The organism is Streptomyces sp. NPDC046727, assembly GCF_040645635.1.
Taxonomy (GTDB): domain Bacteria; phylum Actinomycetota; class Actinomycetes; order Streptomycetales; family Streptomycetaceae; genus Streptomyces.
On record NZ_JBEYYR010000038.1, the window covers coordinates 1 to 96,321 of the forward strand.

General features: G+C 71.7%; 89 protein-coding genes and 7 pseudogenes. 52 read left to right on the forward strand and 44 right to left on the reverse strand.

The window, feature by feature from the left end:
- Nucleotides 1–225 (forward strand): annotated as a pseudogene (locus tag ABZ937_RS34130) (1-acyl-sn-glycerol-3-phosphate acyltransferase); the annotation flags it as partial.
- Between the two features lie 75 nt (nucleotides 226–300).
- Here ABZ937_RS34130 and ABZ937_RS34135 read toward each other — a convergent pair.
- Nucleotides 301–1,350, reverse strand: coding sequence for a LacI family DNA-binding transcriptional regulator (locus ABZ937_RS34135; RefSeq protein ID WP_361697620.1), 1,050 nt, complete (start codon nucleotides 1,348–1,350; stop codon nucleotides 301–303).
- Nucleotides 1,351–1,559: 209 nt separating this feature from the next.
- Between ABZ937_RS34135 and ABZ937_RS34140 the strand changes: the two genes are divergently transcribed.
- Nucleotides 1,560–2,513 (forward strand): ROK family protein, encoded by a 954-nt coding sequence (locus ABZ937_RS34140; RefSeq protein ID WP_361697622.1) that lies wholly within the window; start codon nucleotides 1,560–1,562, stop codon nucleotides 2,511–2,513.
- Nucleotides 2,514–2,689: 176 nt separating this feature from the next.
- Here the strand turns inward: ABZ937_RS34140 and ABZ937_RS34145 are convergent, their stop codons facing one another.
- A complete protein-coding gene (locus ABZ937_RS34145; protein ID WP_361697624.1) occupies nucleotides 2,690–4,720 on the reverse strand; it encodes an NPCBM/NEW2 domain-containing protein in 2,031 nt (676 codons plus the stop codon).
- A 214-nt stretch (nucleotides 4,721–4,934) separates the two neighbouring features.
- Between ABZ937_RS34145 and ABZ937_RS34150 the strand changes: the two genes are divergently transcribed.
- Nucleotides 4,935–5,123 carry a hypothetical protein gene (locus ABZ937_RS34150; protein ID WP_361697626.1) on the forward strand — a complete coding sequence of 63 codons (189 nt, stop codon included), beginning with the start codon at nucleotides 4,935–4,937 and terminating at the stop codon, nucleotides 5,121–5,123.
- Nucleotides 5,124–5,276: 153 nt separating this feature from the next.
- On the forward strand, nucleotides 5,277–6,320 hold the full coding sequence (locus ABZ937_RS34155; protein ID WP_361697628.1) for an NUDIX domain-containing protein: 1,044 nt from the start codon (nucleotides 5,277–5,279) through the stop codon (nucleotides 6,318–6,320).
- Between the two features lie 27 nt (nucleotides 6,321–6,347).
- Here ABZ937_RS34155 and ABZ937_RS34160 read toward each other — a convergent pair whose 3' ends face one another.
- Nucleotides 6,348–7,064: an MBL fold metallo-hydrolase gene (locus ABZ937_RS34160; protein WP_361697630.1), complete on the reverse strand. Its 717-nt coding sequence runs from the start codon at nucleotides 7,062–7,064 to the stop codon at nucleotides 6,348–6,350.
- A gap of 62 nt (nucleotides 7,065–7,126) precedes the next feature.
- On the reverse strand, nucleotides 7,127–8,482 hold the full coding sequence (locus ABZ937_RS34165; protein WP_361697632.1) for a dipeptidase: 1,356 nt from the start codon (nucleotides 8,480–8,482) through the stop codon (nucleotides 7,127–7,129).
- A 131-nt stretch (nucleotides 8,483–8,613) separates the two neighbouring features.
- Between ABZ937_RS34165 and ABZ937_RS34170 the strand changes: the two genes are divergently transcribed.
- The gene (locus ABZ937_RS34170) at nucleotides 8,614–9,858 is read left to right on the forward strand and encodes a geranylgeranyl reductase family protein (RefSeq protein ID WP_361697634.1); all 1,245 of its coding nucleotides are present in this window, start codon (nucleotides 8,614–8,616) and stop codon (nucleotides 9,856–9,858) included.
- On the opposite strand, the gene ABZ937_RS34175 is transcribed toward ABZ937_RS34170, so the two are convergent.
- Complete coding sequence (locus tag ABZ937_RS34175; RefSeq protein WP_361697636.1) at nucleotides 9,848–10,297, reverse strand: nitroreductase family deazaflavin-dependent oxidoreductase; 450 nt, start codon at nucleotides 10,295–10,297, stop codon at nucleotides 9,848–9,850. The genes ABZ937_RS34170 and ABZ937_RS34175 overlap by 11 nt on opposite strands.
- 145 nt (nucleotides 10,298–10,442) lie before the next feature.
- Between ABZ937_RS34175 and ABZ937_RS34180 the strand changes: the two genes are divergently transcribed.
- From ABZ937_RS34180 to ABZ937_RS34190, 3 genes are all read left to right on the forward strand, one after another.
- The gene (locus ABZ937_RS34180; RefSeq protein WP_361697638.1) at nucleotides 10,443–11,129 is read left to right on the forward strand and encodes a TetR/AcrR family transcriptional regulator; all 687 of its coding nucleotides are present in this window, start codon (nucleotides 10,443–10,445) and stop codon (nucleotides 11,127–11,129) included.
- A 109-nt stretch (nucleotides 11,130–11,238) separates the two neighbouring features.
- Entirely contained in the window at nucleotides 11,239–12,459 is a 1,221-nt protein-coding gene (locus tag ABZ937_RS34185; protein WP_361697640.1) for a histidine kinase, read from the forward strand.
- Entirely contained in the window at nucleotides 12,456–13,121 is a 666-nt protein-coding gene (locus tag ABZ937_RS34190) for a response regulator transcription factor (RefSeq protein ID WP_361697642.1), read from the forward strand. Before ABZ937_RS34185 ends, ABZ937_RS34190 begins: the two co-directional genes overlap by 4 nt.
- Here the strand turns inward: ABZ937_RS34190 and ABZ937_RS34195 are convergent.
- The gene (locus tag ABZ937_RS34195; protein ID WP_361697644.1) at nucleotides 13,082–13,366 is read right to left on the reverse strand and encodes a DUF6332 family protein; all 285 of its coding nucleotides are present in this window, start codon (nucleotides 13,364–13,366) and stop codon (nucleotides 13,082–13,084) included. The two genes, ABZ937_RS34190 and ABZ937_RS34195, sit on opposite strands and share 40 nt — an antisense overlap.
- A gap of 92 nt (nucleotides 13,367–13,458) precedes the next feature.
- Nucleotides 13,459–14,940, reverse strand: coding sequence for an MFS transporter (locus ABZ937_RS34200; RefSeq protein ID WP_361697646.1), 1,482 nt, complete (start codon nucleotides 14,938–14,940; stop codon nucleotides 13,459–13,461).
- A gap of 85 nt (nucleotides 14,941–15,025) precedes the next feature.
- Between ABZ937_RS34200 and ABZ937_RS34205 the strand changes: the two genes are divergently transcribed.
- The gene (locus ABZ937_RS34205; protein WP_361697648.1) at nucleotides 15,026–15,424 is read left to right on the forward strand and encodes a MarR family transcriptional regulator; all 399 of its coding nucleotides are present in this window, start codon (nucleotides 15,026–15,028) and stop codon (nucleotides 15,422–15,424) included.
- Between the two features lie 151 nt (nucleotides 15,425–15,575).
- Here the strand turns inward: ABZ937_RS34205 and ABZ937_RS34210 are convergent, their stop codons facing one another.
- The 5 genes from ABZ937_RS34210 to ABZ937_RS34230 form a co-directional block, all read right to left on the reverse strand.
- Nucleotides 15,576–16,094 (reverse strand): HAD domain-containing protein, encoded by a 519-nt coding sequence (locus ABZ937_RS34210; protein ID WP_361697651.1) that lies wholly within the window; start codon nucleotides 16,092–16,094, stop codon nucleotides 15,576–15,578.
- A gap of 68 nt (nucleotides 16,095–16,162) precedes the next feature.
- On the reverse strand, nucleotides 16,163–17,524 hold the full coding sequence (locus ABZ937_RS34215; protein ID WP_361697653.1) for a C1 family peptidase: 1,362 nt from the start codon (nucleotides 17,522–17,524) through the stop codon (nucleotides 16,163–16,165).
- Nucleotides 17,525–17,607: 83 nt separating this feature from the next.
- Nucleotides 17,608–19,224, reverse strand: coding sequence for an ABC transporter substrate-binding protein (locus ABZ937_RS34220; RefSeq protein ID WP_361697656.1), 1,617 nt, complete (start codon nucleotides 19,222–19,224; stop codon nucleotides 17,608–17,610).
- A gap of 5 nt (nucleotides 19,225–19,229) precedes the next feature.
- Nucleotides 19,230–21,398, reverse strand: a complete 2,169-nt coding sequence (locus tag ABZ937_RS34225; RefSeq protein WP_361697659.1) for a hypothetical protein — start codon at nucleotides 21,396–21,398, stop codon at nucleotides 19,230–19,232.
- A 190-nt stretch (nucleotides 21,399–21,588) separates the two neighbouring features.
- Nucleotides 21,589–22,776: an MFS transporter gene (locus ABZ937_RS34230; RefSeq protein ID WP_361697661.1), complete on the reverse strand. Its 1,188-nt coding sequence runs from the start codon at nucleotides 22,774–22,776 to the stop codon at nucleotides 21,589–21,591.
- Nucleotides 22,777–23,139: 363 nt separating this feature from the next.
- Between ABZ937_RS34230 and ABZ937_RS34235 the strand changes: the two genes are divergently transcribed.
- Entirely contained in the window at nucleotides 23,140–23,535 is a 396-nt protein-coding gene (locus ABZ937_RS34235) for a luciferase family protein (protein WP_361697663.1), read from the forward strand.
- Nucleotides 23,536–23,589: 54 nt separating this feature from the next.
- Here ABZ937_RS34235 and ABZ937_RS34240 read toward each other — a convergent pair whose 3' ends face one another.
- Nucleotides 23,590–24,369 carry a DeoR/GlpR family DNA-binding transcription regulator gene (locus ABZ937_RS34240; protein ID WP_361697665.1) on the reverse strand — a complete coding sequence of 260 codons (780 nt, stop codon included), beginning with the start codon at nucleotides 24,367–24,369 and terminating at the stop codon, nucleotides 23,590–23,592.
- A 176-nt stretch (nucleotides 24,370–24,545) separates the two neighbouring features.
- Here ABZ937_RS34240 and ABZ937_RS34245 point away from each other — a divergent pair, with 176 nt between their 5' ends.
- On the forward strand, nucleotides 24,546–25,427 hold the full coding sequence (locus ABZ937_RS34245) for a sugar isomerase (RefSeq protein WP_361697667.1): 882 nt from the start codon (nucleotides 24,546–24,548) through the stop codon (nucleotides 25,425–25,427).
- Nucleotides 25,428–25,460: 33 nt separating this feature from the next.
- Nucleotides 25,461–26,321 carry a ketose-bisphosphate aldolase gene (locus ABZ937_RS34250; RefSeq protein WP_361697669.1) on the forward strand — a complete coding sequence of 287 codons (861 nt, stop codon included), beginning with the start codon at nucleotides 25,461–25,463 and terminating at the stop codon, nucleotides 26,319–26,321.
- Here ABZ937_RS34250 and ABZ937_RS34255 read toward each other — a convergent pair.
- A complete protein-coding gene (locus tag ABZ937_RS34255) occupies nucleotides 26,318–27,451 on the reverse strand; it encodes a methyltransferase (protein ID WP_361697670.1) in 1,134 nt (377 codons plus the stop codon). The genes ABZ937_RS34250 and ABZ937_RS34255 overlap by 4 nt on opposite strands.
- 67 nt (nucleotides 27,452–27,518) lie before the next feature.
- Between ABZ937_RS34255 and ABZ937_RS34260 the strand changes: the two genes are divergently transcribed.
- Nucleotides 27,519–28,169, forward strand: coding sequence for an alpha-ketoglutarate-dependent dioxygenase AlkB (locus ABZ937_RS34260; RefSeq protein ID WP_361697672.1), 651 nt, complete (start codon nucleotides 27,519–27,521; stop codon nucleotides 28,167–28,169).
- Nucleotides 28,170–28,218: 49 nt separating this feature from the next.
- Entirely contained in the window at nucleotides 28,219–29,457 is a 1,239-nt protein-coding gene (locus ABZ937_RS34265) for an ROK family protein (protein WP_361697674.1), read from the forward strand.
- A gap of 15 nt (nucleotides 29,458–29,472) precedes the next feature.
- Here the strand turns inward: ABZ937_RS34265 and ABZ937_RS34270 are convergent, their stop codons facing one another.
- The 4 genes from ABZ937_RS34270 to ABZ937_RS34285 are packed head-to-tail and all read right to left on the reverse strand — an operon-like array spanning nucleotide 29,473 to nucleotide 31,981.
- Entirely contained in the window at nucleotides 29,473–30,390 is a 918-nt protein-coding gene (locus tag ABZ937_RS34270; RefSeq protein ID WP_361697676.1) for a phosphotriesterase, read from the reverse strand.
- Entirely contained in the window at nucleotides 30,387–30,971 is a 585-nt protein-coding gene (locus ABZ937_RS34275; RefSeq protein WP_361697677.1) for a DUF4865 family protein, read from the reverse strand. The genes ABZ937_RS34270 and ABZ937_RS34275 overlap by 4 nt, the downstream gene beginning before the upstream one ends.
- A gap of 23 nt (nucleotides 30,972–30,994) precedes the next feature.
- The gene (locus ABZ937_RS34280; RefSeq protein WP_361697679.1) at nucleotides 30,995–31,384 is read right to left on the reverse strand and encodes a cupin domain-containing protein; all 390 of its coding nucleotides are present in this window, start codon (nucleotides 31,382–31,384) and stop codon (nucleotides 30,995–30,997) included.
- 6 nt (nucleotides 31,385–31,390) lie between these two features.
- Nucleotides 31,391–31,981, reverse strand: coding sequence for a TetR/AcrR family transcriptional regulator (locus ABZ937_RS34285; RefSeq protein ID WP_361697681.1), 591 nt, complete (start codon nucleotides 31,979–31,981; stop codon nucleotides 31,391–31,393).
- Between the two features lie 175 nt (nucleotides 31,982–32,156).
- Between ABZ937_RS34285 and ABZ937_RS34290 the strand changes: the two genes are divergently transcribed.
- Genes ABZ937_RS34290 through ABZ937_RS34300 form a run of 3 tightly spaced genes read left to right on the forward strand, consistent with a single transcriptional unit; the run spans nucleotide 32,157 to nucleotide 35,751 of the window.
- Nucleotides 32,157–32,447 (forward strand): SHOCT domain-containing protein, encoded by a 291-nt coding sequence (locus ABZ937_RS34290; protein ID WP_361697683.1) that lies wholly within the window; start codon nucleotides 32,157–32,159, stop codon nucleotides 32,445–32,447.
- Complete coding sequence (locus ABZ937_RS34295) at nucleotides 32,444–33,193, forward strand: ABC transporter ATP-binding protein (protein ID WP_361697685.1); 750 nt, start codon at nucleotides 32,444–32,446, stop codon at nucleotides 33,191–33,193. The genes ABZ937_RS34290 and ABZ937_RS34295 overlap by 4 nt, the downstream gene beginning before the upstream one ends.
- Nucleotides 33,190–35,751: an FtsX-like permease family protein gene (locus tag ABZ937_RS34300; RefSeq protein ID WP_361697687.1), complete on the forward strand. Its 2,562-nt coding sequence runs from the start codon at nucleotides 33,190–33,192 to the stop codon at nucleotides 35,749–35,751. Before ABZ937_RS34295 ends, ABZ937_RS34300 begins: the two co-directional genes overlap by 4 nt.
- A gap of 314 nt (nucleotides 35,752–36,065) precedes the next feature.
- On the opposite strand, the gene ABZ937_RS34305 is transcribed toward ABZ937_RS34300, so the two are convergent.
- Both ABZ937_RS34305 and ABZ937_RS34310 read right to left on the reverse strand, forming a co-directional pair.
- Entirely contained in the window at nucleotides 36,066–36,746 is a 681-nt protein-coding gene (locus ABZ937_RS34305; RefSeq protein WP_361697689.1) for an ATP-binding protein, read from the reverse strand.
- Between the two features lie 205 nt (nucleotides 36,747–36,951).
- Complete coding sequence (locus tag ABZ937_RS34310) at nucleotides 36,952–37,275, reverse strand: hypothetical protein (protein ID WP_361697691.1); 324 nt, start codon at nucleotides 37,273–37,275, stop codon at nucleotides 36,952–36,954.
- Between the two features lie 304 nt (nucleotides 37,276–37,579).
- Here ABZ937_RS34310 and ABZ937_RS34315 point away from each other — a divergent pair, with 304 nt between their 5' ends.
- From ABZ937_RS34315 to ABZ937_RS34350, 8 genes are all read left to right on the forward strand, one after another.
- Entirely contained in the window at nucleotides 37,580–38,704 is a 1,125-nt protein-coding gene (locus tag ABZ937_RS34315) for a PLP-dependent cysteine synthase family protein (protein ID WP_361697693.1), read from the forward strand.
- Nucleotides 38,705–38,936: 232 nt separating this feature from the next.
- The gene (locus ABZ937_RS34320) at nucleotides 38,937–40,136 is read left to right on the forward strand and encodes an ATP-binding protein (RefSeq protein ID WP_361697695.1); all 1,200 of its coding nucleotides are present in this window, start codon (nucleotides 38,937–38,939) and stop codon (nucleotides 40,134–40,136) included.
- Nucleotides 40,133–40,534, forward strand: coding sequence for a roadblock/LC7 domain-containing protein (locus ABZ937_RS34325; protein ID WP_361697697.1), 402 nt, complete (start codon nucleotides 40,133–40,135; stop codon nucleotides 40,532–40,534). Before ABZ937_RS34320 ends, ABZ937_RS34325 begins: the two co-directional genes overlap by 4 nt.
- On the forward strand, nucleotides 40,531–40,905 hold the full coding sequence (locus tag ABZ937_RS34330; protein ID WP_361697699.1) for a DUF742 domain-containing protein: 375 nt from the start codon (nucleotides 40,531–40,533) through the stop codon (nucleotides 40,903–40,905). The genes ABZ937_RS34325 and ABZ937_RS34330 overlap by 4 nt, the downstream gene beginning before the upstream one ends.
- Entirely contained in the window at nucleotides 40,880–41,482 is a 603-nt protein-coding gene (locus tag ABZ937_RS34335) for an ATP/GTP-binding protein (protein ID WP_361697701.1), read from the forward strand. The genes ABZ937_RS34330 and ABZ937_RS34335 overlap by 26 nt, the downstream gene beginning before the upstream one ends.
- A gap of 50 nt (nucleotides 41,483–41,532) precedes the next feature.
- Entirely contained in the window at nucleotides 41,533–42,882 is a 1,350-nt protein-coding gene (locus ABZ937_RS34340; protein WP_361697703.1) for a cytochrome P450, read from the forward strand.
- A gap of 126 nt (nucleotides 42,883–43,008) precedes the next feature.
- Complete coding sequence (locus ABZ937_RS34345) at nucleotides 43,009–44,271, forward strand: cytochrome P450 (RefSeq protein WP_361697705.1); 1,263 nt, start codon at nucleotides 43,009–43,011, stop codon at nucleotides 44,269–44,271.
- On the forward strand, nucleotides 44,268–45,059 hold the full coding sequence (locus ABZ937_RS34350) for an enoyl-CoA hydratase/isomerase family protein (RefSeq protein WP_361697707.1): 792 nt from the start codon (nucleotides 44,268–44,270) through the stop codon (nucleotides 45,057–45,059). Before ABZ937_RS34345 ends, ABZ937_RS34350 begins: the two co-directional genes overlap by 4 nt.
- Here ABZ937_RS34350 and ABZ937_RS34355 read toward each other — a convergent pair whose 3' ends face one another.
- Together ABZ937_RS34355 and ABZ937_RS34360 are read right to left on the reverse strand one after the other, a co-directional pair.
- Nucleotides 45,060–45,533 carry an SRPBCC family protein gene (locus ABZ937_RS34355; protein WP_361697709.1) on the reverse strand — a complete coding sequence of 158 codons (474 nt, stop codon included), beginning with the start codon at nucleotides 45,531–45,533 and terminating at the stop codon, nucleotides 45,060–45,062.
- A 70-nt stretch (nucleotides 45,534–45,603) separates the two neighbouring features.
- Complete coding sequence (locus tag ABZ937_RS34360; RefSeq protein WP_361697711.1) at nucleotides 45,604–46,434, reverse strand: DeoR/GlpR family DNA-binding transcription regulator; 831 nt, start codon at nucleotides 46,432–46,434, stop codon at nucleotides 45,604–45,606.
- A 204-nt stretch (nucleotides 46,435–46,638) separates the two neighbouring features.
- Here ABZ937_RS34360 and ABZ937_RS34365 point away from each other — a divergent pair, with 204 nt between their 5' ends.
- Nucleotides 46,639–48,993 carry a hypothetical protein gene (locus tag ABZ937_RS34365; protein WP_361697713.1) on the forward strand — a complete coding sequence of 785 codons (2,355 nt, stop codon included), beginning with the start codon at nucleotides 46,639–46,641 and terminating at the stop codon, nucleotides 48,991–48,993.
- A gap of 46 nt (nucleotides 48,994–49,039) precedes the next feature.
- Here the strand turns inward: ABZ937_RS34365 and ABZ937_RS34370 are convergent, their stop codons facing one another.
- From ABZ937_RS34370 to ABZ937_RS34385, 4 genes are all read right to left on the reverse strand, one after another.
- Complete coding sequence (locus tag ABZ937_RS34370; RefSeq protein ID WP_361697715.1) at nucleotides 49,040–51,478, reverse strand: right-handed parallel beta-helix repeat-containing protein; 2,439 nt, start codon at nucleotides 51,476–51,478, stop codon at nucleotides 49,040–49,042.
- Nucleotides 51,479–51,709: 231 nt separating this feature from the next.
- Nucleotides 51,710–52,315, reverse strand: a complete 606-nt coding sequence (locus ABZ937_RS34375) for a hypothetical protein (RefSeq protein ID WP_361697717.1) — start codon at nucleotides 52,313–52,315, stop codon at nucleotides 51,710–51,712.
- Nucleotides 52,316–52,522: 207 nt separating this feature from the next.
- Nucleotides 52,523–53,347, reverse strand: a complete 825-nt coding sequence (locus ABZ937_RS34380) for an MOSC N-terminal beta barrel domain-containing protein (protein ID WP_361697719.1) — start codon at nucleotides 53,345–53,347, stop codon at nucleotides 52,523–52,525.
- A gap of 45 nt (nucleotides 53,348–53,392) precedes the next feature.
- Nucleotides 53,393–53,833, reverse strand: coding sequence for a DUF6643 family protein (locus ABZ937_RS34385; RefSeq protein WP_361697721.1), 441 nt, complete (start codon nucleotides 53,831–53,833; stop codon nucleotides 53,393–53,395).
- 325 nt (nucleotides 53,834–54,158) lie between these two features.
- Here ABZ937_RS34385 and ABZ937_RS34390 point away from each other — a divergent pair, with 325 nt between their 5' ends.
- Nucleotides 54,159–55,433 carry a TerD family protein gene (locus ABZ937_RS34390; protein ID WP_361697791.1) on the forward strand — a complete coding sequence of 425 codons (1,275 nt, stop codon included), beginning with the start codon at nucleotides 54,159–54,161 and terminating at the stop codon, nucleotides 55,431–55,433.
- Nucleotides 55,434–55,439: 6 nt separating this feature from the next.
- Here ABZ937_RS34390 and ABZ937_RS34395 read toward each other — a convergent pair whose 3' ends face one another.
- A complete protein-coding gene (locus ABZ937_RS34395) occupies nucleotides 55,440–56,633 on the reverse strand; it encodes a glycosyltransferase (protein ID WP_361697723.1) in 1,194 nt (397 codons plus the stop codon).
- A 54-nt stretch (nucleotides 56,634–56,687) separates the two neighbouring features.
- On the opposite strand from ABZ937_RS34395, the gene ABZ937_RS34400 reads away from it, so the two are divergent.
- Together ABZ937_RS34400 and ABZ937_RS34405 are read left to right on the forward strand one after the other, a co-directional pair.
- Complete coding sequence (locus tag ABZ937_RS34400) at nucleotides 56,688–57,467, forward strand: aspartate/glutamate racemase family protein (RefSeq protein ID WP_361697793.1); 780 nt, start codon at nucleotides 56,688–56,690, stop codon at nucleotides 57,465–57,467.
- A gap of 106 nt (nucleotides 57,468–57,573) precedes the next feature.
- Entirely contained in the window at nucleotides 57,574–58,119 is a 546-nt protein-coding gene (locus tag ABZ937_RS34405) for a hypothetical protein (RefSeq protein ID WP_361697725.1), read from the forward strand.
- A gap of 56 nt (nucleotides 58,120–58,175) precedes the next feature.
- Here ABZ937_RS34405 and ABZ937_RS34410 read toward each other — a convergent pair whose 3' ends face one another.
- Nucleotides 58,176–59,159, reverse strand: coding sequence for an O-antigen polymerase (locus ABZ937_RS34410; RefSeq protein ID WP_361697726.1), 984 nt, complete (start codon nucleotides 59,157–59,159; stop codon nucleotides 58,176–58,178).
- Between the two features lie 407 nt (nucleotides 59,160–59,566).
- Here ABZ937_RS34410 and lnt point away from each other — a divergent pair, with 407 nt between their 5' ends.
- From lnt to ABZ937_RS34430, 4 genes are all read left to right on the forward strand, one after another.
- On the forward strand, nucleotides 59,567–61,177 hold the full coding sequence (lnt, locus tag ABZ937_RS34415; RefSeq protein ID WP_361697728.1) for an apolipoprotein N-acyltransferase: 1,611 nt from the start codon (nucleotides 59,567–59,569) through the stop codon (nucleotides 61,175–61,177).
- 101 nt (nucleotides 61,178–61,278) lie between these two features.
- On the forward strand, nucleotides 61,279–61,758 hold the full coding sequence (locus ABZ937_RS34420) for an NUDIX domain-containing protein (RefSeq protein ID WP_361697730.1): 480 nt from the start codon (nucleotides 61,279–61,281) through the stop codon (nucleotides 61,756–61,758).
- 54 nt (nucleotides 61,759–61,812) lie between these two features.
- The gene (locus tag ABZ937_RS34425) at nucleotides 61,813–62,634 is read left to right on the forward strand and encodes a 3-hydroxybutyrate dehydrogenase (protein ID WP_361697732.1); all 822 of its coding nucleotides are present in this window, start codon (nucleotides 61,813–61,815) and stop codon (nucleotides 62,632–62,634) included.
- 76 nt (nucleotides 62,635–62,710) lie between these two features.
- Nucleotides 62,711–64,630 (forward strand): GAF domain-containing protein, encoded by a 1,920-nt coding sequence (locus ABZ937_RS34430; RefSeq protein ID WP_361697735.1) that lies wholly within the window; start codon nucleotides 62,711–62,713, stop codon nucleotides 64,628–64,630.
- 50 nt (nucleotides 64,631–64,680) lie between these two features.
- Here the strand turns inward: ABZ937_RS34430 and ABZ937_RS34435 are convergent, their stop codons facing one another.
- Nucleotides 64,681–66,057, reverse strand: a complete 1,377-nt coding sequence (locus tag ABZ937_RS34435; protein ID WP_361697736.1) for an MFS transporter — start codon at nucleotides 66,055–66,057, stop codon at nucleotides 64,681–64,683.
- Between the two features lie 918 nt (nucleotides 66,058–66,975).
- Here ABZ937_RS34435 and ABZ937_RS34440 point away from each other — a divergent pair.
- Nucleotides 66,976–67,463, forward strand: a pseudogene (locus tag ABZ937_RS34440) (GNAT family N-acetyltransferase).
- A 184-nt stretch (nucleotides 67,464–67,647) separates the two neighbouring features.
- On the opposite strand, the pseudogene ABZ937_RS34445 reads toward ABZ937_RS34440, so the two are convergent.
- A pseudogene (locus ABZ937_RS34445) lies at nucleotides 67,648–68,390 on the reverse strand (MerR family transcriptional regulator); the annotation flags it as partial.
- A gap of 519 nt (nucleotides 68,391–68,909) precedes the next feature.
- Here ABZ937_RS34445 and ABZ937_RS34450 point away from each other — a divergent pair.
- From ABZ937_RS34450 to ABZ937_RS34465, 4 genes and pseudogenes are all read left to right on the forward strand, one after another.
- A complete protein-coding gene (locus tag ABZ937_RS34450; RefSeq protein WP_361697739.1) occupies nucleotides 68,910–70,325 on the forward strand; it encodes a DEAD/DEAH box helicase in 1,416 nt (471 codons plus the stop codon).
- Nucleotides 70,326–70,531: 206 nt separating this feature from the next.
- Nucleotides 70,532–70,774 carry a DUF5302 domain-containing protein gene (locus ABZ937_RS34455; RefSeq protein WP_361697741.1) on the forward strand — a complete coding sequence of 81 codons (243 nt, stop codon included), beginning with the start codon at nucleotides 70,532–70,534 and terminating at the stop codon, nucleotides 70,772–70,774.
- A gap of 537 nt (nucleotides 70,775–71,311) precedes the next feature.
- On the forward strand, nucleotides 71,312–71,515 hold the full coding sequence (locus ABZ937_RS34460; protein ID WP_014670069.1) for a cold-shock protein: 204 nt from the start codon (nucleotides 71,312–71,314) through the stop codon (nucleotides 71,513–71,515).
- 269 nt (nucleotides 71,516–71,784) lie between these two features.
- Nucleotides 71,785–72,000 (forward strand): annotated as a pseudogene (locus ABZ937_RS34465) (hypothetical protein); the annotation flags it as partial.
- A 214-nt stretch (nucleotides 72,001–72,214) separates the two neighbouring features.
- Here ABZ937_RS34465 and ABZ937_RS34470 read toward each other — a convergent pair.
- From ABZ937_RS34470 to ABZ937_RS34480, 3 genes are all read right to left on the reverse strand, one after another.
- Entirely contained in the window at nucleotides 72,215–72,886 is a 672-nt protein-coding gene (locus ABZ937_RS34470) for an enoyl-CoA hydratase-related protein (protein ID WP_361697743.1), read from the reverse strand.
- A gap of 170 nt (nucleotides 72,887–73,056) precedes the next feature.
- Nucleotides 73,057–74,100 (reverse strand): hypothetical protein, encoded by a 1,044-nt coding sequence (locus ABZ937_RS34475; RefSeq protein ID WP_361697745.1) that lies wholly within the window; start codon nucleotides 74,098–74,100, stop codon nucleotides 73,057–73,059.
- 74 nt (nucleotides 74,101–74,174) lie between these two features.
- On the reverse strand, nucleotides 74,175–75,191 hold the full coding sequence (locus ABZ937_RS34480) for an alcohol dehydrogenase catalytic domain-containing protein (protein ID WP_361697747.1): 1,017 nt from the start codon (nucleotides 75,189–75,191) through the stop codon (nucleotides 74,175–74,177).
- A gap of 237 nt (nucleotides 75,192–75,428) precedes the next feature.
- Between ABZ937_RS34480 and ABZ937_RS34485 the strand changes: the two genes are divergently transcribed.
- Nucleotides 75,429–76,001, forward strand: a complete 573-nt coding sequence (locus ABZ937_RS34485; RefSeq protein WP_361697749.1) for a TetR family transcriptional regulator C-terminal domain-containing protein — start codon at nucleotides 75,429–75,431, stop codon at nucleotides 75,999–76,001.
- A 116-nt stretch (nucleotides 76,002–76,117) separates the two neighbouring features.
- On the opposite strand, the gene ABZ937_RS34490 is transcribed toward ABZ937_RS34485, so the two are convergent.
- Nucleotides 76,118–78,160, reverse strand: a complete 2,043-nt coding sequence (locus ABZ937_RS34490) for a SpoIIE family protein phosphatase (protein WP_361697795.1) — start codon at nucleotides 78,158–78,160, stop codon at nucleotides 76,118–76,120.
- A gap of 141 nt (nucleotides 78,161–78,301) precedes the next feature.
- Nucleotides 78,302–78,439, reverse strand: a pseudogene (locus ABZ937_RS34495) (PAS domain-containing protein); the annotation flags it as partial.
- Nucleotides 78,440–78,849: 410 nt separating this feature from the next.
- Between ABZ937_RS34495 and ABZ937_RS34500 the strand changes: the two are divergent.
- Nucleotides 78,850–79,569 (forward strand): hypothetical protein, encoded by a 720-nt coding sequence (locus ABZ937_RS34500; protein ID WP_361697751.1) that lies wholly within the window; start codon nucleotides 78,850–78,852, stop codon nucleotides 79,567–79,569.
- A gap of 72 nt (nucleotides 79,570–79,641) precedes the next feature.
- On the opposite strand, the gene ABZ937_RS34505 is transcribed toward ABZ937_RS34500, so the two are convergent.
- From ABZ937_RS34505 to ABZ937_RS34530, 6 genes and pseudogenes are all read right to left on the reverse strand, one after another.
- The gene (locus ABZ937_RS34505) at nucleotides 79,642–80,976 is read right to left on the reverse strand and encodes a Dyp-type peroxidase (RefSeq protein ID WP_361697753.1); all 1,335 of its coding nucleotides are present in this window, start codon (nucleotides 80,974–80,976) and stop codon (nucleotides 79,642–79,644) included.
- A 47-nt stretch (nucleotides 80,977–81,023) separates the two neighbouring features.
- Nucleotides 81,024–82,055, reverse strand: coding sequence for a tetratricopeptide repeat protein (locus ABZ937_RS34510; protein WP_361697755.1), 1,032 nt, complete (start codon nucleotides 82,053–82,055; stop codon nucleotides 81,024–81,026).
- Between the two features lie 38 nt (nucleotides 82,056–82,093).
- Nucleotides 82,094–83,251: a DUF4331 family protein gene (locus ABZ937_RS34515; RefSeq protein ID WP_361697757.1), complete on the reverse strand. Its 1,158-nt coding sequence runs from the start codon at nucleotides 83,249–83,251 to the stop codon at nucleotides 82,094–82,096.
- A 180-nt stretch (nucleotides 83,252–83,431) separates the two neighbouring features.
- Nucleotides 83,432–83,956 carry a hypothetical protein gene (locus tag ABZ937_RS34520; protein ID WP_361697759.1) on the reverse strand — a complete coding sequence of 175 codons (525 nt, stop codon included), beginning with the start codon at nucleotides 83,954–83,956 and terminating at the stop codon, nucleotides 83,432–83,434.
- A gap of 140 nt (nucleotides 83,957–84,096) precedes the next feature.
- Nucleotides 84,097–84,453, reverse strand: a complete 357-nt coding sequence (locus ABZ937_RS34525) for a PP2C family protein-serine/threonine phosphatase (protein WP_361697761.1) — start codon at nucleotides 84,451–84,453, stop codon at nucleotides 84,097–84,099.
- Between the two features lie 46 nt (nucleotides 84,454–84,499).
- Nucleotides 84,500–84,655: pseudogene (locus tag ABZ937_RS34530) on the reverse strand (SpoIIE family protein phosphatase); the annotation flags it as partial.
- Nucleotides 84,656–84,817: 162 nt separating this feature from the next.
- Here ABZ937_RS34530 and ABZ937_RS34535 point away from each other — a divergent pair.
- From ABZ937_RS34535 to ABZ937_RS34570, 8 genes are all read left to right on the forward strand, one after another.
- Nucleotides 84,818–85,930 carry a transposase gene (locus ABZ937_RS34535; RefSeq protein ID WP_361697763.1) on the forward strand — a complete coding sequence of 371 codons (1,113 nt, stop codon included), beginning with the start codon at nucleotides 84,818–84,820 and terminating at the stop codon, nucleotides 85,928–85,930.
- Nucleotides 85,931–86,018: 88 nt separating this feature from the next.
- Nucleotides 86,019–86,966 carry an alpha/beta hydrolase gene (locus ABZ937_RS34540; protein ID WP_361697765.1) on the forward strand — a complete coding sequence of 316 codons (948 nt, stop codon included), beginning with the start codon at nucleotides 86,019–86,021 and terminating at the stop codon, nucleotides 86,964–86,966.
- Nucleotides 86,967–87,080: 114 nt separating this feature from the next.
- A complete protein-coding gene (locus tag ABZ937_RS34545) occupies nucleotides 87,081–87,311 on the forward strand; it encodes a hypothetical protein (RefSeq protein WP_361697767.1) in 231 nt (76 codons plus the stop codon).
- Nucleotides 87,312–87,457: 146 nt separating this feature from the next.
- Nucleotides 87,458–87,790: an IclR family transcriptional regulator C-terminal domain-containing protein gene (locus ABZ937_RS34550; protein ID WP_361697769.1), complete on the forward strand. Its 333-nt coding sequence runs from the start codon at nucleotides 87,458–87,460 to the stop codon at nucleotides 87,788–87,790.
- A gap of 222 nt (nucleotides 87,791–88,012) precedes the next feature.
- Nucleotides 88,013–88,498 (forward strand): MarR family transcriptional regulator, encoded by a 486-nt coding sequence (locus ABZ937_RS34555; RefSeq protein WP_361697771.1) that lies wholly within the window; start codon nucleotides 88,013–88,015, stop codon nucleotides 88,496–88,498.
- Nucleotides 88,499–89,050: 552 nt separating this feature from the next.
- On the forward strand, nucleotides 89,051–89,719 hold the full coding sequence (locus tag ABZ937_RS34560) for a nitroreductase (protein WP_361697773.1): 669 nt from the start codon (nucleotides 89,051–89,053) through the stop codon (nucleotides 89,717–89,719).
- A 95-nt stretch (nucleotides 89,720–89,814) separates the two neighbouring features.
- On the forward strand, nucleotides 89,815–90,543 hold the full coding sequence (locus ABZ937_RS34565; RefSeq protein ID WP_361697775.1) for an NAD(P)H-binding protein: 729 nt from the start codon (nucleotides 89,815–89,817) through the stop codon (nucleotides 90,541–90,543).
- Nucleotides 90,544–90,996: 453 nt separating this feature from the next.
- Nucleotides 90,997–91,431: a cupin domain-containing protein gene (locus ABZ937_RS34570; protein WP_361697777.1), complete on the forward strand. Its 435-nt coding sequence runs from the start codon at nucleotides 90,997–90,999 to the stop codon at nucleotides 91,429–91,431.
- Nucleotides 91,432–91,634: 203 nt separating this feature from the next.
- On the opposite strand, the gene ABZ937_RS34575 is transcribed toward ABZ937_RS34570, so the two are convergent.
- Both ABZ937_RS34575 and ABZ937_RS34580 read right to left on the reverse strand, forming a co-directional pair.
- Nucleotides 91,635–92,036, reverse strand: a complete 402-nt coding sequence (locus ABZ937_RS34575) for a helix-turn-helix domain-containing protein (protein WP_361697779.1) — start codon at nucleotides 92,034–92,036, stop codon at nucleotides 91,635–91,637.
- Between the two features lie 161 nt (nucleotides 92,037–92,197).
- A complete protein-coding gene (locus ABZ937_RS34580) occupies nucleotides 92,198–93,388 on the reverse strand; it encodes an ABC transporter permease (protein ID WP_361697781.1) in 1,191 nt (396 codons plus the stop codon).
- 162 nt (nucleotides 93,389–93,550) lie between these two features.
- Between ABZ937_RS34580 and ABZ937_RS34585 the strand changes: the two genes are divergently transcribed.
- The 4 genes from ABZ937_RS34585 to ABZ937_RS34600 all read left to right on the forward strand — a co-directional run bounded on the left by ABZ937_RS34585 (nucleotide 93,551) and on the right by ABZ937_RS34600 (nucleotide 96,178).
- Entirely contained in the window at nucleotides 93,551–94,156 is a 606-nt protein-coding gene (locus tag ABZ937_RS34585) for a TetR/AcrR family transcriptional regulator (protein WP_361697783.1), read from the forward strand.
- Nucleotides 94,157–94,358: 202 nt separating this feature from the next.
- Nucleotides 94,359–94,643, forward strand: a complete 285-nt coding sequence (locus ABZ937_RS34590; protein ID WP_361697785.1) for a hypothetical protein — start codon at nucleotides 94,359–94,361, stop codon at nucleotides 94,641–94,643.
- Nucleotides 94,644–95,467: 824 nt separating this feature from the next.
- On the forward strand, nucleotides 95,468–95,746 hold the full coding sequence (locus tag ABZ937_RS34595) for a hypothetical protein (protein ID WP_361697787.1): 279 nt from the start codon (nucleotides 95,468–95,470) through the stop codon (nucleotides 95,744–95,746).
- A gap of 105 nt (nucleotides 95,747–95,851) precedes the next feature.
- The gene (locus tag ABZ937_RS34600; protein ID WP_361697789.1) at nucleotides 95,852–96,178 is read left to right on the forward strand and encodes a hypothetical protein; all 327 of its coding nucleotides are present in this window, start codon (nucleotides 95,852–95,854) and stop codon (nucleotides 96,176–96,178) included.
- A 31-nt stretch (nucleotides 96,179–96,209) separates the two neighbouring features.
- Here the strand turns inward: ABZ937_RS34600 and ABZ937_RS34605 are convergent.
- Nucleotides 96,210–96,321 (reverse strand): annotated as a pseudogene (locus tag ABZ937_RS34605) (IS5/IS1182 family transposase); the annotation flags it as partial.

Here is a 96,321-nt window from a genome sequence, read left to right on the forward strand (position 1 = left end):
ACCCGCTTCTACGACCAGGAGATGACCCCGGAGGTGCTGAAGGAGGCCACCGAGGTCATCATGGCGGCCATCACCCGCCAGCTGGAGGAGATCCGGGGCGAGAAGGCGCCCATGAGGCCGTACGACCCGCGCCGCGAGCGGATCGAGCAGCGGCGCGCGATGCGGGCGGGCGAGGAGGGCTGCTTGAGGGCGCGCGGGGAGCAGGAGAAGCGGGGGGACGGGTGACCACACCGGGTGTGCCCCGGCGCTCCGGCGACCTCGCCCGCCTTTGCCGGCTGGTCGCGTGCCGTTCCCGGCCGCTCAGTCCGCCGGCGGCAGCTCGCCCGAACCGCGGGTGATCAGCCGGGTCGGCAGCTCGATCCGCTCCGGCGCCATGAGCGTGCCGTCCAACTGGCGGAAGAGGCGCTCGGCGGCGGTACGGCCGAGGGCCGCCGCGTCCTGGGCGACGACCGTGACGCCCGGCTGGAGCAGATCTGCCAGCTCGATGTCGTCGAAGCCGACGAGCGCGACCTGGCGGGACTGCTCGGCGAGGACCCGGATCACGGTGACCGTCACCCGGTTGTTGCCGGCGAAGATCGCGGTGACGGGGTCGGGTCCGGACAGCATCTCCTCCGCCGCCCGGCGCACCCGCTCCGGGTTCGTCGCCCCCAGGGACATCCAGCGCTCGTCGACGGCTATGCCGGCGTCCTCCATGGCCGTCCGGTAGCCGCGCAGCCGTTCGGCCGCGGTGTGGATGCGGGGCATGTCGCCGATGAACCCGATCCGGCGGTGGCCGTGCGCGATGAGGTGGGCGACGCCGCCGCGGGCACCGCCGTAGTTGTCGGACAGGACCACGTCGGCGTCGATCCGGCCCGCCGGGCGGTCCACGAACACGGTCGCCACACCGGCCCTGATCTCCGGCTCCAGGTAGCGGTGGTCGTCCCCGGCCGGGATCACCACGAGACCGTCCACCCGGCGCGCGCACAGCGCCAGCGCCAGTTCCTGCTCGCGCTCGGGGTCCTCGGCGCTGGAACCGTTGATCAGCAGGGCGCCATGGGCGCGGGCCACCTCCTCTACGGCGCGGCTGAGCGGGCCGTAGAAGGGGTCCGCGAGATCCTCCAGGACGAGGCCGATGCTCGCCGTGCGGCCCTTGCGCAGCACGCGGGCGCTGTCGTTGCGGCGGAAGCCGAGCGCGTCGATCGCCTCCTGCACCCGGCGCTCGGTGTCCGGGGTGACCCCGGGCTCGCCGTTGACCACCCGGGAGACCGTCTTCAGGCCGACCCCGGCGCGCGCCGCCACGTCCTTCATCGTCGGGCGGTTGCCGTACCGGTTCCCGGGAAGGCGGTCTGCGCGGCGGGTCGTCTCGGGCACGATGCGTCTGTCCTGTCTCTCGTCCGTCTCTTCCACGGGTGATGCGTGATCCGTGGGCTTGTATGAGGATGTGGCGTCGAGCATAGAGCCTGGACAACGTTGTCAGATGCGAGAGAGACTGTCCACCGCTGTCTCCGGCCTGCGCCCCCACCGCCTGACCGGTCTGCCTCTCTTTGGTTTTCGAGCTTCAACGGGGAGATCTGACTCTGATGCACACCGACCTCGTGGCGGCCCTGGACATCGGTGGTACCAAGATCGCCGGCGCGCTGGTGGACGGCGCCGGACGGATCCTGGGCCGGGCCCAGCGACCCACGCCCGCCCAGCAGGACGGCGAAACGGTCATGCGGGCCGTGGAGGAGGTGCTCGGCGATCTCGCCGGGTCGCCCCTGTGGGGACGGGCCGGCTCGGTCGGCATCGGCAGCGCCGGACCGGTGGACGCCTCGGCGGGCACCGTCAGCCCGGTGAACGTGCCGGGCTGGCGGGAATTCCCGCTGGTCGACCGGGTGCGCACGGCCACCGGAGGCCTGCCGGTCGAGCTGATCGGCGACGGGGTCGCGATCACGGCGGCCGAGCACTGGCAGGGCGCCGCGCGCGGCCACGACAACGCGCTGTGCATGGTGGTCTCGACAGGCGTCGGCGGCGGCCTGGTGCTCGGCGGGCGGCTGCACCCCGGGCCGACCGGCAACGCCGGGCACATCGGCCACATCAGCGTCGACCTCGACGGCGATCCCTGCCCGTGCGGCTCGCGCGGCTGTGTGGAGCGCATCGCCAGCGGCCCCCACATCGCCCGCCGGGCCCTGGAGCAGGGCTGGCGCCCTGGCCCCGACGGCGACACCTCGGCCGCCGCGGTGGCCGCCGCCGCCCGCGCGGGCGACCCGGTCGCCGTGGCCTCCTTCGAGCGGGCGGCACAGGCGCTGGCCGCCGGCATCGCGGCCACCGCGACCCTGGTCGAGATCGACATCGCGGTGATCGGCGGGGGCGTCGGCAAGGCGGGCGAGGTCCTGTTCACCCCTCTGCGCAAGGCCCTCACCGACTACGCGACCCTGTCCTTCGTGCAGCGGCTCACCGTCGTGCCCGCGCAGATGGGCACCGACGCGGGGCTGGTCGGCGCCGCCGCGGCAGCGCTGGCCCGCAGGCCGGACGTACCGGCGGCGACCCGCTAGCCGCTTCCCTCCGCCTGGGCGAGAGGGCGCGAGCGGGGTCTGGGCGGCGGCGCGGTTCGGAAGTGTGCCCCACGAGCCCGTCGAGCACCTTTCACTGGCCTGACCGCCGGGTCGCGGACGTCCGTGTCCGCAACCCGGCGGGGCGAAGGAGCGGGGCCCGACAGGGCTGCGGGGGTTCAGCAGCTCAGCCGTGCGTCCGCCCAGTCCGCGTGGTCCGAGTCGACGCCGTCGCCGCCGTCGGTGACGACGAGCCGGACCACCTCGGCGCCGGTGACGTCGGCGGTGACCGGCTGGGCGGGCATCGCGTTGGTGAGGACGCCGGTGGCGGCGGCTCTGGTGCCGTCCGCCCAGATCTCGAAGGCGACGGTGCCCCGCGTGCCCTTCTCGTCGTCCACGCCCACCTCAGCGGTGACCTTCTCGCAGGCCTTGCCGGTGTAGAAGGAGAGGTCACTGAGCGCGTGGACGCCGAGCCCCTTGGCGTACACCTTCCCGCCGATGGTCAGCGGATGCCCGTCGCCGGCGTCGCTCTCCCCGTTGCTGGCGTCGCGCTCCACCGGCCCCCAGCCGCTGGTCGCCGACAGCCAGGGCAGGTCGCCGAGGTACGACGTGCCGGAGGGCGGCGCCACGACGACGGACGCGGTCAGCGGAAGCGTGCTGGTGACCGGCGTCCCGGACGGCGCGCGGTAACTCGTGCGCAGCGTCAGGTCGTAGGAGCCGGTCGGGGTCCCGGCCGGGGCGGTCACCCGCCAGCCGGTGCGCAGTGCCCTGCCGCTGGGCAGGGTGGCGGCCGACGTCGCCGACGTGGCCCGTACGGTCCAGCCGGCGGGCCCGGTCAGCGACACGGACACCCGGCGCGCGGGCGTACGGCCGAGGTCGGTGACGGTGCTGGTCAGCGTGGCCGGGGTGGCCGCCTCCAGCAACGGGCTGCCGTCCAGGCCGAGTTCCACGGCGGGCGGGTGGGCGGCCCAGTCCGGGTCGGCCGCGACGCGCAGCAGCACCGTGCCGTGGGCCGGGACGGTGGCCGCGATGGTGCCGGCGGTGTTGTACGTGCGGTGCTGCCACAGGTCGCGCAGGGTGTAGGCGTCGGCGTCCGGGAGGCCGACGGCGCTCGCGCTGGTGGCGATCCGCTGGGCGGTGCCGGATTCGTTGAACAGGGCCACCGCGCGGCTGCCGTCCTTCATCTCCTTGGCGACGACCCAGCGCCCGCCTGTGGACGAGACGACCGCGCCCTGCTTGCCGAGCGGGTCCTGGTCGACGGCGATGACCTCCTTGTTGCCGAGGATGTCGAAGGTCGCCTGGGACGCCTTGCGCAGGTCGGTGCCGATGAGGAGGGGTGCGGCCATGACCGACCAGAGCGAGAAGTGCGAGCGGTACTCGGTGTCCGTCATGCCGCCGTTGCCGACCTCCAGCATGTCGGGGTCGTTCCAGTGGCCGGGGCCGCCGTACGGCGCGAGAGGGAGGTTCTGCTTGAGGATCGACAGCATCGAACCCCAGTTGTCGCTGATGTCACCGGTGGTCCGCCACAGGTGGCCGACGTCCGAGGCCCACTCCCAGGGCTTGTTCTCGCCCCATTCGCAGATGCTGTAGACGATGGGCCGCCCGGTCGCCTTCAGCGCGTCCCGCATGGTCCGGTAGCGCTGCCGGGCGTCCACGCCCTGGTTGTTGCAGTTGTCGTACTTCAGGTAGTCGACGCCCCAGTCGGCGAACTGCCGCGCGTCGCTGTACTCGTGGCCCAGGCCGCCCGGAAAGCCCGCGCTGTTGCAGGTCTTGGTGCCGGCGCTGGTGTAGATGCCGAGCTTGAGCCCCTTGGCGTGGACGTAGTCCGCGACCGCCTTGATCCCGCCCGGGAAGCGTGCGGGGTCGGGCACCAGCTTGCCGTTCGCGTCGCGGTCCGGCAGGGCCCAGCAGTCGTCCAGATTGACGTACTGGTAGCCGGCGTCCTTCAGGCCCTTCGCCACGAAGAGGTCCGCGATGCCCTTGACCATGGACTCGTTGAACTCGGCGCGGCAGTGCGTGGAGTTCCAGTTGTTGAAGCCCATGGGCGGGGCCAGGGCGAGACCGTCGGCCAGGGCGGGGGCGGTCGGCGCCGCGGGCGCCCCGGCGGGGGCCGCCACGGCGGGTGCGGCGAGGCCCGCCGTGCACAGCAGTCCTGCGGCGAGGACTCCGGCCACTCTTCGGCGGGTGGTGCGGCTGTGAGGGTGACGCATCGTCGACGTTCCTCCAACTCGCGAAACCGGGATAACGGCATGCACGCGTCATCGGTGCGCGTTTACGGTAGGACGTGTCGGAGTCTGTTGGAAGAGGTGGGTCGAGAACCGGGGTCAGGGTGTTCGGATGTGTTCGGTTGGCGAGGCTCGATCCGAAGACGAAAACCCGCGGTGATCCGCGTGACCCCCGGCCGCCTGCGCAGTTGATCAGCGCATGAAGAAGCGCAGCATGCTCGCCATCGCCTCCCTCGCCACCGGCTTCGTCGTGGCCGCCGTCACCCCGTCGCACGCGGCGGGCGGCAAGACCGTCGAGGACCCCGCCGTCTCGACCCTCGACACCGTCGACCACCTCGTCACCGACGGCGGCCTGTCCGTCGACGAGGAACCGCTCGGCAAGAAGTAGCCCCCGCCGTCGTACGGCGTACGTGCCGGTGCCCCCCGCCGAGGCGGGCACCGGCACTCCTGCGTGCCCGGACGGGCGCCCTCAACGGGAGGGGGTTTCCGTGGCAGGGTGGAGCGGGCAAGCCTCAGGGGGCCAACAGAAGAGGGGGAGTCCGTGACCGTCGTCTGGATCAACGGCGCGTTCGGTGCGGGGAAGACCACCACCGCACGGGAACTGATCGAGCTGATCCCGAACAGCGCGCTCTTCGACCCCGAGGTCATCGGCGGGGCGCTCACGCACCTGCTGCCGCCCAAGCGCCTCGCCGAGGTCGGCGACTTCCAGGACCTGCCGATCTGGCGCCGGCTGGTGGTCGACACCGCCGCCGCGATGCTCGCCGAGCTGGGCGGCACCCTCGTGGTGCCCATGACCCTGCTCCGCCAGGAGTACCGCGACGAGATCTTCGGCGGTCTCGCCGCCCGCCGCATCCCTGTGCACCACCTGCTGCTCGCCCCGGCCGAAACGATACTGCGCGAGCGGATAGCCGGGCGGGAGGTCCCGTCCGAGATACCCGACGGCGAGATACGGACACGGCAGTGGTCCTACGACCACATCGAGCCCTACCGCGCGGCCCTCGCCGCCTGGCTCACCACCGACGCCCACCCGGTCGACACCAGCGCGCTCACCCCGTACGAGACCGCCGTCCGCATCGCCGACGCCGTCGGCAGCGGTGCCGTGCCCGCCTGCGACATCGTGCAGACCCCGGAGCCGACCGCCGAGACGCTCGCCGCCGGGGTGCTGCTCTTCGACGAGCAGGACCGGGTGCTGCTCGTCGACCCCACCTACAAGCCCGGCTGGGAGTTCCCCGGTGGTGTGGTGGAGCGGGGCGAGGCCCCGGCCCGCGCCGGGATGCGCGAGGTCGCCGAGGAGACCGGGATACGGCTGCGGGAGGTGCCCCGGCTGCTCGTCGTGGACTGGGAGCGGCCCGCCCCGCCCGGCTTCGGCGGGCTGCGGCTGCTGTTCGACGGCGGCCGGCTGGAGTCCGCAGAGGCGTCCCAGGTGCTGCTGCCGGGGCCGGAGCTGAGGGCCTGGCGGTTCGCCACGGAGCAGGAGGCGGCGGGGATGTTGCCACCGGTCCGCTACGAGCGGCTGCGCTGGGCGCTGCGAGCCCGCGAGCGGGGCACCGCGCTCTACCTGGAGGCCGGTGTGCCGGTCGGCTGACCCGGCGCGGCCTCCCGGAGCCGGCCCTCAGGGCCTCTCCGAAAAGTCCTGTCCGAGCGAGCGGAGCACGGAGGCGGCACCGGTCATGACCGGTGCGCCGTGGCCGAAGCAGGCCGCCTCCGCTCCGAGGTCCGCCAACCGGCTTATCGAGGCGAGGAGCCGGGTGCGGTCCAGGTTGAACACCCCCGGCATCGGCGTCCCGTCGGCCGGTGCCGCCGCGACCGTGTCCCCGGTGAACAGCACGCCCACCGCGGGCAGGAACAGCGCGATGCTGCCGTCGGTGTGCCCCGGGACGTGGACCACGTGCGCGCCGCCGCCGAAGCCGAGGACGTCCCCGTCCGTGACGTCGGTGACCGAGCGCGGGGGCAGCGGAGTGCCCGTGGGCAGCTGCCGGACCGCCTCCGCGTGGATCGGCCGCTCCCACTCCTCGAACACCGGTGGCGGGCCGGGCCGTTCCCCTCGCACGAACGGGGCGTCCGACGGGTGCGCCAGCACCTCGGCCCCGTGCAGCGCGGCGAACTCGCCCGCCCCGCCCACATGGTCCTCGTGGAAGTGGGTCAGGACGATGCGCCGTACGTCCTGTGGTGCGCGCCCCAGCGCGGTGATCGCGTCGGCGATGGTCCGGCCGGCGCCGATCGGGCCCGCGTCGATCAGCGTCAACTCGTCGCCGTCGCGCCAGAGGTAGGCCTGGCTGACGGGGAAGCGCAGCAGGTGCAGCCGGGGCAGCAGTTCGATGATGTCCATGCGCCGACCGTAGGGAGGGCCCCCGCCCGGGGGCGAGGGCCCTCTGCCGTGGGCAGAAGGGTTCAGCCCGCCGCGTAGTTGCGCAGGAACAGCGCCTCGGCGACCGACAGCCGCTCCAGCTCCTCGGGGGAGACGCTCTCGTTGACCGCGTGGATCTGCGCCTCCGGCTCGCTCAGTCCGATGAGCAGGATCTCCGCCTGCGGGTAGAGCCCGGCGAGGGTGTTGCACAGCGGGATGGAGCCGCCCTGCCCGGCGTACTGCATCGTCTCGCCGGGGTAGGCGACCGCCATCGCGTCGGCCATCGCCTGGTAGGCGGGGCTGCTGGGGTCGGCGCGGAACGCCTGGCCCTGGCCGATCTGCTCGGTGCTGACCCGGGCGCCCCACGGGGTGTGCGCCTCGATGTGCGCCTGGAGGAGCTTGCCGGCCTCCGCCGCGTCCACGCCCGGCGGCACCCGCAGGCTGATCAGGGCGCGGGCGCTGGACTGCACCGACGGGGTGGCCCCGACGACCGGCGGGCAGTCGATGCCGAGCACGGTGACCGCCGGGCGGGCCCAGATACGGTCGGCGACCGAGCCGTCACCGATCAGCCCGACGCCGTCCAGCACCTTGGCGTCCGTGCGGAACTGCTCCTCGGTGTACTCCAGGCCCTCCCACCGGGCCGCGGCGTCCAGGCCGTCGACCGTGGTCGAGCCGTCCTCGGCGCGCAGCGAGTCCAGGACCCGGACCAGCGCGGCCAGCGCGTCCGGGGCGGCACCGCCGAACTGGCCCGAGTGCAGGTTGCCGGCCAGGGTGTCGATCCGCACCCGGACCAGGGTCATGCCGCGCAGGGTGGTGGTGACCGTGGGCAGGCCGACACGGAAGTTGCCCGCGTCGCCGATGACGATGGTGTCCGCCGCCAGCAGCTCGGGGTGCTGCTCGGCGTACCGCTCCAGGCCGCCCGTGCCCTGCTCCTCCGAGCCCTCGACGATCACCTTCACGTGCACCGGGACGCCGCCGTTCGCCTTGAGGGCGCGCAGCGCGAGCAGGTGCATGATGAAGCCGCCCTTGCAGTCGGCGGTCCCGCGGCCGTACCAGCGGCCGTCGCGCTCGGTCAGCTCGAACGGCGGGGTGGTCCAGCCGGCCTCGTCCAGCGGGGGCTGCACGTCGTAGTGCGCGTAGAGAAGAACCGTTTTCGCACCCTCCGGGCCCGGCAGGTACCCGTACACCGACTGCGTGCCGTCCGGGGTGTCGAGCAGGGCCACGTCCTGGAAGCCCTCGGCGCGCAGCGCGTCGGCGACCCAGCCCGCGGCGGCGTCGCTCTCGCTCTTCGGGAACTGCGTGAAGTCCGCCACCGACTTGAAGGCGACCAGTTCGGTCAGCTCCGCCTTCGCCCGGGGCAGCAGCGAGGCGACGGTCTCGGCGACCGGATTCGACGGCATGGGCACGCTCCTCGTGGGTGCGACGTTGTACGGGGTGAGTACACCGATCCTCCCACAGCGGCCTGCGCGGACGGCCGCCGTAGGATGCGACAGGACACTTGGCAGCGGCTTGATCGGAGCGGTAGACCATCGTGAGCGGCGAGAACTCTTCGGCGGACGACGTGCAGCGGGTGTGGGACGTCGTCGTGGTGGGCGCGGGCCCCGCGGGCGCCTCGGCCGCCTATGCGGCGGCGGTGGCGGGACGGCGCGTGCTGTTGCTGGAGAAGGCCGAGTTGCCCCGCTACAAGACCTGCGGCGGCGGCATCATCGGCCCCTCGCGCGATGCGCTGCCCCCCGGCTTCGAGCTGCCCTTCCGGGACCGGGTGCACGCGGTCACCTTCTCCAGCAACGGCCGCTTCACCCGCACCCGCCGCTCCAAGCAGATGCTGTTCGGGCTGGTCAACCGTGCCGAGTTCGACCAGCAGCTGGTCGAGCACGCCCAGAAGGCGGGCGCCGAGCTGCGTACGGGCGTCACGGTGCAGCGGGTCGAGCAGCACGGCTCGGCGGTGCCGGACCGGCGCACGGTCGCCGTCGTCCTCCAGGGCGGGGAGACGGTGCTGGCCCGCGCGGTCGTCGGTGCCGACGGCAGCGCCAGCCGGATAGGGGCGCACGTCGGAGTGAAGCTCGACCAGGTGGACCTCGGCCTGGAGGCGGAGATCCCGGTGCCGGAGACGGTCGCCGAGGACTGGAAGGGGCGGGTCCTCATCGACTGGGGCCCGATGCCGGGCAGTTACGGCTGGGTGTTCCCCAAGGGCGACACGCTGACGGTCGGGGTGATCTCCGCGCGCGGCGAAGGCGCCGCCACCAAGCGGTACTTGGAGGACTTCATCGCCCGCCTGGGCCTCGCCGGCTTCGAACCGGCCATCTCCTCCGGGCATCTGACCCGCTGCCGCGCCGACGACTCGCCGCTGTCCCGGGGCCGGGTGCTGGTCTGCGGTGACGCGGCGGGCCTGCTGGAGCCGTGGACCCGCGAGGGCATCTCCTTCGCACTGCGCTCGGGCCGGCTGGCGGGGGAGTGGGCGGTCCGCATCGCCGAGGCCAACGACGCCGTCGACACCCGTCGCCAGGCCCTGAACTACGCGTTCGCGATCAAGGCGGGCCTCGGCGTCGAGATGAGCGTCGGCAAGCGGCTGCTGACCGTGTTCGAGAAGCGCCCCGGCCTCTTCCACGCCGGCCTCACCGGCTTCCGTCCGGCGTGGCGGGCGTTCAGGGACATCACGCAGGGGTCGACCTCGCTGGGTGAGATCGTCCGCTCCCACCCGATCGCCCAGCGCGCCCTGACCGCGATGGACCGCGGGCCGGCCGCGCCGACGGAGGAGGAACCCGTCAGTTCGTGACGGTGATCCGGAAGACGGGGTGGTCGGGGGCGATCCGGCGCAGGTCCGCGTCCGGGGAGTCGGGGCCGACGCCGTTGAAGAAGACCCCGACCTCCGCCTTCCAGCGCTTGAGGTAGGCCCGCAGCAGCGGGACCTTGTCGTCGTCGGTGACCTCGGTGGCGGTGAACACGTCCACGTTCTTGCCGAGCCGCAGTTCGCCGCCGCCGGCCGTGCGCATGTTCCGGGTCCACTGGACGTGACCGCGCGGGGCGACCAGGTACTGCTGCCCGTCCACCGTCAGCAGGTTCACCGGGGTGGTGCGCCACTGTCCGCTCTTGCGCCCCCGCACCGCGAGGACACGGGAGCCCCAGACGCTGATACCGCGCCGGGTGAGCCAGGACACCGCCCGGTTGAAGACGTTGACGGTGAACCAGCCCGGCTTGATGACATGCGTCGACATGGTGACCCCCACGGTTTGAGAGAGCGGTGCTCTCGCTTGACCCCAGTGTGGGGGAGACGGGTGCTCTAAAGCAAGAGCGCTGCTCTCTTTTTGTTCTGCCGCTCTCTTCTGTGTGCACTGCTCTCTGTCGTGACACACTGCTGGCATGAGTACCGCACAGGGCGCCCGCGCACGGGCCAGGCAGGAAGTCACCGCGGCGATCAAGGAGGCGGCGCGCAGACAGCTGGCGGAGGAGGGCGCGGCCAAGCTCTCCCTGCGGGCCGTCGCCCGCGAACTGGGCATGGTCTCGTCGGCGCTGTACCGCTACTTCCCAAGCCGGGACGACCTGCTCACCGCCCTGATCATCGACGCCTACGACTCCCTCGGCGAGGCGGCGGAGCGGGCCCGGGACGCCGTGCCCGATGCCCCGCCGACGGTCCGCTGGATCGCCGTGTGCGAGGCGGTGCGCGGCTGGGCGCTCACCCATCCGCACGAGTACGCGCTGATCTACGGCTCGCCCGTGCCCGGCTACTCCGCCCCGCAGACCACCGTCCGGGCCGCGGCCCGCGTCGGCATGGCCCTCATCGGCATCGTCCGGGACGCCCATCAGGGCCCGGGTCTGGCCGCCCTGCCGCTCCCCGCCGAGCTGCGCCCCGAGGCCGCGCGCATGGTGACCGACCTCGCCCCCGACCTGCCGCCCGAGGCCGCCGTGGCGCTGGTGGCGTCCTGGGCCCAGCTGTTCGGACTGGTCGGGTTCGAGCTGTTCGGCCAGTTCAACAAGGTGGTGGAGGACCGGGAGGCCTTCTTCCGGCACGCGGCGGCGCGGCTGGCGGAGGGAGTGGGGCTGCGGTGAGCGGCTGCACCCGCTCCGCTCGGGCGTGCGTCGTACTTCCCCGGGAGTACACGTGATCACCTCGCCCGGCTGACGTCGTCGCGGCGGGTCCGCGTCTAGCGTGGCCTGCATGGAAGAGCAGCACCGAGGCGGGCCCTCGCACTGGTGGCGGTACGGGCCGCCGTGGTGGAACCGCCTGGACGACGCCGAGGGGCACCGTGCCCGCCTGCCCTGGCGGTCCACCGTGCTGTTCACCGCGTTCGTGCTGATCGGCACCAACTTCGCCGCGCACAGCCAGCCGCACCGCGTACCGCTCGACGGCTGGGGGCGCGTACTGCTCGTCGTCGCCTCGGTCATGCTGCTGTGGCGGAACCGCCACCCGGTCCCCGTCGTGTTCGGCACGGCGGCGGCGGCGCTCGGCTACCTGGCCCTGGGCTTCCCGTACGGACCGGTCTTCCTGACCGTCGCGGTCGGCTGCTTCAGCGCGGTCGTCGCCGGGCACCGCCGGGCCGCCTGGACGGCCGTAGGGCTGCTGTGGGCCGGGCACGTCCTGGTCGCGCTCTGGCTCTACCGGTGGCTCCCGCCCGCCGGGGACCGGGGCGGGGGAATCGGTCAGGAGGTCGTTCTCGCCACCTGGGTGCTGGCCGTCGTCGCCGTATCCGAGCTGGCCCGGGTGCGGCGCGAGCAGTGGGCGCGGGAGCGCGCGGACCGGGCCGAGGTGGCGCGGCGGCGCGCGGACGAGGAGCGGCTGCGGATCGCCCGCGAGCTGCACGACGTCCTCGCGCACAGCATCTCCGTCATCAACGTCCAGGCGAGCATGGGCCTCGCCCTGCTCGACAGCGACCCCGAGCAGGCGCGGGCCGCGCTCACCACCATCAAGGCCGCCAGCAAGGAGGCGCTCGGCGAGGTGCGCCAGGTCCTCGGCACCCTGCGCGCCCCGGGCGCCGCCCCGCGCGCCCCCGCACCCGGCCTGGACCGGCTGCCGGAACTGGTGGAGCAGGCCGCGGCGGCCGGCCTGACCGTCGAGACCGAGGGCGAGCCGCCACGGCTGCCGCCCGGCGCCGACCTGGCGGCCTTCCGCATCGTGCAGGAGGCCCTCACCAACGTCGTACGGCACTCCGGTTCGCGGCACGCGCGCGTGCACTTCGGGTACGGCGACGGTGTGCTGCGGCTGCGGATCGACGACGACGGCCCGGCGACCGGCGCGGACGCGGGCGGCAGCGGGAACGGACTGGCCGGTATGCGGGAGCGGGCCGCCGCGCTGGGTGGCACCATCGAGGCGGGCCCGCGCCCCGACGGCGGCTTCCGGGTGCTCGCCGTCCTGCCGTCGCAGCTCAGGGAGGACCAGTGATCCGGGTACTGCTGGCCGACGACCAGTCGCTGGTGCGGGCCGGTTTCAGGGCGCTGCTCGACGCGCAGCCCGACATCGAGGTGGCCGGCGAGGCGGCCGACGGCGAGGAGGCGCTGCGCCGGGTGCGCGAACTGCGTCCGGACGTCGTCCTCATGGACATCCGCATGCCGCTGCTGGACGGCCTGGCCGCGACCCGCCGCATCACCTCGGACACGGAGCTGGCGGACGTGAAGGTGGTCATGCTCACCACCTTCGAACTGGACGAGTACGTCTTCGAGGCGATCCGCGCGGGAGCCTCCGGCTTCCTGGTGAAGGACACCGAGCCGGACGAACTCCTGCGCGCCGTCAGGGCGGTGGTCGACGGTGACGCCCTGCTGTCACCGGGCGTCACCCGCCGGCTGATCGCCGAGTTCGCGGCCCGCTCCAAGGAGCCCGCGGCGGCCGGCGCCCTCGCCCGGCTCACCGAGCGGGAGCGGGAGGTGATGGCGCTGGTCGGCATCGGGCTGTCCAACGAGGAGATCGCCCGCCGGCTGGTGGTCAGTCCGCTCACGGCCAAGACCCATGTGAGCCGGACGATGGTGAAGCTGGGCGCCCGGGACCGCGCCCAACTCGTCGTCCTCGCCTACGAGTCGGGGTTGGTGCGGCCGGGCTGGCTGGGCTGAGCCGGCCGCCGGAAGCGCAGCAGCACGCTGATCACCCGGGCCATGAACAGGACCGGCGCGAGCGCCGTCCCGAGCCGTAGCAGGGCCGTGGACAGGAGGTCGGGCAGGTCGAAGAGCAGTGCGGGCCCGGCCACGGCCCCGAACAGCAGGGCCGCCGCGAACGCGGCGCTGAACAGCGCGTACCCGATCTCGACCGTCGCCGCGTCCCGCTCCGCCTGAGTGCGGCGGCCCCCGTATGCGTCCATTTCGTCAGTCTCACATGCGTGCGCCCGGCGGAGCAATCAACTCCGGCCGGGCGCACGCGCGGAGGCGTTCTGCCTCTTCGCGGCGGTGGCTCTCAGTCGCGGACCGGTACGCGCTCCGCGTCCGCCTCCTTCATGGTGGACCCGGCGACCACGACGGAGTGTCCGGGACGGGACCGGCGCAGTCCGCTGAGCGACAGCAGCAGCCCCGCGACGGCGATGACCGTGACCACGACCAGGCCCGGCCGGTAGCTGTCCAGGACGGCCTGCGGGGTGGCCTTCTCGGGGGCGTGCGCGGTGATCACGGCCGTCACGACGGCCAGGAAGATCGCGCCGCCCACCTGCACCGAGGTGTTGAGCAGACCCGAGACCATGCCCTGCTCGTGCTCGTCCACGCCGTTGGTGGCCTGGACGTTGAGGGACGGGAAGGTCAGCGCGAAGCCCAGGCCGACGAGCAGCATGGTCGGCAGGATCACGGCCGCGTAGACCGGGTGCAGGTCGACGCGCAGGAACAGCGTGTATCCGACCGCCAGCAGGACGAAGCCGACCACGATCAGCCGTGTGGTGCCGAACCGGTCGATGACGGCCCCGACCTTGGTCGCGGAGAGCGCCACCAGCGCGCCCGCCGGCAGGAACGCCAGCGCCGTGTGCAGGGCCGACCAGCCCAGCACCTGCTGCATGTAGAGCGTGACCAGGAACTGGAACCCCGTGTAGCTGCCGACGAACGTCAACGCGCCCAGCTGGGCCCTGACCTGCGGGCCGGCGCGCAGCACTCCGAGCCGGATCAGCGGGCTCGGGCTGCGCCGCTCGACGAGCACGAAGACGACCAGCATGACGGCTACGGCGACGAAGGACAGGAGAGTCCGGGCCGAGGCCCAGCCCGCCTCGGGCGCCTGGACGACGGTGAAGACCAGCAGCAGCATCGAGGCGGTGCCGAGGACGGCGCCGGGGACGTCGTAGCCCCCGTGGTCGCGCTCGCGCTCGCTGCGCGGCAGCAGCTTCATGCCCACGAGCAGGGCGATCAGCGCGATCGGTGCGGGGAGCAGCATCGTGAAGCGCCAGCTGGCCTCGGTGAGCAGGCCGGAGAAGACCAGGCCCATGGAGTAGCCGGCGGCGGCGCAGGTGGTGTAGATCGACAGGGCCCGGTTGCGCAGCGGGCCCTCCGGGAACGTGGTGGTGATGATCGACAGGCCCGCCGGTGCGGTGAAGGCCGCGCTCAGGCCCTTGATGAAGCGGCTGGCGATCAGCAGCGGGCCCGAGTCCACGAGCCCGCCGAGCAGCGAGGCCAGTGCGAAGACGCCGAGCGCCACCAGGAAGACCTGGCGTCGGCCGAGCAGGTCGGCGGTCCGGCCGCCGAGGAGGAGCAGGCCGCCGTAGCCCAGGATGTAGCCGCTGACGACCCATTGCAGGGTCGACGTGGACAGGTGGAGATCGGAGCCGATGGACGGCAGGGCGACGCCGACCATCGACACGTCCAGTGCGTCCAGGAACATCGCGGCGCACAGCACCAGCAGGGTGCCCCACAGCCGGGGAGTCCAGCGCCCCTCGGTTGCGGAGGTGGTGAGCGGAGAGGTCATGCCGACGACACTACATGCGCATGCATTGAATGCAAACGCATTTAATTACGGTGCAATAAATTCACTTCTCTGCTACCGTGCGCTCATGGCGGCGAAGAAGGCCGAGCAGGCGCTCGTGGAGGAGTGGCGGGGCATCCTGGCCCTGCACGCCCGCACCCAGTGCGAACTGGACCGGGCGCTGGTCGGGCACGGCCTGTGCGCGAGCGACTTCGAAGTGCTCGACGTGCTGGCCGAGGGCGCGGCGGCGGACGGCGGCTGCGCCTACCGCGTCCAGGAGATCTCCGACCGGGTCCACCTCAGCCAGAGCGCGCTGTCCCGGCTCATCGGCCGCCTGGAGAAGGACGGCCTCGTCGACCGGGCCATGTGCGCGGAGGACCGGCGCGGGGTGCGGGTGGCGCTCACGGGGAAGGGGCGCGCACTGCACGGCGAGGTACGACCGGTGCAGCGCGCGGTGCTGGCGAAAATGCTGACCACAACGGACTGACCGGGCGTCAAGGGGCACTGCACGCGCGGGCCGGGGGCCCGGAGCGAGCGCCGTTACCGGGGCAGCCGCCCACGAGGACCGGCCCGTGGTCGAGATCGGCCGCCCCGGTCTGCCGGACGAAGTCGAGTTCCTGCTCCGACGTTCCCCACCCTTACGGCTGGGCGGCCCGGAGCCAGTCGGTGAGTGCGGCGAAGTCGTCGTCGGTGAGGCCTGCGTCCGGAGCGACGCGGTGCAGCAGGAACGGTTCGTGGCGCTGTGCGGCGACCCAGAGCCGGTCCATGGCGCTGATCTCGTCGTCCACCCAGATGAACGGGCGGTGGCCGGCCCACTCGACAAGGCGGCGGGTCTTCCAGTGCAGGCCGCGCGGCCCCTCGTCGATGCCGGTGTCCGGCCACCTCACCACGGGCAGACTCGGCAGCCCGATCAGTGGGGCGACCACCTCGTTCGCGGAGTCCAGCCATGTCGTGGCCCAGACCAGGTCGCACCCCAGAGCCGTCAGACGGGGACCGACGGTGGGGTCGAGGCGGTCCAGCAGGGGGTTTCCCGGGGCGGGCGACTCCGCGGAGGCGAGAGGGGGGACCGTCCGACGGCGGCCCCGCGACGGCCCGAACGGGATGAGGGGTCCGTCGATGTCGAGGAAGAGGAGGGGGCGCTCCGACGAGCCGGTCACGGCGCCACGATAACCCCGTGGCGCCGCTTCCCGGCTCCGGTCCGCACCGGGCCGCCTGCCGGGTGCTCTCAGTCGGCGAGGGCGCCCATCGGGTCCCAGGCGGGGAGGACGATCGGCGGTCGGTCGAGAGCCGCGGCCAGCTCCGGCGGCAGCGCGGAGCGTCGTACCGCGATCTCGAAGACGTGCTCACCGAACCACGAGTCGTTCATGGTCCAGAAGCCCTTGTCGGCCTTCTCCTCACCCCAGCTGTTCTCCACCCGCCAGCGGCGCGGGCTCCCGTCCACGACGTCGACGCCGGTGAACAGCATCGCGTGGGTCATCTGCGTGTCGTGGTGCAGCAGCCGGGCCGCCTTGTCCATGGTGAAGGGGGCGTCGTAGACGGCCGCGTAGTCGAAGAGTCCCGCGTCCCAGACGCCGGCGTCGGCGCGCATCATCTTGGCCACGTCGCAGCCGAACCACACCGGCTCGCCGCCGACGATCGCGTCCATGGTCAGCCGCTTCAGCAGTTCCATCGGCACGTTGAGGTAGACCACCGGCGGGGCGTCGACGACATTGCCCAGGTACTCGACGGTGAACGTGCGGCCGACCGGGCTCGACTCCCGCGGGTCGTGCACCAGACAGACGTACTCGTCCAGCGGGAGCCGCACATAGGCGGCGGCGAACTCCGCCGGGGTGAGCCAGCCGTCGCGGTGGAACTCCTTGTCCTTGTCCTCCCACTGCCACAGGAACCGCTGCGGAGGCGTGCCGAGGTGAATACTGAGCACCCGGTGGACGGCGGCCAGCACCTCCCGCTTGTGCTCCCGCTGCGCCTCGACTCCTTCGGCGGCCTTCCCGCGCAGGTCACGGGCGCCCTGGCGGAGCAGAGTCTTCAGGGTGCGGTTCATCGCCCGGGTCGCGGAGGAGCTGTCGGTCTCCGGCATGGCCGACTTGGGTACCAGGCCATGCTTGGCGACCAGCGCCACGAACATGTTCCACTGCCCGCCGTCACCGATCGGGTCCGCCAGCAGGTGCGCCACCGTGCGGTCGTCCACATCCCGGTCCGAGGTCTCGATGACCGCCTCGAGGAAGTGGTTCGCCCGCTCGAACTTGTCCCACCAGAGCAGGTAGTTCTGGGAGAACTCGAAGTCCTTCACGCCCAGCTTCCGCGCGGCGCCGACCCGCAGCAGGTTGAGCCCGGCGAACATCCAGCAGCGCCCGCTCTGCTTCTGGTTGGTGACCTTCCAGTCGTCCAGGTGATGGGAGACCGAGTGGTCGATGCCGGTGAGGATCCGCCGGTCCAGGGCGACATCGTCCACGGGCGTCTGGGTGACCGCGTTCTGCATCAGCCGGTTCGCCGGCCGGGCGGCGAACTCCTTCTCGAAGAGTTCGACCTGGTCCGGGGTCAAACTGCGTTCCATGGCCTGGCGGGAGTCATCGGTTCCGAAGGTCACGGCGGGTCTGCCTCCAGTTCCCAGGGGGTTCGTGAGAGGAGCGCCTTTCACCGTCGCACGGCCATTCACCCGGAGTCAACGGACTATGTGCGGCTGGGGATGACGCAGTTCTTCGGCTGCTCCCTGCCGATCGGCCAGCCGAGGCCGACGAACTTCAGGCTGCCCTCGCCCGCCTGGCCCGGATCCAGCTCGACCACCGCGGCGGGTTTGTCGTACGGGTTTCCGCCGCTGGTCAGGCAGATGAGGCCGCTCGTGCCCCGCACCCGGTGCCGGGACTGGAGCTGTGACCACTCCCTGCCGACATCCTCCAGGCTGGGCATCGCCTTGGCGTCGCCGTTCTGCATCTGGTGCAGTGCGGTGCCGATGGTGACGAGGCCGTCGTACACGAGCATCGTCCGGGAGTCGTCCAGATTCGGCGTGGAGCCGAGGTCCGTGCCCTGCCGGTGCGTGGTGTCGATCAGCTTCTTCAGGCCGTCCAGGGCCGCCTTGGGCTCCGTGAGGTACTGCGGGAGTTCGCCCGCGGTGGGCTCGCGGTCGTGGGTCGCGTCCCACTTCCTGTTCCAGGCGGTCAGCTCGGTGCTCCAGGCGTCCGGGTGCGCGGGGGCGGCGTACTGCACCGTCACCTTCGCCTTGCCGTCCGCGCCGCGCAGCTGCGCCCAGTCCTGCTCCGACATGTCCTGCCGCAGCGAGGCGGCGTCGGAACCGCTCATGATCGTGTAGTGCCGGTTCTCGCAGCCCACCTGAGCGAGTTTGAGCGCGAAGATCCGCAGGTGCAGGGTGCGTCCCGCGAAGTAGACGATGTCGGCGTCGGAGTCGCAGATGTTGTTGGCTATCTGGGTGAACTGGTTCCCGGTCGACCCCGCCTCGTCGATCGCCGGGGACTCGAAGGGCATCGCGGCGGGGCCCGCCGGACCCCTCTCCTCGATCCCGCTGAACGCCTTCGCCAGCGACTCGTTGTACTTGTCCGGACGTCTGTCGTAGACCAGCACCGTCTTACGGTTCTCCCGGCCCCGTTCGCCGTTGAAGTCGGCCAGCGCCTGAGCCGCGTCGCTGTTGGTGGGGATGATCCGGGCCAGGCCGGGGTAGCGCGGCTTCGCCATCCCGTCCGCCCCGTCCTCGTTCGCGATCTGGTCCCCGCTGATCCGGGAGGCGAGCACCGGGACCTTGTGCTCCGTCAGCCGGCTGACCGCCTCCTCGGTGGCGCCGAGGCTGAGGTTGAAGCCGGTGACGGCGCGCAGCCGGTCCTCGGGGGAGGCGGCCATGCGCAGCAGGGTGTCCACGACCTTCGCCTGCTGTCCGTAGTCCCGGCCGGGGTTGGCCAGCACCAGCCGGACCTTCGGCGGTTCTCCCTCACCCTCGTTGGCCTGTATCTGCCCCAGATAGGCGCCCTGGAGATCGCTGCGCATCTGCCGGCGCAGCGCCGCCCTGTCCGACTGGAGCGGCAGCATCATCGCCACCGTGACATGGGGCTGGCCTTCGATCTTCTTGTTCTCCCGGGCGATGGCCCGGGCCACGTCACGGATCTGCGGTGTGCCGAAGTCGTAGCCCTCGCCGTTGACACCGATGCACTCGCCGCCGATCCGCTCGACCCCGTCGGCGCAGGTGTCCGGCTTGTGGAGGAAGAACCAGCCGAAGACGCCCGCTGCCACGGCCGCCGCCGCGACCAGCAGCGTGTAGAGGATCTTCTTCCACCTGGGCATCCCCGTTATCTCCTTCGGCCGAGTTGTTCGGTGCAGGCGCAGCGCAGCAGCGGCTGCTCGTTCTCCGCCAGACCGCTCCAGTCGGTGGCCGTCCTGCCGAGCTGCCCGGCGCCCTCGAACTCCATGATCGAGAGCAGGTTCAGCAGCTTGGCCAGCGTGCGGGCCGTCTCCTTGCCGGTCGGTCTGGTCCGTTCCTCGCACAGCCACACCGCGTGGAGCAGCTGGTCGACCGTGCGGCGCAGCGCGGGCCCGGTCGCCGCCACCAGGCCCTCGGCGCGCGCCCGGCGGGCGTCCGCTCCGCCCGGATACGGCGCCTGGGCGATCTCCAGCAACTCCGCGCACCACTCCTGGGGACGGCCGGGCAGTGTGGCGGCCAGATGGCCGACCACGTCCTCCACGCCTCCGGACACCAGGTGGTGGTTCATCCGGTGCGCCCCGACCGAACGGAACGCCCCGCCGTCCGGCGCCCCGTCGTCCGCCGTGCGTACGGCGTAGTGGTCCCGCAGCAGGTGGTGGTCGGCGTACCAGGCGGCGCCGTCGGGGCGCAGCCGGTACAGCCGGTGCACCAGCAGCTGGCGCAGCCCGAAGTCCCCGATGAAGTGCCGCGCGCAGCTGGGCCATCCGGTGTCCGTGAGCAGCTGAGAGACATGATGGGCCGTCAGGCGGTGGACGCGGCCGGACTGATGATGACGGAGCAGGACGTCCGCGCACTCCTCGTCGTGCGCCACCGACAGATGGGTGAGCAGATCGAGCCAGTCGTCCCGGTGCTCGGCCGGCAGTCTCACCGGCAGCTGGTCCAGGACCAGCTCCTGCAGCAGGACGTCCGCCACGGGCCGCTCGGGGGCGTTGTCGCCCGGGAGCCGCAGCGGGGCGTCCAGGATGTCCCGGTCATTGGCGTCCGCCGGCATCCGGAACGCGGCGACCGCGGCGGCCAGCCGGATCACCGTGTGCGGCCGCCCCCCGCTCAGCCGGGCCACGGCGGCGTCGACACGGCGGCGGTTGGTGCCGCCCTCCGGCTCCGCGCGCCGCTGTCTGCGCTCGGTCTCCTGCCGGAGCTGGTCACCGGTGAGAAGAGGCATCCGCAGCAGGAGCACCCCGCCGGCCAGCGGCGCCCGGTCCGCTCCCGGGTCCGGGCGCCGGGACCAGGTGGCCGGCACCCCGTCGGCGGGTCTGAACTCCGCCGGGGACGGCACCTCCCGCGGGGACAGACCCTCGTACAGGAAGGCGCCGCCGTCCGCCCGGCGCGCGGTGCCCACGATCACCACGCGGTCGCGCTGCCCGTCCCGGCGGTCGGTGAGCACGGCCCGCAGCAGCTGCTCCCCGAGCGGCGAGTCGGCGTGGTCCAGCAGCAGCGCCGGGCGGCCGACGCGGCGCAGCCAGCCGGACGCCGACGCGTAGGCCGCCTCCAGGTCCGCACGCAGCGCCCGGAAGAGGAAGCTCTCCGCCAGCTCCCGGTCCTCGCCGCCGGCCCGGAAGTCGGTGGCGAGGTCGCGCAGCCCGTGCTCGGGCTGACCGGCAGCGCCGGGGTAGGCGCCGTAGAGCCGCGCCAGTTCCGCCTTGCCCCGGGGCGCAAGGCTCGCGAAGAGGGCGTCCAGCAACGCGGTGCTCACCGAGGCCGAGTACGGGTCGAGCGTCTGCCCGGACAGGGTCGTCAGCAGGTTGCGCATGGCTCCGCGGAGCACACCGCGCCAGAAGTCACCGGTCGCGAGGCCCCGGAACCGCTGCCTCTGGGGCAACTCCTCGTACCTCTCGACCTCCGTCGCGACCGCCTCGGGGGTGCCTTCCGACACCCCGGTCGCGATCATCGCCAGGCCCGCGAAGAGCCGCGGAAAGGCGAACGAGCCGCCCGTGCCCTGCCAGGTGCACAGCCGCCGGGCGGCCTCGACCAGGACCTCGGTCGTCGCCGAGCGGGCGTCCGGCTCCGGCTCCGCCCGGTCCGCGTACACCGGCGAGCCGCAGTCCAGGTGGATCACCGGGACCTTGGGGGCGAAGCGGTCCCGCACCGACCGCAGCAGCCGCGCCTTGCCCATGCCCGGGCCACCGGTGAGCAGCACGACGGGAAGATCGGGGCCGTACAACGGTTCGCGACCGCCACCCGACGGTGCCCGCCCGAGCAGACGCGCGAAGAAGCCTTCCTCACTCAGGAGCTTTTCGAACCCCAGGTCGTCACACACGGATCCCTCATGGATACTCTCCCGCCCGGGAGCGGGTGATCGATGTGGCGGAAGGAGATCAGTGGAACACGAAGAGTCCGGTTCGGACAACGATGGCTACAAAGAAGGAAGTTGGCGCTGACGTACGCGGAAGCGGCCGAGGCGGCACGGTCACGCCGCCCAACGGGCCGGAAGCCGTGGTTCCTGGGCGTCAGCGGCCCAGTGCCCGGCGCGTCGACACCCCGATGACGGCGGCGACGGCGGCCAGCGCGGCCACGCTGGTGAGGGCGGCGGGCAGGGAGAACCAGTCGGCCATGAAGCCGATCGCGGGCGGTCCGAGGAGCATGCCGCCGTAGCCCAGCGTGGAGGCGACGGCGACACCGGAGGGGCCGGCCAGCGCGCCCGCCCGTTCCACGGCGACCGGGAACAGGTTGGCGAGCCCGAGCCCGGTGATCGCGAACCCGGTCAGCGCCGCCCCTGCGGTGGGCGCGAGCGAGCCGAGCAGCATGCCGGCCGCAGCGACGGTGCCGCCGGCGACGACCGTACGGGCCCGGCCGAGGCGGGCCAGCAGGGCGGTCCCCGTCAGCCGGCCGGCGGTCATGGCGAGCGCGAAACACGCGTACCCGGCAGCCGCGGTGCCGGCGGAGGCCGCGAGGTCCTGCTGGAGATGGAGCGCACCCCAGTCGGCCATGGCTCCTTCTCCGTAGGCCGTGCACAGCGCGACGAGCCCGAGGACGAAAACCAGCCCGCGCCCGCCCGGCCTGCCTCCCTGCTCCGCCGGCGAGGACGGTGTGCGCTCCGGCGGCGCCGGTGGCTCGTGCCGCAGCAGGGTGCGCCCGGCCACGGCCGTGACGATCAGCCCGATCACGGTGAGGCCGAGGAGATGCCGGGTGGGGGAGAGGGTGCCGGCGACCAGCCCGCCGAGGCCCGCGCCGACCATGCCGCCCAGGCTGAAGGCGGCGTGGAAGCTGGGCATGACGGGCCTGCGCAGAGCGGCGACCAGGTCGACCGCCGCGCTGTTGAAGGCCACGTTCACCCCGCCGTAGGCCGCGCCGAACAGCAGGAGGACGGCCCCCAGCGCCGGCGCCGAGTGGGTGAGCGGGGGCAGCGCGACGCTCAGCGCGAGCACCACCATCCACGCCACGGTCACCGGATGACTGCCGTAGCGACGGCACAGCCGGCCGGTCAGCGTCATGGTGAGCACGGCTCCCGCGGAGACCCCGAGCAGGGCCAGCCCGAGGGCGCCGGCGGAGGCGTGCGTCTGGTGCTTGATGTCGGGGATGCGGACCACCCATCCCGCGAAGACGAAGCCGTCCAGCGCGAAGAAGGCGGTGATCGCCGCACGCAGCGCCGTGAGGCTCCGGCCCGGCACGACGCTGTGCGTTCGGGTTTTGTTCATTTGCGGCACAAACTCAGCGTAGGGGTGGGCGGGGAGGCGGGCAAGAGGAGTGTCTCCTGCTCGCGGGTCCCGGCCGTGCGTGCCGTCACATCCCGTGGCTCGGACGTGCGTGCCGGTGAAGCACGGAACAGGTGCGCGAGATGGCCGGACGCGTCGGGGTGAAGTGCCGGCGCGACAGGTCTTCGGTACGGGGTGACCTGCGGTTTTCCTGGGTCGGCGAGGTCCGGCCGGGAAACCCGGGCAGGGGTCGGCCTGTTCGAGGGGTGGATGGGTGTGCGGGTTCCGGAACGTGCGGGGCGTACAGGTCGGTTAATGCTTGCTCACGAGCTGGTTGCGAGCGGGTGAGCGCGCCATGATGGGCCCATGACGTTGGCCTGGCGCGCGCTCGCGCAACTGGCGAACTGGCCCGACCTGAGACAGACCGTCCCGAGTTGCGGCCAGGGGCAAGCGGTGAGTTCGGCCCGGGGTGAAGTCGTTCACTTCCACTCCGAGCGCGATGTCGATCTGCGGCTCACCGACCGGGCCATCCGGCGGTTCGCCAAGGACCTCAGGGGCTCGGGTGCGATCAGGATCGTGCCCGGCTCGCAGTGGGTGACCCTGCGCATGGACGCGGCGAGCGACGTCGACCTGCTGCTGACGCTGGTGAGCGTGGCACTTCAGGCCCAGCAGATGGCGGTCGACCCGGACGACCGGCCGGCGGTCGGCTGCAACGACCAGCGGGGCGCGGGGTTCGTGAAGGCCGACCTCGGCCGCATCTGAGGCGACCGGGGCCGCCGTGACGCGCGCTCCGCGATCCGCGAGACCGGCCGCGGCTCACACCGCCAGGACCCGCACCCCCGCCTCCTCGAAGCGCCGTACCGTCTCCTGCTCCACCGCCGTGTCCGTCACCAGCGTGTCCACCAGATCCGCCCCGCAGATCCGGGCGAACGCCCGCCGGCCCAGCTTGCTGGAGTCGGCGGCGACCACCACCCGTTCGGCGCGCTCGCACAGCAGCCGGTTGATCGCGGCCTCCGCCTCGTCGTGCGCCGCCGCCCCGTGCGTGACGTCGAAGCCGACGACGCCGAGCACGGCCACGTCGAGCGTGATCTGGCCCAGCACCCCGTCCGCGAGCGGGCCGATGAGTTCGTACGACTGTGCCCGCGCCACCCCGCCCGTGACCACGATCTTGAACTGGGGGCGTACGGCGAGTTCGTTCGCGATGTTGAGGGCGTTGGTGACGACGGTCAGGGCCGGGGAGCCGGTGGCGAGGTCGCCGCGAACGGCCAGCGCGCGGGCCACCTCCGTGGTGGTCGTACCGCCGGTCAGCCCCACCGCCTCGCCCGGCGCGACGAGTTCGGCCACCGCCTTCGCGATGCGCTGCTTCTCCGAGGCGCGCCGGGCCGTCTTGTAGCGCAGCGGGAGCTCGTACGACACCCCGTGCACCACCGCTCCGCCCCGGGTGCGGACCAGCATCTGCTGTTCGGCGAGCTGGTCGAAGTCCCGGCGGATCGTCGCCGCCGACACCGCCAGCTCGGCCGCCGCCTCCTCGACCTCCAGCCGGCCGCGCTCGACGAGCAGTTCCAGCAGCGCCTTCCAGCGGGCGTCCCGGGACATCCGCAGCCTCCGTTCCCCTTGCTTCCGGACGACGGTCCGGGTGCTCTTCCGGCCGTTTCCCGATCGTCTCCGGTCTCCTGGCGACCCTAGCGCACCCAGCCCTGCGCACGAATGCTTGATTGTGCTCGAAAGCTCGCTATATCTTGCAGGAACAATCAGCAGGGGAGGGTGTGGGCATGACCCATGTCGAGAACGAGCTGAACAGCCAGCCGGAGTGCTGGATACGGGCGGCCGAGCAGGCGGGGCGGCACCGGGGAGCGCTGCCGGAGCCGGGGGAGCGGGTCGCCGTCGTCGGCTGCGGGACCTCGTACTTCATGGCCCAGGCGGTGGCCGGCCTGCGGGAGGCCGCCGGGCAGGGCGAGACCGACGCGTTCGCCGCGTCCGAGTTCCCGTACGGGCGGTCGTACGACCGGGTCGTCGCCCTCACCCGGTCCGGCACCACCACCGAAGTGCTGGAGCTGCTGGGCAGGATGAGCGGCCGGACCCGCACCACCGCCGTCACCGCCGATCCCGGCACCCCGGTCAGGACCGCCGCCGACGACCTCGTCGTCCTGGACTTCGCCGACGAACGCTCCGTCGTCCAGACCCGCTTCGCCACCAGCGCGCTCACCCTCCTGCGCGCCCATCTCGGCCTGCACACCGACGCCGTGGTCGCCGACGCGCGCACCGCCCTAGCCGCCCCCCTGCCCGAAGCGCTCGTGGAATGCGGGCAGTTCACCTTCCTCGGGCGCGGCTGGACCGTCGGACTCGCCAACGAGGCCGGGCTGAAGATGCGCGAGGCCTCCCTCTCCTGGACCGAGGCATACCCGGCGATGGAGTACCGGCACGGCCCGATCAGCGTCACCACCGAGGGCACGGCCACCTGGATGCTCGGCGCGGCCCCCGACGGGCTCGCCGAGCAGGTCCGCGCCACCGGCGCGTCATGGATCGAGGAGGAGCTGGACCCGCTCGCCGAACTCGTCCGCGTGCAGCGGCTCGCGGTCGCCGTCGCCGCCGCCCGGGGCCTCGACCCCGACCAGCCTCGGCACCTCACCCGCTCGGTGATCCTCGCCCCCTGAGCCCGCCGGCCCCGTCCCGGAAGGACACCTCACGTGCCCCTCGCGTCCACCGGCGAGCTGGTCACCCGGGCCGCCGCCGCCCGCTCCGCCGTCGCCGCGTTCAACGTCATCACCCTGGAACACATCGAGGCCGTCATCGCCGGCGCCGAGTCGGCGGGAACACCCGTCGTGCTCCAAGTCAGCGAGAACGCCGTCAAGTTCCGCTACGGACGGCTCCTGCCGCTGGCCCGCGCCGCCGTCGCCGCCGCCGAACGGGCCGCCGTACCCGTCGCGTTGCACCTGGACCATGTGCAGAGCGACGACCTGCTGCGCCAGGCACCCGGCGCCGGGTTCAGCTCGGTCATGTACGACGCGGCACGCCTGCCGTACACCGACAACCTCACCGCGACCCGGGCGGCCGCCGCCTGGGCGCACTCCCAAGGGCTCTGGATCGAGGCCGAGTTGGGGCAGATCGGCGGCAAGGACGGCCGGCCTCCGCTGGACGCGCACGCGCCCGGCGCCCGCACCGACCCCGACCGGGCGCGGGACTTCGTCACCCGCACCGGCGTCGACGCCCTGGCCGTCGCCATCGGCAGCGTGCACGCCATGACCACCCGCACCGCCGTCCTCGACCAGGGCCTGCTCGAACGGCTGTCCGCCGCGCTGACCGTGCCGCTCGTCCTGCACGGCTCCTCCGGCGTGCCGGACGACGGACTGGTCACGGCGGTCGGCGGCGGCATCGCCAAGGTGAACGTCGGCACCGCCCTCAACATCGCCATGACCGGCGCGATCCGCGAGTTCCTCGCCGCCCGTCCGGAGGCCGTCGACTCCCGCAAGTACCTCAGCGTCGGGCGGGAGGCGATGGCTTCCGAGGTACGGCGGATCATCGGGGTCCTGTCCCGGAGCGGGGCCTAGCCCCGCTTGACCGCCCTCAACACCACGAACTTGGGATCCGACGCCACCAGCTCGCTGTTCCCGAACAGCCGCTTCAGCTTCACGTGATAGCCGAGGTGCCGGTTGCCGATCACCCACAGCTCGCCGCCCGGCCGCAGCGCACGCTTCGCCCCGGTGAACATCCGCCAGGCCGTCGCGTCCGTGGTCGCCTGGTGGGAGTGGAACGGCGGGTTGTTCAGGACCAGGTCGACACTGCCCGGCGCCACCCCGGCCAGGCCGTCGCCGACCCGGAACTCGGCGTGCCCCGGCACCCCGTTCGCCTTGTACGTCGCCTCCGCCGAGGCCACCGCCTGGAACGACTCGTCCACGAACAGCACCTCGGCCGCCGGGTCGGCCAGCGCCACCGCCGTACCGACCACGCCGTTGCCGCAGCCGAGGTCCACCACGCGCCCGGCGCCCGGGCCGGGCAGGTGCTGAAGGAAGAAGCGGGTGCCGATGTCCAGCCGGTCCGCGCAGAAAACGCCCGCGTGATTGACCACCGTGCGCCCCGACACCGCGCCGACGCCGTCCGGGAGGGCGTAGCCGTACGGCCACGGGTTCGCGGGCCGCTCCAGCGCCGGGTCCGGGGTGGCGAAGATCAGCCGGGCCTTCTGCCGGGCCAGCGAGGTCCGGGTCGGCCCGATGATCCGCTCGAACAGCTGAAGCGTCGAGGTGTGGATCTCCTTCACCATCCCGGCGCCGACCACGACCGTGTCCGGGTGCACGGCGGGCGCCAGCCGCAGCAGCTGGTCCTCAAGGAGTGCGAGGCTCTTCGGTACCCGCACCAGCAGCACGTCCACCCGCTCCGGCGGCGGGTCCTGCGTGGTGAGCAGCCGCACCGCACCCGGCTCCACGCCGGCCCGCGCCAGGTTCGCCCGGGTCGCCTCCTGGCTCAGGAAGGAGTCGGTGATCTGCGTCGGCCGGTGCTCCGCCAGCGCGGTGACCAGCGCGCCCCAGCGGTCCCCGAGCACCACGACCGTGCCCGTGAGCGGCACCTTCTCCTCGGCGAGGTGGCGCAGCAGGTACGCGTCGGAGGCGTCCCAGGCACGCAGCCGGTCGCGGGGATCCTCGGGGAAGCGGGTCAGCTCGACCTCGCCCCACGGTGTCGTCATACGGTCGCTCATCGTGCGTCCAGGCTAGCGGAGCCGCAGATCAGAGGCCGTGCGGCAGGATGGGGGCATGGAGGACGAGCTGTTCCCGCGGGAGCGCGCGGAGGTCGCGCCGGGCGCCGTGCACGTCCCGGACTGGCTGGACACCGAGCGGCAGCGCGCCCTGCTCGCCGCCTGCCGGGAGTGGGCGCGGCCCCCCGCCGGGCTGCGCACGGTCCGCACCCCGGGCGGCGGCACCATGACCGCGCGCCAGGTCTGCCTGGGCTGGCACTGGTACCCGTACGCCTACGCCCGCACGGCCGTCGACGGCGACGGCGCCCCCGTGAAGCCGTTCCCCGACCGGCTCGGCGAGCTGAGCCGTCGCGCCGTGGCGGACGCGCTCGGCCCCGACGCCGTACCGGACGTCCCGTACGACATCGCGCTGATCAACTTCTACGACGGCGACGCCCGCATGGGCATGCACCGCGACGGTGACGAGCAGGCGGACGCGCCGGTGGTCTCGCTGAGCCTCGGCGACACCTGTGTGTTCCGCTTCGGGAACACCGAGACACGCGCGAAGCCGTACACCGACGTGGAGCTGCGCAGCGGCGACCTGTTCGTCTTCGGCGGCCCGGCCCGGCTCGCCTACCACGGGGTGCCGCGCGTCCGCCCGGGCACCGGGCCGGAGCGGCTCGGCCTGGCCGGACGGCTGAACATTACCCTGCGGGTGAGCGGCCTGTAGCCGCCGCCGCGGAGCCACCCCGGGTGCGGATCATGGGAGACTCGCCCTCATGAACGGCAAGGCGGATCCCCGGACAGCGGGGGAGAGGACCACCTCAAAGGCGCGGCTGGACCGGGGGCGCGGTGCGCTCGGGCCCGCGCTGGAGCTGGTGCACACCGGACGGGCGCCGACCCGTGCCGTGCTCACCGCCGAACTCGGCGTCACCCGGGCGACGGCCGGCGCGGTGGCCGCCGAGCTGGAGGCGCTGGGCCTGATCCGGGTGGACGCCCGGCCCGGCTCGGCGGCCGGCTCCCAGGGCCGCCCCTCGCACCGGCTGGAGGTCGCCGAGGACGGGCCGGTGGCCCTCGCGGCGCAGATCCACGCCGACGGCTTCCGGGCCGCGCTGGTCGGCCTGGGCGGGCGGATCGTGGCCACCTCGCCCGGCTGCGAGACCGTCGACGCCGACCCGGCGAAGGTGCTCGGCTCGGTGGTCGAGGCCGGCGCGGAGCTGCTGCGCACGACCGGCCGGCGCTGCGTGGGCGCCGGGCTCGCCGTACCGTCAGCCGTCGCCGAACCCGCGGGCCTGGCCCTCAATCCACTGCACCTGGCCTGGCCCGTCGGCGCCCCCGTCCGGGAGATCTTCGCGGAGCGCGTGCGCTCCGCCGGCATCGGCGGACCCGCGTTCGCCGCCAACGACGTCAACCTCGCCGCGCTCGCCGAACACCGGCACGGCGCCGGCCGGGGCGCGCGGGACCTGCTGTGCGTGGCCACCGGTCACCGGGGCGTCGGCGGCGCGCTCGTCCTGGACGGCCGCCTGCACACCGGCAGTTCCGGCCTCGCGCTGGAGGTCGGCCACCTCACGGTCAACCCGGAGGGCCGCCCCTGCCACTGCGGCAGCCGGGGCTGTCTGGACGTCGAGGCGGACCCGCTGGCCCTGCTCGTGGAGGCGGGCCGCGAGCCGGGCCCCGAGCTGTCGCTGCTCCAGCAGGCCAACGACCTGCTGCGCACCCAGTACGACGACCCGGCCGTCCGCCGGGCCGCCGAAGCCCTCATCGACCGTCTCGGCCTCGGCCTGGCGGGCCTGGTGAACATCCTCAACCCGGACCGCATCATCCTCGGCGGCCTCCACCGCACCCTGCTGGACGCGGACGCCGGCCGGCTGCGCGCGGTGGTCGCCGACCGCAGCCTGTGGGGGCAGAGCGGCGGCGTCCCCATCCTGCCGTGCACCCTGGACCACAACAGCCTGGTCGGCGCGGCGGAACTGGCCTGGCAGCCGGTCCTCGACGATCCGCTGGGAGCGCTGGCCTAGTCCCCGGGGCCGGCTTCATTTCGGGTGCCAGTCGGCCCCGAACGCCCGCCCCGGATGCTCCACCAGCACGCGGTCCACCAGCTCCGCGCCCAGCTCCCGAGCCAGCCGCTGCCGTACCCGGCGCAGCAGGTACGGCATCCCGGGCCCGCCGTCGACCGAGCGGGCCCCGGCCGCCACCGTGTCCCCGCCGAGCAGCAGCCGGTCCCCGAACCCCGCCTCCGCCAGCGCCCGTACCGCCTCCGGCATCCGCCAGTCGGTGGCGTGGTGGGCGCGGGACGGCCCGTCGAAGGCCAGCCAGCAGCCCGACGCGGCGGCCTGCCGGTGCCCCACCGGGTCGGGGGAGCGGTTCAGATGCCCCAGGATCACCCGCTCGCCGGGCACACCCAACTCCCCGCACAGCAGGTCCAGTACGTCCAGCGCGCCGGTGCCCAGCTCCAGGTGCACGGCGACGGCCGCGCCGGTGGCGTGGTGTGCCTCGGCCGCCGCCGACATGGTCCAGCGGGCGTGCGCGTCGAGCCCGTGGAAACCGCCCGCGACCTTGATCAGCCCGGCGCGTACCCCGGTCGCTCCGATGCCCTCGGTGAGTTCGGAGACGAACAGCTCGGCCAGGTCGCCGCCGCGCAGCCGGTCGAGCAGCTCCGGCGCGTAGTGAACCGCTTGGTGCAGACCGGTGGCGCAGACGATCCGCACGCCGGTGGCCCGGGACAGCTCCGGCAGGTCCGCCGCCCGCCGTCCCATGCCGTACGGCGTCCACTGCGCCACGGCAGCTCCGCCCGCCGCGCGGAACGCGGCCAGCTCGGCCCGCGCGGCGGAGACGTCGTCAAGCTCCTGCCCCGGCAACCGCGGGCTGCGCAGGAAGAGGTGGTCGTGCGCGTCGCACACGCCCAGGTCCTCGGGCGGGATGTCGCCGAGGACCGTACGGACGTGGGTCACCACTGCCGTCCGCGCGGGAGCCGGCCCCGGCCGGGCGCGGACAGGTGCAGCACCTCGAAGACGTCCCCGTCGGCCTTGGGCGTGTCGTGCTCCCAGAGCGAGAAGTGGACCAGCTCCCAGGCGCGTGTGTCCACGGCCGCGGCGGCGAGCACCGCGCCGTCCTGCCCGGCCAGCCGCCCGGCCTCGGCCGCGGCGTCCGCCATGAACGCGGCCAACTCGACGCCCTCCGGCACCGGTTGGCGCCGGCGCACGGCGAACGCGGGCGCGGACCCGGCAGCGGTACCCTCCTCGAACGCCAGGCCCGTCCACTGCCGTATCGCCGGCCGACCGAAGTCGTTCACGGGCCCCTGGAAGGCTCCTCCCCACAGGAAGCTGTTCATGCCCTCCATGGTGTTCCAGAGGTAGAACGGGCCGTACTGGTTCACCGGCGAGCCGTTCACCCCGCGCTCGCGCATCACGTACGTCTTGATGCCGAGGCCGTCCCAGTCGTCCAGCAGATGCGCGACACGGGCGACGCGGGAGCGGATGATGCCCATGTCGTAGTCGGCGGGCAGGGTGTACTCGTACTGCATGGCGTGCATGTCTGCGATTCCCTTCTCGGGTCTCAGGCGGGGTAGTCGTCCACGTGCGTGTGCCACTCGGTCGTCGTGCCGTCCTCGGCGGCCTCCACGACCGCGAGATGGGTCATGAAGGTGCGGGGCGCGGCGCCGTGCCAGTGCCGTTCGTCCGGCTCGATCCACACCGTGTCGCCCGCGCGGATCGCCTCCACCTCACCTCCTTCGCGCTGCACCAGCCCCTCGCCCTCCAGGACGTGCAGCACCTGGCCGTGCGGATGCCGGTGCCAGGCGGTGTGGGCGCCGGGGGCGAAGTGGACGTTGAACATGCGCAGTCGGGACGGGGCGGCCGGGGCGGCTATCTCGTCCAGCCAGACCGTGCCGGTGAAGTTCTCCGCCGGGCCTTGCCGGGTGTCGGGACGCCGTCTGGTGATGTGCACGTGAACTCAGTTCTCCTGTCCGGAAGTCGGTGGCGCGAGCAGGGAGAGCAGACCGCGGACACCGGCGTCGAAGGCGGCCGGGGAACCGGAGGCGCGGGCGAGGACATAGCCGCCCTGCAGGGTCGCGAGAACGGTCGCGCCGATCTCCTCGCCGTCCAGCGAGGGCGCGAACTGCCCCTGCCGCTTGCCCTCTTCGACGATCTCCGCGATCAGCTCCCGGATCCGCCTGATCGTCTCGTCCACGGGCGCGCGCAGCTCGTCGCTCGCGATCACGTCCGGGTCCATGGTCAGCCGGCCGATCGGGCAGCCGCGCAGCACCTCACGCTCGCGCAGCAGATACGCCTCGATCCGCTCGTACGGCGTGCCGGGCCCGGCCAGGATCCGCTCGACGGCCTCCCGCAGCTCCTGTGCGGTCCGTCGGATCGCCGCCAGGGCGAGGTCCGGCTTGCCCTTGAAGTGGTGGTACATGCTGCCCTGGCCCGCGCCGGCGCGCTCCAGGATCGCCTTGGGGCTCGTGCCCACGTACCCGCGCTCCCACAGCAGCTCACGGGTGGACTCGATCAGTCGTTCCGAGGTGCTCATGCGGCCACTGTACATACTAGTAGTTACAGTCCGCCAGCCCCCAGGGAGTCCGCGGGGAGCAGGCCGCCACCGCCGCCGTACTCCCCGGGAGGTACCCGAACTGCCGCCGGCCGCACGACGACCCGGACCGCCGCCCGGAGGGAGTCTCGCGGCATCCCCGCACAGAGACCGACAAGGGAGATGACCCGAGATGCAGACCCTGGCGAACTGGGACGGCGGTCCCGGCCCGTGGATCCTGTTCTTCCCGCTGATCTGGGCGGCCGTCGTGATCGGCGTCGTCACCGTGCTGCGCCGCACCGCCCGGCGCGGGCGCGGTGGCCCCTGGCGGCCGGTGGACGCCGGACGTCCGGCGGGCGACGCCCCGCTCGCGGTCCTCGGCCGCCGCTTCGCCTCCGGCGAGATCGACGAGGACGAGTACTGGCGCCGCCTGTCCGTCCTGGAGGAGCAGTTCGGCCACGCCGGCAAGGGCGGTGCGGCATGACCACGGCGACCGCAGTGCGGGCCGCGGCCCGCGTCGTGGACGCGGTGAAGGTGTACGGCGGTGGCGACACCGCCGTGCGCGCCCTGGACCGCGTCGACGTCACCTTCCCCGCCGGACGCTTCACGGCGATCATGGGCCCCTCGGGCTCCGGCAAGTCCACCCTGATGCACTGCGCGGCCGGCCTCGACACGCTGACCTCCGGTGCCGCCTACATCGGTGACACCGAGCTGGGCGCGCTGGACGACCGCCGGCTGACCCTGCTGCGCCGCGACCGGATCGGCTTCGTCTTCCAGGCGTTCAACCTGGTGCCGACGCTGACCGTCGCGGAGAACATCACCCTGCCCCTGGACCTCGCCGGCCGGCGCGGCGACCGGGAGTGGATCGACGCCCTCGTGGACGTCGTCGGACTGCGCGACCGGCTGCACCACCGCCCCTCGGAACTCTCCGGCGGCCAGCAGCAACGCGTGGCCGTGGCGCGGGCGTTCGCCGGACGGCCGGACGTCGTCTTCGCCGACGAGCCGACCGGCAACCTCGACTCCCGCTCCGGCGCCGAGGTCCTCGGCCTGCTCGGACGGGCCGTACGCCAGATGGACCGTACGGTCGTCATGGTCACCCACGACCCGGTGGCCGCCGCCCACGCCGACGAGGTCGTCTTCCTCGCCGACGGCCGGCTCGTCGACCGGATGCAGTCCCCGACCGCCGACAAGGTCCTGGACCGCATGAAGGCCTTCGAGGCGCGGTCATGAACGCATCGCTGCGGATCAGCCTCACCTCCCTGCGCACGCACCGGCGCCGGTTCGCCGGCACGTTCGCCGCCGTGTTCCTCGGCGTCGCCTTCCTGGCCGGCACCCTCGTCATGGGCGATACGCTGCGCGCGAGCTTCGGCAGCATGTTCGGCGAGGCCACGAGCGGCACCGACGCCGTCGTCCGCGGCGCCGACGCCATCACCGCACCCGGCGAGGCCCAGGGCGTACGGCGGCCGGTGGACACCTCGCTGGTGCGGACCGTCGAGCGGGTCCCCGGCGTGGCCGCGGCCGCCCCGGACATCCAGGGCGCCGGCCAGCTCGTCGGCGCCGACGGCGAACCCGTCGGCGGACAGGGGCCACCCACGCTCGCCGGCAACTGGATCACCGATGCCCGGCTCAATCCCTACCGGATCGCCGAAGGCCGGGCCCCGGCCCGGCCCGGCGAGGTCGTGGTGAACCGAGGCGCCGCGAAGCAGGGCGGACTGAAGATCGGCGACACCACCACCCTGCGCACCCCTGACCCGGTGCGGGTGACCGTCGTCGGCCTCGCCACCTTCGGCGGCCAGGACGGCATGGCACAGGTGACCTTCACCGGCATGACCCAGGCCGACGCCGAGAAGTACCTCACCGCGCGGCCCGGACAGGCGGCGGGCATCCAGGTCCGGGCGGCGCCCGGCGTGAGCCGGCGGGAGCTGGTCCGGCGGCTGACTCCCGTTCTGCCCAAGGGAGTCGAGGTCATCACCGGGCAGCAGTCGACGCGTGAGAACACCGACATGATCTCCAGTCAGTTCCTGACCGTGTTCACGACCTTCCTGCTCGTCTTCTCCGGGGTCGCCCTGCTCGTCGCCGCCTTCTCGATCCACAACACCTTCGCCATCGTCGTCGCCCAACGCACCCGCGAGAACGCCCTGTTGCGTGCCCTCGGCGCCGCCCGCGGCCAGGTCACCGCCGCCGCGCTCGCCGAGGCCGGCGTGGTCGCGCTCACCGCCTCCCTGGCCGGACTCGCGGGCGGCATCGGCGTCGCCGCCGGGCTGCGGGCCCTGTTCCCGGCGATCGGATTCCCCTTCCCCGACGGCGCGTTGGTGATCAAGGCCCTGTCGATGGTCCTGCCACTCGCGGTGGGCATCCTGGTCTGCCTGGGCTCGGCGCTCCTGCCGGCCCTGCGCGCCGGACGCACCGCCCCGCTGGCCGCCCTGCGCGAGACCGCGGTCGACTCCTCGGGCGCCTCCCGCGTCCGCGCGCTCGCCGGCACCGCCCTCGGCCTCCTGGCCCTCACCGCGACTCTCACCGGCGTACTCGTCTTCCCGTCCGTCTGGCTCGCCGGGGCGGGCGCGCTGCTCGCGCCGGCCGCCTTCGTCGTCCTCGGCCCGGTCGCCGCGACCACGGCCGTACGACTGCTCGGCGGACCCCTGGACCGGCTGCGCGGAGTCACCGGCGGGCTCGCCCGGCGCAACGCCCTGCGCAGCCCCGGGCGGACGGCCGCCACCGCGAGCGCGCTGATGATCGGCGTGGCCGTGGTCTCGCTCTTCACCGTGTTCGCCGCCTCCCTGAAGGCCACGATGGACCAGACCGTGTCCCGGTCCTTCGCGGGCGACATCGCCGTCAGCACCCCCTCCTACGGCGCCGGCGGCAGCGGACTCAGCCCCCGGCTCACCTCGGCCCTGCAGCGGCTGCCCGAGGTGGACACGGCGGTCGGACTCGGCCGCGGGGTCGCCGAAGTCAACGGCAGCGGCAGGGCGTTGACGGTCACCGACCCGGGCGCGCTGGCCCGCGCCTTCGACCTGGGCACCGTCACCGGCTCGCTGCGCGACCTCGGCGCCGACGGCATCGCCCTCACCCGGACGGAGGCCGGCCGGCAGCACCTGCGCCCCGGCGACCGGGCCCGGCTGACCTTCACCGACGGGCAGACGGACACCTTCACCGTCCGCGCGGTCTACGGCCGGTCCGAACTCGCCGGGGACTACGTCATCACCCGGTCCGCCTGGGCCCCGCACCGTACCCAGGACTCCGACCGCCTCATCGCCGTCACCCTCCGGCACGGCGTGAGCGCCGACGCGGGCAGGGCGGCGGTGCGGGCGGTGGCCGCGCGGTACGGCAACCCCGAGGTACAGACCCGCGACGCGTACGCGCAGTCCTCGGCGGGCGGCATCGACATGATGCTCACCCTCGTCTACGCGCTGCTCGCCCTCGCGGTCCTCATCGCGCTGCTCGGCATCGCGAACACCCTGACCCTGGCCGTGCACGAACGCACCCGCGAACTCGGTCTGCTCCGGGCCGTCGGCCAGACCCGGGCCCAGCTGCGGGCCATGGTCCGCTGGGAGTCGGTCCTGGTCGCCGCGTTCGGCACGGTGGGCGGGCTCGGCCTCGGCGCCTTCCTCGGCTGGGTCCTGGTGAAGGCGTCGGACGGCGCGAGCGACAGCGCGTTCGCCTTCGCCCTCCCGCCCGATCGCCTCGCGGGGGTGGCCCTGGCCGGTGTCCTGGCCGGCGCCCTCGCGGGCCTGCGCCCGGCCCGCCGGGCGGCCCGCCTGGACGTACTGCGGGCCATCGCGACGGAGTGAGGACGAGGAAGGCCCCGGGCCTCTTCCGAGGGGCCGGGGCGGGGTGAGGGCCGGGGCTCATGCCGTGGACCCGGGCCGGCTCATGTCGTGGACATGGGGGAGGCCATCGCGGTACGGAGCGAGGTCGCCGTGGGATCGCCGTGGGACGGGGAAGGCCCGTGATCCGGTCTGCCGGGGACGGCCGGAGGGCCGACGGGGCGGGAGCCGGCGTCCCAGGCGGGCCGCACGGCGGGCGCGGCAGCCGCGGTCGAGGGAGCAGCCGCGGCGGCGACGGGCCTCGCACCCTCGACCGGTGTCGAATTGCCGACCGGTGTCTAGTTTCCGACCCGTGCCGGGTTGCCGACCGGTGTCGCGTTGCCGACCCGCGCCGAGCTTCCGACGGAAGGCGGGCTGCTGACGGCGGTGGCCGTGCTCCCGACCGGAGCCGCGGCCCCCGCGGCCAGGGAGGCCCCAGCCGGGACCGGAGCACCGGAGGCGACACCGGCTCCCGCCGCAACAGGCGCAGCCGCAGGTGCGGACACGGGCGTCGGCGGCGTCGGCCGTACCGCCCCCTTCGGCGCCCCCGCCGGACGGCTGCGCGCCCCCGCCGTGGCCGGCAGCGTGAACCACACGACCTTGCCGTTCTCACCGTCCGGCCGCGCGCCCCAGCTCTCGCTCACCGCGGCCACCATCGCCAGGCCCCGTCCGCACGTTGCCAGCGGTGTGGCGTCCGGGTCCGGTAGGTCGCCCGGCACCGGAAGGCGCGGATCGTGGTCGCGCACCGAGACCGTGAGCCGGTCCGGCAGCAGCTCCAGCTCGACCGTGCACGACTTGTCGGGCCTGGCGTGCCGGTGGACGTTGCTCAGCAGCTCCGTCACACCGAGCGCGGCCCGGTCTATCAACGGGTCCAGATGCCAGTAACGCAACTGTGCAGATACGATTCTGCGGACCTGTCCGATCCGCGACGGCAGGGCTTGGAGCTCCACCGTGCAGTGCCTGCTTGGATGACTGATCACGGCTGCGACTCCCCGATGTGAGGTCCGGAGGAACCGGAAGAACACGGAGAACAACGGATCCAGCAGGGTGCTTGCGTCCAAACGTCCGCCTGCTGTCGTGGCCGGCGGGCTGGTTCGCAGCGTTATCGCCGGTAAACCCAGAGTGACGTGAGACCAGCGTGACGCAGCGGTTGCACTCGCGCAACTCGCCACGACGGTGCGCCGCTCAGCCGCCGCGTCCCGCCGCCCGGCGGACCGCCTCGATGAACCTCCGGGCCGCGGGCGGTCCCGGCTTGCCCGGCGCGGGGTCGTGCTCGCCCAGCGTCAGCAGATACCGCGTGCCGTTGACGTCGGCCAGCGCCCGGTCGTCCGGCGCGAACCACGGCTTGGAGGCGCGCACCGCCTGCACCGGCGCGCTGTCTATCTCGCTGCCGTAGCTGGTGAGCAACTGCAGCCTGCCGTCGCTGATCCGGACCTGTCCGGCCCGGGTGAGCGAACGCAGACGTTTGCCGATGCGCACGCCTGTGGCCGTGAACTCCGGTTCCGCCATGTCTCGCCGCCCCCTTGCGGTGTTCCCGTGGTCCCGTGCGCCCCCGTCCGGGGGCGATCGTCCCCTCGCGTGCAGTCTGCCCCGGTGCGGCGTGGAGCACCAGTGCGCGCGGGGCGCGTGCGACAGCCGCCCGGAGCACTTGCGCCCATGCGCCCCCAGCGGGCTCGTACAAGTGTGCCCCAGGGCGTTCTTTGGCTGGCTCAAAGATGCGTTTATGCAGGTGGGAAGCGGTGTGAAAGGTGCTTATGCTCGTCTTGCCGGCCCGCGCGAGGCGCCGTCGGCGAACAGCGTAAGGAGCCCCGCCGTGAGCACCACTCCCCAGACCAGGACCGGCGCCACCCTCGATGTCGACCGCACTGACGCCGCCTACCGCGACTGGCTGAAAGAGGCCGTCCGAAAGGTTCAGGCCGACGCCAACCGTTCGGCGGACACACACCTGCTGCGCTTCCCGCTGCCCGAGCGGTGGGGTATCGACCTCTACCTGAAGGACGAGTCCACCCACCCCACCGGCAGCCTCAAGCACCGGCTGGCCCGCTCCCTGTTCCTGTACGGCCTCTGCAACGGCTGGATCCGGCCGGACCGCCCGGTCATCGAGGCGTCCAGCGGCTCGACGGCGGTCTCCGAGGCCTACTTCGCGAAGCTGATCGGCGTGCCCTTCATCGCGGTCATGCCGCGCACGACGAGCGCCGAGAAGATCCGCCTGATCGAGTTCCACGGCGGCCGGTGCCACTTCGTGGACGACTCCCGGAAGATGTACGAGGAGTCCGCCCGCCTCGCGGTGGAGACCGGTGGCCACTACATGGACCAGTTCACCTACGCCGAACGGGCCACGGACTGGCGCGGCAACAACAACATCGCCGAATCCATCTTCCGTCAGCTGCGGTGGGAGCGGTTCCCGGAGCCGGCCTGGATCGTCGCCACGGCGGGCACCGGCGGCACCTCCGCGACGCTCGCGCGCTATGTCCACTACATGCAGTACGACACCCGGATCTGTGTCGCCGATCCGGACAACTCCTGCTTCTTCGAGGGCTGGACCACCGGCGATCCGGACGTCACCTGTGACTGCGGCTCCCGGATCGAGGGCATCGGCCGGCCCCGCATGGAGCCCAGCTTCGTGCCCGGCGCGATCGACCGGATGATGAAGGTCCCGGACGCGGCCAGCGTCGCCGCCGTACGCGCCCTGGAGGGGGCCATCGGCCGCAAGGCGGGCGGTTCCACGGGCACCGGTCTGTGGAGCGCGCTGAAGATCGTCGCCGAGATGGTGGCCGAGGGGCGTACGGGCAGTGTCGTCACCCTGCTGTGCGACCCGGGCGACCGCTACCTCGACAAGTACTACTCGGACGCGTGGCTGGCGGAGCAGGGCCTGGACATCGCGCCGTACGCGACGGCGATCGACTCGTTCCTGGCGACGGGCGTCTGGCCGGACTGACCCGGACGCGGCCGTGGGGCGGCCGCTGTCTGACGGCCGGGTAGCGGGCCTGTGTGGGTTTGGTGACGTCTCAATTGTGGCTCTGGGTAAGCGTGTTGTGCCTGAACGGCTGATAAGATCATCCCACTTTTCAGTGGGCTGATGGCGTGTCATGAATGCGTCCGGGGGGACAGTCTCAAAGGCACCGTCGCGCTCCCACGCTGTCGGCGCGATGCGACTTGAAGAGAGTCTCATGACGTCATTGACCCAGGATCCACTCCTGTGGATCTTGCTGGTGGTGCTCATCGCTGCGGTCCTCGCGGTGATGCGAGCCCGGAGAACCAACATGGCTCTCCGAAGAACGAGGAAGGACCTGGAGGCAGGACTGGGGGAGGCGCGCAGTGATGTCGGCCGGCTCCACGCGCACATCGCGACGCTGACCGGCCAGCATCAGCGCGACCTCGCGGATGTACGGGCGGACGCGGAGGCGTCGACCAAGGCGGTGCTGAAGTCCGCGATGGGCACGCTCCAGTCGCTCGCCGAGGAGCAGCAGGTCCTGCTGGACGCCCTGTTGAAGAAGTACGGCGACACCACGGACGTCCTGGCCGACCTGATGTCGGTCGACCACACGGGCAGCCAGTTCGGCCGCCGTGCCAAGGGCATCTCCGTGCTGTGCGGCGGATGGCTGGGCCGGCGCGAGGGCGCCGCCACGGTGTTCGACGTCGCCCGCAGCGCCCAGGGCAGGATCAAGGACTTCAGCCGGGTCAGCGTCCACTCGCAGGTCAACGTCTCCCTCGTCGGCAAGGCGGTCGAGCCGGTGGCCGTGGTGCTGGCCGAGCTGCTGGACAACGCGACGAACTACAGCGCGCCCGGAACCCCGGTCGAGGTCAACATCCAGGCCGTACCGACCGGCGTGTGCTTCATCGTGGACGACGCCGGCCTCGGCATGGACCAGGAGACCAAGGACCGGGCGGCGGCGCTGCTGTCCGTCGACGGTCCCGTCGACATCACCGGTCTCGGCGATCCGCCGCGGTTCGGCTTCGCCGTGTGCGGCATGCTCGCCGCCCGCTACGGCTTCGCCGTCTCCGTCGGTTCCGTGTCCCCCTACGGCGGAGTGCGTGCAGTGATTCGTGTGCCCGAAAGTCTCCTCTCGGCCGACGTCCCTTCCCCCGCGGCCGGCACCCAGGACACCGCGGGCCCGGAGGCGGCTCCCCAGCGGCTGGCGCCGGTCCCGGTCGTGGGCCCCTCGCACGTGGTGGGCCAGACCTCCGGAGGTCTGCCCAAACGCCGGCGCCGCAACGGCCCCGTCACGGTGGTCCCGGCCCTCGACAGCGCCGGCCCGCAGGGCTCCGGTCCGGACAGCGAGGTGACGGCGTCTCGGCTCGGGGCGTTCGCGCGCGGAACACAGCTTGGGCGCACCACGAACACCACGGAAGGACCTGACAACAAGTGAACATCGACCTGTCCTGGGTGCTGAACGACGTGCTTGAGGTACGCGGAGCCCGGCACGCGATCCTCGTCTCGGGCGACGGCCTGCTGCTGCAGCGCTCCGACGACATCGAGCGGGACGACGCCGAGACGAACGCCGCGGCGATGAGTTCGATGCAGTCGCTGAGCCGGGCCGTGGCGGGGTTCGTGGGTGCGGGGCACGGGATCTGGAAGCAGACGCTGCTGGAGTACGACGGCGGCTGGATCTTCCTGATCGCCGCCGGCCAGGGCTCGTACCTCGCCGTCTCCGCCGCGCTGGACGTCGACATGGAGGCCATGTCGTTCCGCATGCAGAAGACGGTCGCCGGCCTCAGCAAGGCGATGAGCGTGGCGCCGCGCTCGGACAACGGTGCCGGCGCATGACGACGCCCGGCGAGGAAGCCTCCGTCACCAGTGACTTCGTCCGCTCCTATGTCATCACCGGCGGCCGTACGCTGCCGGCGTCGGACGATCTGGCGCTGCACACCCTGGTCACCCTGGCCCCCGAGCGGACTCCTCCGCTGGGGGCCGGCCCCGAGGTGATGGCGATCTGGAAGCTGTGCGCGGGCGGATACCTGTCGGTCGCCGAAGTGGCCGGCCACGTGGGGCTGCCGGTCGGGGTGGCCCGGCTGCTGCTGACCGACTTATCCGAGCAGGGACACCTCCTGCGCCGCGCCGAGCCGCCCCGGGCTCAGAACGTTGACAGAGCGACCCTGGAAAAGGTTCTGAATGGACTCCAATCCCTCATCGGCTGAGACGGCCCCCGGCTCCATCTATGTCTCCAGCGCGGTGACCAACGCTGCCAAGATCCTGGTCGTCGGGCATTTCGCCGTGGGCAAGACGACCTTCATCGGTTCGCTGTCGGAGATCACCCCGCTGCGCACCGAGGAGAAGATGACCCAGGCGTCGCTCCACATCGACGACCTCCGGGGCGTGACGGACAAGACCACCACCACCGTGGCCCTGGACTTCGGCCGGCTGACGCTCAGCGACGAACTCGTGCTGTACCTGTTCGGCACCCCCGGACAGCAGCGTTTCATGCAGCTGTGGGAGGACATGGCCCGCGGCGCGCTGGGTGCGCTGCTCCTGGTCGACCCCGCCCGGCTGGAGGAGACCTTCCCCGTCATCGACCTCGTCGAGCGGTACGGCCTTGAGTACGCCATCGCGGTCAACAGCTTCGAGGCGGGCCGGGTGTACGACGAGGCGGAGGTCCGCGAGGCCCTCGACCTGCTCCCGGACACCCCCGTCGTCTACTGCGACGCCCGCGACCGGCAGTCCTCCGCGCACGCGCTGATCGCGCTCGTGCGTCACCTGCTCACCCGAGCCGCCTGACACGCCCACCCCCCGGACCACCGGCCCGGAAGCCAGCAGAAGGAACCCCCATGGACCGCCAGTCAGCCCCCGCCCCCACCGGCGCCAGATGCCCCCTGCACGACGCCGCGTTCGCAGCCGACCCCCAGCAGGTATACGACCGGTTGCGCGCCCACGGTCCGGCCGCGCCGGTCGAACTCGTGCCCGGCGTCGACGCCACCCTGGTCCTCGGGCACGAGACGGCCCTGCGCGTGCTGCAGAACTCCACGCTCTTCGCCCGGGACGCCCGCCGCTGGAAGGCCCTGGGCGAGGGGCGGATCGGGCTCGACCACCCGGTGCTGGCGATGATGGCGTACCGGCCGAACTGCCTGTTCACCGACGGTGCCGTGCACCTGCGGCTGCGCAAGGCCGTCACGGACAGCCTCGCCCGGCTCAACATCACCCGGATCCGCCGCGACGTCGAGCCCATCGCCGACTACCTCATCGACCAGTTCAGCGAGCGAGGCCGGGCCGACCTCCTCAACGACTACGCCAAGCTGCTGCCACTCCTGCTGTTCAACAAGCTCTTCGGCTGCCCGGCGGACATCGGCGACACCCTCACCAGCGCCATGTCGGCGATCTTCGACGGCAAGGACGCCCTGCGCGCCAACGAGGAACTCACCGCCTGCCTCATGGAACTGATCGCCCTCAAGCGCCGCCGGCCCGGCGACGACGTCACCTCCTGGCTGATCCAGCACCCGGCGGGGCTGACCGACGAGGAACTCAAGGACCAGCTGGTCATGCTGATGGGCGCCGGCGTGGAGCCCGAGCGCAACCTGATCGGCAACGCCCTGCTCCTGCTGCTGTCGCCCGACACCAGCGGACGCGACTCCGGGCTGCTGATCGAGGAGGCGCTCGACCACGTCCTGTGGAACCAGACGCCCATCGCCAACTACGCCACCCACTACCCGGTCCAGGACGTGGACCTCGGGGGAGTGGTGGCCGAGGCCAACACACCGGTCGTCATCAGCTTCGCCGCGGCCAACAGCGATCCCGCGCTGGCCGAGGCCCGCCGGAGGCACAGCAAGGGAGCCCACCTGGCGTGGGGGGCCGGTCCGCACGCCTGCCCGGCCAAGGACCCGGCGCAGGTCATCGCCGTCACCGCGATCGAGAAGATCCTCAACGCCCTGCCCGACCTGACGCTGGCCGTCCCGGAGAAGGACCTGGAGTGGCGGCCGGGACCGTTCCACCGGGCGCTGGTCGCGCTGCCCGTGGCCTTCAGCCCGACACCGGCCACCCGCATGGTCTCCGCCCTGCACAACCGGACCGCCCCCGCCGCGGCGGAGCAGCCGCTGCCCACGTCCCCGGTCGCCGCCGCACGACAGGAACCGGCCAGGAAGAAGGGCTTCTGGAGCTCCTTTCTGGACATCTTCCGGGTCTGAGGCACGACATGTGCGGGTCTGATGTGCAGCATGTGACAGGAGCAACACTGTCAGGCGCATGACGAAGGAAGGGGGAAGGGTAGATTCCGGCGGTAACGGTAACGCCCAGCCACAAAGGAGCTTCGCGTGACCGCCGTTGGCGTCATACGCGGTACCACCACCGACCGCCGAGCCGTCATCCCCCTCCTTCGTCGTCTCCGTTCCGCCGAGGGGCAGGCCGATCCCCTGCCCGTCTGGGACGAACTGCGCGCACTGGGCGATGTGGTGTCCGCTCCCTGGGGCGGCTACTTCGTGACCGGGTTCGACGCCTGCAGCGAGATCCTGCGCGGCAGGAACTGGCTCGTACCGGACTTCGCCTGGCAGGAGCGCCGGTCCGGCACGGCACGCTGGCAGGACCCGGCCACCCGGGAGATGACGCGGACGCTCTCCCGCCTCAACCCGCCCGAGCACACCTTCCGGCGCCGCGCCCTGGGCAACCTCTTCGACCGCGACACCCTTGAGGCCATGCGGCCCCGGATCGCCGACCATGTCACCCGGCTCCTGGACCGGCTCGACGTACAGCTGCGCACCCACGGCGAGGCCGACTTCGTCACGACGGTCGGCGACCAGCTCCCCATCCACACCGTCGGCCACTGGCTCGCCATCCCCGCCGAGCACTATCCGCACATCCTGGACTTCACCCACCGGCAGGTCCACGCCCAGGAACTGATCCCCACCAAGAGCGAGCTGGCGGTCTCGGCCCGGGCCACCCTGGAGATGCGGGCCTTCTTCACCGGCCTCCTCGCGGATCGCCGCGCCCGTCCTGGCAACGATGTCCTCTCGGACTGGATCCGCTACTGGGACGCCCAGTACCCCGGCGACCGCGCGGCGGCGGACCAGATGCTGTACGACCTGACGATGTTCATCACCATCGCCTCCCTGGAGACCACCGCCACGCTGCTGACCAACGCCGTGTGGTTCCTGACCCAGGACCCCGCCCGGGCCGACCGGCTGCGCCGGCACCCGGAGGACATCGACGACGCGATCGACGAGGCGCTGCGCTACGACCCGCCCATCCACCTCAACTCCCGCTTCGCCGCCGACGACACCGTCCTGGCCGGCGTACCCATCGCCAGGGACACCACCGTTCACGTCCTCTACGGCGCCGCCAACCACGACCCGCGCCGCAACGCGGACCCCCACGTCTTCGACATCCGCCGCAAGGGCGGCCACCTCACCTTCGGCGGCGGCGCCCACTACTGCCTCGGTACGGCCCTGGCCCGCCTGGAGGCCCGCCTCCTGCTCACCCAGCTGCTGGACCGATTCCCCGCCCTGCGCCCGAGCGCCGGCCCGACCTACGCGAACCGGATGGTCTTCCGGCGCATCACCTCGCTGAAAGTGACGACATGACCGCCCTCCCCCTCAGAGTCCTTCCGACCGGCCCCCTGCAGCAGACGTTGCGGACCCGCCGGGAGGGAGCCGTCCTCACCGTCGAGCTGAACACTCCCGAACAGGGCAACACCGTCACCGACGCCCTGCTGGACGACCTCCTGGCGGTCCTCCAGGACCAGGACCCGGCGGTCCGGGTGCTCGTGCTGACCGGGAGCGGCGCCGACTTCTGCCTCGGCGGGGACCGCGGCGAGTTCACCCGGCACCTCGCCCACGACCCCACGGGCAGCGGCATCCGGATGTCGGGGACCAAGGCACGGCGCGTCTGCGACGCCCTGACCTCGAACCCGGCCGTCACCATCGCCCGCGTGCACGGCAAGGCCATCGGGGCGGGCCTCGCCCTGGCCCTCGCCTGCGACCTGCGGGTCGGAGCCGAGGACGCGACCTTCCGGCTGCCCGAACTCGCCCTCGGGCTGCCCACCGCGTGGGGCGGCCTCCTGCCCCGCCTCATCAGCGAGGTCGGGGCCGCCCGCGTCCGCGAACTCGTCCTCACCGGACGCGCCTTCACCGCGGCGGAAGCCCAGTCCCTGTCGATCCTGCAGAAGGTTGTGCCCGAGCACGAGCTGGACACGGCCGTCGCCGACTGGGCCAAGCCGATCGTCCGCCGCCCCCCGGCGGCGCTGCGCGTCACCAAGACGCTGCTCAACTCGCTGTCCGGCGCCTCCCGCCTCGCCGACGTCTCCGTGCTGGACGCGGAACTGATGGCAGCGGTCGTGACCGAGTCGCGCCATACCCGCGAAACCGGCTGATCAGCGCCTCGCCAGGAGCCGGTCCAGGGACGTCATCGCGTCGCGGAAGGCGCGCCCCAGACCGGCCCGGGCCAGCCCGAGAACGAACCGGAACGGCGCCGTCCCGTCCGCGGCGAAGGTCCACTGCACACGCGTACCGGTGCCCTGAGGGGTCAGGCACCACTCCTCGACCAGGGCACGGACGCCCGGCGCGTTGGTGGTGTCGACGCGGTAGGCGTACACCTCGGGCGCCTTCGCCGCGAGGATCGTCTCCTCGAACCGCGTCCCGCCCCTGAGCCGGATCTCCCGCCCGGCGCCGCCGTCGGTGGCCCGGGCGAGCGTCACCGCCGAGAACCACCGCGTCCAGCCGGGCACGTCCTCGGCCAGCGCGCGGAAGACCTGCTCGGGGGCCGCGGAGATCTGCCGCGCGAAGACCAGACGTACGGGCGCGGCCCGGACGAAGTCGATTTCCACCGGGCGCAGGCGACGAGCCATGGACGAGACCCCCTTGTGCCACTGCCGCGGCGCGGCCGATCGGGCAGGGGCCACCATAGCTGACGGTTCCTCAGATGTCTGTGCCGTCTTCCCCGGGCTCGCCCGCCACCACCAGCCGCAGGTGCTCGGAGATCTCCGTGCGCGCCTCGGCGGGCAGCCCCGCATCGGTCACCAACGTCTCCACCTGCTCCAGCGTGGCGAACGAACTCAGGCCCACCGTGCCCCACTTGGTGTGGTCCGCGACCACCACGACCCGGCGCGCGGAGTGCACCAGCCGCCGGTTGGTCTCGGCCTCCGCGAGGTTCGGCGTGGACAGGCCGGCCTCCACCGATATGCCGTGCACCCCGAGGAAGAGCAGATCGAAGTGGAGCGTGGCGATCGCCTGGTCGGCCACCGGTCCCACCAGGGAGTCGGACGGGGTGCGCACCCCGCCGGTCAGCACCACGGTGGCCGACCCCTGCCGCTGCCCCGCGGTGCGCTGCGCCGCGTGGAAGACGTCCGCGACCCGCACCGAGTTCGTCACCACGGTCAGGTCGGGCACCTCCAACAGGTGCTGGGCGAGCGCGTACGTCGTCGTACCGCCGGACAGGGCGATCGCCGCCCCCGGGCTGACCAGCCGGGCCGCGGCGCGCGCGATGTCCTCCTTGGCGGTCAGCTCCAGCCCCGACTTCGCCTCGAACCCAGGTTCGTGGGTGCTCGCCTCGACCACCGGGACCGCGCCGCCGTGCACCTTCTCCAGCATCCCCTGGCGGGCGAGCGCGTCCAGGTCGCGGCGCACGGTCATGTCCGAGACGCCGAGCTTGCGGGTCAGTTCGTTGACCCGTACCCCGCCCCGGCGCCGGACCTCGTCCAGGATCAGGGCGCGGCGCTGCTCCGCGAGGAGGTTCTGATTCTCACTCACGTACGCTCCGGTCCTTTCGCCGCCTACCGTCCGACACGCCATCCTTTCACGGGTCGGTTCCGCTTGCGCCACCACCTGCGGGACCGTCCGCCGTCACTCGTTCGGGGAGATTCCGTGACGGTACGTGTACCCGACTGCCGGAACGGCGATCCTGAAGCCCGCACGACACAGACGTCAGCGCGTCACGGGGGAAGTGCGAGAAAAGTGGAACGTGCACAGGAACGCCTCGCGGGGCCGGCGGAGCCGGAGATCGATCTGGAACTGCTGGTGCACGGGGTCGGTGGGACCACGCCGGAGAAGATGCTCGGTGACCCGCGCACCGTCCGGGTCACCGGCGACGAAACGGCGGCCGTCTTCCGGCGTGCCGACGACGCCGAGGCGGCTCCGGAAGACGGCCCGCACCCCCGCAGGGGACCCGTCCGGGAGGCGTACGTCTGGTGCAACCTCACCTCCGGCGACGCCAGCCGCGCCCTGTGGCTGTTGCTGCTGCCGTTCATGGTGGTCAACCTCGCCCACTGGATGCGCCCCGCCGCCCCCGGCCGGCCCCGCGCCGTCCGGCTCTACGGCCTCCTCGTACGCCTCGCCGCGCTCACCCTGACCGTGCTGCTGGTGGCCGCCGCCTGCGAGGTGGCCCTGGACCTGGTCGCCTGGCAGTGCGCGGGCACGCCCGCCTGCGTCCGCCGCAACTCCTGGCTGGGCTTCCTCGCCCCCGCGGACCCCGGGGCGCCCGCCGGATCCGGCGGCTGGTGGAGCGCGCCCGGCCGCCGACTGGCCGTCGCCGCGGCGCTGCCGACCGCCGCGACCGGCCTGCTCTGGTACCTCTCGCACCGCACCTGGAGCGCGTACGAGTCCCACCGGCCGCTGTCCGTCGACCCCGACCCGGACACCGACCCCGAGCCGGGCACCCACGGCAGCGCGCTGGCCCGGCCCGGCTTCTGGTACGGCCGCCGCCTGGTCGCCCGGCTGCGCGCGGCGCACACCGCGGCGGGCCTGCTCACCGTGGCCACGGCCGTCGCCGTCCCGGCGGCCCGCTTCGACCACCGGACCGGCGGCCCCCCGGCCCTGGACGTCCTCGGCCGGCTGCTGACCGCGGCCCTGCTCGTCTGCGGCGCGGTGGTGGTGGGCGTGGTCTGCCGCCGGGGGCGCAGCGAGAACCGCCTCGACCAGCGGCTCGACCAGCACCTCGTGCGCTCCCTGCCGCTCGCCGCGCTCGGCCTCCTGCTGCTCGGCCTGCTGTACGCCGGCTGGTCCCGGCCCGGCTGGCAGTCCACCGGGCGACTCCCCGGCGACCCGGCCTTCGGTGCCCTGATGCTGGCCCAGGGCGTGCTCGTGATCGCCCTCGGCGGCGTGGCCCGGGGACTGCACCGGCGCCGCCCCGACCCGCGCGCCGGAATGCGGGGCCTCGGCGGTCCCGCCGTCGCGCTGCTCGCCTGCGCGCTGGGCGGGGTGATGTCCGGCGGGGTCGCCCAGCGCGTCGCCGACTGGCTGGACGGCACCCGCACCCTGCTCGCCGGGCCGCCCGTCCTGCTGACCTGGCAGGCGTCCGCCATCCCGCCGATTCTCGCGGTCCTGCTGGTCCTGGTCGCGCTGCTCGCCGCGCGCACCGCCCGGCTCGCCCGGACCGAACGCGACCGCGTCCGCCACGAGCACCCCGGCGAGCCCGAGGACCCGTCCCGCACCCGGGCCATCGCCCACGCCCGGGCCATGGCCGGCCTCACCGACAAGGTGCCCGTCATCGTCGGCGTACTCACCGCCGCCACCCTGCTGCTGGGCACCGCGGCGCTGGCCGGTGCCCTGGCCACCGGGAAGACACCCGACGGCGCGGCCCACCGCACCCACCACGTCGTCCGGGCCGTGGCCGAGACCTCGCAGGCGTTGGGCTCCTGGCTGGTCGGACTCGGCTTCCTGCTGTTCGTGACCTGGGGCAGGCGCGCCTACAAGGACGCCTCGGCACGCCGCACCATCGGCATCCTCTGGGACGTCGGCACCTTCTGGCCGCGCGCCGCCCACCCCTTCGCACCGCCCTGCTACGCCGAGCGCGCGGTACCGGACCTGACCTGGCGCATGGCCACCTGGACCCGGCGCACCGGAGGCCGGCTGGTGCTGTCCGGCCACTCCCAGGGCAGCGTCCTCGCCGCCGCCGCGGCCTGGCAGCTGCCGCCGTCGGTACGCGGGCGGGTCGCCCTGCTCACCTACGGCTCCCCGCTGGAGCGCCTGTACGGCCGCTGGTTCCCGGCCCACTTCGGACCGCGGGCACTGGCCGCCCTGCACCACGACATCGCCTGCTGGCGCAACCTGTACCGGCGCACCGACCCCATCGGCGGCCCCGTCCGCGTCACCGACGACACCACTCCGGACGTGGACCACGAGCCCCTGCCGGACCCCCGCGCCTACGGCCGGACCCCCGACGACCCGCTCCCGGCCCCGATCCTCGGCCACTCCGACTACCAGTCGGACCCCGCCTTCACCCGGGAACGAGCCCACCTCCTGACCCGCCTGCGCCCGGACCTGCCGGGCCAGCGCCCGGAGCCGGCGCAGGGCCGGGCCGAAGCGGACTGAACCACATGCCCGGCGCGCCCCGCCACGAGGGCGTGCGGAGGCCCGGTCAGGGCAGCTCCGGCAGATCCTCCGCGTACAGCAGGGTCAGATCGTCGGTGGTCGGGTCGGCGAGCTGGGCGACACGGCCCGCGTGGCGCTCCACCATCGCCTCGAACGTCTGCCGGGCGGTACGGCCGTTGCCGAACGCCGGGCCCTTCGGGAGCGCCGTGAAGTACTTCAGCAGCGCCTCGGACGCGCCCGGCGCCAGCCGGTACTCGTGCTCGTCGGACTGCTGCTCCACGATCCGCAGCAGCTCCTCGGGGCCGTAGTCGCCGAAGGTGATGGTGCGGGAGAAGCGGGAGGCCACGCCCGGGTTGACGGAGAGGAAGCGCTCCATCTCCGCCGTGTACCCGGCGACGATCACCACCACCGCGTCCCGGTGGTCCTCCATCAGCTTGACCAGGGTGTCGATGGCCTCCTTGCCGAAGTCCCGCCCGGCGTCCTCCGGCGACAGCGCGTACGCCTCGTCGATGAACAGCACCCCGCCGCGCGCCCGCTCGAAGGCCTCCTGGGTGCGGATCGCCGTGGAACCGATGTGCTCGCCGACCAGGTCGACCCGGGACACCTCCACCAGGTGGCCCTTCTCCAGCACCTCCAGCGAGGCGAGGATCTCGCCGTAGAGCCGGGCGACCGTCGTCTTGCCGGTGCCGGGGGAGCCGGTGAAGACCAGGTGCCGCTTGACGGAGGCCGCCTTCAGCCCCGCCCGCAGACGGCGCCGGCCCACCTCGATCATGTCGATCAGCGCCCGCACCTCGCGCTTGACGCTCTCCAGACCCACCAGCGCGTCGAGTTCCCCGAGCACATCCTTCGACGTCCGCTGCGGCATCTCCGGCCCGGCGGCCGGGGCGGGCGGTTCCTGCTCCGCCGCCCGCTGCCCGGGGAACGAGCCCAGCAGACCGGCGGACTGCGGCACCGTCTGCACGGCCGTCTCCCGGATCGCGGGCGCCCGCGGACCGCCGCTCTCGTCGCTGCTGCAGTCCTCCACGACGGGACCCGTCCCGGAATCCGCGTCCGGGCCGCCGTCGGCGAACTCGTACCCCCCGCGCGCACACCGTTCCGTACGGCACTTGCGCAGCGTCGTACGGCAGCCGTCGATCACATGGAAGCCGTAGCCGCCGCTGCCGCTGACCCGGCAGTTCAGGAAGCTGCCCCGGCCGCCCGCGGAGACGTAGAAGCCGGCCTCGGAGGGCGAGTCGACCGTGCAGCGCTCCACGGTCGGGTCGGCGCCCTTGGTGACGATCACTCCGGTCTGGACGCCGTCCAGGGTGCAGTTGTTGAGCGTGCCGTCGCTGCCGTGGTCGCGGAACCAGGCGCCGGTGGCCGCCTCCCTGATCCGGCAGTCGTCCAGCTGCGCGGTCGCCCCGTCGCTCACCGACACGGCCGTGTTGCGCACCTGCGACAGGTCACTGTCGACGACGTCCGCGCGGGAACCGCGGTCGAGCACGAACAGCGCGTCCGGCACGTCGTGCACCCGGCAGGAGTCGAGCACGGCGGTGGCCCCGTCGCTCACCCACACCGCCGGGTAGTCGCCGGTGCTGTCGAAGATCTCGCACTGGTTGGCGTCCACCCGGGTCCCGGGGTCCCACACCGACAGGCCGTTGCGCCCGAACTGACGGACCGTCGTCCGGGTCAGCGTCAGCACCGAGCGAGAGCGCAGGTCGACCGCGTTCTCCGGGATGTCGTGGATGCGGCAGTCGGCGAGGGTGAGCACCGCGTCGGTGTCCAGGGTGATTCCGTCGGCGGTGGTGCGGTGCACATCGCAGTCGGTGAGGTGGGCGGTGGCCCGCTGGGTGACCTGCACGCCGGAGCCGCGCACCTCGTAGATCTCGCACCCGACGGCCTCCAGCGAGGAGTTCTCGCCGGTCGCGGTCATCCCGGTGCCGGAGGCGTGGTGCACCCGGCAGCGCTCCAGGCGCGGATGGGCTCCGCCGCGGACGGCCACGCCCGCCTGGCCGGCCGCGACGACCTCGCACTCCTCGAACACCCCGCTGCCGCCGTCGAGTACGGCGATGCCGATGCCGGCCGGGTTGTCGACGGTGCACCGGCGCACGGTCGGGCGCGCCCCGCCGCGCACCTCGATGCCGGTGGCGGACCGGGTGACGATCCGCACGTCCATCAGCTCGGGCGTGCCCTCCTCGACCAGCAGTGCGGGCGCCGCCGCGTCCTGGCCCTCCACGTGCAGGTCCTGCACCACGGCCGAGGCCCGCACCGTGAGCGGCACACCGTCCACGGGCGCGATCCGCACCGAGCCGGGGGAGCCCTCGGGCCCACGGAGTGTCACCGCCCGCTGGACGACGAGGTTCTCCCGGTAGGTGCCGGGGGCGATCGTGAGGACGTCGCCGTCGGCGGCGGCCTCCAGGGCGGCGGCGAGCGATGCGTACTCACCCGTGCGGCGCCGCCACCGCGAAGTACCGGTGTGCGTCACCTGGACCGTGCCCTGTGCCATGGCGTTGCCGTGCCCCCACCTCGTCGTACTGATGGCGCGCTGCCCGCCGGGCGCAGCCGCCGGTGCCGGGATCGCGACCCTGCTCGGCCCTCCGGGCGTGAGCGCGTTCGCGCTCCCGGAAACCTGAGCGCCCCCGGGGGTTCACGCACCCGCGGGTTGTCGCCGAAAGCGCTTCGGCCGGTCCACCGTAGCGTGTGTGTGCACGCCGGGTTGACCAGAGCCGGAAGGCCGTCAGCTGCCGGTGCCCGCCTTGCCCCAGTCCGGGCCCGCGCGGTCCCAGGCCTGGTCCCAGCGCGCGTACCGCCTGCGGATCAGGCGCCAGACGGTCAGGCGCCGGCCGGTCTCGACCAGGGCCGCGGTCAGCAGGGCCGCGCCGAACCCGGCGAGCACGGCGTGCGTCGTCGCCGTGGCGGAGTCCAGCGGACGGGTCGTTATTCGGCCGTGCGGATCGGTCCAGAGCCCGAAGTGGTCCCCCCGGTGCGGGGACTTGAGGTCCGCGAGGACCGGGCCGTGCTGCCGGGTGCCGTCCGGTGCGGTCCAGTCGGCGAGGACACGGCTGCGGGCCTCGCGCGCGGAGGTCGTGTCGGGGTCGGGCTCCGGCAGGGTCCCGCCCAGATCGCGCACCACGGTGGCCGTGACGAGATGGCGCGCGTGCTGCTGCCGCTGGACGGACTGCTGGAGCGAGTCCTGGGCGGCGGCGCCGACCAGACAGCCCGTCACGGGCGCGACCACGGCGATCAGCAGCAGCGCCACGAGGGCCAGCCACGCCTCGGCCAGATCGGTCGCGCGGCGCAGCGGATTGCGCCGCCAGCGCCACAGCCCACTGAGTGCCCGCATGCCCCCACCCCCCTTCCGGTCCGTCATAGCCCCCCGGCGACCGCGCTCGCTCCCGGACCGGATCGGGAGAGAGCGACATCACGTCCACCGCGGTGCCTGACACGCGGCCTCTCACGAATTTCTCACGCTCTCTCAACGACCAGGACACGTCCCCGGGTTCCCGGTCCGCCGGATCATCGCCGGCGTCCTGCGCGTGCCGCTCGCGTACTAGTCGAGCACCCGCACCGGGTCGCCGACTCTGATCGTGCCGGGGGAGAGGGGCACCAGATTCAGCCCGAACAGCAGCCTCCCGCCGATCCTGCGGTGGCGCGCCAGGGTGTGCAGCGGCTCCCGTCCGCGTACGGCGGTGTCCTGGTCGGTGGTCGTCACGACACACCGCCCGCTCGGCTTGGGGGCGCGGAAGACCACCTCGCCGACGGAGATCCGGGTCCAGTGGTCCTCGGCCCAGGGCTCGGTGCCGGCGACGACGACGTTGGGCCGGAACCGGTTCATGGGCAGCGGGCCCTCGCCGGAGTTGCGGCCGTCGGCGATCAGGGAGTTCAGGGCGTCCAGCGAGGCGGCCGTGGTGACGAGCAGCGGGTAGCCGTCGGCGAAACTCACCGTCTCGCCGGGCAGGGCGTACTCGGGGTCGACCGGGCGGCGGGTGGCCGGATCGTCCATGTGCACGAGGCGGACCTCGGCGCCCAGGTAGGCGCTGCACCAGGCGTGCGCTGCCGCGGTGGCCGGGATCCCCTCGACCTTCGTGCCGAACACGTTCATCGGCACGGTCGCCGTCGGCTCCGGCACCTCGACCGTCAGCGGCGCCCGGCCGGGCGCGGACAGACGAAGGCCGCCGCCGGCCAGTGGCTCGGCGGCGGCCAGCGCGAGGCGCGGCTCCTCACGCTGTGTGACGACCTTTCCCCCGTCGTCGATCAGCGCCCAGCGTCGATCCCCGGCCAGGCCCCAGGGCTCCACGAGGGCCTCCCGGAGCGACATGCCTCGGAACGCCTTGACCGGGTGGACGTGGATCGACTGCACTTCGGCGATTCCCATGCCGTCCATCGTGCCAGGCGGCACTGACAGCAGGGGAAGGGCCGGTCAGTAGCCGCGGTACTGCTGGTTGTTGTACGGGTCCTGGTAGGGAGCCGGCGCGGGCCGCGGCGCGGCCGGGCGCATGGCCTCGTACCCGTTGCCCGGAGCCATCGGCCGCTGCTGCTGCGGGGCCTGCGGGCCGGGGTAGCCGCGCGGGGCGCTCGCCTGCTGCGGGATGTAGGCCGTGGGCGCCTGCTGCAGCGGCGCGGGCTGCGGCGTCTGCGGGTATCCGTAGGCGGGAGGCTGCGAGGAGGAGGGGCCCGCCGGGAGGGCGGGGAGGGCCGACGGCAGGGCGGGCAGGCTGCTGCCCGTGTCGTAGGCGGCGGGGACCCGGATCGGGGCGATCTGCGGGGTGCCCCGTTCGGCCACGAGCGAGTCGTAGATCGGGGTGTCCGGGAAGGAGGCGGAGTAGTAGCCGCCACCATAAGTGGAGCGGGGGGAGGTCATGGCACATAAGTTAAGCCCACGATGTGCTGGTTGGGGAGACCGATAAGAGGGTTGTTTTCTGTGCAGGCAGGAGCCTGGGATCCTCAATCCGAGCGAACTCGGCAAAAAGGGGCGCCGATCAACGTTTGGATCGTGTAAAGGACGAGTTCCTGCCGGGTTACCGGCGGTTGACCGGCGATCTTCCTGTGCCGTCCGCGGGGTGCGCCGTGCCCGGGAATAGGTTGTGCGGGTAGGGATGACAACACAGCCGGGGCGGTGCGCGCCGATCACGCGGACCGCAAGGACGAAACCCGGAAGCCGACACGCGATGGGGGCGGACATGACAATGCCGAAAGGATCGAACACGGCGGTGCCGACCACGGCGCTGCGCGTCGAATTGGGCTGGCGCTCCGGCCCCGGGGTGCCGGACGCCGACGCCTCGGCACTGCTGCTCGCCGCCGGAAAGGTCCGATCCGACGGGGACTTCGTCTTCTACAACCAGCCCGCCCATCCCTCCGGCGCGGTACGTCACGAGGGCAAGCGGACGGCCGGCGGGCGCGTCACCGACACCCTGCTCGCCGACCTCGCGCGCGTGGAGGGCGCCGTCGAACGGATCGTTCTCGCCGCCTCCGCGGACGGTGGAACGTTCGGGCAGGTCCCGGACCTCTACATCGAGGTGACCGACGCCGTCTCCGGGCAGGTGGTCGCCCGCTTCGACAGCCCCGGCGCGACCGTGGAGACGGCCTTCGTGCTCGGCGAGTTCTACCGCCGCCAGGGCAACTGGAAGTTCCGCGCGGTCGGCCAGGGCTACAGCAGCGGACTCGAAGGCCTGGCAACGGACTTCGGCATCTCCGTGGACGAGCCCCAGCGCGCCGCACCGCCCACGCCGACGACCGTCACCGCACCGCCGCCGCCCGCTACGGCTCCGGCGAGCACACCACCGCGTCCCGCCGCGGCCCCGGCCCCGCCGCCCGCGGCCCCGTCCGCACCCGCCGCCCAGCCGGTCCGCCTCTCCAAGGTCACCCTCACGAAGGCGGCGCCCTCCGTCTCGCTGGCCAAGCAGGGCGGTACCTCCGGTGCCATGCGGGTGAACCTCAACTGGCAGATGCGCAAACAGTTCCCGGGCTGGGGCAGCCGCCGGGGCGACCTCGATCTCGACCTGTGCGCGCTGTACGAACTCGCCGACGGCCGCAAGGGAGTCGTACAGGCCCTCGGCAACGCCTTCGGCTCGCTCCACCGGCCGCCGTACATCCACCTCGACGGCGACGACCGCACCGGAGCCGTGGCGAGCGGCGAGAACCTCACCGTCAACCTCGACCACAAGCAGGACTTCCGGCGCATCCTCGTCTTCGTCACCATCTACGAAGGCGCGCGTTCCTTCGCCGACCTGCACGCCACGGTCACCCTCCAGCCGCAGCACGGCGCCCCCATCGAGTTCTCACTGGACGAGTGCACCGTCGCCTCCCCGGTGTGCGCGCTCGCGCTGATCACCAACACCGGCGGCGACCTCCTCGTGCAGCGCGAGGCGCGCTATCTGGTGCCGGAGCGCGGATCGAGCCCGCAGCGGACCGTCGACCGCGCCTACGGCTGGGGCATGAACTGGACGCCCGGCCGCAAGTGACCGGGCTCAGCCCTCGTCGGGCACGGCGTCCGGGCGGGCGTAGGTGCGGCCCTTCCAGGCGGCCCCGCGCCCGCGGTAGTGCTGCACGGCGGAGTCGACCGTCATCAGCAGGTACAGGAACGCGGTGAACGGCAGCAGCGGGGCGAGCCACAGCGGCTGCCGGTAGTAGCGCAGCATCGGCACGTACGTTCCCGCCATCACCGCCCACGCCGCCGCGCCGACGAGCGCGGTCGCCGCAGCGCCGCCGGCCGCGCCCACGGCCACGGCGGCCGGCGGCACCAGGTACACCAGCGCGAGCCCGGCGACCGTACCGAGCAGCAGCAGGGGGTTGTGCCGCAGCTGGGCGTAGGCGCTGCGGGAGACCATCCGCCACAGGTCGTGCAGCCGCGGATAGGGGCGCACGCTGTCCACCCGGTCGGCCAGCCCCAGCCACACCCGGCCGCCCGAGCCCTTCACCGCGCGCGCGAGCGCCACGTCGTCGATGACCGCGTGCCGGATGGCCTCCGGGATGCGTGCCTTCTCCGCCATGTCCGCACGGATCAGGACACAGCCGCCCGCCGCCGCGGCCGTGCGCGAGCCCTGCCGGCCGATCCACCGGAAGGGATACAGCTGCGCGAAGAAGTACACGAACGCCGGGACCACGAGCCGCTCCCACACGCTCATCACCCGCAGCCGCGCCATCTGCGACACGACGTCGAAGCCCCCGGTACGGGCCGCCGCCACCAGCTCGCGCAGGCTGTCCGGCGCGTGCGCGATGTCCGCGTCCGTCAGCAGCAGGTACGCGGGGTCACGCGCGCGTGCCAGTCCGATCCCGTGCCGCACCGCCCACAGCTTGCCCGTCCAGCCCGCCGGCGGCTCACCGGGCGACCCCACCGTGAGCGGCAGCCCGCCGTGCCGCCGGGACAGCTCGCGAGCCAGCTCACCGGTGCCGTCCGTGCTCCCGTCGTCCACCAGGAAGACCTCCGCCCGCCCCGGATAGTCCTGCGTCAGCAGCGACGGCAGACTGGCGCTCAGCACGGCGGCCTCGTCGCGGGCCGGCACGACCACACAGACCGACGGCCACGCGTCCGGTTCCCGGCGCCGCGGCAGCCGGACGTCCGTGCGCCAGAAGAAGCCCTGGCCCAGCAGCAGCCAGCACCAGGCGGCCAGCGACACGACGGTGATCCACAGGAAGGCGCTCACGGCCGCAGTCTGCCCCACCCGAACGGCTCCCGAGGGCGGATCGTCTATCGTGGCCGGGTGAAGATCGCGCTCATGGACTCCGGAATCGGCCTGCTGGCGGCCACCGCCGCGGTACGGCGCCTGCGGCCCGACGCGGATCTCGTGCTCTCCCTGGACCCGGACGGCATGCCGTGGGGGCCGCGTACCCCCGAGGACGTCACCCAGCGCGCGCTGGACATCGCCGAGGCCGCCGCGGCCCACCGGCCCGACGCGCTCATCATCGGCTGCAACACGGCCACCGTGCACGCCCTGCCCGCCCTGCGCGCCCGTCTGGAGCCCGGTATCCCGGTCATCGGCACGGTCCCGGCGATCAAGCCGGCCGCGGCCGGCGGCGGCCCCGTCGCCATCTGGGCCACCCCGGCCACCACGGGCAGCGCCTACCAGCGCGGCCTGATCGAGGCGTTCGCCGACGGGGTCCGGGTGACCGAGGTGCCGTGCTGGGGGCTCGCCGAGGCCGTCGAACACGCGGACGAGGCGGCCATCGAGGCGGCCGTCGCCGCGGCGGCCGAGCTGACACCCGACGAGGTAACGACCGTCGTCCTGGGCTGCACCCATTACGAGCTGGTGGCGGAACGTATCCGCGCCGCCCTCCAGCAGCCCGGTTCCGCCCCGCTCGTGCTGCACGGCTCCGCCGGAGCGGTGGCCGCCCAGGCCCTGCGCCGGCTCGGTGAGCTGCCCGCACCCGAGGCCGCGGCGGACGGCACGCTGACGGTCCTGCTGAGCGGCCGGGAGGGCGAGCTGCCCGCGCCCGCGCTGCACTACGCCGAAGGGCGGCTGCTGCCGGCCGTCGTCCCGGTCGCCGACCGCGGCTGACCCGTTGATCCACCGGGGACCGCGCCGATCCACGTAGGGGCGGCACGGAGTGGTCACCCTCGGCGAGCGGCTACCGGCGCAGAGAAACCTGAGTAACCTCGTAAACATGAGGGACCACCCCGACGCCGAGGACAAGCAGCTCCCGGAAGTCTGGAAGGGACGCGCCACCAACCGGGTCCAGTGGCTGCTCGCGCTGGTCGGCGCCGCCTGCATGGCGCTGGGCATCGAGCTGGCCGTCGACTCGGCCTGGACCTCCGGCATCGCCCCGCTGGTGATGTCGGTCGTGGGCTGTATCGCGGCAGGTCTGCTGGTCCTCTTCGGCACGCTCGCCTTCGTGCACGTCGACCTCAAGCTCGACAAGGAGTGCGTCGAAGTGCGCTGCGGGCACATCGGGCTGCCACGCCGGCGGATCCCGCTCTCCCATGTGGCCGGCGCCGACTTCACCGCTCTTGTCACACCCCGGCACTGGGGCGGCTGGGGCTACCGATGGCGCCCCGAGAAGGGCACCGCCGTCGTCGTACGCCGTGGTGAGGGAATCGTGCTGCGCCTGTGGGACGGCCACACGTTCACGATCACCGTGGACAACGCGGAGTCGGCGGTACGGGCCATCAGGGACCGCCTGCGCACGATCACCCCAGGGACGGCCGCCTGAGAACGGCCTGCCGGGATCGCGCCCTGCGCCTGCCGGAATCGGTTGTCGTGGCTTGGTCAGCCATGGCGCGCTGGGCCGCCCCCAGCCGCTGAGAGGCCCGGCGCCGAGGTCTCGCCCGACCACGGGCGGGCCGTGGCCCAGCCGGCCAGGAGGCCCGCGCCCGCCGTCACCGTCGTGAAGCTCAGGGCGTTGCTCACCGAGGCGAGGGCGGCCAGCGTCGTCAGGGCAGCGCCCGCGGTGAGGGCGACCGGCGTGGGGCGGGCGGTGCGCCACAGCGCGTACAGGACCCAGCAGAACACGGCGACCAGCAGGAACACCCCGACCAAGCCCTGCTCGGCCGCCTGCTGGAGCGGAGCCGAGTGCGGTTTGCCGTCGGACAGCGGCGTCCGCGGCGTGACCTGACTCAGCTCGCCGAACCGGCCGGGGCCGGCCCCCAGACCGCTGTTCCGGTCCGCCAGCCGCAGGGCGTCCTGCCACAGCACCACCCGGTGCGCCCCGGCGGGACCGTCGGGCAGCGCGCCCGCGGCGACCGCCCAGACCGCCCCCGCCACCAGGCTCGCCGCCACGGCCAGCCCCGCCAGCCACGCGCCCCGGCCGCGCGCCGAGCCCGCGGCCAGCGAGCACAGCAGGACGACCGCGCCGGCCGCGCACCCGCACGCCGACCCCAGTACGACCCCGGCCGGCACGACGGCGCAGGCCAGCGCCCTCAGCACGAGCCGTAGCGCCGGTACGGTCGTCGCCCAGGCGGCGCAGCACGCGGCCCCGGTGGCCAGCGCCAGCAGGGCGGCCGTGGCACCGGCGTGCCCGAGCGGGGCGGCGTACCAGGGACCGGGGGAGAGCCTGGGCAGCGCCGCGGCCAGCGCGACCCCCGCCACCGCGCCGGCGCAGGGCGCGGCCACCGGCAGCAGCGCACCGGAGACCCGGCCCGCGGCATAGCCGGCGGCCACGGCGAGCACCGCGAGCAGCATGCCCTCGGGCCGTCCGCCATGGGCCGCCGCGGTGATCAGCGACCACCCGGCACAGGCCCCCAACAGGATCATGCCCGTCCCGTCGGAAACGTTTCTTCGCGTGCTGTAGGCATCCGCACCGTACGCGCCGGTCGCGGATCCCGTCCCCGTCGACCCCACCCATCGCCCCTTGTACCCGGTCCCCCGACCTGTGGCAGGCCACGGCCGCCTGCCGTGTGTCCGGCCGCGCCGCCGAGGCTGGGCACACCGTAACGGCTCATGACCCGTTTGGGGACGAGGCGCGGAGGAACGACATGATTCCGCCAGGTACCGGTGACCCGCGTGGCGCGGCGCCGGAGCAGCGCGCCCGTGGGTGGGGACCGACGCCGGCTACCCGTCCGGCGGTGCCCGGGAACAGGCGCCCACCAGCGACAACCGCCGGTGTGCCGGTGCAGGACCGTGCTGTCGGCGGCACAGTCGACCGCCGTACACTCACCCGGGTGACCGTCACCGCAACTTCCGTGGACCAGCCGGACCAGCTCCAGCCGCGACCCGCCCCCGGCGTGCGCGGCGGCCGGCTGCTGCGCCTGGTCCCGGCCGCCGCCTCCGCGCTCTGCGGAGTGCTGCTCTACGTCAGCTTCCCGCCCCGCACCCTGTGGTGGCTGGCTCTGCCCGCGTTCGCCGGCTTCGGCTGGGTACTGCGCGGCCGGAGCCGGAAGGCGGCCTTCGGCCTCGGCTACCTCTTCGGGCTGGGCTTCCTGCTGCCGCTGCTGGTGTGGACCGGCGTGGAGGTCGGTCCGGGGCCGTGGCTGGCCCTGGTCGCCATCGAGGCGGTCTTCGTCGCCCTCGTCGGCGTGGGTGTGGCCGCCGTCTCCCGTTTGCCCGCCTGGCCGGTGTGGGCCGCGGCCCTGTGGACAGCGGGCGAAGCGGTACGCGCGCGCGTGCCCTTCCACGGCTTCCCCTGGGGCAAGATCGCGTTCGGTCAGGCGGACGGCGTGTTCCTGCCGCTCGCCGCGGTGGGCGGCACCCCGGTGCTCGGCTTCGCGGTCGTCCTGTGCGGCTTCGGCCTGTACGAGGCCGGGCGGCTGGCCGTCGAGTGGCGCCGGACCCGGGTGGTGCGGCGCGTCGCCGCCACCGCCGCGCTGCTGAGCGTCGCCGTACCGGTGGTGGGCGCGGTCGCCGCCCGCGGGCTGGTGAGCGACACGGCGGAGAACGGCACCGCGACCGTGGCGCTCATCCAGGGCAACGTGCCGCGTTCCGGGCTGGAGTTCAACGCCCAGCGGCGGGCCGTGCTCGACTACCACGCGCGCGAGACGCACAAGCTCGCCGACGACGTCAGGGCGGGCAAGGTCGCCAAGCCGGACTACGTCCTGTGGCCGGAGAACTCCTCCGACATCGACCCCTTCGCGTACCCGGACGCCGCCGTCGTCATCGAACAGGCGGCCAAGGACATCGGGGTGCCCGTCTCCGTCGGCGGCGTGGTCGAGAAGGACGGCAAGCTGCTCAACGAGCAGATCCTGTGGGACCCGGTCAAGGGCCCGACGCAGACGTACGACAAGCGGCAGATACAGCCCTTCGGCGAGTACCTCCCGCTGCGCTCGCTCGTCGGCGCGATCAACAAGAACTGGACCGGCATGGTCCGCCAGGACTTCAGCCGGGGCGTCCAGCCGGGCGTGTTCGACATCGACGGCGCGAAGGTGGGCCTGGCCACCTGCTACGAGGCCGCCTTCGACTGGGCCGTGCGGGACACGGTGACGCACGGCGCCGAGATGATCTCCGTGCCGAGCAACAACGCCACGTTCGACCGCAGCGAGATGACGTACCAGCAGCTCGCCATGTCCCGCATCCGCGCCGTCGAGCACAGCCGCACCGTGACCGTGCCGGTGACCAGCGGCGTGAGCGCGGTCATCATGCCGGACGGGCGGATCACCCAGCGGACCGGCATGTTCGTGCCCGCCTATCTCGTCCAGAAGGTGCCGCTGCGCACGTCCACCACCCCCGCAACCGAGCTGGGCATCCTCCCGGAGCTCGCCCTGGTGCTGGTCGCCGCGGGCGGGATCGGCTGGGCGATCGGGTCCGGCCTGCGCGCCCGGCGCGCCGGTGACGCATAGCCGTACGAGCGCCGTACCAGCGTTGTACGACGCTGGTACGACTGTCGTACTGGGCCTTGAGTCGGCCGGGGCGGAGGGCACCCACCCGTTAGGGTCGGTCCATGGCTATTCCCGAATTCCTCCGCGCGCTCAGGGTCTCCGCGGGCCGGCAGCTGCTCTGGCTCCCCGGGGTCACCGCGATCGTCTTCGACGACGAGGGCAGAGTGCTGCTCGGCCGGCGGACCGACACGCGCAAGTGGGCGGTGATCGGCGGCATCCCCGAGCCGGGCGAGCAGCCTGCGGCCTGCGCGGTGCGGGAGGTCTTCGAGGAGACGGCGGTGCACTGCGTCGCCGAGCGCGTCGTCCTGGTCCAGGCCCTGGAACCGGTGACCTACCCCAACGGCGACATCTGCCAGTACATGGACATCACCATCCGGTGCCGGGCCGTGGGTGGGGAGGCCAGGGTCAACGACGACGAGTCGCTGGAGGTCGGCTGGTTCGAGGTGGACGCGCTGCCCGAGCTGCACGAGTTCGCCCTCTTCCGGATCAAGCAGTCCATGTCCGAGGAACCCACATGGTTTGACCCTACGGCTGTCGGCTGAAGTATGGGTGGTCACCACATGTGGTGACCGTGGGGCTCCGCTTAGGGTCGGCACATGACCTCGCCCACCCCCCTGCCCGGTCCCGGCGCCCCGTTCCCGCCCCTCGCCCTCGACCTCGCCGGCCGCACCGCCCTCGTCACCGGTGCCGCCAGTGGCATCGGCCGTGCCTGCGCGCTGCGACTGGCCGCCGCCGGGGCCGAGGTGCGCGCCGTCGACCGGGACGCGGCCGGCCTGGCCGAGCTGGCCCAGCAGGCGGAGCGGGCCGGAGACCTCGCGGGCACCGTCGTACCACGGGTCGTGGACCTCACCGACCTGGACGCCGCCGAGCGTGCCGCCGAAGGCACCGATGTGCTGGTCAACAACGCCGGACTGCAACTCGTGCGGCCCATCGAGGAGTTCCCGCCCGAGGTGTTCCACACGGTGCTGACCGTGATGCTGGAGGCACCCTTCCGCCTCATCCGCGGCGCCCTCCCGCACATGTACGCACAGGGCTGGGGCCGGATCGTGAATGTGTCCTCCGTCCATGGTCTGCGCGCCTCCGCCTTCAAGTCCGCCTATGTGGCCGCCAAACATGGCCTCGAAGGCCTGTCCAAGACGGCCGCACTGGAAGGCGCCGCCCATGGCGTGACCTCCAACTGTGTGAACCCGGCCTATGTGCGCACCCCCCTGGTCGAGAAGCAGATCGCCGACCAGGCGCAGGCGCACGGCATTCCCGAGGAGCGCGTGCTGTCCGAGGTGCTGCTGAAGGACAGCGCGCTGCGGCGGCTCATCGAACCCGAGGAGGTCGCCGAGGCCGTCGCCTACCTGTGCAGCCCGCAGGCGTCCTTCGTCACCGGCACCTCGCTCGTCCTGGACGGCGGGTGGACGGCCCACTGACCAGCCCGGCGGCACCCGCTCCGGGAGTTGTCCACAGGCCTCCCGGGCCGGGTGGCCGATACGGAATCCTGTGACCATGTCCCGCGATCACCTGCAGTCGGCACCCAGCGGCAGCGCCGAGGCCCCGTACCTCGACCTGCTGGCCCGCGACGCCTCCGTGGAGGCCTACGAGCAGCCCGTGCTGCTCGCCCGCGCCGAGGGCGAGCCGGCCGACCGGATCGCCGCGCTGGAAGAGGCCAGACTGCGCGCCCTGCGCGTACGCGCCGAGCTGGAGGGACGCCGGCGGCGCGAGGCGGAGCTGTCGGCGCTGTTCGAGACCGCGCACGACCTCGCCGGACTCCGCGATCTGGACGCCGTCCTGCAGGCGATCGTGCAGCGCGCCCGGTCCCTGCTCGGCACGGACATCGCCTACCTCAGCCTCAACGACCCGGCACGCGGCGACACCTACATGCGGGTCACGGAGGGCTCCGTCTCCGCCCGCTTCCAGCAGCTGCGCCTCGGCATGGGCGAGGGCCTCGGCGGCCTCGTCGCCCAGACCGCGCGGCCGTACGTCACCGACGACTACTTCCAGGACGGCCGGTTCCAGCACACGCACACCATCGACGCCGGCGTGCGCGACGAAGGCCTGGTCGCCATCCTCGGCGTACCCCTGATGCTCGGCCCGCACGTGATCGGCGTCCTCTTCGCGGCGGACCGGCGGGCAAGGGTCTTCGAACGCGGGCAGATCGCCCTGCTCGGCTCCTTCGCCGCGCTCGCCGCGGCGGCCATCGACACCGCCAACCTGCTCACCGAGACCCGCTCCGCCCTGGCCGGCCTGGAGCGGGCCAACGAGATCATCCGGGACCGCAGCGCCGTCATCGAGCGGGCCTCCGAGGTCCACGACCGGCTCGCCGAACTCGTCCTGAGAGGAGGCGGAGTCCACGACGTGGCCGCCGCCGTCTCCCAGGTCCTGGACGGCACCGTCGAGTTCACCGAGGCCACGGCGGCACCGGCCGAGGCGCTGGAGGCGTCCCGCGCGGAGGGCCACGCCGTACGGCACGGCAGGGACTGGATCGCCGCGGTGGCCGCGGGCGGCGAACTCCTCGGCGCGCTGGTGCTGCGCGGCCACCCCGGCCTCGACCCGGTCGACCAGCGCACCCTGGAGCGGGCGGCGATGGTCACCTCCCTGCTGCTGCTCGCCCGCCGCTCCGCCGCCGAGGCCGAACAGCGCGTGCGCGGGGAGCTGCTGGACGACCTGCTGGACGCGCGCGACCGGGACCCGCGCCTGCTGCGCGAGCGCGCCAGCCGCCTGCACGCGGACCTGGCCGCCACCCATGTCGTCCTCGCCGCCCGCCTCGACGGCCCGGCGGCCGACGCCGACGAGGAGGCAGCGGCCCGCCGCCGGCTGTGGTCCGCCGCGTCCCACCTCGCGGCCACCCGGCAGGGTCTGGCCGCGGCCCGCGACGGTGGCACCGTCCTGCTGCTGCCGCTCGGCGCCGGCGACACCGCCGCGGAGGTGGCCCGTCGCACCGCCCGCCATCTGGGCACGGCCGTCCACCAGCCGGTCACGGTCGGCGCCTCCGCCCCCGTCACCGATCTGGCGAGACACCCCGAGACCGTGGCCGCCGCCTACGCCGAGGGCCGCCGCTGCCTGGACGCGCTGCGTCTGCTGGGCCGGGCCGGGGACGGCGCGGCGGCCGAGGACTTCGGCTTCCTCGGCCTGCTCCTCGCGGGCGAACGGGACATCGCCGGGTTCGTCGAGCGGACCATCGGCCCGGTGGTGTCGTACGACGAGCGGCGCGGCACCGAGCTGCTGCGCACCCTGGACGCGTACTTCGAAGGCGGGATGAGCCCGGCCCGCACCAAGGACGCGCTGCACGTGCACGTGAACACGGTGGCGCAGCGGCTGGAGCGCGTGGGCCGCCTGCTCGGTGCGGACTGGCAGACCCCGGCCCGGGCCCTGGAGATCCAACTCGCCCTGCGGCTGCACCGTCTGGCGGTGCCGGGACGGCACTGACCGGCCCCGCACGGAGGCCGGTCAGCGCGACAGTGCCCGACGGAGCCCGATCAGACGGTCCGCGCCTCGGCGGCCGGACTCGCCCCGGAGGGCTCGCCGTCCTCGGCCGTGACCTCGGCGAGATCCCGGTGCCGCGTCTCGCGCGCGAGAGCCACGGCGACCAGGGTCAGCACGGCGGCGGCGATCACGTACAGCGCGATCGGGGTGGAGCTGTCGTAGTCGGAGAGCAGCGCGGTGGCGATGAGCGGGGCGGGCGCACCGGCCGCCACGGAGGCGAACTGGGCGCCGATGGACGCGCCCGAGTACCGCATCCGGGTCGCGAACATCTCCGCGAAGAACGCGGCCTGGGGCGCGTACATGGCGCCGTGCAGCACGAGTCCGACGGTCACGGCCAGGATCAGGTACCCGAACGACCCGGTGTCCACGAGCGCGAAGAACGGGAACATCCACAGCCCGACACCGGCCGCGCCCAGCAGGTACACGGGCCGCCGCCCGACCCGGTCGGACAGCGCGCCCCAGGCCGGGATGACGGCGAAGTGCACGGCGGAGCCGATGAGTACGGCGTTGAGCGCGGTCTGCTTGGTGACGCCGGCCGAGGTGGTGGCGTAGACGAGGATGAACGCGGTGATGACGTAGTAGCTGATGTTCTCCGCCATCCGGGCGCCCATCGCCACGAGGATGTCCCGCCAGTGGTACCGCAGCACCGAGACCAGCGGCAGCTTCTCCTCCTCGCCGCTCCGTCGCGCCTCGGCGCGCTCCAACGCCTCCTTGAAGACAGGCGATTCATCGACAGACAGACGAATCCACAGGCCGACGAGCACGAGCACCCCGGAGAGCAGGAACGGAACCCGCCAGCCCCAGGTGCCGAAGGCGTCGTCGGACAGTACGGCGGTGAGCAGCGAGAGCACACCGGTCGCGAGCAGCTGCCCGGCCGGCGCGCCGGTCTGCGGCCACGAAGCCCAGAAGCCGCGCCGCCGGGCGTCCCCGTGCTCCGACACCAGCAGGACGGCGCCGCCCCACTCGCCACCGAGCGCGAATCCCTGCACCAGCCGCAGCAGGGTGAGCAGCACGGGCGCGGCGCTCCCGACGGTGGCGTGCGTGGGCAGCAGCCCGATGGCGAATGTCGCCCCGCCCATCAGCACGAGGCTCAGCACCAGCAGCTTCTTGCGCCCCAGCCGGTCACCGTAGTGCCCGAACACGAGCGCGCCGAGCGGCCGGGCCGCGAACCCCACGGCATACGTCAGGAACGACAACAGCGTCCCGACGAGCGGGTCGGAGTCCGGAAAGAACAACTTGTTGAACACCAGCGCGGCGGCGGAGCCGTACAGGAAGAAGTCGTACCACTCGATGGTGGTGCCGATGAGGCTGGCGGCGACGATTCTGGGGAGGCTGGCGGGGGGTGGGGGAGCGGTGGTTCCGGAGGCCATGTGCGCCACTTCCTCGTGTGCGGTGGGGACGGGTACGTGTCGGCACACGGTAGGAAGACGCAGGTCAGGGGCACATGTGGTGGGGCCCCATAGTTCGGGTATTGGCTATGCGTGCCGCCACCATGCCGGCTCATGGAAGGGCGGTTCAGGGGCTCGGAGGTGGTCGAAACGAGTGCTGTCCGGGATGCACGGTTCGGGGTGATTTGACGGTGCGGTGCTGACTCCTGTGCTGACTTGGTGCTGACTACGCTCCGTTGAACTCGGACATCTTGGGGCTGATCGGCTCAGGGCCGTTGCGTGGTAGGCGAGCTGGCTGAGAGGCCGACCCGGCTATGCGGCTCGGCTCTGCGGGCAGACAAGGGGTTGCGCCTGCGCGTGGTACGCGTTCGGCCCAGCAGATTCTCGTCTGCTGGTGGTTCAGCGCTTGCGAGCCCCTGAACTGCAGGGTGTAAGCGGTGACCTTTGCGTCCTGGTTGGTTCCGCGTATGGTCCGGACCTTTCCTGTCCTCGGCTTCGTGTGCGTGGGAGGTGCTGAGGGCAGGAAGGGCGCGACGCCTTATGGGGGTCGCCTGCGTGTGCGGTACCACATGGCACAGGTTGTAGAGATCGTCTGTGGGCGTCCAGGCCAGTCCAAGGTGAGCGCGTAATGCCAGGTCAGGGCATTCTGAGCGGGGGAGTCGACGCAGTCGGTGATAGGCGTGTGAGAGCGGCGTGCGACGAGAAGCCCCGCGGGTGCGGCCTGGCGGGGTTTCCGAACAGGTGGGTTGCAACGCCGGCGCGGGGGGCCGTTGCACTCGGTTGTCCTCTTGGGAGCCACCCCGGGGCCCGGGCAGGCGGTCCCCGGGAGCGGTGCAGGAATCCTGCCCGAGCATCCGACCCGCCGCACGACGGCTCGCGGCGGTGCGAAATACTCTCCCGATGAGTTCACGCGCTTCCCCGATCGGCCAGCCGATCACGATACGGAGGGCTGTTGGGCGGGATGCCAAACGGCTCACGCGGCTCGTGCGTGGCTCAGGCGCCTACGCGGGTAAGTACGCAGCCGCAGCCGCAGGCTACCGGGTCGGGCTGATTACATCGAGGCCCACCGCGCCTTTGTGGCCGTCGGCGCCGACGAGCATGGCGGCCGGGTCCTCGGGTTCTACTCGCTCATCCTCGCTCCACCGGAGCTCGACCTGCTGTTCGTCGCCGACGAAGCGCAAGGTCGGGGTATTGGACGGCTGCTCGTCGCGCACATGCAGTCCGAGGCCCGTGCCGCCGGGCTCGACCGGGTCAAGGTCGTGTCGCACCTTCCCGCCGAGGACTTCTATCACCGTGTTGGCGCGGTGCGGACCGGGACCGCGTTTGCGAACCCGCCCGCCGTGCCGTGGGACCGTCCCGAATTCGAGTTTCGCATTCCTTCGGGATGACGCGGTGTGCCGGTTGGCGAGGCACCGGCTTCGCTGCGTGGTGGCCGGCTTGCAGGAGCCGCTGGACGCCGCGCTCTGCGTGTGTGTGGTCTCCTCTGCCCTGGCGCCGTGATGTCCTGCGCCAGCGGTCTGCCGCGATGTGCTCGCCGGGGTGTTCTTCCAGGGCTCGCAGGAGCAGTTCCTAGACCGTCACACGGGTGGTGACCTCGCCCAGTGACGCGAGCATCAGCCGTTAGTCGGGGAACTCCTCGAGCAGCAAACGGCAATGCCGGTCCTCCCGGTCGGCCACGCGGAGCCAGATCCCGTGCGCCAGTCGCACCAGCCCGCTGCGGCGGATATCGGCGACCGCGGCCCGCATCTCATCGCCGTTGACCGTGCCGGCCCATGTCTGCCTCGGTGGTTCGGTCGGCACCAGGGTTCGGGTGGAGAGCCGGTATCGGTCAGTCGCGGTCAGGGTGACCGCCTCATGCCTCGCCTCGATACGCAGGCCGGCAAGCACCGGCATGCCGGGCTCGCGTGCGGTCGCGATCAGGACCTGCTCGACCGCGTCCGCCAGCACGGGACCCTTCAGCGCCGTGATCGGAAGCCCCGACACGTTCCCGAGCGCGGACTTGATGACAGCAGCCTTCTGCTGTGCGGCCGCCGCGTCTCCCACGACCTTCGACACATGCTCATCGAGCAGCCGGGGTACCTCGGCAGCCCCGGAACCCAGTACCGCCTCGACACCAGCGCGGGGCATGGCAATCTCACGGAACTGGTGCAGCACGGTCGCGCGCGCCACCTGGTCAGGGCTGTCGTAGAGGTAGCCCGAGATCGGGTCGACTTCGGCAGGGGGGCAGCAGCCCGGAGTCGGCGTAGAACCGCAACGCGCTGGAGGTCACACCGCTGGGCAAAGACCCCGATCGGCATCAGCTCAGAAGTTGGCACCTCGCCATCGTTGAGCTTCAACCAACTCGAAGGTCGACACCGACGAGCGGCGCTACGAACCTCATGGCCAGCAACATCCAGGAGTGCTGAATGCTGCGCACCATGCATGAGTCCAAGATCTAGCGCTTGGGAGCTTCGCAGCTCGAAGCGCTGATCGCCGCGTCCGGGTCAGCAAATGGTCAGCATCGGGCCGGACGGCGTCCGGCTTGCTGACCTGCACCCGCAGCAGGGGTCTGCTGCCCCGCCCGGCGCCCCGCTCGTAAGGCTCGATGCGTGGCTCGACAGCTCGCCCGCGGGGTGGGGCTGTTCTCCAAGGGAACGGTTGTTCCAGGCCGACCCGCTGCCAGCCCCGTACACAGGGGCGATCGGTATCAGCGGCGCGAGGTTATGCCGTGTGTTAGTCTCACGCTTTTGCGTGGTCGTCGCGGTGGGCGATTCTGTCTGTTCCGTTCGGCTTGTGCGTGGGCTGTCCGAACCTGCCGGGCCTTCCTCGGTAAGTTCCCTTGCGGAAGGCTGTTTATGAAGCATCCCAATGACTCCGGCATCGCGCACGGCAGTCCCGCCCAACCCGAGGCAACGACCCCGGCGCCGCCCCCGGCCGTCACCTTCGCCGGTCTGGACCTGCCGACGGAGGTGCTGCGGACACTGAGCGAACTCGGGGTGCGCGAACCCTTTCCGATCCAGGCCGCCACACTGCCCGATGCCCTGGAGGGGCGCGACATCCTGGGACGCGGGCGCACCGGATCAGGCAAGACGCTCGCCTTCGGCCTGCCGCTGCTCGCACGGACGGCCGGGCGGCGCGCGGAACCGAAGCAGCCCCTTGCTCTGATCCTGGTGCCTACCCGGGAGCTGGCCCAACAGGTCACCCAGGCGCTGGCGCCGTACGCCCAGGCACTGCGGCTGCGGATCGCCACGGTCGTCGGCGGAACGTCGATCGGCCGGCAGGTCGCCGCGCTGCGCCAGGGAGCCGAGGTGGTCGTCGCCACCCCCGGACGCCTGCACGATCTGATCGAGCGCAACGCCTGCCGCCTGGGACGGGTGAGAATCACCGTGCTGGACGAGGCCGACCAGATGTGCGACTTGGGATTCCAGCCGCAGGTTGCCGACGTGCTCGACCAGGTGCACCCCGACGGTCAGCGGATGCTTTTCTCGGCCACTCTCGATCGCGACGTCGATCAACTGGTCCGCCGCTACCTCCACGACCCCGTCGTCCACTCGGTCGACCCGGCCGCGGGCACGGTCACGACGATGGAGCACCACGTTCTGGTCGTCCACGGCCCTGACCGCTACGCCGTCATCACGGAGATCGCCGCCCGCGACGGCCGCGTACTGCTGTTCCTCGACACCAAGCACGCCGTCGACCAGCTCACCCGGCACCTGCGGGCCAGCGGGGTGCACGCCGGGGCCCTGCACAGCGGCAAGTCCCAGCCACAGCGCACACGGACCCTGGCGCAGTTCAAGAACAGCCAGATCACCGTTCTGGTGGCGACCAATGTCGCGGCCCGTGGCCTGCACGTCGACGACCTCGATCTCGTGGTCAACGTCGACCCGCCCACCGATGCCAAGGACTATGTGCACCGGGCGGGCCGCACCGCCCGCGCCGGTGAGTCCGGCAGCGTGGTCACGCTCGTGCTGGCGGGCCAGCGCCGTGAGACGAGCCGCATGATGGCCGGGGCCGGCATCGAGCCGACCGTCACCAAGGTGCGCTCGGGCGAGGCGGAGCTGAGCCGGATCACCGGCGCCAAGACTCCCTCCGGGATCCCGCTCGACGGCGGGCCCGCCGTCCCCCGCCCCAAGAACACCAACGCTCCCTTCCGCGGCCTCGGCACCAGCAAGGGCACCTCCCGCGGCGCCGGCGGCAAGTCCCGAAAGGCGGGCGAGGCCCGCAAGCTCGCCGAGGCCCGCAGGGCCGCCCTCGTGCGTCGCAACGGCTGAGAGCCGTTGCCCTGGCAGCCTGGCCACGGGATCGACAACCCTCGGCCCGGCCCGAAGCCGTCCTGTGCGCCTCACCCACGAAATCAACGCCTTTGGCCGCGGGAGAGATGCCCGCCGAAACGGAGCAGGATGATGTTGCCGGCGCCTGGCACTGCGCCCGGCATGACAAGCTGTGCTTGCCCATCCCCCGAACCCAGGAGGTCACCATGACCGCAGAGCCCGTATCTACGGAAGGTTCGGAGCCGGCTGCCCCCGAGACGTCCCCTCTGGAGCCGGACAGCGACGGCGACTACGACCTCAAGCGCAAGTTCCGCGAAGCCCTGGCGCGCAAGCGCGGTGCGCAGGCGGATGCCGCTGATGTTGCCGCCAAGTCCGATACATCGAAGGTGCGTTCGGCGCACGGCCCGGCTGCGAGCCAGCGGTCGTTCAGGCGCAAGAGCGGCGGCTGAGTCGATGAGTCCCGCGATCTAACCGCTTCACCGGCACTCGCGCTATCCACTCGCGTCGTCCCGTGCAGTGGCCCGCGACGTGCGCATGCCCGTGCGCGCGTTGCGGGCGGGGCGTAGCCGGGGACTCGCCTGGGGGAATGGCCCAGATGCGGTTGGCTCGGGTCGGTGGCGCCGCCGAACTGGAATTCCGGGATGAGGGCATGATCGGTGGGGCCCACCCGGAGAACAGTCGGCGGCGGGGAGAGGCCATGCCTCGCCGCAGCCTTGTGCAGAAAAAGGGTCGCGAAGCTGCTTGATCACCATCGGCCGAGCCTCACGGGCGATCCAGCCCTTCGTTCCGGGCCGGATGCTGGCGCGTTTTCGCTAGCGGCTTCCGTCATGCCGTTATAGCGTTGTGATCAGCAGTCGTGGTTCCGAAGTTCCGTTCGCCCGTGATCGCCTCACGGGCGTTCTTGCTGTTCAGCGCCTCTCCGGACCAGGGCGATCACCTCCCGGTCGCGCAGCGTGCGTGCCCGGTTTCCCTCAAAGGAGACAGTCATGGCCAAGGGCACAGTGAAGTGGTTCAACAGCGAGAAGGGCTTCGGCTTCATCGAGCAGGAGGGCGGCGGCCCCGACGTCTTCGCCCACTACTCCAACATCGCCAGCCAGGGCTACCGCGAGCTGCAGGAGGGCCAGAAGGTCGAGTTCGACGTCACGCAGGGCCAGAAGGGCCCGCAGGCTGAGAACATCCGCCCCGCCTGATCGCGCCCAGGTAAGGGGGCCCGGCATCCCGGCTTCGGGACGCCGGGCCCTTACCGTCGCACGACGGTTCATCTGACTACGGGGTGCGGCCGGGCGCTGGCCTGGGACGGGCACAATGGACACCCGTTGTTTGACACTCAGGTCGCCCGACGCATCAGTACGGACCCTTGGTCGCTGGCGACGCCGTCTACATCGCCGCATTCGACCCAGGGCGGCTTGTAGTCCTCGATCCGCTCTCTGGCAGAGAGCTGTGACGCAAGAGCGCAGGCGGCGCCTTCACCACCACGCCGTTCATGGCGGGCGATCGGATCTGGGCCAGTGACCGTACTGGGGTCCTGCACGCGTGGGATCCGCGCACCCGCCGGAGTACGGCCCAGCTGCCAGCGCGGTGGAGCGAAGAAGGCCGCGGACAACCCGCCGTTGAGAGCCGCATGATGTTCGTCTCCACCAGCGGCGGTTGGCTGCAAGCGTGGGAACTGCTGTGAGAGCGCCCGTGTAGAACTGCGGGTCGGCGCGCAGGTTGCGCATACCGGTGCAGTCAGCCTCACGAGCGGGGGCCAGCCCCTCGCTGACGGAACTCGGGGTGCCACGGAGTTGGCTGCCTAGCCGCGGCGCATCCGCACGGTGGCGATCACCGGCCGGGAGGTGGGCATGCAGTTTTCGTGCCCCGCCCGGGCCGGCGACCGCCTCGGCACGGCGTCAGCCCGTCGGGTTGGTCGTGTCGCGGAGCGTGGTGAGGACATGGGCGTACATGCGCGTCTTGATGGTTCCGAGGCTGTCGCCAGCCTTGCTCGCGTGAGCCTGGGCGAGTTCGAGGGCGGCGGTGCGCAGGGCGCCCTCGTCCACGGCCTGATCGATGATTCCGGCGGCGGCGGCTTCTTGGCCGCCGAAACGGCGGGCGGAGACCATGGCGTGCTGGGCCGTTTGCGGGGTCAGCCGGGACTGGATGAGGGCGGACATGCCGGGAGTGAAGGGGATGTTGATGTCTGCCTCGGGCAGGCACCAGAAGCCCCGGTCGGCGCGCATGAGGCGGAAGTCGTGGGCCAGGGAGAACATCGCTCCGGCGGCGAACGTGTGTCCCTGCAGCGCGGCTACGGTGATCAGTGGGAGGGACAGGAACCTTGCGAACAGACCGTGGACGGAGTTGACGTAGTCCAGGCGCTCGTCGCTGTGCGCGGCGAGCCAATCGAGATCGAGACCGTTGGAGTAGAACTTCCCGGTCGCGGCGGTCACCAGGGCGCGGGGGCCTTCGGACTTCTCCACCTCGTCGAGGGCTGTGTGGACCGAGGCGATCCAGTCGGGGTGGAAGCGGTTCTCCCCGTCGCCGAGGTCGAGAACGAAGACGGCGTCGTGGCGGTCGAGCGTGGGCATGAGGGCTCCTTGGAGAGGTTTCGGTGGGGCAGGGCGCATTGGCCGGGTGGGGTCGGGGTCTGCTGGGTTGCATACCGGGGCTGCGGGCTGTCACTTTCCGGTCAGCCGGACCGGTGGGCGCTCGGGGTGATTCCTCTGGCGTGCGCGTCTCTCCGCCGCCGGAGCGGAAGTCAGCTGGGAAGTGTTCGCCGGGCGCGGTGGTGCAGGGTGACTGCGGCCAGCAGGCCCAGCGCCGAGGTCGCACCGGTAAGGAGGATGCCGGTGAGGGTCGGCCCTCCGGGAAGTGCGGACGCGTGGATCCAGCGGATCGCGAAGTTGGTGCTTGCCGCTATAGGGAAGCTGAAGATCCACAGGCCCGGATGGAACGCGGGCTGGTGCAGTTCGGGGAGGAGGAAGACGACGAGGAGCACGGTGAAGAGCAGGGTCCCGGCGAAGCCGTAGCCGACGGCATCGAAGACGCCCTTGTGGGCGGCGGTCCAGGCGATTCCGCCGGTGGCCGGTGGGATGGTCAGGACGGTGAGAGCCGGGCGGGCGGGCCCGGGCAGGGGGCCACCGGTGACGAGGCTGCCGAGGATGACGGTGCCGAAGGCGAGCCAGTACAGCAGCCCCACCGCGAAGGCGGCGTCGGCGACGCCGGGCAGTCTGAGGCTGGAGGCGACGGCGCTGGCGACGAAGGGCGCGGAGGAGACGGGCAGCAGATAGCCCGGGTGCAGAGCAGTGGTGCTCAGGGTGCCCGTGAGCCAGTGGGCGAGCAGGCGTGCAGCAATGAAGGCGGCCAGGATAAGGAACACCGCGTAGACCCAGCGTGCCCCGGTGGGCTCGAACCGGGAGAAGTGTCCTGTGATCAGCATGCCGATGATGGGGACGTACCCGAGGGTGAAGCCATCGCCGGGATGACGCAGGTCGTGGCGCAGGTTGCCCCACCGGATCCCGCCATGGCGCAGGTACTGGGCCAGCAACACCAGCCAGATGAGACCGCTGATGGTGAACAGGACGTCGCTGACCTGCAGAGCGCGCGGAAAGGTGGTTGCCGCTGCCTGCCAGGCTCCGCCGAGGCCGGCGGTGCCGAGGGAGACGGACAGTAGCCTGATCCGTGCGGCACGGATCGCTTGCGGACCGTTGACGTCGGAGGCGATCTCGGCGGCTGGACGCGCAGGCCCGCTGCCGCGCGGGGCCGTGCTGGTGTGCTCTGTCGTGTCGACCATGTCGGCCATGGGGGAACCTCAAGGGGGATTGCCAAGGGCGCGGGCCGGGACTCGCCTGCCCGGCGGCGCGGGTGGTGGCGTGGTCAGGCGTTCATGTCCAGGACGACGCGGAAGCGGGCCTTGCCCGAGAGCATCCGCTCGTAGGCGTCCATGGCGTGGGTGAAGGGCATGGTCTCGGTGGCGGGGCGGATGCCGTGGGCGAGGCTGAAGGCGAGGTTGTCCTCGTTCTGGATCGACGACCCGGTCAGGCTGCCGGCGATGCGGCGGGTGCCGAAGATCAGGTCGGCCGTGGTGACCGTCAGCGGGTCGGGGGCGGCACCGACGACCACCAGCGTCCCGCCCGGGGCCAGTCCGCGGACCAGGGGGTTCATGGACGTACCGCTGGAGGCGGTGGCGACGATGAGTGATGCGCCGCCCAGGTCGGCCAGCGCCGTGCCGGGGTCGGTGAGGGTGCTGTCGATGTACTCGTGGGCGCCCAGCTGCCTGGCGAGTTTCTCCTTCTCCTGGCCGCGGGCGATGGCGGCCACGCGGTGTCCGAGGCTGCGTGCGTACTGCAGGGCCAGGTGACCGAGCCCGCCGATCCCCTGTACGGCGACCAGGGCGCCCGCGCGGGTGGGGGCCTGCTGGAGTGCGGTGAGCGTGGTCAGTCCGGCGCACAGCAGCGGAGCCGCCTCGACGGCGGGCATGCCGTCGGGGATGCGCACCAGTCCGCTCGCGCGGGCGTAGGTCACCTCCGCGTATCCGCCGTCGATGGTGGTGCCGGTCTGTTCCTGGTCGAGGCAGTTGACGAAGTCGCCGCGGCGGCACGGTTCGCACTGCCAGCAGTGCCCGTTCAGGAAGCCGACGCCGACGCGGTCGCCCGGCAGCCAGGCGGTCACACCCGCGCCCACGGCGTCGATCACGCCGACGATCTCGTGGCCGGGGACGACGGGGCGTGAGGGGTCGGGGCGCAGTCCCTCCACGGCCAGCACGTCGGAGTGGCAGACACCGCACGCCTCCACCCTGAGCCGGACGTGCCCGGGCTCCGGGTCGACCAGCTCGCGCTCGACGAGCCGGAGCTGGTGGACACCGGCGGCCTCGAAGGCTCGGTACGCGGACATGACGCTTCTCCTCGGTGCTGCCTCTGCCGACACGGGGAGGGCGAGGGCTGGGGCGGGGACCGGCATCCAATATGACCGGTCACTTCAATATGACCGGTCGCTTTAAACTTAGTCAAGCAGGTCCGAGGGCGGAGCCGTGGGCCACGTGGCGTCGGGGGCGGGCGCCGCTTCCTCGGTGGCCTGGGTTTGACCTGAGGCAAGGCGACCGGACATATTGACCGAGAGGTGGTGGTGAGGATGGCGCGCGCGTCCAAGCGCGAGGAGATTGCGCAGGCAGCCCTGGAGCAGTTCCGCACGCGGGGCTTCCATGCCACCGGCATCAGCGACATCACGTCGGCGGCCGGGGCTCCCAAGGGCTCGTTCTACAACCACTTCGCCAGCAAGGAGGAGAGCGCCCTTGAGGCGCTGAGCCGCTACGCCGCCGGATTGCGATTCGACCTGCTCGACACGCCCGGACGTCCTGCGCTGGAGCGGCTTCGGGCGCACTTCGAGTTCCTGGGCGCGGACACGGTCGCCAGCGGCTTCGCCCGCGGATGCCTGGTGGGCAACCTGGGCGCGGAGGTGGCGGACCACTCCGAGGAGATCCGCTCCGCCGTCCAGGGCGGCTTCCAGCGGTGGGCCGCGCACATCCTGCGGGTGCTCACCGAAGCCCAGAAAGCGGGTGAGCTGGACGCCTCTCTCGACGCCGAGGAAGCCGCGCTGTTCATCCTCAGCGCCTGGGAGGGCACGCTGATCGCGGCCCGGGCCGACAAATCCTCCGCTCCCTTCGACGCCTTCTTCCACATGGTCTTCGGCGTCTTCCTGCGCTGATCGCGGCCGGCCGCCGAAGACTCACAGGCGCCGCCACCCACACCAAGGCTCCCCGGCCCGGAGGCAGGCGCGGGCGAGCCTGGGCGCCCTCGTACACGACTCCTCGTCGCAGGGGCCTACGGGCGAGGTGAGGGGAGAGCTTGCTCGGTCCAGACCGTTTTCGCGTCGTCGGTGTAGCGGATGCCCCAGTTGTGTGCGAGCTGGGCGCAGATGAACAGGCCACGGCCGCCTTCGTCGGCCGACCGTGCGTGCCGCAGCCGCGGGGCAGAGGTGCCGTAGTCCTGGACCTCGCAGGTGAGGGTGCGGTCATTGATGAGGCGCAGTCGTACGGGTGGGGCGCCGTACCGCAGCGCGTTGGTGACCAGCTCGCTGACGATTTCCTGCGTGTCGTAAGCAGTGTCCTGGTCCACGCCCCAGGCCGCGAGTTGGTGCCGGACGTGGCGCCGCGCGAGGGCCGGGGCGGTGGGCTCCCCCTCCAGCGGCCAGGTGGCTACGTGGTCGGCGGGGAAGGGGTGGGTGCGGGCGAGAAGCAGGATGGCGTCGCCGGGCAGGGCGTCGGCGCGCAGCCGGTACAGGACGTCGTCGCACAGGTCCCGGAGGGGCCGGTCGGTGTCGGCGAGCATGCGCCGGAGCGGCTGCGGGTCGCTTGTGCCGTCCTGGCTCCGTACGGCGGACAGGAGCGAGGTCGTGTAGAGGGCGAGGACGTCTCCGTCGGCCAGGGTGACGGTGGTGGTGGCGTACGGGGGCCCTCCGTCGCCGCCGAGGGCCCCACCGGCGGCCAGCTCGACGACTCGGGTGCCGGAGGCGGGGCCGGCGACGACGGGCGGGGGGTGTCCGGCGGAGGCGATGGTGCACGTGAGAGTGAACGGGTCGTGGAGCACGCACAGGCACGTCGCGCTGAGGGGCTGCGTGCGCAGGGGGTCGCCGGGTGGCAGCGCCCTCCGCTCCCGTGCGAGACGTGCCGTGGCGTCGTCGAGCCGGGCGAGGAGCTCGTCGGCTCCCAGGTCCAGTGCGGCAAGCGAGGCCATGGCGGTCCGCAGCTGCCCCATGGTGACGGCGGTGTGGATGCCGTGGCCGGCGACTTCCCCGACCACCAGGGCCGTTCGGGCGCCGGGCAGGGCGCAGGCGTTGGACCAGCCCCCCGCCCCCCGGCCGTCGGCCACATATAGGCCGGCGGTCTCGATCGCGGTCTGCGAGCGAGGTGCCGGGGGTAGCAGATGGCGCTGCAGGGCCGCGGCGATGGTGTGCTCGCGGGTGTAGCGGCGGGCGTTGTCGATGCCCAGGGCGGTGTGCGTGGCCACTTCCAGGGTGAGGGCGAGTTCTTTCTCGTCGAAACCGTCGGATCGCTGGTCGCGATAGAGACTCAGCAATCCGAGCACCTTTCCGCGCAGCGTCAGTGGCGCGACGAGCAGGGCGCGTGCGCTGGATGCGCGAATCGCTTCGGCCCGCGCCGGATCGGCCGCCAGCCAGGGCGTGTCAGGGCCCAGGGTGATCGTGCGGGGCTTGAGGTCGGCCAGGGCCTGCGCATAGGGGGTCGGGAACGGCAGCGCGCGGACGTCTCCCACTGGATGCGCCCGGGCCTGCTGATCACCGCCACTGTTCTTGAAGGCGGCCCGGCGCAGCGGCACATCCCGCCCCAGAGGGCTCAGTGGTGGTTCCTCTCCCCGCACCACCGGCTCCACCACTTCCACCACGGCGATGTCGGCGAACCCGGGGACCAGCGCGTCGACCAACCCCTGGCAGGTGGCCACCACATCCAGGGTTTGTCCCACCCGCTCCCGGACGGCATACAGGGCCTGGACCGCGCGGCGTGTCTTCTCCTGACCGGTCACGTCGTGTGCCACGACCACCGCCCCCGGTGCATCGTGCAGGGGCAGCACCGAGACGGTGTGCGTGTGCTGGGGCTCGCGGTCGGTCCGCATCACGTGGTCCGTCATCGGCGTACCGTCCGCCATGGCCTGGCGCAGGATGTGCTCCAGTTCGCCGGGGGAGGAAAGGGGCCACGCATCGGCCAGGGGGCGTCCTTGGATCTGCCGTGCGCTCGCGCCGGACAGGGCCTGCGCGGCAGCGTTGGCCGACACGACATGCAACTCCTCGTCCACCACGAACAGAGCCCCTGCCGTGTGGGCGGACAGTGCCTCGAGCACCGCGGTCTCCATGCCGGGCACCATCCCCCTCGCAGGTGGAAGGAAGATCCTCCACGTCACCGAACCGTCTTCGCGCAGCACCGGCTGCACGCGCAGGCCACGGCGGGCGGCTCGCGCCGCAACATCACGCAGGGCGTCATGCCTGCAGCCCGCGGCATCACCGCCTGGCGCGGGGACCGGGCTGACCAGGTCGGTTGCCGGCCGCCCGACCACGTCGCCCGCCGGGCGCCCCAGCAACTCTTCCGCCTGGTGGCTCCACTGCACGACCACGCCTTTGCCATCCACGATCATCAGGGGCGTCTCACCGGCCACGGCAACCACCTCCGCCTTCCAGCTTGCCCGGCGGCCAGGGGCTGCGCCGCCGCAGACCGGCACCCAGCTGCGGGTCTGCACGAAGGGTGCTACGAGAAAACCCCCTACGACCTCCCCGGCGGACCGCACCGACCCCGCGCGCAGGCGCCGAGCACGCGGGGCTGACCGGCGGATGTCCACCGCCCACGCCGGTTCCGGCCGGACTTACAGCGTCCCCGGGATCAGCGCCCAGGTGCGTGACGCCGGTGAACCCGTGAACGATGAGAGAGCCGCCCGGCTGATGAGGTAACACGCGGCCCGCCTGGCTGCGGCTGCGTCGCCGAAGCGGGGCCGCCCGATCAGTGGCCCTTCGGCAACCGCCGCCTGGCACGACCGAGCAGGAGACCGACATGAACACGTTGCTCGCACAGGCCCTCGATGCCCACGGTGGCCTCGATCGCTGGAACGCACTCACCACGGTTCGCGCCACCATCGTCAGCGGTGGCGACATCTTCGTCATCAAGGGGATGCCACAGGACCCCACCCCCCGGGAGATGACCGTCTGGCTGCACGAGCAGCACGCCTCCGTGATGCCGTTCGGCGCCCCCGACCAGAAGACCGACTTCACGGCCGACCGAGTCAGCATCGAAAAGGTCGACGGCCGCGTCGTGGCCGAACGCAACCAACCGCGGACGTCGTTCACCGGGCACGGCCTCAACACCCCGTGGGACCCACTGGACCGCGCCTACTTCAACGGATACGCGCTGTGGACGTATCTCACCACGCCCTTCCTGCTGGCGATGCCCGGCTTCGCCGTCACCGAGATCGAACCATGGCGGGTAGGGGACGAACTCTGGCGGGGATTGCGGGCCACCTTCCCGCCCCACATCGCCAGCCACAGCACTCACCAGGACTTTTACTTCGGCCCCGACCATCTCCTGCGTCGGCACGACTATCACGTCGACATCGCAGGCGGATTCGCCGCGGCACAGTACGTCTACGACACCGTGGCAGCGGACGGGATCCGCCTGCCCACCAAACGCCGGGCTTACCGAAGCGATGCGGACAACCGCCCGATCCTCGAACAGACCATGGTCTCCATCGACGTCAGCAACGCTCGCTTCACCTGACATCGGGCCCGTACGTGACGCGTGCCGAGCGGGACTGGTGGCTGCGCGCCCCGTACCGTTTCAACGGCGGGCTCAGCCACCAAGGTTGGCCAGCCAACGCAACGCGCTGAGACTCGGCAGGAACAAGTACTCGCCGCCACGGGTGATGACGAAGCGCTCGACGCCATGCAGGCGACGCCGTACCGGGCGCTGGGGGATCGTGAAGACGCCCGTGCCGTCGTTGTCGCCCGTGAGCAGGTCCTTCTCCACATCGAGGCCGGTGAAGTTGCCGTCGTTGAACCACTGCGACTTCACGAACTCGAACTGGCGGTCGAGGTGTGCGTTGACGGCGATGAACACGATGCCGCGGTCGGCGCCGTCGTCATCCAGGACGCCGGCCGGCAGCGGCGGCCCGTAGCTGGTGCTCCGCCGGATCAGGCGGTGTAGGTCGACGTCCCCGATGATCTCCGAGTCACGCGGATTGGCACGCCTGGCGTGTGCGCCACGGGGGCAGACCGCGCCATGCGGGTCCGACGCGTAGAGGAAGTCGTTGTTGCGCTGCTCGTCCGCCCCCAGGTCCGGGTCGTCGTGCTCGGGCGCCAGGATCAAGGGGGCACCGCTCGGCCAGCGGCCCACGATCTTCGCGGCGAGCAGCGACTCCTCTTCCGGGCTTCCGGCATTGTCGTGGAGATAGCGCCGGAAGGCGGCGACGCGTGTGTGCAGCTTCCGCCAGACCACGAACGTGCCGTTACGGCCCAGCACCTCCGGCTCCGGCATCGGGGGCAGGTTTCCGGTCTCGTCGGGATAGCCCAGCACGAACTCGCCGGCTTTGAGAGTGGGACCGCCACCGGGTGCGTTGTCCGCGCCGCTGCCTTCCACCGCGGGGTTGCTGATGCCGTCCTTGTAGCCGAAGCTGGTGCGCCCCGAGGCAAGTTGGTACAGGTCCTGCCGGTACACCACGTGAAGGCCGGGAAGCTGCGCGCGGGCCTGGCGGGCCCGTTCGAGGACGACGGCCAGTGACTCCTGGTCGGCGGCGACGAGGGACAGTACGACGTGTACCTGGCCGGTGCCGAAGGGGGGCTCCCAGTGTGCGGGTGCGCTCTCGCCGGTGTCGCCCAGGAACTCGGCCCGTGCCGCCATGCCCTGCCGGAACTCCTCCGGGAAGCTGTTCAGGGAGGTCTGCGGCACCTGGAGCGCTTCGAGCCCCCGGTACGTCACCGCGACGTTGAGGAGCGCCGGGAGCGGGGGCTGCCACCAGTTGGCAGCGGAGTCGACCAGTCCGGCCAGGCGTCCCATCAGCTCACGGCCGGCGCCGGGGTCGTCCACCCGCAGCAGGATGTAGGTGCCGACGTACGGTGACGGCCGGGTGCGCAGCACAATGCCCTGGATCTCGTCCAGCTGCAGGGCCGGGCCTTCGACCGTCGTCATGTCGTCCCCTCGATCAGACTTCGGCCGATTTGTATCAATTTTCGGATCTATCGGTGCTGTCCGACACGGCAGGTCGCGCGATCCACGAGCGCACGGGCGCGTGGGGTCGGCCGAAGGGCGAGGTTCTGCCGGGCAAGGTCAAGTGCCCGCCGATGGTCGGCGCCGACCGTAAGCCAGAACTCCGCCGCGTGATCGGCGTACGCCTCAGGATGGCCTGCCATCAACCTCTCGTAGCGAGCAGCGGCGTGGGCGCGCCAGAACTCTGCCTCGGCCCCAGGCTCCCGCGTGGCCAGGATGCGGGCGAGCTGGGCGGCGTAGTGCGGATCGTCACTCGCCGGCGCAAGTCCGCGCAGGTGCCGGATCGCCATGGCGGCCCTGCCTTCGGCGGTATCGATCTCGGCGAGGTGGCCCTGTGCCGGCACGTACGGCGGCAGTCGGCGAATGGCCGACTCCAGCCAGATGCGCGCGCGTGCGAGGTCGCCCGTGGACAGCCATGCCTGCCCGCACTGGAATTCGAGCACCGCGAGAGGGAACGGACTCACCCCGCGGTAGCCGCGTCTCGCCGCCAGGAACCACCTCTCGGCCTCGGCCACCTCGCCGCGTTCGGCATGACAGCGAGCCAGGCCGGCCAGGGCGCTGAAGTCGTGCCGTCGCTGCAGCACGTTCTGATGCAGGGCGAGCGCCTCCTCGTACCGCCCGACCGCCTGGTGGATGGCAGCCCGCTCCTCGTCCAGGCTCCGCCGATCGAGTCCCAGCGCAGCCGCTGCGTCGAGATCGGCCAGTGCTGCCGGAAACCGATGAAAGAGGGCCGCCAGCCTGGCGCGGGCCATATGGGACTGCGGATCGTGCGGTGCCTGGTCGACGAACACCTCGGCCAGTGACGCGGCGTGCTCTCCCTCGTCAATACGGCCCAGCACGTGCCCGCGCAGGGCGGTCAGCTCCACCAACTCGCCCCACCCGTCTGCGGTCAGGTTTCTCCGTGTGGCCTGGCCGGTAAGGCCCTCGATGCGGGCGTCGAGGTTGCCCATCGCGATCACGCCGGCCGTCGTCGCCGGACCGTCGGCAAGATCGGGTCGCATCCCGTTGCTCGCACAGTCGGCCGTTGCGGAACCGCTCCTCATCGGCTTGCCGCGGGCGTAGGAACGGACACGGGCACAGGAGGGTCGGGGTTGGGCGGCGCCAGGTACGGGAACTCACGGGAGGCCGGCGCCGTCGCCCGGTCGACGCCGTCGCTGACCCGCGGGCCGTGGAAAGCATTGACGATCAGCGTGTACAGCGTGTCGATGACGTCATCGTTGAGCGAGCGGCCGCCACAGGTCATGTGTGGCCGCCCCTCCAGCAGGGCGCGCTCGATCTCGAAGTAGCTGTCCTCGGCGTACGGCTTTGCCGTGTCGACGACCAGGAAGTCGGCGAGCAGCAGGTCGGTCAGCGGATGCGTCCCGTCCTGGTCCGTCCGCCAGTCGAGCTTGCCGTCCAGACCGTCGAAGAAGGTCAGGTTGGCGTTCAGCCGCGAGCGGTATGCGCCCAGGTAGCGCGGCCCCGGCCGGAACGGGTCTTCCTCGTTGTAGAGATCGCGCAGATCCACGATCTTGTTCCCGTTGTCCACCCCGTTCTCCGACATTAGGACGTTCTTCACCTCCGGGCGGCCGAGCCGTTCGAGGCGCACTGGGTAGGGGCCGGCCGTGACGGTTTCCGCGGCAACGGCGAACACGGTGCCCGAGGCCGGCCCGAGCAGCCTTGCCGCGTCGAACTCGACGACGACGGTCAGGACATCGACACCTTCCAGCGAGTTGGTGCCCGTCGGGAGGAAGGCGAGCCGCCGCTGCGCCCGCGTCTCCACCTCCTTGCCGACATCCATGAAGAAGGGATCCAGCCGCAACCCGGCGTAGACGCGCACGCCATGGCCCTCGCCGCCCCGCTCATCGTTCACCTGGAACGCAACCGCCTCCCCGCCCGGGAGCAGACACGTCCCCCACTGCGTCACCTCCCCGCCGGCGTCCGACTCAACCGGGCCGGAGAACGTGCAGGTGAACGCATACTCATCGGCGCCCACCTCGAAGAGCGCACCGGAATGAGCCGCCGCAACGGCGGCAGGACGGATACGGAACCGGTAGCTGGCCGCGTCGGAGAACAGAGCCCCCGGGCGGGCATTGGGGAAGACATCCATGACAAGCACGAGCCGACCCGTTTGGGATGGGCTGGGAAAGACGTAAAGATCGGCGAGATCAATGGCTGGATCGACCTCGGCGCGGAAGCCGGAGAGATGGTCGGACATGACGGTGCGACCTTCGCTGAAGGGCCAGGTCCGGCGATCGCGCGCCGTTGCCGGGCCGCCTGGATGATGTTCCAGGTGCCACGGTCACGGCACCTGGGACGGAAAACGACTCCTGCGGGAGGGGCCTGCCTTCCGGCGGACCGGTCGCCGAGGGGGCCTCGACCGACGGTGGCCGTGTCGCTAGTCGGCCGCCGCATCCAGCAGCGTGTCGAACGCCTGCGTGACCTTCTGTGCCTTGGCGGTGTCCCGGACCGTCATGGTCGGATTGGAGGCGTACCACATGTCGGCCTCCACGATCTTCGTCGCCAACCAGTCGACGATGTGCGGATCGGACGCCCCGGGATAACCCTCCGCGACACCTTCGAACATCTCATCGAACCATGGCGCGGCGTTGGCGAAGATGTCAGCCATGTACGGTTTGAAGTCACCGTCATAGGTGACCGCGCCGATGACCTGAGTGTCATTGTTGATGAACGTGACGCGGAAGTCGTGGACAGTACCGACGAGCTTTTCGTAGCGAAAGGCGTCGTCCTGGATCTTGGCGGCGTTCTGCCGGAACCTCTCCGCCCCGCCCGGCTTGGCGTCGAAGAGAACGGTTATTTCCGCCACCTCTCCGACCCGTTTGCCGTAACCGTCGGGCTGTCTGACCACTCTCGGAGTCGCGTCCGCCGGAGTCGCCGACGTCTCGGACCTTTGCGTCGTCATGACTCCCTCTCCCTTTGATCCTCTTTTGGTCGGTCTGCTGGCTCCTTCTCCGCTCTGAGGTTGTTCGATTTCTTCCCACTGCCAGCTTTGTCGCCCTGCTGGGCGTCGGCAAGACGATCACGACGGCATGGGTCGAAGGCTCAGGAAGGGTTCTCCGCAACCGGCTTTGGGCCGGAGTCGAGTCGGCGGCGGCCGTCGAGGGGGCGGGCTGGGGTGTGCGGTCGGTGGAGGTGGTGGGCGCCGAAGCGTTCGATGGCCAGGAGAGCGGCGTCGTCTGCGGGTTCGTGGCCGATGTGGTTCAGCAGGTCGCGGTGGATGTGGCGGATCAGGGCCTCGGGTCCGGACGTGGGGCCGGAGGCGGCGCGCTCGGTGAGGGGATAGAAGGCTCCTTCGGGTGAGCGGGCTTCGATGACGCCGTCGGTGTAGAGCAGCAGCGTGTCGCCGTTCTCGAAGGTGAAGGGGCCGGCGCGGTGGCTGGGGACGGACAGTTCGCACATGCCCAAGGGGGGTACCGGGCGCCGTGCGTGCAGGGACGGTGACCTGGCCGTCGTGCAGCAGCAGGGGCGGCGGGTGGCCCATATTGAGCATCTCGACCTGTGTGCCGTGGTCGGCGATCTCGAGCAGCAGGGCGGTGATGAAGTGATCACCCGCGTCGTGCTCGGTGTCTGCGACGTTCTCCAGGCTTCTGCAGACGCTCACCTCCAGACCGGACGTTTTCGATGTGAACCGGTTCGACCGGGCCGACCGCCGTCGGCACGGCAAGTCGGACCCGCTCGATACCGAGAATGCGGCCCGGGCGGTGCTGAGCGGGCGGGCGCGCGCTCAGTCCAAGACGGGCGACGGGCCGGTGGAGATCGCCGGATGTACAAGCTGGCCAAGGACTCGGCGGTCAAGGACCGCACCCAGACGATCAGCCGGCTCAAGGCCGTCCTCATCCGTGCAGATCCGCAGCTGAGGGAGGAACTGGCAGGGCTGGGCAACGCAGAGCTCATCCGCACGTGCGCAGGGCTCGTCGACGACAGCCTGAACCACGAGACCGGCGAGGGATCGGTGCTCCACGCCACCCACGTGACCCTGGGGCTCCTTGCCCGGCGCATCGGGCAGCTCAGCGAAGAGGTCCAGGACCTGGAAGGCCGCCTGACCCGGCTGGTGGAGCGCCACGCTCCGCAGCTGCTCGAGGTGGTGGGCATCGGTCCGGACACGGCCGTCACTTTGCTGATCACGGTGGGGGACAACCCGGAACGCCTGGGCAGTGAGGCGTCGTTCGCAGCGCTGTGCGGGGTCAGCCCCGTCGAGCGTTCCTCGGGCAGTCGCCAGTACAGGCGTCTCAACCGTGGCGGCGACCGGCAAGCGAACGCGGCCCTGCACCGGATCGTGCAGACCCGCCTGCGCGTCGACCCGCGCACCCGGGACTACTACGAACGCCGCAGCAAGGAGGGCAAGACCCGGCGCGAGATAGTGCGCAGCCTCAGGCGCTACGCGGCCCGGGAGGTCGCGGCGCGGTCATCTGGCTCCCCAGCCTCCGCTCCTCTGATTGATCACGGCCTTGCGCAGGCCCTAATCCTCATCGGCGGATCAGTTCCTGAGCGCGTTCACGTCACGCCAATGCCAGCCGTCTGTCTTGTCATTGTTCCAGCGGGAGCTGGACGACGAGGCTCAGCGGGGTCACGGTGCCAAGTGGTTCAGGCCAGCCGTGGTGGTGTGCCACGACACTCAAGCCCGCACCAGCCACCCATTTCGTCCGCCCGCGCCCTGTCAGCATGCCGGTGTGCGACTCCCGGCCAGAGGGCTGACGCCCCGCGACACCGGCGTTTGCGGCGTAGTGTGGCAGACGTGCACGCAGGTGCATCAAGCGGGTGCGCGCATTGTCATCCGGGTGCCGGACGTCTTCCTACGCTGCACAGGGCCGGGCCTCTTCCCGCACCATCCGATCATCCCGACGCAAGCACGCATGGTGAGGGCCCGCCTCTCTGACCGGCTGCCCACCGGCGACAGCGTTGTGCACTGCGTTGATCGCACCGCGGTTCTCTGGTCCTGCACTCGACATCGAAGGATGAACATCATGGCCAAGCTGATCCTTGAGCCTGCCGCGCAGGAGATCGCCGACGCCACGTCGAAGCCTCCCTTCCTCTACGAGCTGGGCCCAGAGGGAGCCCGCAAGGTCCTCGACGACATTCAGGCCGCACCGGTCGACAAGCTGGACGTGACCGAGCAGTGGGTGATGCTGCCAGCCGACGTGGGGGAGGTGCGGGCACGTATCGTCAAGCCCGTCGACGTAGGGCAGGGAGCACCCGTCGTCCTCTACGTTCACGGTGGCGGGTGGATCCTCGGCAACGCGGGTACGCACGACCGCCTGGTGCGCGAGCTCGCGGTCGGTGCTGACGCCGTCGTCGCATTCGTCGAGTACGACCGTTCACCTGAGGCCCGCTACCCGGTCGCCCTCGAGCAGGCTTACGCCACCGCTCAGTGGCTGATCCGCAACGCCGACGAGCATGGGCTGGATGTCTCCCGGCTGGCCGTTGCCGGCGATTCTGTCGGCGGCAATATGGCCGCCGCCCTGGCCATCCTGGCCAAGCAGCGCGGCGACGTCACCTTCATCCACCAGTCGATGTACTACCCGGTCACAGACGCCGCTCAGGACACCGACAGCTACCGCGAATTCGCCGACGGGCCGTTCCTCACAGCCAAGGGCATGGCCTGGTTCTGGGACGCCTACACCACCGATCCCGACGAGCGCGCGCAGAGCACGGCCTCGCCGCTACGGGCCAGCCGGGAGGAGCTCGTCGGGCTGCCGCCGGCCCTGGTCATTGTCGACGAGAACGACGTGCTGCGCGACGAGGGTGAGGCCTATGCACGCCGCCTGACCGAAGCGGGGGTGGACACCACCAGCATCCGCTACAACGGTGTCATCCACGACTTCATGATGCTCAATCCCGTCCGTCCCACGAACGCCGCGAATGCCGCGATCGAGCAGGCCATCCGCACTCTGCGCACGGCCTTCGGACACTGACAGCCAGCAGGATCCGGGTCGCTCCCCCCGCAAGCGGTGGCCGACTCGGTCCCGCCCTCCTCGTGCAGCAGGGATACCGCGCGGGGATGTGCCGCTTTCCGAGGAGGTGCGGACGTGGCACGCCTTGTATCAGTCAACGTGGGGCTGCCGAAGGATGTCTCCTGGCATGGCGCGACGGTCCGCATGGGCGTGTGGCAGACACCGGTGACGGGTGCCCGGCGGGTGCGGCGGCTCAACGTCGATGGGGACGGCCAAGGCGACGTGGCCGGCCACGGCGGCGAGATGGGCGCCGTCATCCCGCTCACCGAGCGGGGATACCTGGTACGCACAGACGGCGCTACGTAATCGGCTACCAGGTCTCCGCCCCGTACCGCTCGTTCCAGCGGCAGATGGGTCTGGACGACGGCATCGACGAGCTGCTCGCGCGCCTGTGGCGCGCCGGGCCGTGGCCAACTTTGTGTCCTTTTAGATGGACGGTTTGGTGATCGCGGATGTCAGGACAGTCACAGCCCGGGGCAAGGAGCGTCCTGTTCTCGGCGTCGGGATTGATCCGCGCACCCACGCCTACGCCCACGACGATCGCGTCCCCCATACGACTCGACGCAGAACTCCGGCGAATCCGGCGATCTGGTGTCGCCCTGGACGTTGAGGAAGCTCAGCCGGGAATGGCTTGTCTGGCAGCGCCCGTACTCGGTCCGGAAGGGACCGTGGTCGGGTGCGTGGCCCTGTCGCTTCATCCGGATGAACAACGCGGCCGGCAAACACAGTTGATTGCCGCCGCTCGGCGAGCGGCACGAGAGACTAAGCAGTCCATCCGCCGTTGACGGAAAGGTGGTCTCTCTGCACGGTGAAGTCCACGGCAACGCCGTCTGGCTCATTCCTGCCTCCTTCGTGCCACTCCCACTCCCCGTCTCTCCGCGGGCCTCGCGCCGGCAGCGTCCCAGGTCACTCACGCCCATGGGCTCCGACCTCCGGTCGCTGTCGCAGCGGACGGGGGACAATCGTGTAGTTTCAGGCGATACCGTATCGGATGATAATGTGGCCTTATGGCTGCTGACGTTCCTCGCCGAACCCCCGCCTCGCGTGCGACCGACCGCCCCGGGGATACGTCGCCTTTCGCTCTCGGTCTTCTGCTGCGCCGGGCGCACTGGCGTGCGGCCGCGGTGATGGGGGAGGCGCTTCGGCCGCTCGGCCTCGAGTTGCGGCATTTCGCGGTGCTGATCGAGCTGGTCAATCGGGGGCCCACTGTGCAGCGGGACCTGGTGGCGGCGACCGGGTCGGACAAGGCCGGAATCATGCGGGTCGTAGACGACCTGGAGCGGAAGGGCCTAGCCATGCGCAAGGCCGTTCCGGGGGACCGGCGGGTGCGGGCAGTGGAGATCACTCCTCAGGGGCTGGAGCTGTACGATGCGGTCCACGTCGCTGCGGAGCCACTGGCTGAGCGTCTGGTTGCGGAATTGCGGCCCAGGGAAGCCCAGAAACTGAGGGATCTGCTGGCCCGGCTTGCTTACCCGGCAGACGACGAGGCGTAAGCACGCCGGCGTACCGGTTGTCGGCCGCGTCGGCGCGCTTGGTTTCATGAGGCTTCCACAGCGAGGTTGCCTTGAGGGTCGTGGCCGTCGTCGGTGCGTGTCGGCCTCGCGACGGGCAGCTGGCCAGTGTCTCCGACGGGGCTGAGGATCCGCGCGGGTGCCACGGCACACGCATGGACGGCGGTGTGCTTACACCCTCGCCGAGCAGCATCGTCGTCCCGATACGCATCCTGCCGACAGGCCGAGCATCGGTGAACCTCAGGTCGGGACCTCCTTGCCCCGGCGCAGGGCGCCACGGGCACCGCTCGCAGAGGGTGCACGCGCCGAGGTCGGCGTGTGACCTCTTGGATGGGCCGTCCCACGATGCATGGCCAGGGCACGAGGAGCTCCGCGAGCTCCTGCAGCGGCATGGTCGGGACCTTCCCGTAGATGCAGTGCCCGAGGCAGGAATGGGCATTCACGGCCCGATATGTTGCGATCGATATCGTATCGAGTGATACTATCTTAGGTGTAACGAAGACGGGCCCGTTGAGCAGATGGAGGCGGGTGGTCATGGACGTCTACGAGGCGGTTACGAGCCGACGCGCGGTGCGCGCGTTCACCAACGAGCCCGTGTCGAGGGAAAAGCTGGAGCGAGTGCTGTCCGCTGCGGCTTGGGCGCCGTCCGGGTCGAACCTGCAGCCGTGGCACACCTACATGGTGACCGGCGCGCCGCTGGCCGAACTCAAGAAGCGCGCCGGCGAGCGCCTGGCCCTGGGGGACCCATGGGACGCGCCGGAGTATGAGATGTATCCGCCGAAACTGAAGTCTCCGTACCGCGAGCGCCGATCTGCCTTCGGCAAGCAGCGCTACGGGGCGCTCGGCATCGCGCGTGAGGACCTTGAGGCGCGCCAGCGGGCGGCCGCCGCCAACTGGGACTGCTTCGGCGCGCCCGCCGCCCTGTTCTGCTACATCGACAAGGACATGGGTTCACCCCAATGGGCTGATGTCGGTATGTATCTGCAGACCGTCATGCTGCTGCTCCGTGCCGAAGGGCTCCACAGCTGCGCGCAGATGGCCTGGGCGAAGTACCACAAGACCGTCGCGGAAGTCCTGTCCCCCCCGGACGGACTCGTCCTCTTCTGTGGCATGTCGATCGGGTTCGAAGACGTCACAGCGGGTGACGCCCGTATAGGCCGGGCGCCGCTCGATGAGACGGTCACGTTCGCCGACGGTCTCTGACGCCGGCCCTCCATCAAAGACGAACCGTTTGATGGCGCATCCATATAACGGTTCATATGCCACATTGCGTGTGTAATCACTACGGAAGGCATGTCATGAAGATCGCAGTAATCGGCGGCACCGGGCTGATCGGCTCACAGGTCGTGAGGAATCTGACCACGGCCGGGCATGAGGCGGTGCCGCACTCGAAGTCCACCGGAGTCGATGTCATCAGCGGTCAGGGACTGGAGGAGGCGACGGCGGGAGCGGACGTCGTCGTCAACCTGACGAACTCCCCGACCTTCGACGAAGCCTCTCTGGGCTTCTTCCAGACCTCGATGGACAACCTTCTGGCCGCAGCCCACAAGGGCGGCGTCGGCCACTTCGTCATTCTCTCGATCGTCGGCGTGGACCAGGTGCCGGAACTGGACTACTACCGGGCCAAGGCGCTCCAGGAGAAGATCCTCGCGGCGGGACCGATCCCTTACTCGATCGTCAGGGCAACGCAGTTCATGGACTTCATGGACGCGGTGCTGTCCTGGACCGCTGACGCCGACACCGTCCGGCTGCCCGCCACGCCGATCCAGCCGATCGCCTCCAAGGACGTGGCCTCCGCGGTGGCGGAGGTCGCCGCCGGCGCCCCGCTGAACGGCGTCCGCAACATCGCCGGCCCCGAGGTCTTCACGCTGGACGAGGTGGGCCGGATCACCCTGGCCCACAAGGGCGACCACCGTACCGTCGTGACCGACCCCACCGCCGGCATGTTCGCCGTCGTCAAGGGCGACGTCCTTACCGACACGGACGCCCACCTCGCCCCCACCCGCTACACCGACTGGTTGTCCTGACATCCCCACGCACTGCTTGTCCTGGCCCAGCCCGGCGGTCCTTTCATTGCGCCCGCCAGGCGCGGCGGCTGCGGTCGGATGAGGATTCCGCTGTCACCGGCTCCTGCGCTGAGTGCCGGTCTCCCCTTTGTGCTTGCCGTAAGCGCCTCGATGCCCCGTCGGCTTGAGGTCGTGAGCGGCGCGGCACATCACGACAGGGCAAGTGTTGCTTCGTACGGCACGAGATGCCCGCCGATGACACGGCGCTATGCGGTCACGATGCCCGTCGGCTCCCGGATTGTGGCGGCCGCCGACGGGATGCAGGGTGGTGTCGAGACCGTTTGGGAGAGGCAGAAGGGCACACGGCCTGTCAGCCGGAAACCGGCGACCTTGGCCACCGCCGAACGAGTGGTCCGGGCTGTAGTGGCTGACGCGAGACCGTCCATTTCGGGAGGGCTTACGGAGGTGGGGTACATGTCGGAGAAGAACCCAGGGCTCGGGACCGCTCAGGTCTCCTTGCCGCCCGAAGTCAAGTTGTTGCAGGAAGTCACCCCGCCCTTTTTTCCCGAAGGCGGTTCGGGAATGACCATCCTCGTCGACTGGCCTCCCGGTCACCCCGGGCTCCCTCCGCATCGCCATTCGGGCCCGTCGTTCGGCTACGTGATGGAGGGCGCACTCCGGTTCGAACTTGAGGGCGAGCCAGAGCGCGTGGTCGAGGCCGGTGGAACGTTCTGGGAGCCAGGCGGTGACGTGATCCACTACCAGGACGGCAACGCGCTGTCGGACGCGTCGACCAAGTTCGTGGTGACCATGTTGTGCGCGCCGGGTCAGCCGATGCTCACGTTGGTCGACGAGGAGGAGCTGAAGGAACGGGCGCACAAGCGCGCCCCCCGTCCCTCCGAAGGCTGACTCGCGATACGGTCAGGGTGCGGATCCAGCAATACCGATTCCCGGCGCCAGCATCTCTTATCGGGTGGTGCCGTTCCGACACCAGGTGGAGAACATCACCGCGTGGCCGTCGAGAACTGTGCCCCCATCAAATCCTGTGCCGGCCGATCCCTCGCCGGAGGCATGTGTCCTCCTCCAACCTCCTGCCTGTGCGTGAAGAGAGCTCAGCAACCTGGCGTAGTCGGTTGATCCGATGCTGACGAGCCGCTCGGTGGAAGGTGATCCTCTGCCCACAAGAACAAAACGGCCAGGGGGACGAGGAAGGCTTTGCCATGCGCAGAGAGTGCGTAGCGGGTTCGCGATGACCGCCCGGGCCGGATGTTCCGGGTGATCAGGCCGATCGCGGTCAGCTCCCGGAGGCGATAGGCGAGCATGCGGTCGCTGATGCCGGGGACGCGCTCGCGAATCTGTGCGAAGTCGGCCGGGCCTTTGGCCAGGGCCATGAGGATCAAGCCGTTCCAGCGCCTGCTGAGCAGGTCGAAGGCCCGAGTGATGGCCGGAGAGCCATCGGCTGACTGCGGATGCTCGGACCGGCGTACCGGTTGAGAGTGTTCAAGGGTGGTCATGGTGTGTATCCGTTCCGGTACGGCGCGAGGCACCGCGGTTTCAGCACCTTGCGCAGTGCTCCGTGGTCGTGTTCGTGCAGGGAGTCGGCCCGTGTGTCGGCCGGGCCGCGCCCCTGCGTGGCGGTGTGGTCCCGACCTGATCGAGCATGAAGTGCTCGGCATCACCCGTCACCGTCATGGCGACGGGCGTGGGCGTGCGCGTGACGCCGAACCGACAAAATCTCGCCGGATCCCGGCAAAGCCGGGAGCAATTCCCCGGAAGCCGTCACACCGGGCTGCGTCCCACGGGGTTTCCCGGTGACCCAGTGGCCGAACATGACTGCTGTGAGCCCGCAGACACTCCACAGGGCCAGGACGGCAAGATGGCCGGCGCCGGAGTTGCCGTCGAAGTACGTGGTGTCGCGAAGCAGACTCGCTCCGGCGCCGGGGGGCAGCCACTGACCGATGTGGCCCACGCCCTTGGGAAGCATTTCCGGGGCAGAGGTGGCTCCGGAGAAGGCATTCCCGACGAAGACCATGACCGCGGCGCTGAGCCCCAGGCCCCCGGGCCCGAGGAGTCGGATCACGCCGGCAGCGGTGGCGCTGATTGAAAGAAGGTCGAGCGACAGGATCGCCCAGGTGGCCACGTGATGGTGGGGCAGTGCCCCGAGGAAGCCCTGGGCCACGAGATTGACCCCCAGGGCCGCGACAGCGCATGCGACGAGAAGCGTCAGTACTCGGTGCCGCGAGCGTACGAGGCCACGAGCCATCGCGACGAACGCCCCGATCAGGATGCCGCAGATCGTGAGCGGGAAGACCGTTGAGCTGAACACCGCACCCCGGGGGTCCTCCGCGGCGACGGGCACCACGTCGATCGCCTTCAGAAGGATCGGCACGGAGGCGTCAGCACTTGCGGCTCCCGGCCGGGCGGCCTTCTGCTGGACGGCACCCGGACGGACGGCGCCCGGCTCGGCGGCTGCGTGCTTGTGGGCCCTCGCCGGGGAGTGTGCACCGGCGGCCTTCCGCTGGGCGATCTGTTGGGTGGCCTTGTCAGCCAGCTGTTGTCCGACCTCGGTCAGAAGCTGGGCCACGGAAGAGCTGGCGGCGGTGGCCTTGAACACGGTGATGCTGTGGCCGGAGATGGCGAAGGCGCCGTAGGCATCCCGGTTCTTGATCGCCGAGCGCGCGGCCTGCCGGTCGGCGTAGAGGTGGAAGTCGAACGCGCCGGGCTTCGCACGGGTGAGTGCCTCCACCGCGTGCTGGCTGGCCGACCCGGTCCCCACGATCCCGACCGGGACGTCGCGCGGTGAGATCCGACCCGCGGGCCAGGCGAACGCCATCACCGCCGCGGTGATCACCAGGGGCAGTGCCACTGCCGCGATGACCACTTCCCGCCATGCCGGGTGTCCTGACAAGGGGTTCCTCACAACCCACCCTCTCATAAAAGGAATGATCGTTTTCTTTGACTTTCAGTCTGACTGGCCGCCTCGATTGCCGTCAAGACGAATGTTCGTTTTCTTTGCTAGGGTGGACTCATGCCCAAAGTCACCCAGCAGCACATGGACGCCCGCCGCGAGCAGATCCTGAGCGCGGCGCGCCGCTGCTTCCTCCGTGACGGTTTCCACTCCACGTCCATGCAGGACCTGTTCGCGGAGGCGGGGCTGTCCGCAGGGGCGGTGTATCGGCACTTCACCAGCAAGGACGAGATGATCCTCGCGATCGCCGAGGAGAACATGCGCGATGTCCTCGACATCACGCTCGCCGTCGCCGCTAACCGGCAGGGCCAGTCCATGGGGGCGGTCATGGCGGAACTGCTCGAAGTGATCCGGGTCAAGTCGGCCCAGGAAGGCGTGGCCGCCCTCGCGGTTCTGGTCTGGGGGGAGGCCATGCGTAACCGATCGCTGGCGGGCAAGCTCGACCAACTCGTCGGCCGCATACGCGCCAATCTGGTCACCTTGGTGCGTGACCAGCAGGAACGGGGTGGTCTGCCTACGAACGTGTCACCCGAGGCGATCGCGTCAACGATGCTCTCCGTCCTCCCCGGCTACATCTTGCAAGTGGCTCTGCTCGCTCCGGCTGCCGTGGCCGAGGTGCCGGACGCCGTGCGGGCGTTGTGGCCGGGGCCGGCCATTGAGCGCTGAGCGGGTTCGCCGCTTGCCGGGCCCCGTACGTACTGACCGGGTCCTCCTGCTGGTTGCGTTGGGACAGTCAGAGAGCGGCGCGCAGCTCGGAGAGCCGTCCTGCATCGCCAGGCGCTCCGCTTATGCGCCTCGAGGGCCCTCTCGTACTCCGCGTAGAGGCGGTCGTAGCGGTTCTGCCGGTTCTCCAGGACCTCTCGAGCTTATGGAGCTGTTCTTCGAGCGCTTGTACGTGGCCGAGCGCGCGCTCCAGTTCGTCGCGGAGTTGCTTGCCAGGCTGGGCGAGCGTATGGATGCGCTGCACCAGGGCCGCTCCAGCGCGTGCCTCGTGGAGCTGGCCGCTCACGTGTGCCGTGAGTGCCTGGACCTTGCCGAGTTCCGCATGGAGCGGCTCCTCATCCGGATGACGGGTGTGCGTCCGCGCCGGGACCAGGTCCGTGCGGTGGGCGGCGTCATCGAGAGGCTCAGTCAAGATTTCCGTGAGGGGTGACCGACCGTCCGGGCGGGCGGGCGGGCGCCCAGTCGAGCAGACTGGACGCCCGTTCCAGCAATGGCTTGGGTTCTGGCGACCGTCAGCAGCAGAACCCGCGGGTCGTGGCCCGGGGCTCGACGTCCGTGTAAGGCTTGAACCACTCGTCCCACAGGTCTTCTTCGGCCACGTCTGCTTCCAGGAAGTCGTGCGCCCTGTCGCTGACGTCGAGCAGCCCGCTCTCATTAGCGAGGAACTCCCAGGCATAGTCGAACCGAGAGGTCGAAGGGTCTGATAGACCTCGTCCGCGTGGACGGACTCGATACTGAACCCGCCGATGCCATCCACGGCGTAGCCGAATAGCACGCTCTCGGCCAGACAGCGCGGCTCCGGGATACCGCCGGCAAGTAGATCGGCCGCGAGGTCGTCGTACGCGCGAGCGCAGTGAAGAAGGAACCAGTCCGACTGAGTCCCCGCGCTGACCGGAACGCTGTGCTCCCAGAAATCGGGGTCATAAGCGGCACGGTACGTCTTGTCCGCAAGGTCCCTCAGCTGCCGATGGAGAACGAATGCGGTCCTGGGCGTTACCCCAACGCCGCCGCAGTCCCCACAGCCGCGGCCCCGGGGGGGGGGGGGGGGAGCCGCAGACGGCGCACTTCGCGCAGTCCTCGGCAACATTGCAGATGCCCAGCCCCGCGTACCTGCGTGAGCAGCACTGGAACATCCTGGCCTTCAACACGGCCATGGCGGAGTGGTGGCCATGGGTGATGGAGCCGGGCGCAAATCTCATTCGGTGGGCTCTGACACGCCGGAGGCCCGCGCCCAGTACCAGGACTGAGCACGACATGGGGGAGACCCGCGATGGCCATGTCTTCCGGATGTACGTGCCGACGCTGGACTGGGAGACGATCGAGGTCGTCAACCACGTCCTCTATCCGGCGTCGATGCCCGACTGTCGCTTCGTCGTGATCACCCGGATCGAAGGCCATGGCGACGACGAGCGCGACGCACTCGGCGGCGTCCGCGACGCTTGGGCAACCATGACCGCGAACGAAAACGACGTGGCGACGGCGCAGCGGCACGCCCAGAACCGCGCGGCCGAGGACGCCGCCACCCGCTGGTGAAGGGAAGCGGCAACCCTCGCGGACCGCATGGTTGTCGCCACTGCAGACGAAGCAGCAGCACTAGCGGGGGACAACGGCGTCCCCCTGCCGGCCATCAGCGGAACCGTGGGTTCCGACGTCCACCTGACGCTTGCGCCGGACAAGCGCACCGTGGTCTGGGCCACCGAAGAGACGACCGGTTGTTGGTCCGTCACCCATGTCTCGCCGGCCACCGTTATCGCTCGCGTGCCCAGGCACGCGGTAGAGGGCGCGTGCCTCCTTGAGATGCGTCAGCGGGTGCGCGCTGCCCTGCCGGCCGATCCTTCGGCGGCAAGCCTTCGCATCGGGCAGCTCCTTGATGAGCGTGACACCGAGCAGCGCGTACTCCGCGATGTCCTGCAGCAGGTTCAGGAAGGCAATGCCGAGTCGCCGAAGAACTGCATGGCAGGCTGAGGGACCGCGATGGACGGCCTCGCTAGAGGTCCTAACAAAGGCGTTGGGCGTGGCGGTGTGTGATGAGGCACGTGGCGAGACCGAGGAAGGCTTCGTGGATGTCGTCTCGTCGCTCCCAGCGGATACGCAGACGGCGGAAGCCG

Excerpts from the sequence above, each read along its gene's own strand:
- ABZ937_RS34140 (WP_361697622.1), top strand. The coding sequence starts at position 1,560 with ATGCACACCGACCTCGTGGCGGCCCTGGACATCGGTGGTACCAAGATC.
- ABZ937_RS34145 (WP_361697624.1), bottom strand. The coding sequence starts at position 4,720 with ATGCGTCACCCTCACAGCCGCACCACCCGCCGAAGAGTGGCCGGAGTC.
- ABZ937_RS34150 (WP_361697626.1), top strand. The coding sequence starts at position 4,935 with ATGAAGAAGCGCAGCATGCTCGCCATCGCCTCCCTCGCCACCGGCTTC.
- ABZ937_RS34160 (WP_361697630.1), bottom strand. The coding sequence starts at position 7,064 with ATGGACATCATCGAACTGCTGCCCCGGCTGCACCTGCTGCGCTTCCCC.
- ABZ937_RS34165 (WP_361697632.1), bottom strand. The coding sequence starts at position 8,482 with ATGCCGTCGAATCCGGTCGCCGAGACCGTCGCCTCGCTGCTGCCCCGG.
- ABZ937_RS34175 (WP_361697636.1), bottom strand. The coding sequence starts at position 10,297 with ATGTCGACGCATGTCATCAAGCCGGGCTGGTTCACCGTCAACGTCTTC.
- ABZ937_RS34180 (WP_361697638.1), top strand. The coding sequence starts at position 10,443 with ATGAGTACCGCACAGGGCGCCCGCGCACGGGCCAGGCAGGAAGTCACC.
- ABZ937_RS34185 (WP_361697640.1), top strand. The coding sequence starts at position 11,239 with ATGGAAGAGCAGCACCGAGGCGGGCCCTCGCACTGGTGGCGGTACGGG.
- ABZ937_RS34195 (WP_361697644.1), bottom strand. The coding sequence starts at position 13,366 with ATGGACGCATACGGGGGCCGCCGCACTCAGGCGGAGCGGGACGCGGCG.
- ABZ937_RS34200 (WP_361697646.1), bottom strand. The coding sequence starts at position 14,940 with ATGACCTCTCCGCTCACCACCTCCGCAACCGAGGGGCGCTGGACTCCC.
- ABZ937_RS34205 (WP_361697648.1), top strand. The coding sequence starts at position 15,026 with ATGGCGGCGAAGAAGGCCGAGCAGGCGCTCGTGGAGGAGTGGCGGGGC.
- ABZ937_RS34220 (WP_361697656.1), bottom strand. The coding sequence starts at position 19,224 with ATGCCCAGGTGGAAGAAGATCCTCTACACGCTGCTGGTCGCGGCGGCG.
- ABZ937_RS34230 (WP_361697661.1), bottom strand. The coding sequence starts at position 22,776 with ATGAACAAAACCCGAACGCACAGCGTCGTGCCGGGCCGGAGCCTCACG.
- ABZ937_RS34235 (WP_361697663.1), top strand. The coding sequence starts at position 23,140 with ATGACGTTGGCCTGGCGCGCGCTCGCGCAACTGGCGAACTGGCCCGAC.
- ABZ937_RS34240 (WP_361697665.1), bottom strand. The coding sequence starts at position 24,369 with ATGTCCCGGGACGCCCGCTGGAAGGCGCTGCTGGAACTGCTCGTCGAG.
- ABZ937_RS34245 (WP_361697667.1), top strand. The coding sequence starts at position 24,546 with ATGACCCATGTCGAGAACGAGCTGAACAGCCAGCCGGAGTGCTGGATA.
- ABZ937_RS34255 (WP_361697670.1), bottom strand. The coding sequence starts at position 27,451 with ATGACGACACCGTGGGGCGAGGTCGAGCTGACCCGCTTCCCCGAGGAT.
- ABZ937_RS34260 (WP_361697672.1), top strand. The coding sequence starts at position 27,519 with ATGGAGGACGAGCTGTTCCCGCGGGAGCGCGCGGAGGTCGCGCCGGGC.
- ABZ937_RS34265 (WP_361697674.1), top strand. The coding sequence starts at position 28,219 with ATGAACGGCAAGGCGGATCCCCGGACAGCGGGGGAGAGGACCACCTCA.
- ABZ937_RS34275 (WP_361697677.1), bottom strand. The coding sequence starts at position 30,971 with ATGCACGCCATGCAGTACGAGTACACCCTGCCCGCCGACTACGACATG.
- ABZ937_RS34285 (WP_361697681.1), bottom strand. The coding sequence starts at position 31,981 with ATGTACAGTGGCCGCATGAGCACCTCGGAACGACTGATCGAGTCCACC.
- ABZ937_RS34290 (WP_361697683.1), top strand. The coding sequence starts at position 32,157 with ATGCAGACCCTGGCGAACTGGGACGGCGGTCCCGGCCCGTGGATCCTG.
- ABZ937_RS34295 (WP_361697685.1), top strand. The coding sequence starts at position 32,444 with ATGACCACGGCGACCGCAGTGCGGGCCGCGGCCCGCGTCGTGGACGCG.
- ABZ937_RS34300 (WP_361697687.1), top strand. The coding sequence starts at position 33,190 with ATGAACGCATCGCTGCGGATCAGCCTCACCTCCCTGCGCACGCACCGG.
- ABZ937_RS34310 (WP_361697691.1), bottom strand. The coding sequence starts at position 37,275 with ATGGCGGAACCGGAGTTCACGGCCACAGGCGTGCGCATCGGCAAACGT.
- ABZ937_RS34320 (WP_361697695.1), top strand. The coding sequence starts at position 38,937 with ATGACGTCATTGACCCAGGATCCACTCCTGTGGATCTTGCTGGTGGTG.
- ABZ937_RS34330 (WP_361697699.1), top strand. The coding sequence starts at position 40,531 with ATGACGACGCCCGGCGAGGAAGCCTCCGTCACCAGTGACTTCGTCCGC.
- ABZ937_RS34335 (WP_361697701.1), top strand. The coding sequence starts at position 40,880 with ATGGACTCCAATCCCTCATCGGCTGAGACGGCCCCCGGCTCCATCTAT.
- ABZ937_RS34340 (WP_361697703.1), top strand. The coding sequence starts at position 41,533 with ATGGACCGCCAGTCAGCCCCCGCCCCCACCGGCGCCAGATGCCCCCTG.
- ABZ937_RS34350 (WP_361697707.1), top strand. The coding sequence starts at position 44,268 with ATGACCGCCCTCCCCCTCAGAGTCCTTCCGACCGGCCCCCTGCAGCAG.
- ABZ937_RS34355 (WP_361697709.1), bottom strand. The coding sequence starts at position 45,533 with ATGGCTCGTCGCCTGCGCCCGGTGGAAATCGACTTCGTCCGGGCCGCG.
- ABZ937_RS34370 (WP_361697715.1), bottom strand. The coding sequence starts at position 51,478 with ATGGCACAGGGCACGGTCCAGGTGACGCACACCGGTACTTCGCGGTGG.
- ABZ937_RS34375 (WP_361697717.1), bottom strand. The coding sequence starts at position 52,315 with ATGCGGGCACTCAGTGGGCTGTGGCGCTGGCGGCGCAATCCGCTGCGC.
- ABZ937_RS34380 (WP_361697719.1), bottom strand. The coding sequence starts at position 53,347 with ATGGGAATCGCCGAAGTGCAGTCGATCCACGTCCACCCGGTCAAGGCG.
- ABZ937_RS34385 (WP_361697721.1), bottom strand. The coding sequence starts at position 53,833 with ATGACCTCCCCCCGCTCCACTTATGGTGGCGGCTACTACTCCGCCTCC.
- ABZ937_RS34390 (WP_361697791.1), top strand. The coding sequence starts at position 54,159 with ATGCCGAAAGGATCGAACACGGCGGTGCCGACCACGGCGCTGCGCGTC.
- ABZ937_RS34400 (WP_361697793.1), top strand. The coding sequence starts at position 56,688 with ATGGACTCCGGAATCGGCCTGCTGGCGGCCACCGCCGCGGTACGGCGC.
- ABZ937_RS34405 (WP_361697725.1), top strand. The coding sequence starts at position 57,574 with ATGAGGGACCACCCCGACGCCGAGGACAAGCAGCTCCCGGAAGTCTGG.
- ABZ937_RS34410 (WP_361697726.1), bottom strand. The coding sequence starts at position 59,159 with ATGATCCTGTTGGGGGCCTGTGCCGGGTGGTCGCTGATCACCGCGGCG.
- ABZ937_RS34420 (WP_361697730.1), top strand. The coding sequence starts at position 61,279 with ATGGCTATTCCCGAATTCCTCCGCGCGCTCAGGGTCTCCGCGGGCCGG.
- ABZ937_RS34425 (WP_361697732.1), top strand. The coding sequence starts at position 61,813 with ATGACCTCGCCCACCCCCCTGCCCGGTCCCGGCGCCCCGTTCCCGCCC.
- ABZ937_RS34430 (WP_361697735.1), top strand. The coding sequence starts at position 62,711 with ATGTCCCGCGATCACCTGCAGTCGGCACCCAGCGGCAGCGCCGAGGCC.
- ABZ937_RS34435 (WP_361697736.1), bottom strand. The coding sequence starts at position 66,057 with ATGGCCTCCGGAACCACCGCTCCCCCACCCCCCGCCAGCCTCCCCAGA.
- ABZ937_RS34450 (WP_361697739.1), top strand. The coding sequence starts at position 68,910 with ATGAAGCATCCCAATGACTCCGGCATCGCGCACGGCAGTCCCGCCCAA.
- ABZ937_RS34455 (WP_361697741.1), top strand. The coding sequence starts at position 70,532 with ATGACCGCAGAGCCCGTATCTACGGAAGGTTCGGAGCCGGCTGCCCCC.
- ABZ937_RS34460 (WP_014670069.1), top strand. The coding sequence starts at position 71,312 with ATGGCCAAGGGCACAGTGAAGTGGTTCAACAGCGAGAAGGGCTTCGGC.
- ABZ937_RS34470 (WP_361697743.1), bottom strand. The coding sequence starts at position 72,886 with ATGCCCACGCTCGACCGCCACGACGCCGTCTTCGTTCTCGACCTCGGC.
- ABZ937_RS34475 (WP_361697745.1), bottom strand. The coding sequence starts at position 74,100 with ATGGCCGACATGGTCGACACGACAGAGCACACCAGCACGGCCCCGCGC.
- ABZ937_RS34480 (WP_361697747.1), bottom strand. The coding sequence starts at position 75,191 with ATGTCCGCGTACCGAGCCTTCGAGGCCGCCGGTGTCCACCAGCTCCGG.
- ABZ937_RS34485 (WP_361697749.1), top strand. The coding sequence starts at position 75,429 with ATGGCGCGCGCGTCCAAGCGCGAGGAGATTGCGCAGGCAGCCCTGGAG.
- ABZ937_RS34490 (WP_361697795.1), bottom strand. The coding sequence starts at position 78,160 with ATGGAGACCGCGGTGCTCGAGGCACTGTCCGCCCACACGGCAGGGGCT.
- ABZ937_RS34500 (WP_361697751.1), top strand. The coding sequence starts at position 78,850 with ATGAACACGTTGCTCGCACAGGCCCTCGATGCCCACGGTGGCCTCGAT.
- ABZ937_RS34505 (WP_361697753.1), bottom strand. The coding sequence starts at position 80,976 with ATGACGACGGTCGAAGGCCCGGCCCTGCAGCTGGACGAGATCCAGGGC.
- ABZ937_RS34510 (WP_361697755.1), bottom strand. The coding sequence starts at position 82,055 with ATGCGACCCGATCTTGCCGACGGTCCGGCGACGACGGCCGGCGTGATC.
- ABZ937_RS34515 (WP_361697757.1), bottom strand. The coding sequence starts at position 83,251 with ATGTCCGACCATCTCTCCGGCTTCCGCGCCGAGGTCGATCCAGCCATT.
- ABZ937_RS34520 (WP_361697759.1), bottom strand. The coding sequence starts at position 83,956 with ATGACGACGCAAAGGTCCGAGACGTCGGCGACTCCGGCGGACGCGACT.
- ABZ937_RS34525 (WP_361697761.1), bottom strand. The coding sequence starts at position 84,453 with ATGTGCGAACTGTCCGTCCCCAGCCACCGCGCCGGCCCCTTCACCTTC.
- ABZ937_RS34535 (WP_361697763.1), top strand. The coding sequence starts at position 84,818 with ATGTACAAGCTGGCCAAGGACTCGGCGGTCAAGGACCGCACCCAGACG.
- ABZ937_RS34540 (WP_361697765.1), top strand. The coding sequence starts at position 86,019 with ATGGCCAAGCTGATCCTTGAGCCTGCCGCGCAGGAGATCGCCGACGCC.
- ABZ937_RS34550 (WP_361697769.1), top strand. The coding sequence starts at position 87,458 with ATGTCAGGACAGTCACAGCCCGGGGCAAGGAGCGTCCTGTTCTCGGCG.
- ABZ937_RS34555 (WP_361697771.1), top strand. The coding sequence starts at position 88,013 with ATGGCTGCTGACGTTCCTCGCCGAACCCCCGCCTCGCGTGCGACCGAC.
- ABZ937_RS34560 (WP_361697773.1), top strand. The coding sequence starts at position 89,051 with ATGGACGTCTACGAGGCGGTTACGAGCCGACGCGCGGTGCGCGCGTTC.
- ABZ937_RS34565 (WP_361697775.1), top strand. The coding sequence starts at position 89,815 with ATGAAGATCGCAGTAATCGGCGGCACCGGGCTGATCGGCTCACAGGTC.
- ABZ937_RS34570 (WP_361697777.1), top strand. The coding sequence starts at position 90,997 with ATGTCGGAGAAGAACCCAGGGCTCGGGACCGCTCAGGTCTCCTTGCCG.
- ABZ937_RS34575 (WP_361697779.1), bottom strand. The coding sequence starts at position 92,036 with ATGACCACCCTTGAACACTCTCAACCGGTACGCCGGTCCGAGCATCCG.
- ABZ937_RS34585 (WP_361697783.1), top strand. The coding sequence starts at position 93,551 with ATGCCCAAAGTCACCCAGCAGCACATGGACGCCCGCCGCGAGCAGATC.
- ABZ937_RS34590 (WP_361697785.1), top strand. The coding sequence starts at position 94,359 with ATGGAGCTGTTCTTCGAGCGCTTGTACGTGGCCGAGCGCGCGCTCCAG.
- ABZ937_RS34595 (WP_361697787.1), top strand. The coding sequence starts at position 95,468 with ATGGGGGAGACCCGCGATGGCCATGTCTTCCGGATGTACGTGCCGACG.